77 protein-coding genes, 3 pseudogenes, 4 riboswitches and 1 other annotated feature are annotated in these 87,237 nt (G+C 35.0%); of the genes and pseudogenes, 25 read left to right on the top strand and 55 right to left on the bottom strand.

Annotated features, from left to right (window positions below; translation table 11 throughout):
* The coding region (locus ACLBXA_RS23700) for an LPXTG cell wall anchor domain-containing protein (RefSeq protein ID WP_015670561.1) at positions 1-354 on the top strand (354 nt) is incomplete at its 5' end.
* 114 nt (positions 355-468) lie between these two features.
* On the opposite strand, the gene proS is transcribed toward ACLBXA_RS23700, so the two are convergent.
* The gene (gene proS, locus ACLBXA_RS23695) at positions 469-1,899 is read right to left on the bottom strand and encodes a proline--tRNA ligase (RefSeq protein WP_001040982.1); all 1,431 of its coding nucleotides are present in this window, start codon (positions 1,897-1,899) and stop codon (positions 469-471) included.
* A gap of 50 nt (positions 1,900-1,949) precedes the next feature.
* Positions 1,950-2,156, bottom strand: a binding site (T-box leader).
* Between the two features lie 93 nt (positions 2,157-2,249).
* On the bottom strand, positions 2,250-2,543 hold the full coding sequence (locus tag ACLBXA_RS23690) for a YesK-like family protein (RefSeq protein WP_000383860.1): 294 nt from the start codon (positions 2,541-2,543) through the stop codon (positions 2,250-2,252).
* 153 nt (positions 2,544-2,696) lie between these two features.
* Here ACLBXA_RS23690 and ACLBXA_RS23685 point away from each other — a divergent pair, with 153 nt between their 5' ends.
* Positions 2,697-4,010, top strand: coding sequence for an alkaline phosphatase family protein (locus ACLBXA_RS23685; protein WP_000356443.1), 1,314 nt, complete (start codon positions 2,697-2,699; stop codon positions 4,008-4,010).
* A gap of 108 nt (positions 4,011-4,118) precedes the next feature.
* Complete coding sequence (locus tag ACLBXA_RS23680) at positions 4,119-5,402, top strand: MFS transporter (RefSeq protein ID WP_000738826.1); 1,284 nt, start codon at positions 4,119-4,121, stop codon at positions 5,400-5,402.
* Positions 5,403-5,471: 69 nt separating this feature from the next.
* Here ACLBXA_RS23680 and ACLBXA_RS23675 read toward each other — a convergent pair whose 3' ends face one another.
* From ACLBXA_RS23675 to ACLBXA_RS23645, 7 genes and pseudogenes are all read right to left on the bottom strand, one after another.
* The gene (locus ACLBXA_RS23675) at positions 5,472-5,723 is read right to left on the bottom strand and encodes a helix-turn-helix transcriptional regulator (protein WP_002023181.1); all 252 of its coding nucleotides are present in this window, start codon (positions 5,721-5,723) and stop codon (positions 5,472-5,474) included.
* Between the two features lie 56 nt (positions 5,724-5,779).
* Positions 5,780-7,012, bottom strand: coding sequence for an MFS transporter (locus ACLBXA_RS23670; protein ID WP_000645357.1), 1,233 nt, complete (start codon positions 7,010-7,012; stop codon positions 5,780-5,782).
* Between the two features lie 66 nt (positions 7,013-7,078).
* Positions 7,079-7,660 (bottom strand): TetR/AcrR family transcriptional regulator, encoded by a 582-nt coding sequence (locus ACLBXA_RS23665; protein ID WP_001254448.1) that lies wholly within the window; start codon positions 7,658-7,660, stop codon positions 7,079-7,081.
* Between the two features lie 80 nt (positions 7,661-7,740).
* Positions 7,741-7,884, bottom strand: a complete 144-nt coding sequence (locus tag ACLBXA_RS23660) for a hypothetical protein (protein ID WP_000817987.1) — start codon at positions 7,882-7,884, stop codon at positions 7,741-7,743.
* A 125-nt stretch (positions 7,885-8,009) separates the two neighbouring features.
* On the bottom strand, positions 8,010-8,252 hold the full coding sequence (locus tag ACLBXA_RS23655; protein ID WP_000394363.1) for a hypothetical protein: 243 nt from the start codon (positions 8,250-8,252) through the stop codon (positions 8,010-8,012).
* A 13-nt stretch (positions 8,253-8,265) separates the two neighbouring features.
* A complete protein-coding gene (locus ACLBXA_RS23650; RefSeq protein WP_000206513.1) occupies positions 8,266-8,580 on the bottom strand; it encodes a thioredoxin family protein in 315 nt (104 codons plus the stop codon).
* Between the two features lie 10 nt (positions 8,581-8,590).
* Positions 8,591-8,962 (bottom strand): annotated as a pseudogene (locus ACLBXA_RS23645) (DnaJ family domain-containing protein).
* 371 nt (positions 8,963-9,333) lie between these two features.
* On the opposite strand from ACLBXA_RS23645, the gene ACLBXA_RS23640 reads away from it, so the two are divergent.
* Complete coding sequence (locus ACLBXA_RS23640) at positions 9,334-11,358, top strand: glycosyl hydrolase family 18 protein (protein ID WP_001257482.1); 2,025 nt, start codon at positions 9,334-9,336, stop codon at positions 11,356-11,358.
* Positions 11,359-11,798: 440 nt separating this feature from the next.
* On the opposite strand, the gene ACLBXA_RS23635 is transcribed toward ACLBXA_RS23640, so the two are convergent.
* From ACLBXA_RS23635 to ACLBXA_RS23605, 7 genes are all read right to left on the bottom strand, one after another.
* Complete coding sequence (locus ACLBXA_RS23635) at positions 11,799-13,343, bottom strand: ABC-F family ATP-binding cassette domain-containing protein (protein WP_000025945.1); 1,545 nt, start codon at positions 13,341-13,343, stop codon at positions 11,799-11,801.
* Between the two features lie 395 nt (positions 13,344-13,738).
* Positions 13,739-14,488, bottom strand: coding sequence for an ABC transporter ATP-binding protein (locus ACLBXA_RS23630; RefSeq protein WP_000016079.1), 750 nt, complete (start codon positions 14,486-14,488; stop codon positions 13,739-13,741).
* A complete protein-coding gene (locus ACLBXA_RS23625) occupies positions 14,485-15,483 on the bottom strand; it encodes an ABC transporter substrate-binding protein (RefSeq protein ID WP_447617556.1) in 999 nt (332 codons plus the stop codon). Before ACLBXA_RS23625 ends, ACLBXA_RS23630 begins: the two co-directional genes overlap by 4 nt.
* On the bottom strand, positions 15,480-16,253 hold the full coding sequence (locus ACLBXA_RS23620) for an ABC transporter permease (protein WP_001057166.1): 774 nt from the start codon (positions 16,251-16,253) through the stop codon (positions 15,480-15,482). The genes ACLBXA_RS23625 and ACLBXA_RS23620 overlap by 4 nt, the downstream gene beginning before the upstream one ends.
* A complete protein-coding gene (locus ACLBXA_RS23615; protein ID WP_000082906.1) occupies positions 16,225-16,545 on the bottom strand; it encodes an MTH1187 family thiamine-binding protein in 321 nt (106 codons plus the stop codon). Before ACLBXA_RS23615 ends, ACLBXA_RS23620 begins: the two co-directional genes overlap by 29 nt.
* A 101-nt stretch (positions 16,546-16,646) precedes the next feature.
* Positions 16,647-16,748, bottom strand: a riboswitch (TPP riboswitch).
* A gap of 52 nt (positions 16,749-16,800) precedes the next feature.
* Positions 16,801-20,382: a non-ribosomal peptide synthetase family protein gene (locus ACLBXA_RS23610; RefSeq protein WP_098578071.1), complete on the bottom strand. Its 3,582-nt coding sequence runs from the start codon at positions 20,380-20,382 to the stop codon at positions 16,801-16,803.
* Positions 20,383-20,516: 134 nt separating this feature from the next.
* Positions 20,517-22,259 (bottom strand): methyl-accepting chemotaxis protein, encoded by a 1,743-nt coding sequence (locus tag ACLBXA_RS23605; RefSeq protein WP_000761081.1) that lies wholly within the window; start codon positions 22,257-22,259, stop codon positions 20,517-20,519.
* A 134-nt stretch (positions 22,260-22,393) separates the two neighbouring features.
* Positions 22,394-22,478, bottom strand: a riboswitch (cyclic di-GMP riboswitch).
* A 281-nt stretch (positions 22,479-22,759) separates the two neighbouring features.
* Here ACLBXA_RS23605 and ACLBXA_RS23600 point away from each other — a divergent pair.
* Complete coding sequence (locus ACLBXA_RS23600; RefSeq protein ID WP_000498722.1) at positions 22,760-24,073, top strand: anaerobic C4-dicarboxylate transporter family protein; 1,314 nt, start codon at positions 22,760-22,762, stop codon at positions 24,071-24,073.
* 116 nt (positions 24,074-24,189) lie between these two features.
* Here ACLBXA_RS23600 and thiE read toward each other — a convergent pair whose 3' ends face one another.
* Entirely contained in the window at positions 24,190-24,858 is a 669-nt protein-coding gene (thiE, locus tag ACLBXA_RS23595) for a thiamine phosphate synthase (protein ID WP_003255464.1), read from the bottom strand.
* A 5-nt stretch (positions 24,859-24,863) separates the two neighbouring features.
* Entirely contained in the window at positions 24,864-25,673 is an 810-nt protein-coding gene (gene thiM, locus ACLBXA_RS23590; RefSeq protein ID WP_001056107.1) for a hydroxyethylthiazole kinase, read from the bottom strand.
* A 72-nt stretch (positions 25,674-25,745) separates the two neighbouring features.
* Positions 25,746-25,858: riboswitch (TPP riboswitch) on the bottom strand.
* A gap of 191 nt (positions 25,859-26,049) precedes the next feature.
* Between thiM and topB the strand changes: the two genes are divergently transcribed.
* Positions 26,050-28,239, top strand: a complete 2,190-nt coding sequence (topB, locus tag ACLBXA_RS23585; RefSeq protein WP_000047320.1) for a DNA topoisomerase III — start codon at positions 26,050-26,052, stop codon at positions 28,237-28,239.
* A gap of 38 nt (positions 28,240-28,277) precedes the next feature.
* Here the strand turns inward: topB and ACLBXA_RS23580 are convergent, their stop codons facing one another.
* The 4 genes from ACLBXA_RS23580 to ACLBXA_RS23565 form a co-directional block, all read right to left on the bottom strand.
* Positions 28,278-31,139: a YhgE/Pip domain-containing protein gene (locus ACLBXA_RS23580; protein ID WP_000810075.1), complete on the bottom strand. Its 2,862-nt coding sequence runs from the start codon at positions 31,137-31,139 to the stop codon at positions 28,278-28,280.
* 304 nt (positions 31,140-31,443) lie between these two features.
* The gene (locus tag ACLBXA_RS23575) at positions 31,444-32,235 is read right to left on the bottom strand and encodes an endonuclease/exonuclease/phosphatase family protein (protein WP_000771994.1); all 792 of its coding nucleotides are present in this window, start codon (positions 32,233-32,235) and stop codon (positions 31,444-31,446) included.
* A 4-nt stretch (positions 32,236-32,239) separates the two neighbouring features.
* The gene (locus ACLBXA_RS23570; RefSeq protein ID WP_144514460.1) at positions 32,240-33,877 is read right to left on the bottom strand and encodes a PTS transporter subunit IIBC; all 1,638 of its coding nucleotides are present in this window, start codon (positions 33,875-33,877) and stop codon (positions 32,240-32,242) included.
* A 205-nt stretch (positions 33,878-34,082) separates the two neighbouring features.
* Positions 34,083-35,747, bottom strand: a complete 1,665-nt coding sequence (locus ACLBXA_RS23565) for a glycoside hydrolase family 13 protein (protein WP_447617555.1) — start codon at positions 35,745-35,747, stop codon at positions 34,083-34,085.
* A 243-nt stretch (positions 35,748-35,990) separates the two neighbouring features.
* Here ACLBXA_RS23565 and ACLBXA_RS23560 point away from each other — a divergent pair, with 243 nt between their 5' ends.
* Positions 35,991-37,325, top strand: a complete 1,335-nt coding sequence (locus ACLBXA_RS23560; RefSeq protein ID WP_000814907.1) for an FAD-dependent oxidoreductase — start codon at positions 35,991-35,993, stop codon at positions 37,323-37,325.
* Positions 37,326-37,448: 123 nt separating this feature from the next.
* Here the strand turns inward: ACLBXA_RS23560 and ACLBXA_RS23555 are convergent, their stop codons facing one another.
* The 9 genes and pseudogenes from ACLBXA_RS23555 to ACLBXA_RS23515 form a co-directional block, all read right to left on the bottom strand.
* Entirely contained in the window at positions 37,449-38,132 is a 684-nt protein-coding gene (locus tag ACLBXA_RS23555) for a hypothetical protein (RefSeq protein WP_000619192.1), read from the bottom strand.
* A 156-nt stretch (positions 38,133-38,288) separates the two neighbouring features.
* On the bottom strand, positions 38,289-38,978 hold the full coding sequence (locus ACLBXA_RS23550; protein WP_001081906.1) for a Crp/Fnr family transcriptional regulator: 690 nt from the start codon (positions 38,976-38,978) through the stop codon (positions 38,289-38,291).
* 202 nt (positions 38,979-39,180) lie between these two features.
* Positions 39,181-40,143 carry a carbamate kinase gene (gene arcC / locus ACLBXA_RS23545; RefSeq protein ID WP_000113953.1) on the bottom strand — a complete coding sequence of 321 codons (963 nt, stop codon included), beginning with the start codon at positions 40,141-40,143 and terminating at the stop codon, positions 39,181-39,183.
* Positions 40,144-40,180: 37 nt separating this feature from the next.
* Positions 40,181-41,596, bottom strand: coding sequence for an arginine-ornithine antiporter (arcD, locus tag ACLBXA_RS23540; RefSeq protein WP_000503413.1), 1,416 nt, complete (start codon positions 41,594-41,596; stop codon positions 40,181-40,183).
* Between the two features lie 99 nt (positions 41,597-41,695).
* Entirely contained in the window at positions 41,696-42,694 is a 999-nt protein-coding gene (argF, locus tag ACLBXA_RS23535; protein ID WP_000930283.1) for an ornithine carbamoyltransferase, read from the bottom strand.
* Between the two features lie 30 nt (positions 42,695-42,724).
* Positions 42,725-43,957, bottom strand: coding sequence for an arginine deiminase (gene arcA / locus ACLBXA_RS23530; protein ID WP_000682331.1), 1,233 nt, complete (start codon positions 43,955-43,957; stop codon positions 42,725-42,727).
* A gap of 268 nt (positions 43,958-44,225) precedes the next feature.
* Positions 44,226-44,675 (bottom strand): arginine repressor, encoded by a 450-nt coding sequence (gene argR, locus ACLBXA_RS23525; RefSeq protein ID WP_000711826.1) that lies wholly within the window; start codon positions 44,673-44,675, stop codon positions 44,226-44,228.
* Positions 44,676-44,821: 146 nt separating this feature from the next.
* Positions 44,822-45,394 (bottom strand): annotated as a pseudogene (locus tag ACLBXA_RS23520) (methyl-accepting chemotaxis protein); the annotation flags it as partial.
* Positions 45,395-45,763: 369 nt separating this feature from the next.
* Positions 45,764-45,949 (bottom strand): annotated as a pseudogene (locus ACLBXA_RS23515) (HAMP domain-containing protein); the annotation flags it as partial.
* Positions 45,950-46,324: 375 nt separating this feature from the next.
* On the opposite strand from ACLBXA_RS23515, the gene ACLBXA_RS23510 reads away from it, so the two are divergent.
* The 3 genes from ACLBXA_RS23510 (at position 46,325) to ACLBXA_RS23500 (ending at position 48,766) form a co-directional block, all read left to right on the top strand.
* On the top strand, positions 46,325-47,047 hold the full coding sequence (locus tag ACLBXA_RS23510) for an amino acid ABC transporter ATP-binding protein (RefSeq protein WP_000616926.1): 723 nt from the start codon (positions 46,325-46,327) through the stop codon (positions 47,045-47,047).
* A gap of 121 nt (positions 47,048-47,168) precedes the next feature.
* Positions 47,169-47,963: an ABC transporter substrate-binding protein gene (locus ACLBXA_RS23505; protein WP_000823756.1), complete on the top strand. Its 795-nt coding sequence runs from the start codon at positions 47,169-47,171 to the stop codon at positions 47,961-47,963.
* A 47-nt stretch (positions 47,964-48,010) separates the two neighbouring features.
* Positions 48,011-48,766 (top strand): amino acid ABC transporter permease, encoded by a 756-nt coding sequence (locus ACLBXA_RS23500; protein WP_003255986.1) that lies wholly within the window; start codon positions 48,011-48,013, stop codon positions 48,764-48,766.
* A 53-nt stretch (positions 48,767-48,819) separates the two neighbouring features.
* Here the strand turns inward: ACLBXA_RS23500 and ACLBXA_RS23495 are convergent, their stop codons facing one another.
* Positions 48,820-49,905 carry a fatty acid desaturase family protein gene (locus tag ACLBXA_RS23495; protein WP_000661228.1) on the bottom strand — a complete coding sequence of 362 codons (1,086 nt, stop codon included), beginning with the start codon at positions 49,903-49,905 and terminating at the stop codon, positions 48,820-48,822.
* 581 nt (positions 49,906-50,486) lie between these two features.
* Between ACLBXA_RS23495 and ACLBXA_RS23490 the strand changes: the two genes are divergently transcribed.
* A complete protein-coding gene (locus ACLBXA_RS23490; protein ID WP_447617554.1) occupies positions 50,487-52,010 on the top strand; it encodes an FAD-dependent oxidoreductase in 1,524 nt (507 codons plus the stop codon).
* A 145-nt stretch (positions 52,011-52,155) separates the two neighbouring features.
* Positions 52,156-53,457, top strand: a complete 1,302-nt coding sequence (locus tag ACLBXA_RS23485) for an MFS transporter (protein WP_001183099.1) — start codon at positions 52,156-52,158, stop codon at positions 53,455-53,457.
* A gap of 13 nt (positions 53,458-53,470) precedes the next feature.
* Here the strand turns inward: ACLBXA_RS23485 and ACLBXA_RS23480 are convergent, their stop codons facing one another.
* Both ACLBXA_RS23480 and ACLBXA_RS23475 read right to left on the bottom strand, forming a co-directional pair.
* Positions 53,471-54,253 (bottom strand): nucleotidyltransferase domain-containing protein, encoded by a 783-nt coding sequence (locus ACLBXA_RS23480; protein ID WP_001208229.1) that lies wholly within the window; start codon positions 54,251-54,253, stop codon positions 53,471-53,473.
* A gap of 111 nt (positions 54,254-54,364) precedes the next feature.
* Positions 54,365-55,474, bottom strand: a complete 1,110-nt coding sequence (locus tag ACLBXA_RS23475) for a PRK06851 family protein (protein ID WP_000147466.1) — start codon at positions 55,472-55,474, stop codon at positions 54,365-54,367.
* Positions 55,475-55,625: 151 nt separating this feature from the next.
* A riboswitch (SAM riboswitch) is annotated at positions 55,626-55,738 on the top strand.
* A gap of 85 nt (positions 55,739-55,823) precedes the next feature.
* On the opposite strand from ACLBXA_RS23475, the gene ACLBXA_RS23470 reads away from it, so the two are divergent.
* The gene (locus ACLBXA_RS23470) at positions 55,824-56,456 is read left to right on the top strand and encodes a cyclase family protein (protein ID WP_000862976.1); all 633 of its coding nucleotides are present in this window, start codon (positions 55,824-55,826) and stop codon (positions 56,454-56,456) included.
* A 134-nt stretch (positions 56,457-56,590) separates the two neighbouring features.
* Here ACLBXA_RS23470 and ACLBXA_RS23465 read toward each other — a convergent pair whose 3' ends face one another.
* The 7 genes from ACLBXA_RS23465 to ACLBXA_RS23435 all read right to left on the bottom strand — a co-directional run bounded on the left by ACLBXA_RS23465 (position 56,591) and on the right by ACLBXA_RS23435 (position 62,368).
* Positions 56,591-56,971 (bottom strand): hypothetical protein, encoded by a 381-nt coding sequence (locus ACLBXA_RS23465; protein ID WP_000424116.1) that lies wholly within the window; start codon positions 56,969-56,971, stop codon positions 56,591-56,593.
* 229 nt (positions 56,972-57,200) lie between these two features.
* A complete protein-coding gene (locus ACLBXA_RS23460; protein WP_001046097.1) occupies positions 57,201-58,427 on the bottom strand; it encodes an ATP-binding protein in 1,227 nt (408 codons plus the stop codon).
* A gap of 137 nt (positions 58,428-58,564) precedes the next feature.
* Positions 58,565-59,830, bottom strand: coding sequence for a hypothetical protein (locus ACLBXA_RS23455; RefSeq protein ID WP_000434723.1), 1,266 nt, complete (start codon positions 59,828-59,830; stop codon positions 58,565-58,567).
* A 238-nt stretch (positions 59,831-60,068) separates the two neighbouring features.
* Positions 60,069-60,737 carry a hypothetical protein gene (locus tag ACLBXA_RS23450; protein WP_001004281.1) on the bottom strand — a complete coding sequence of 223 codons (669 nt, stop codon included), beginning with the start codon at positions 60,735-60,737 and terminating at the stop codon, positions 60,069-60,071.
* Between the two features lie 162 nt (positions 60,738-60,899).
* On the bottom strand, positions 60,900-61,349 hold the full coding sequence (locus ACLBXA_RS23445) for a hypothetical protein (protein WP_000443833.1): 450 nt from the start codon (positions 61,347-61,349) through the stop codon (positions 60,900-60,902).
* 20 nt (positions 61,350-61,369) lie between these two features.
* Positions 61,370-61,894 (bottom strand): hypothetical protein, encoded by a 525-nt coding sequence (locus ACLBXA_RS23440; RefSeq protein WP_000051518.1) that lies wholly within the window; start codon positions 61,892-61,894, stop codon positions 61,370-61,372.
* 234 nt (positions 61,895-62,128) lie between these two features.
* On the bottom strand, positions 62,129-62,368 hold the full coding sequence (locus ACLBXA_RS23435; protein ID WP_001998970.1) for a helix-turn-helix domain-containing protein: 240 nt from the start codon (positions 62,366-62,368) through the stop codon (positions 62,129-62,131).
* Between the two features lie 186 nt (positions 62,369-62,554).
* Between ACLBXA_RS23435 and ACLBXA_RS23430 the strand changes: the two genes are divergently transcribed.
* Positions 62,555-62,923 (top strand): hypothetical protein, encoded by a 369-nt coding sequence (locus tag ACLBXA_RS23430; RefSeq protein ID WP_000235474.1) that lies wholly within the window; start codon positions 62,555-62,557, stop codon positions 62,921-62,923.
* Positions 62,924-63,118: 195 nt separating this feature from the next.
* Here ACLBXA_RS23430 and ACLBXA_RS23425 read toward each other — a convergent pair whose 3' ends face one another.
* Complete coding sequence (locus tag ACLBXA_RS23425; RefSeq protein ID WP_001070938.1) at positions 63,119-64,168, bottom strand: NAD(P)/FAD-dependent oxidoreductase; 1,050 nt, start codon at positions 64,166-64,168, stop codon at positions 63,119-63,121.
* A 331-nt stretch (positions 64,169-64,499) separates the two neighbouring features.
* Here ACLBXA_RS23425 and ACLBXA_RS23420 point away from each other — a divergent pair, with 331 nt between their 5' ends.
* The 3 genes from ACLBXA_RS23420 to ACLBXA_RS23410 are packed head-to-tail and all read left to right on the top strand — an operon-like array spanning position 64,500 to position 67,510.
* On the top strand, positions 64,500-65,417 hold the full coding sequence (locus ACLBXA_RS23420) for an iron-hydroxamate ABC transporter substrate-binding protein (protein WP_000732570.1): 918 nt from the start codon (positions 64,500-64,502) through the stop codon (positions 65,415-65,417).
* 48 nt (positions 65,418-65,465) lie between these two features.
* Positions 65,466-66,506, top strand: coding sequence for a FecCD family ABC transporter permease (locus ACLBXA_RS23415; RefSeq protein ID WP_002153558.1), 1,041 nt, complete (start codon positions 65,466-65,468; stop codon positions 66,504-66,506).
* A complete protein-coding gene (locus tag ACLBXA_RS23410) occupies positions 66,503-67,510 on the top strand; it encodes a FecCD family ABC transporter permease (RefSeq protein ID WP_000983742.1) in 1,008 nt (335 codons plus the stop codon). The genes ACLBXA_RS23415 and ACLBXA_RS23410 overlap by 4 nt, the downstream gene beginning before the upstream one ends.
* Positions 67,511-67,554: 44 nt before the next feature.
* On the opposite strand, the gene ACLBXA_RS23405 is transcribed toward ACLBXA_RS23410, so the two are convergent.
* The 3 genes from ACLBXA_RS23405 to mtnK are packed head-to-tail and all read right to left on the bottom strand — an operon-like array spanning position 67,555 to position 70,535.
* A complete protein-coding gene (locus ACLBXA_RS23405) occupies positions 67,555-68,196 on the bottom strand; it encodes an L-fuculose-phosphate aldolase (protein WP_000926560.1) in 642 nt (213 codons plus the stop codon).
* Positions 68,197-68,249: 53 nt separating this feature from the next.
* A complete protein-coding gene (gene mtnA, locus ACLBXA_RS23400; RefSeq protein WP_447617553.1) occupies positions 68,250-69,293 on the bottom strand; it encodes an S-methyl-5-thioribose-1-phosphate isomerase in 1,044 nt (347 codons plus the stop codon).
* 12 nt (positions 69,294-69,305) lie between these two features.
* Entirely contained in the window at positions 69,306-70,535 is a 1,230-nt protein-coding gene (mtnK, locus tag ACLBXA_RS23395) for an S-methyl-5-thioribose kinase (protein WP_000033215.1), read from the bottom strand.
* Positions 70,536-71,126: 591 nt separating this feature from the next.
* Between mtnK and ahpC the strand changes: the two genes are divergently transcribed.
* Together ahpC and ahpF are read left to right on the top strand one after the other, a co-directional pair.
* Positions 71,127-71,690 (top strand): alkyl hydroperoxide reductase subunit C, encoded by a 564-nt coding sequence (gene ahpC, locus ACLBXA_RS23390; RefSeq protein ID WP_000924420.1) that lies wholly within the window; start codon positions 71,127-71,129, stop codon positions 71,688-71,690.
* 14 nt (positions 71,691-71,704) lie between these two features.
* Positions 71,705-73,231: an alkyl hydroperoxide reductase subunit F gene (ahpF, locus tag ACLBXA_RS23385; protein WP_000599506.1), complete on the top strand. Its 1,527-nt coding sequence runs from the start codon at positions 71,705-71,707 to the stop codon at positions 73,229-73,231.
* A gap of 32 nt (positions 73,232-73,263) precedes the next feature.
* Here ahpF and ACLBXA_RS23380 read toward each other — a convergent pair whose 3' ends face one another.
* Positions 73,264-73,869, bottom strand: coding sequence for an SAM-dependent methyltransferase (locus tag ACLBXA_RS23380; protein ID WP_001005634.1), 606 nt, complete (start codon positions 73,867-73,869; stop codon positions 73,264-73,266).
* Between the two features lie 193 nt (positions 73,870-74,062).
* Positions 74,063-75,178 (bottom strand): M20 peptidase aminoacylase family protein, encoded by a 1,116-nt coding sequence (locus ACLBXA_RS23375; RefSeq protein ID WP_000853508.1) that lies wholly within the window; start codon positions 75,176-75,178, stop codon positions 74,063-74,065.
* 292 nt (positions 75,179-75,470) lie between these two features.
* On the opposite strand from ACLBXA_RS23375, the gene nhaC reads away from it, so the two are divergent.
* The gene (nhaC, locus tag ACLBXA_RS23370) at positions 75,471-76,892 is read left to right on the top strand and encodes a Na+/H+ antiporter NhaC (RefSeq protein WP_000711513.1); all 1,422 of its coding nucleotides are present in this window, start codon (positions 75,471-75,473) and stop codon (positions 76,890-76,892) included.
* On the opposite strand, the gene ACLBXA_RS23365 is transcribed toward nhaC, so the two are convergent.
* The gene (locus ACLBXA_RS23365) at positions 76,881-78,152 is read right to left on the bottom strand and encodes a hypothetical protein (RefSeq protein ID WP_000972801.1); all 1,272 of its coding nucleotides are present in this window, start codon (positions 78,150-78,152) and stop codon (positions 76,881-76,883) included. The genes nhaC and ACLBXA_RS23365 overlap by 12 nt on opposite strands.
* Positions 78,153-78,246: 94 nt before the next feature.
* On the opposite strand from ACLBXA_RS23365, the gene ACLBXA_RS23360 reads away from it, so the two are divergent.
* Positions 78,247-79,356: a mandelate racemase/muconate lactonizing enzyme family protein gene (locus ACLBXA_RS23360; protein WP_000704500.1), complete on the top strand. Its 1,110-nt coding sequence runs from the start codon at positions 78,247-78,249 to the stop codon at positions 79,354-79,356.
* 14 nt (positions 79,357-79,370) lie between these two features.
* Positions 79,371-80,066 carry a GNAT family N-acetyltransferase gene (locus tag ACLBXA_RS23355; protein ID WP_326266209.1) on the top strand — a complete coding sequence of 232 codons (696 nt, stop codon included), beginning with the start codon at positions 79,371-79,373 and terminating at the stop codon, positions 80,064-80,066.
* A gap of 383 nt (positions 80,067-80,449) precedes the next feature.
* Here ACLBXA_RS23355 and ACLBXA_RS23350 read toward each other — a convergent pair whose 3' ends face one another.
* From ACLBXA_RS23350 to ACLBXA_RS23340, 3 genes are all read right to left on the bottom strand, one after another.
* On the bottom strand, positions 80,450-81,157 hold the full coding sequence (locus ACLBXA_RS23350; protein ID WP_000233759.1) for a M48 family metallopeptidase: 708 nt from the start codon (positions 81,155-81,157) through the stop codon (positions 80,450-80,452).
* A 95-nt stretch (positions 81,158-81,252) separates the two neighbouring features.
* Positions 81,253-81,771: a DUF1456 family protein gene (locus tag ACLBXA_RS23345; RefSeq protein ID WP_447617552.1), complete on the bottom strand. Its 519-nt coding sequence runs from the start codon at positions 81,769-81,771 to the stop codon at positions 81,253-81,255.
* Positions 81,772-82,122: 351 nt separating this feature from the next.
* On the bottom strand, positions 82,123-83,112 hold the full coding sequence (locus ACLBXA_RS23340; RefSeq protein WP_000566714.1) for a tRNA dihydrouridine synthase: 990 nt from the start codon (positions 83,110-83,112) through the stop codon (positions 82,123-82,125).
* Between the two features lie 728 nt (positions 83,113-83,840).
* On the opposite strand from ACLBXA_RS23340, the gene dcd reads away from it, so the two are divergent.
* Genes dcd through ACLBXA_RS23325 form a run of 3 tightly spaced genes read left to right on the top strand, consistent with a single transcriptional unit; the run spans position 83,841 to position 85,108 of the window.
* A complete protein-coding gene (gene dcd / locus ACLBXA_RS23335) occupies positions 83,841-84,539 on the top strand; it encodes a dCTP deaminase (RefSeq protein WP_447617551.1) in 699 nt (232 codons plus the stop codon).
* Positions 84,532-84,885, top strand: coding sequence for a hypothetical protein (locus tag ACLBXA_RS23330; protein WP_320483644.1), 354 nt, complete (start codon positions 84,532-84,534; stop codon positions 84,883-84,885). The genes dcd and ACLBXA_RS23330 overlap by 8 nt, the downstream gene beginning before the upstream one ends.
* A 13-nt stretch (positions 84,886-84,898) precedes the next feature.
* Positions 84,899-85,108, top strand: coding sequence for a DUF1653 domain-containing protein (locus ACLBXA_RS23325; RefSeq protein ID WP_447617550.1), 210 nt, complete (start codon positions 84,899-84,901; stop codon positions 85,106-85,108).
* 29 nt (positions 85,109-85,137) lie between these two features.
* On the opposite strand, the gene ACLBXA_RS23320 is transcribed toward ACLBXA_RS23325, so the two are convergent.
* From ACLBXA_RS23320 to ACLBXA_RS23305, 4 genes are all read right to left on the bottom strand, one after another.
* Positions 85,138-86,202, bottom strand: coding sequence for an N-acetylmuramoyl-L-alanine amidase (locus ACLBXA_RS23320; RefSeq protein WP_447617549.1), 1,065 nt, complete (start codon positions 86,200-86,202; stop codon positions 85,138-85,140).
* Positions 86,199-86,438, bottom strand: coding sequence for a hypothetical protein (locus ACLBXA_RS23315; RefSeq protein WP_000461722.1), 240 nt, complete (start codon positions 86,436-86,438; stop codon positions 86,199-86,201). Before ACLBXA_RS23315 ends, ACLBXA_RS23320 begins: the two co-directional genes overlap by 4 nt.
* Positions 86,438-86,674, bottom strand: coding sequence for a hemolysin XhlA family protein (locus ACLBXA_RS23310; RefSeq protein WP_000398730.1), 237 nt, complete (start codon positions 86,672-86,674; stop codon positions 86,438-86,440). The genes ACLBXA_RS23315 and ACLBXA_RS23310 overlap by 1 nt, the downstream gene beginning before the upstream one ends.
* A gap of 72 nt (positions 86,675-86,746) precedes the next feature.
* The gene (locus ACLBXA_RS23305) at positions 86,747-86,971 is read right to left on the bottom strand and encodes a hemolysin XhlA family protein (RefSeq protein ID WP_000390475.1); all 225 of its coding nucleotides are present in this window, start codon (positions 86,969-86,971) and stop codon (positions 86,747-86,749) included.
* Positions 86,972-87,237: the final 266 nt, after the last annotated feature.

Raw genomic sequence — 87,237 nt, 5'->3', positions numbered from 1 at the left:
TCTGGTGGCAATGGCTCTGGTGGCAATGGCTCTGGTGGCAATGGCTCTGGTGGCAATGGCTCTGGTGGCAATGGCTCTGGTGGCAATGGCTCTGGTGGCAATGGCTCTAAAGGCGGTAATCGTGTTAAAGGCGATAGCAGTTCTCAAGGTGGTAATGGCTCTCAGGGCGGTAACCGTGTTAAAGGCGATAGCAGTGGAAACGGCTCTCAAGGTGGCAATGTAAAAGATAATGCGAAAAAACAAGGCGATAAGTTACCGAATACGGCAACACATTATCCTGCATCTATTTTAATGGGGCTTTCAACATTCCTAATTGGTATGTTACTATTTATTCGCCGTAAAAACGCAAAATAAAACACATCCTTCCATCTAAAAAATACATGAAATAAATTGTAAAAACTAAAAGGACTTTAGGTTGCATTTTATTATGCAGCCTAAAGTCCTTTTTATCACCTATCAGAAGGATTATTAATACGCTTTTCCCCAATACACCATTTGTTTAGCTTCTTTACCACAACAAATACATTCGTCAGCTAAATGCTCTTGCTCAAAAGGCATACAACGTGAAGATACTCCAACTTCTTCTTTTAGTTTCTCTTCACAAGCTAATTCTCCGCACCACATTGCCTTAATAAATCCTTGCTTTTCATCAGCTACTTGTTTCATCTCTTCAAAATTCGTCGCACTATACGTATTCTCATCGCGAAATACTTTTGCCTTATTAAATAAAGAGTCATGAATTTCCTCAAGTAGTGCTGGAATACGTTCTTCTAATTGATCCATTGATATAAATTCTTTTTCTTTCGTATCTCTTCTTACAAGTACAACTTGATTCTTTTCAATATCTTTAGGCCCAACTTCTAATCGAATTGGAATGCCCTTCATTTCATACTCATTAAATTTCCAGCCCGGTGTTTTATTACTAGCATCTATTTTCACGCGTGCAACTTTTTGAATATGTCCTTGTAACTCTGTTGCTTTCGCTAAAACTCCTTCTTTATGCTGAGCAATTGGTACGATAACAACTTGCACTGGAGCAACTTTTGGTGGCATTACAAGTCCATTATTATCGCTATGAACCATAATTAGCCCACCTATCATTCTTGTTGATACACCCCAAGATGTTTGGTGTACATATTGCCACTTACCGTTACGATCTAAAAATTTAATATCAAATGCTTCAGAGAAATTCGTTCCAAAGTTATGGGATGTTCCTGTTTGAAGTGCTTTCCCATCATGCATTAAGCTTTCAATTGTATAAGTTGCCTTTGCTCCAGCAAACTTCTCTTTTTCTGTTTTTTGTCCTTTAATAACTGGTATCGCTAAATAATCCTCACAGAAAGAAGCATATAAGTTTAAAATATTTAATGTTTCAGCCTGCGATTCTTCTGCTGTTTCATGGATTGTATGACCCTCTTGCCATAAAAATTCTGTCGTACGAAGGAATGGCCTAGTTGTCTTCTCCCAACGAACTACTGAACACCACTGGTTGTATAATTTTGGCAAATCATTATAGGATTGCACAATTTTTGAAAAATGCTCACAGAATAAAGTTTCAGATGTAGGACGTACACAAAGTCTTTCCGCTAACTTTTCATCTCCGCCATGCGTAACCCATGCTACTTCAGGAGCAAACCCTTCAACATGATCCTTCTCTTTTTGCAATAAACTCTCTGGGATAAACATTGGCATATATACATTTTCATGGCCAGTTTCTTTTAGCTTCTCATCCATCACCTTCTGCATATTCTCCCATAAGGCATAACCATATGGACGTAAAATCATGCACCCTTTTACACTTGAATAATCAACCAGTTCGGCTTTTTTTACAATATCGGTATACCACTGCGCAAAGTCCTCTTCCATCTTCGTAATGGCTTGCACTTGTTCTTTTGCCATAGTCAGTCTTCCTCCTTCTTCCAGAAAATACAAAAGAGCCCGCGTCCCTAAATAGGGACCGAGCTTTGCCGGCGTTACCACCCTGATTCATACACAAAAATTGTATATGCTCTCTTCTTGATAACGGGAAATTCCCGCTGCATATGCAGAACTCAAAGGCAGGTTCCATATTGCCTTTTTAAGAATCTTTCAGCCTGGCGGATTCTCTCTCTGCTAAAAAGGTTGAACATGTACTAGTCCTTTTTCATCGTTATAATGAAATAAATTTGTTGATTATCATAATACAAATTCTTTTTTAAAACAATAGCTAATTTTCTTATTATTATATATTCTTTTCGTTTTTTACAGTTTTATACGTAGCTTTTTCGAGAGATTTTTACAAGTTGATGTGCAATCATACCAATAAGTGTACCTAGTAGAACGAAGAAACCAATAAATCCATATCCCATTCCTTCCCACCCACCAATAACCATCATGGTAACAGGAAATGATGCTAAGCAAAGAAGTATTACAATCAGTGCAAATATAATATCAAACTGTTTGTCTGGAAAACGTTTCTTTAGTAAATATGAAATAGCAAATACAAGGAGAATTGTGATGCCACCAATGATGTAAAATATACCGAATCCATCTAACCAGTCCATACTATTCCCTCCGTCCGTAGATTCCCTTATACTTATTATATGTTTAATTTTTCTGAAAATAAACAATAAATTTTATTCGAAAACATATTTTTATTACTAGGTATTAATAGTAATATATAAGAATAGGTTTTATATAATTAGGAGGATTACTTTATGGATAAAGCATTAACGAATCGTGTCATTATTTTATCATTCGACTGTTTATCAGCTTTAGATTTTCCTATACTACAAAAACTACCTCATTTCCAATCTCTAATAAAAAAGGGCACGGTTGTCGAAAAAGTAGAACCAATTTATCCTTCTGTAACATATCCAAGCCACTCAACAATCGTAACCGGTAATTATCCTAACAAGCACGGTGTTGTTAGTAATACGTTACTTCAACCAGGACGTGAATCACCTGATTGGCATTGGTACCGAAAATCGATAAAAGGAACAACATTGTATGATGAAGCGCGTAAAGCAAATTTAACGACAGCTGCCCTTCTATGGCCTGTTACTGGGAGAGCAAACATTGATTACAATTTACCAGAAATTTTCCCCAATAGACCGTGGCAAAATCAAGTGTTAGTTTCCTTATTTAGCGGTAGCCCACTATACCAATTAGATTTAAATCGTCGTTTCGGCCATATAAGAAATGGTTTATCACAACCAGAGCTGGATGATTTCGTCCTCGCCTCTGCTGTACACACCATTCAGACGAAAAAGCCTAATGTTATGTTCGTACATTTCACTGATTTAGACACGCAAAGACATTATCATGGCTTTGAATCTAACGAAACAATAGCTGCAATTCATAGACATGATGAGCGGCTAGGGAAAATTATTCAAACTTTAAAAGACAGTGATCTATACGAAGAAAGTACAATTATTGCCCTTGGTGATCATAGCGCTTTAAGTGAAAACAAATCCATCCAATTAAATGTGCTATTCCATCAAAGAGGACTTATATCTCTTAATAAAAAAGGCAAATTAGTAGACTGGAAAGCCTATTGCCAAAGTTGTGATGGCTCTGCCTATGTATATGTGAAAGACAAAAATGATACGGATACAATTCGAGAAGTACAACTACTCCTTGAAGAACTGCTGCAAAATAAACAGAATGGAATTGAATTTATACTTCATGATGAAGCTGCGAAAGACTGCGGTGCAGATGGTAATTGTTTATTTATGTTAGAAGCGCAAGAGGGGTATTATTTCACTGAAAACTATACAGGAGATTTTATAAAAGAAATTACTGAAAAAGATGTTACGCCTAGTAAAAAATATACATTTGGTACGCATGGATACTCTCCAACAAAACCTAACTATGAAACAATTTTTATCGCTGCTGGAAAAGGAATAAAAACCGGCGTTACCGTCCCGTATATGAGACTTATTGATGAAGGTCCAACTATCGCTAGACTACTCGGTTTACACTTAGGCGAAACAGACGGAGCAATTGTAGAGGATTTACTCCAATTGTAAAGAACTGTGTATATATGTAAAAGTTATGTAAAATTCATCACTGTTTCTCTTTTTATAATTTTTATTTTTGTACACTGTTAGTAAAACAAATTTAAGGGGGAACATTATATGAAAAAAATGTCCAGACAAGAAAAAAGCTGGATATTATACGATTGGGCGAACTCGGTATATTCGCTCGTCATTACAACTGCATTATTTCCAATTTACTTTAAAGCAGCTGCAAAAGAAGCTGGACTATCCGGGGCAACTTCAACAGCATATTGGGGATATGCAAACTCGTTCGCTACACTTTTAATTTCTATACTTGCTCCTATTCTCGGCACAGTTGCTGATTATAAAGGATTTAAAAAACGATTTTTCACATTCTTCTTTGGACTCGGTATCGTATTTACAAGTATGTTAGCAGTCGTTCCAACATCTCAGTGGTACTTATTATTAGGATGCTATATGCTCGCCTTAGTCGGTTTTGCTGGAGCAAACATTTTTTATGATGCATTTTTAGTAGATGTCACTTCTGAAGATAGAATGGATCGAATTTCTACGCGAGGTTTCGCATTAGGCTATATTGGGAGTACTATTCCTTTCATCGGTTGTATCGCTCTTATTATTCTTTCTCAAAAAGGAACTATCCCTTTATCTGTTGGTATTGCTAGTCAAATTTCATTTGCGATAACAGCTCTTTGGTGGGGGTTATTTACGATTCCAATGCTAAAAAACGTAGAGCAAAAGCACTATATTGAACGTCACCCTAGACCAATTACAATGAGCTTCAAACGCCTTGCTGCTACTTTTAAAAATATTAAAGAATATAAAACTGTATTCATGTTCCTAATCGCTTACTTTTTCTATATTGATGGGGTCGATACAATTATTACCATGTCCACCGCTTACGGAACAGATCTCGGTATCAGTGCAACGAATCTATTAATCATATTATTTGTAACACAAATTGTCGCTTGTCCATTTGCTTTATTATATGGAAAATTATCAGCAACATTTACAGGTAAAAAAATGCTATATGTCGGTATCATTATTTATATCATCATTTGCATATATGCTTATTTCTTAAAAACGACACTTGATTTTTGGATTTTAGCAATGTTAGTTGCTACATCTCAAGGTGGTATTCAAGCACTAAGTCGTTCATACTTTGCAAAACTAGTACCAAAAGAATCTGCTAATGAATTCTTCGGATTTTATAATATCTTTGGTAAGTTCGCCGCAATTATGGGCCCGGTATTAGTCGGTGTTACAACGCAATTAACAGGAAAAACAAACGCTGGTGTTCTTAGTATTATTGTTCTGTTTATTATCGGTGGATTCTTATTAACTAGAGTTCCAGAAAATAATACATCCGTTACACCAACTAGTCCAAAGACTAAAACACTATAAGAAAAGATCCTCTTCTCATGAGAAGAGGATCTTTTTTATTTTTAACGGTGCGCCTTATAATAAACGACTCTACTGCTTGTACAAAAATAATTTATCAACAGTTGTTCCTAATACTTCAGCTAAACGGAATGCTAACGCTAAGCTTGGATCATATTTATTATTCTCAATTGCATTTATCGTCTGTCTAGAAACCTTGCATTTATCAGCTAATGCGCCTTGTGAAATATTATTTTCAGTGCGTAATTCATAGATTTGATTTTTCACACCATTGCTCCTAACCTGTAAAATCGTTTTTACAACATCAGTATATAATTGGCTCATATAGTTGTCAAAAGTTCCTCAAAGAAAAAGGGAGCAATTTTGCTCCCTTAAAATAGTTATTTCGAAGCTAACGAATTTGTTAGTTTCTCTTTATTAACGACATCTTCTTTCTTTATTTGCATACGTAGAACTGGCCCTATCGCTAATAAAACAAGTGCCATTGCTATACAAAACACAATAACTAGTGAAGTTAGTTCCTTTAATCCTCCAGCTAGTGAAGTTCCAATTAGCATTGCCCCCATAAACAGTGGTAAAATCGTCCCGTTTACTCTTCCAACCATATTTTCTGGTACAAGTTGAATCATAAGCGTACCGACAACGATATTAACACAAGCTAAACAAATACCTGTTCCAAATCTCATGAAACTAGTAATCCAAAATGATGTAGATAGCCCTTCTACTAAAAATGACATCGCTAATATGCTCATACCGAATACGAACATCTTTTTCGGATTCACTTTTGAAGCGAAAACTGCAGCAACAATACCACCGATTAACATACCTATTCCATCAGCTGCTGCTAAATATTGAACAGCTTCTTTTTCCATGCCTAAACGTTCAATTACAAGGAATACTTCTAATGGATTCGTTAATCCAACAGCTAAACCCATAATAGTAAAAGTGATCGTAATCATACGTAAATTTTTCGTGTGAAGAACGTATTTCCATCCTTCTTTTATATCATTTTTTAATGAATCTCTTGCCACTTTCTCTTTTTCAACCCATTTTGGTAAAAATGAAAGGGCGATAGCAGATAACAAAAATAAAATGATTAAGCTATATAGTGACGTAAATAAACCAAGTTGTGTATACACAAGCGATCCTACCACTGGCCCAAAAATTAGAAATAATGACTGTAATGTTTGGTTAAATGCAATCGCATTTGCTACCTCTTCTTCTTTTACATAGCGCTTAAATATACGCGAAGATGAGGGCTGAGAAAACTGACCTACAATCGCGGAAATGAGTGTTGCAAAAAATATAGCCTGCCAATAATCCAGCTTTAACAACAGGACAATTCCTATAATAGACAGTACACTCAACACATCTCCAGCGACCATTGTTCTTTTCGGATTCCAGCGATCTGCTAATGCACCACCAATGAACGAGAAAATAAAGATAGGTGCATACTCCATGACAGATAATAGAGACACTGAAACTGGATCATTATTTGTCCGCTCCATTATGAAATATAAAAGAGCCATATTTCTGATCCAAATTGCAAATTGTTGTAAAATATCAGATGCCATAACGAGCATAAATGCTCGGTTTTTAAATAAAGCTTTCACTTTCATTCCCCTTCCATAAACCGACCGTTCGGTCTAATTTGTTTTGTAAGAAAAGCAACTGACTTATTATTCAGCTGCCATTCCTTTTAACAATACATCTATTGCCTTTTTATAAATACGTTTCAGCTCTTTATAATCTAACTCGTAGTAAAGTACTCCAAGCCCTGATAATAATCCGTTCACAATATACATAAGATCACGAGTATTATCTTCACGGAACTCTCCAGACTGTATACCTGCTTCAATTAATTTCTCAAACATAACATATGATTCTCTAGTTAAAGCTAACAGTTCATCCAGAATCTCTTTACTTACAACTTGGCTCATAGAGAATTCCTCTATTGCATTTGAAATTGGTTGCTGTATGTCCTCTACATGATATTCCGCGAGACCATATAGTTTTTCAGTACTAGTACTATACAACTTCTCTTTTTCATTCCATTTTTCAACCCAATCATACGTATGCTGTTTCACTACAAATAAAAATAATTCTTCTTTACTTTTAAAGTGATAATAAATACTTCCTTTACTTCGCTCTGTAATTTCACAAATCTCTTCCATAGATGTAGCTGCGTAGCCCTTCTGTGAAAATAGACTTTCTGCTTTATATGCAATTTCTTTCTTTATCTCTTCTGCGCTTCTTCTCATATTCACACCTCTTTAAACCGACCGTTCAGTCTAATAATAACAAATCAAAAACCTCTATCGCAAGAGGCTATATTCCTTATTTAAGAAAATGTACTTTCAAACCAAGTTCGAATCATATGTATTGTTCCAAATTTAAATGTTAATTTAACAAGAAATACGCCTCCCGCAGCTAATAAAAATAACACTACTTTCCCCTTATTTTTCACTCTCGGTTCCCTTTTCATTTCCATTCCCCTTAGTATGTTAAAAATATTAATCAAACGTTTGTTTAACTGTGTTTATGCATATGTAAGCCAACTAATCAAACGTTTGTTTAAAAAGAAATACGCCTATATAAGGCGCATTTTCATCAATCACCACCACCGCAGCTTCCCCCGCTATCTCCCCCAAAAGACCCTCCACAATCATGTGAACCGCCATCATGCGAGCTATCATTATCAGATCCAGCAAAGAAAAATAATGGTGATGAGCTGTTAGATGAATTATGGATGTTATTTTGTTTTGTAAGATTTACCTTCTTTTTGTTCGATCGAACTGCTGTTACGATTATTCCAACTACAACAAATAATAGTATGACGATAATAAATTCCATATAAAAGCCTCCCTTATTCCTCGAATAATTGAATGGTTCTCTCTAGATTTTCAAGTGAAATGAAGCGCGATTCTCGAAGGATCTCTTTTCCATTATAAAATAATAAAATTGTCGGTCCTGTAAATACGGCATATCGCCCCGCAATCTCTTGCATGTCTTGTAGTAATATCTCTATTTTCTCTACGTAATCATAATTCTCTAATACGCAATTTACTTTTCTTAGCATAACATCACAAACACCACAATTTTCCGTTTTAATAAACAGAAGTACCAATTGTTGTTCTTCGATATAGGTCGCTATTTCTTCTATCGTTTTAAATGTAGTCATCTTATCCCTCTTAGCGTAATTTACGAAATACTTTGTCTTGATACATACGAAAAGCTGAACTATCTTTAATCTTTCTCTTTTCCATTACCTGCTGAAAACGTAACGTTTTTATTGTTCACTCTTCTCGTAATTTCTTTCTCTCTTCTTCATCATAACAGCAGGCAATTAGATCCTCTATTTTTAATATATCTTTTTGTAGTTCCATCTCTGGTGGAATCATTCCCGCATTTTTTAAAATTTTATAACTCATTCTAAGTTCTGGAGGTACCATTGAAAAATCTTCTAATTGTAGTGGTTTTCCTTTTCCCGGAAGATAATCAAGATCACCATTCCGTATTGCTTGGCGAATTTTTTCTTCAGCAATGTTCAAAAACACATCCACACTATTCCCTCCTTTACATATTTTTACTATTATTTTACATGATATTTCCTTATCTTTCTACGTCTTTAATAATTGGCTCCATACAATTTTTTCTCAAATTTATTTATAATGAGCTATTTCCTCCCATACCGACCTTTCGTTTTCATATATAGTTTGTATTCAAGCCTTTTTGTATTGAGAAAGTCTTTTTCAACTTAATAAAGCGTTTACACTAAATCTTACATTTGTTACGATTTAATCACCCCCAGCTCCCTTGTATAGACTTCGTGATGTCTGATCATTTTATCTAGACGTTTCATACGTCTAGATTCATTTTGATTTATTGGCGTATGCCTTTAAATATATCTTTTATTTTGAAAGGAGAAATGGCTATGAGGTCTCAAAAATTCACACTGCTATTACTATCTCTACTACTTTTCTTACCTCTTTTTCTCACAAATTTTATTACTCCAAATCTCGCATTAGCAGATTCACCAAAGCAAAGTCAAAAAATTGTTGGGTACTTTCCTTCGTGGGGCGTTTACGGACGTAATTATCAAGTTGCTGACATTGATGCATCAAAACTTACTCACCTTAACTATGCTTTCGCGGATATTTGTTGGAATGGAAAACATGGAAATCCTTCTACCCATCCGGATAATCCAAATAAACAAACGTGGAACTGTAAAGAATCTGGTGTACCATTGCAAAATAAAGAGGTTCCTAATGGTACTCTCGTACTCGGTGAACCATGGGCTGATGTTACCAAATCGTATCCTGGCTCAGGTACAACTTGGGAAGATTGCGATAAATATGCCCGTTGCGGAAATTTCGGAGAACTAAAACGATTAAAAGCTAAATATCCTCATTTAAAAACAATAATTTCCGTTGGTGGCTGGACTTGGTCTAACCGCTTTTCTGATATGGCCGCTGATGAAAAGACAAGAAAAGTATTTGCCGAATCTACAGTAGCTTTTCTTCGCGCATATGGATTTGATGGCGTAGATTTAGACTGGGAATATCCGGGCGTTGAAACAATTCCTGGTGGTAGTTATCGTCCTGAAGATAAACAAAATTTCACTCTTCTTCTTCAAGACGTCCGAAATGCTTTGAATAAAGCAGGTGCTGAAGATGGCAAACAATATTTACTAACAATCGCGTCAGGTGCAAGTCAACGCTACGCTGATCATACAGAGCTAAAGAAAATTTCTCAAATACTCGATTGGATTAATATTATGACATATGATTTCCACGGTGGATGGGAAGCTACTTCTAATCATAATGCAGCTCTATACAAGGATCCAAATGACCCAGCAGCAAATACGAATTTTTACGTAGATGGTGCTATAGACGTTTATACCAATGAAGGTGTTCCAGTGGATAAACTAGTATTAGGCGTACCTTTTTACGGACGTGGCTGGAAAAGTTGTGGAAAAGAAAATAACGGACAATATCAACCTTGCAAACCAGGTAGTGATGGGAAACTTGCTTCTAAAGGTACTTGGGATGATTATTCTACCGGTGACACAGGTGTGTATGATTACGGTGATTTAGCAGCCAATTACGTTAATAAAAATGGTTTTGTACGCTACTGGAATGACACAGCTAAAGTACCTTACTTATATAATGCGACTACAGGCACATTTATTAGCTACGATGACAATGAATCTATGGAATATAAAACAGACTATATAAAGACGAAGGGTTTAAGTGGAGCAATGTTTTGGGAACTAAGCGGGGATTGCCGTACAAGTCCAAAATATAGTTGTAGTGGTCCAAAATTACTTGATACGCTAGTAAAAGAATTACTTGGTGGACCTATTAGTCAAAAAGATACTGAGCCACCAACAAATGTTAAAAATATTGTAGTTACGAATAAAAATTCAAGCTCAGTTCAATTAAGTTGGACTGCATCCACTGATAACGTAGGCGTTACTGAATACGAAATTACTGCCGGAGAAGAAAAATGGAGTGCAACAACAAATAGCATTACAATTAAAAACTTAAAACCTAATACGGAATACACATTTTCAGTAATTGCCAAAGATGCTACTGGAAATAAATCACAACCTACCGCTCTTACTGTCAAAACAGATGAAGCTAATACGACACCTCCTGATGGAAATGGCACTGCTACATTTTCAGTCACTTCGAATTGGGGCAGCGGTTATAACTTCTCGATTATAATCAAAAATAATGGAACGACCCCTATTAAAAATTGGAAATTAGAATTTGATTATAGCGGCAATTTAACACAAGTTTGGGATTCTAAAATTAATAGTAAAACAAATAATCATTATGTAATTACGAACGCAGGATGGAATGGCGAAATTCCTCCTGGCGGATCTATTACAATTGGTGGTGCAGGAACAGGTAATCCTGCCGAACTTTTAAATGCCGTCATTAGCGAAAACTAGACGTAATATCCATTAATTATTTCACTAAAGTTTGAATTTAGGTTTGAGCAATACCTCCTAAATTCAAACTTTTAATTTTATGAAAAATAAAAAGCATCACAATAACCTATTATAATTAATTTCTAATATGAAGTTGATATGAAGTTAATTTGAATTTTACATGAATTTCCTTTAATTTCTATTGTCTTCCTATAATATCCACATTATTCTTTACATATAGGAATTATTTTCATTCCACTTTGAACTATCTATATATATAAAGAAAGATAGTCACCTGTTAGGGAAAGGCTTTCGTATTATTATAAATATAACAAAAGAAAAAGCACGCTTATAAGCGCACCATAAGAGTGCTTCTTCATACAATTCTCATGTAAGAGTTCTCGAAAATCATGTTAATCACAAAGAAAAGACATTAGCTCATAAAAGCTAATGTCTTTTCTTTATTCATATTGTTCAGCATTCCACTCTTCTATATTCCATACTTTTGTTATCCACGATTCATAGAAAGAAGGTTCATGTGAGACAATTAAAACCGTTCCTTTATATTGTTGTAACGCTTCTTTTAAAGCCATCTTAGTTTCTACATCCAAATGATTAGTCGGTTCGTCTAAAATTAAAACATTGCTTTTCGTTGCGATGAGTTCACATAAACGCACTTTCGTTTGCTCTCCACCGCTTAATAAATGAATAGGTTTTAATACATGTTCTTCTTTCAATCCACACTTCGCTAATGCTTGGCGCACTTCTTTCTTTGTCATATCTGGTCGCTCTGCCCAAACTTTCTCTAATGGTGTTATTTCTGAAGCAAACTCTTCCTGTGCAAAATAAGCAGGATTTACTCGTTCCCCAACAAAAATTGAACCGCTTAGCGGCTTTATTTGACCTAATAACGTCTTTAACATTGTCGTTTTTCCAATACCGTTATGACCAACAACAGCTATCTTTTCTCCTTTTTTCACTTGTAAATTCAAGCCTGGAAATAACGGCTCACTATAACCCACTCTTAGTTTCTCAGCCTGTAATATACGACTTACTGGTTCATTATAAACAGTAAAAGCAAAACGGGACCGAGGTATATTATTAACCTTTTCAACCCTTTGCATTTTCTCCAATACTTTCTCTCGACTTTTTGCCTGTTTTGCTTTTCGAATCTTATTTTTTTGAATAAATGTTTCTAACTGAGCAATTTCTTTTTGTTGTTTCACATACGCCGATTGTAATTGTTTCCTTTGTACTTGGTAACTTTGTAAAAACTTTTCATAATCCCCTACATATCGCTTAACTTTTCGTTCTTCTAGATGGTAAATGACATTCGTAATATTGTTCAAAAATACTTCATCATGCGAAATGATAATATAAGCTTTTTCGTACAGTTTCAAGTACGATTGCAACCATTCTATATGTGCTGTATCTAAATAGTTCGTTGGTTCATCTAGCAATAAAACATCAGCTTTTTCTAGAAGAAGCTTTCCTAGTAATAACTTTGTCCGCTGTCCTCCACTTAACTTTGAAACATCCTTTTCCAATCCTATTTCAAACAGCCCTAAACCAATTGCCACTTCTTCAATTTCTGTATGAATTTGATAGAAATTAGAGTTTTCCAATATAGTTTGTAACTCTCCATACCTTACTAACAATTTTTCTACTTCTACTGCTTCAGCCATCTCTTCTGCAATTTTTAACATTTCATATTCAATCGCATACAAGTTAGAAAATGCACTTTGCAAGTATCCTGCAATTGTTATTCCTTCTTGTAAATCTATATGCTGCTGCAAAAATCCAACCTTTACATGTGGAAACCATTCAATGTTCCCATCATCATGTATAAGTTCTCCTGTTAAAATTCTTAGCAGTGTTGATTTTCCAATCCCATTTTTCCCTACTAACCCAACATGCTCCCCCTTTAATAATCGAAAGCATGCATTATATAAGATGGTTTTCTCACCATACGAATGACTTAAATTTTCTACTGTTAATATACTCATTTTTTTCTCTCCTTTACTTATCGTCCATAAGCTAAATAGAGAGACCAACAGTATGAATCCTTATTTAATTATGCATATAAAAATGGGTAAGGTGAATACACCTTACCCATTACATATTATCGTAAAAAAGGATTAAGGTTCTTTACCTGCTGTCTTCAATTTAGCTTAATCTTAAAAAATGGGCAGACTTCTCCCATATCAAGCTAAAACCATTTGAAGAACAGTTGATAAAGTCATTTTATCCTTTCACTCCTTTAACATTTGTTATATTAAGAGTATAAACTACTCTGTTATATTCTATTCTCTATTTTCCCTTTTGTTCCTTCTCCATCTTTTCATATTCTAAAAAAAGCCTCTTAACAGTAATTATACTAACAACTGTTAAAAGGCTTTTTCTATTTTTTCATATAAGGAGCTAACACACTTAAAATCTCTTCTTTATCCTTTTTTAATTCGAGTGATGTTAACATATCCATCGTTCTCGGTCTAGGTAATTTCACTTGTACCTCGCCAACAATTGACGCTGGTCTTTGAGATAAAATAAATACGCGATCTGAAAGCAAGATTGCCTCATCTAAGTCATGTGTAACCATAACGATTGTTTGCTTCTCTTGATGCCAAGAGTTTAAAAGCCAGCTATGTACTTCCATTTTTGTAAATGCATCTAACTTTCCAAAAGGCTCATCAAGCAGCATAATTGGCTTTTCACATAAATATGTGCGCAGAAAACTAATTCTTTGACGCATACCACCAGACAATTCATCTGGATAATGGTCTGCATATTCATCTAGTTCGAACTGCTTTAATGCTTCCATTCCTTCTGTCAGCCTTTGTTTTTTCGGCTTTCCTTCAATTTCTAACGGAAGAACGATATTTTGCAAAGCTGATCGCCACGGTAGTAATAAATCTTGTTGTGGCATATAACTAACAACATCTTGCTCTTGTACTTGCTTATCTTTATACATTACGTTCCCGCTTGTTGGTTTTTCAACATTTGCAATCATGTTTAATAATGTGCTTTTCCCGCAACCACTCGGTCCTACAAAGGAAACAAACTCTCCCTCTTGTATAGAGGCACTAATATTCTCTAATACATTCTTTCCGTCGAAAGATTTCACTATATTTTTTATTTGTAATCCGCTCATTTTTCACTTGGAAGGAATTCATTTGTAAAAGCATCTTTTACATCGATTTTCTTTTTAATAACTTTGTTGTCATATAAGAAATTCATGTAATTCGTCCAAATTTCTTCCTTCTGTACTCCCCATGCTTTCGCATCATCTTGATACTTCGTACTTAACCATTTCTGGCTTTCTTGAACTAAATCTTTATTTACATCTGGAACAGCTTTAATTAGAATATCAGCAGCTTCTTTCGGTTCCTTAATTGCAAAATTATAACCTTCTGTTGTTGCACTCATAAACTTTTTCACAAAGTCTTTATCTTGCTTCGTATGTTTTTCACTCGTAATAATAACAGGACTATAGAAATCAAGCGCTGGATCTAAGTCCTTCACCATAATCGTATTTAACTCTTTTCCTTGGCGCTTCGCTTCAATACCATCCCAACCGTAATAAATCCATTCGAAATCTGCATCACGACCGATTGATTTAAAGAAATCTGTTTGTCCTAAGATGATTTTTTCAACTTTATTAAAATCAGCTTGATGCTTATCCATAATCGTCTTTAATGTCGCTTCTTCCGCTGGTCCTCCCCAGCCGCCATAACGTTTACCTTCAAAATCTTTCGGTGACGTCATATTATCTTTCTTAAGCGATGCAAACGCTGAAGTGTTATGCTGAATAATCGCTCCTACAGATACAACAGGAATTCCTTCCACACGAGTTAATGTTACATTTTCTTGTGCGCTTATTGCGAAGTCTGCTTTTCCTGATGCTATCATTTGCTCTGCTGTTACATTGTCACCCGGTTGAATAATTTCTACATCTAATCCTTGCTTTTTGTAATAATCTTTCGTTTGTGCTACATATAAGCCAGTATGATTCGTATTTGGAAACCAATCTAATACTACTTTTACTTTTTGATCTTTACTTGCACTTTCTTCTTTCTTCGCCGGATTACATCCAGCCACACCTACCGCTAATAAGGCAGCTAACATAACTTTCAAACCTTTTTTCATTTTCTGCCGTCCTTTCTATATATCCATGGTGCTGTTATTCTTGCCATAAACTCTACGATAAAATACAGGCACAATGTCACCATAACGATGATTGCTGCAACACCAAATACTCGAGCAGTCAAAAATGATTTTGTAGCCCTCGTAAGCATAACGCCTAATCCTTCACTTGCACCGAGCCATTCTCCGATAATTGCCCCCATTACGCTATATGTAACTGCAATTTTTAAGCCTGAGAAAAAGTATGGAAGCACTGCTGGAAATTTTACTTTCTGGTAAACTTGCCATTTCGTCGCCTTCATTGTTTGTAACAGCTTCAACATGTTTTTATCTACTGTTTGAAAACCTTCTAAAATACTAAGCGCAATTGGGAAGAAACAAACGAGTATTACGACCATTACTTTCGGCAACATCCCATATCCAAACCAAATAATAAATAGTGGTGCAAGTACAACAATTGGAATTGTTTGCGAAATAACGAGCAATGGATTTATTAAAATACGAAATAACGGTATAACGTCCATAATAATTGCGATGCTCGTCCCCAATAAAATTGCAAAGAATAGTCCAATTATAACTTCCTGCAGTGTTTGCATCGTATTTGGTAATAGTAAATCTTTCATCCCAATTAATTCTTGAACAATGGCAGAAGGCTTTGGTAAAATCCACGGTTCGATTTTAAATAATGAAACAGATCCTTCCCATATCGCAATGAGAAGGATAAGCCAAATAGTTGTAATAAGTTTAGATTGCTTCTGGTTTTGCATATTCATCACGGTACTTCCAAACCTTTTCATCTATCGTTACACCAGTGCTTGGACGATAATGGATTTTAATAGAAGTAATCACTTCTTCTGCTCCAGCATCGACGCAAGCTTGTTGTGCACGTTTAACGACATCAAGAAGTACATCTAATTCTCCTTCCAAAGTTGTTTCCATTGCCCCTACTTCATAACGAACTCCCGATTGTTGCACAACTTCAATTGCTTTATCGACAACAGAATATACATCTTTCGTTTTCGCTTGTGGTACTACTGAAAATGACATTGTAACTTGTTGTGACATAATAAAATCCCCCTTATAAAATTAAATTTCAAAAATAAGAAAAGGCTTTCCTACTGCGTAGGAAAGCCTTGTATGCAAGTTATTATAGAATAACATATGCTACATCACTTTAAGTAACTCCCTACGCTGGCATTATCCAGATCAGGTTGAGGGTCGATGTTTACTTACATCCTCTCAGCCAATTGGCTCCCCGGTCCTTAATTCGTTTTCATTGTAGCATGATTTATTTTATTGAACAAACAAAAGCATGCATAATCATTTCATTATTTTTGGAAAATAACCAACTTTTTCACCATGAGCTAATAACTGCTGTATAAATTCTTTATTAATTGCTGGTACTTTCAATTCTTTTTTCTTAATCCATTCATTCGTTCTACGCGTACCCATTACAATTTCAGATTGCTGCGCTCCATCTCCTGCAACTTGAGAAGCAATTAACTCTGCTATTACTTCATTTCCCTTTGCTAATTCAAGTCCGGCATTTTCATATTCTGAAAGTGTAACCAGTTCAAGATTGTATCCACACTCTCCAATTAGCTGTATAAATTGTTCAAACTCAATTTGATGTGGATGACAGATGTGCAATGTTTCTCCATCTATTTGTGAATCTTGTACATACGTTACAATTGATTTACTAGCAAAATCAATTGGTGTGAAATCAACTTTCCACTTCACATTTGGTGCTTTTCCAATTAATAGCATTGTTTTAATAAGACGATAAAATGCGTTTCCTTCAATATTTTGTTGGAACGAACCTGTTTCTGAATGACATGCTAAATTACCTGCACGATAAATATTTCCACGCAAACCATTTTTCATTGCTTCACGAACAATGTTTTCCGCTTGTAGTTTACTATTTGAATATACATTCTCTAAGTCTACACTGTAATTAAAATCACCAGTTTTCATGTATGTATCCCATTGATCTACTGCTAATTCTAACGGGATACCAATCGTAGAAATAAAATGGAATGTAGCATCTTTTTCCACTAATGCTAGCATACGGCTAGTTCCTTGGACATTTATATTTTCAAATTGTTTTACATCTCCAAAATGTCTTACATCTGCACCGCAATGAATTATCGTATCCATCTTAGAACTGATGAACATAAATTCTTCTTCGCTCATCCCAAGATACTCTTCTCCCAGATCACCAGCTACGGCCTGTATACGCTGTAACCATTCTTCACATATATCATTAAAGTAAGCTGTTAATGTATCTATAATTCTTTGCTGCACATCTTTGGTTGGTCTTACTAAACAATAAATAGTAGCAGATGTATCTCTCAGCAATTCATATAATATGTGTGATCCTAAATAACCAGTAGCTCCTGTTAAAAAGACATTTGAAATCTGGGTTTCTTCCAAAACGTTTGCATACGTAATAGTATCCGGTTCGTGAATCACTTTATATTCACGAAATACTTCTTCTTTCTCTACTTTTACTTCTCGCTCAATTCGAGCTAATCCATATATCGTTCTTTCTTTAAAGAAATCTTGAATTGTTAAATGTGAGAAATCTTCTTTTAACAATGTTAAGACTCGTAATACTTTCAATGAATGTCCACCAATTGTAAAGAAATCATCATGCACTCCAACTTTTGAAATTCCTAATACTTCCGCCCAAGCGCGCGCTATTTGTTTTTCTGCTTTATTAGAAGGTGCAACATATTCTTGTAGACGAACCGGTTCATACTTTTCTTCTAACTGAGCTAACTTCTTAACATCAATCTTTTTATTAGGTGTAAGTGGTAATTCATTAATATAAATTAGTTTAGATGGCACCATATAATCTGGTAATTGCTCTTGTAACTGATAAACTAATTCTGGTATTTCTTTTTTATTTAAAGTTGTATAGAACGCGATTAAATATTGGCTACCTTCCTTACTCTTCTTAGCAAAAACAGCATTTTCTTTTATATTATGATTTTGAGAAATTTTACTTTGGATTTCTCCTAGTTCAATACGATGTCCTCTAATTTTTACTTGATCATCTTTCCGATGTAAAAACTCTATATTTCCATCCTCTAGCAACTTAACAATATCACCTGTTTTATATATATTAACTATAGGATTAAAAGGGTTCGGAATAAAAGCTTCAATTGTTTTATTAGGTTTATTAAAATACCCTTTTGCTAATCCTACTGAATCTATATATAATTCACCAGGTACACCAATTGGACAAAGATTCATATTCTCATCCAAAATCATAACTTGATAATTAGAACATGGTTTACCAATGGGAATACTCGCAACATCCTCATTTAACTGACTAGGTATTTTATAAGTTGTCGTCACTACTGTACATTCTGTCGGTCCGTATACATTATGAATTTCAACATTTGTACCTATTCTTTCTCTCCACAATTTAATAACCTCTACAGGCAACATTTCACCGCCAATCGCAATTCTTTTTAGGGAAGCTAGCTTATATATATCTTCTTCTGCTAAATAAGTTGCTACTTGTCGAACAAAAATTGTTGCTAATGCCAAGATCGAAGTTGCTTTCACTTTATAGATTGCATGTGCAAATGCTTCTACAGACAATCGCTCTTCCTCTAATAATACATACAAGTTTCCTCCACAGAATAAAGAAGCAAATGACTCCCATACAGAAGCATCGAAACTAAAGGAAGGAAATTGGGCAAATACATCCTCTTCTGTCAATTCATATTGCTTTTGCATCCAAATGTACAGATTAACAACGCCTCTATGTGCTAACATCGTTCCCTTTGGATTCCCTGTTGAACCAGATGTATAAATCATATAAGCTACATCATCACAATGAATAGACAACTTTACATCTATATCTTCACAAGTTTCACTATCATACATTGAAACTGTTTGAACCCCATCACATGTTATAGGCGTCTCTTTCATCAATATAACTTTCGCTTGGCTATCTTGAATAATGTACTGTATTCTACTTTCCGGATAATCTGGATCAATCGGAACATACGCTGCACCAGCTTTTAATATAGCTACCATACTTACTACTGTGTCTATGCTACGTTTCATAAATATTCCAACATAGTCTCCTAATTGGACGCCGTTTTTAATTAACATATGAGCTATTTGATTACTTTTTTTATTTAGCTCCTCATAAGTTAAAGTACCTTCCCTTGAAGATAAAGCTATACGATTTGGAAATTGAGTAACAGTATTATAGAACATATCGACGATACTTTTCTCAGGATATACTGCTGTCGTATCATTCACTTGACTATAAAGTGCCATCTCGGCCTCTGTAATAACATTAAAATCATTTATATAATTATTATTATTTTGTAATGTATTGATTAAAACACCTTTTATTTGTTGTGCATAACGAGTAATCGTTGTCTCTTTCCAATTAACACTATTAAATATTATTTCTACGCTTTGCATATTTTTACTGAATACAAATTGTAATGTATTCGTGTCTTGTAGCTCATAATATGTTTCACCAATAATAATAGGTGACATTTCATATAATGTATTACCGTTTTGAAACTCTTCTATTTCTTCCTCATTCATTTCTTTAATTTGTTCCAGTTGCTCTTCAATCTGTAAATTCAAACTTTCATAGGAGAGAAAATTAGAAATTTCAATAGTAATCGGAAATAAACTTCCTCTTACATGATAAAGCACGACAATATGTTTTTCTTTAGAAATATGATATAACCACGTTGCAGTCGCTCCTATTAAATCTACAATGTGAGTCAAATTTGGAAATAGTTCAGTTTTTCTTTTTACCCCAAATTCTGTTCCTTGAACATCTTTAGGTATTTTAATACTTCCTTCTACTTTTCCTAAAAATTCTTTTACCATCTCATTATAAGAAATTGCTAATTTCATATTTATGTAAATTCCTCTCTCAAATATAATAAAGGTGTGAAAATTCACACCTTTTTCATCCCTTATTAACGGGCAAATTAGTTCAATTCATAATCAAAGGGGGATCCCCCTTCGATTAGAATTGATCTTTCTTCTTATTCACTTTTAAACTCACCAATTAGCTCTTGTAATTCCTGAGAAAGCCAACTTAAAGAAGTCGCTAATTCTGCAATATCTTGTACTGATATTTCTTGCTCTTTCATGCTTTCTTCAACATTACTACTGCTGTTGGCATAAGTATTTGCAATATGTGATAATTCATTTACGACTTGAACAATATTCTGGCTATTTTGTAAAATGTCACTCGAATTACCAGAGACAGCTTTTACTTGATCTGTAACAGATTGCGCTGATTTTGAAATTTTTTCAAAGAAATCTCCACTACTTTGAACAAGTGAAATTCCAGTTTCTACTTCTTTTGAACCTTTTTGCATTGAAACTACAGCATCTTCTGTCTCAGCTTGTGTTTCACCAATTAATTTCGCTATATCTTTTGCAGACGCTTCAGTTTGTTCTGCTAATTTTCGTACTTCATCAGCAACAACTGCAAACCCTCTTCCAGCTGCTCCAGCACGTGAAGCCTCAATAGAAGCATTTAAAGCTAATAAATTTGTTTGATTTGAAATACCTGTAATTACAGTTACGATATCACTAATTTCTTTTGACCTTGTTTCTAACGAATAAATGATGGAAGATAAATCCTGTACTGCATTTTGGATTAAACTCATTTGATTAATAATTTGTCCAATCACTTCATTACCTTCAATTGAATGTTGCTCCATACCTTCAGAAGCAACCGCAACTTGTTTTGCAGCCCCAGTTATCTCTTCTACCTTATCTTCCATTCCATGTACAATTCCTAAACATTGTTGTACTGAAGTTTTTTGAGACTGTGCCCCTACTCTTAAACCTTCAATAGAACTTGCAATCTCTTGAACTGCCATACTGTTTTCCTCTGTACTCGCCGACAATTCTTGTGAAGAAGAAGAAACTTGCTCAGCAGTTTGCCTTACTTTATCTATAATCCCTTTAAATTTTTCAATCGTGTTATTGAAATAAACATTAATAATTCCAATATCATCTGGTCTTTCTTTTAATTTAATACTTAAATCACCTTCACCAATTTTACGTAATCCTTCTCGTAAATCTTTTAATGGAGCTAGCGAGTGACGCACGATAAAGAATTGAGTAATAGTCGCAATTGCTAATGAAATAATGATAAAGAGTAAGCCCTGTATCATAAACTTCTCTTTTGTAATAGGAACAATGGAAGCATCTAAGTCAGCCGCAATAATTGCAACAATATTGTTTTCTCCATCTGTAATTGGTTCTAATATTGTCACCCACGAACCTATTTCATCTTCATATACTTCTGTCATTTGGGCCTTTTTCGTATCAATGACCTTATCGTACGCCTTCATCCAATGAGCGGGTTGTTCATAATAATCTCCCGGCTTTATAGGGAATGCATTTGTTAACTCTGTAGTCAAACCAACGAGTTGTAATTCCCGCTTTTCATTCGGCTTTGCTCCTGTAACATACGTTTGTCCAACACTTTTCAATTCTTTTGACACTTCATCTAATTTCTCTGTTAACTTTTCTTTTTTCACTTTTTCGGCTGTAGGATCTTTCGCCATGTCTCTAACTAATTCTACATCCAATTTTTTCAACACTATTTCTCCTGTTTCAATAGACTGTCTTTCAAATAAAGACATCATACTATTTTGAAACATGTTGAAACTTAACGCACCCATACTTCCAACAAGTGTCAAAATAACTAATACGGTTAATAAGACGTTCTTTTGAAGGAACGATAACTTATGCCAATATTTTTTCATTAATATCCACCTTCCTTAATGATTCTAAACAAAAAAACAAAATATATGAATATTTTGTTTAAAGATGTTTCTCAATATGTTCGAGAATAAAAAAAAGCCAATGTAAAAGCATTGGCCAAGACCAACCCTATCCGTCCGGTAACTGGCTAGCATAGCCTTTCGACCTTAGCTCCTGTAGTTTTGCGTCCTCATGTTTCCATCAGTTTGCCTTTCTCGCTGAACGAGTTGAACGATATGGGAGTTCTATGAGAATCATATATTCTCTATCAAAGGTTACAACATATAAATCAAAATGTCTACTTATTTAGAGATATAAATACAAATTTTTAACGAATTGCTTTTTCGAAATAATTTCAAAAAGTACGTGAATGTTACTTTTTTTGTGTTATATAATAAAAAATGTATAAATAACAAGGATTTCTTCGGGTATTTATTTAATTTTCATTCAAATTAAACTATTCGAATATATCTTAACTAATGAATTTCGGAGGTAGTTTATCATGTTTTGGCTACAATTTCTTACCTTGTTACTCTGTATTTTTATTGGTGCACGCCTAGGCGGAGTTGGTTTAGGAGTAATGGGTGGAGTTGGTATGGCAATACTCGTTTTTGTCTTCCACTTACAACCAACCGCGCCTCCTATCGATGTAATGCTTATGATTTTGGCAGTAATTACAGCCGCTGGTGCTTTGCAAGCTGCTGGAGGAATGGACTATCTTGTTCACCTAGCTGAAAAAGCATTACGAAAAAATCCAAAGCGTATTACTTTTTTTGCTCCAATTGTTACTTATTTATTCACACTATGTGCAGGTACTGGTCACGTTGCCTATTCTGTACTTCCTGTTATTGCAGAAGTCTCTCGTGAATCAGGGGTTAGACCGGAACGCCCAATGTCGATTGCCGTAATCGCTTCTCAACAAGCAATTACAGCTAGCCCAATTTCAGCTGCCACAGTTGCTCTTTTAGCAATGTTAGCTGACTATAAAATCACTTTATTAGATATTTTAAAAGTGAGTATTCCTTCTACTTTCATTGCTTGTATGTTAGCAGCATTCGTTGCTAGTAAGATGGGAAAAGAATTAAATGAAGACCCTGAATACTTAAAACGATTAAAAGAAGGAATGATTCCTAAGCTTGAAGAGAAAAAAGAATTTGTAGGTGTAAAGGGCGCCAAATTATCAGTTATCCTTTTCCTTGTAGGAACCTTCCTTGTTGTACTTCTTGGTTCATTTGAAGCACTTCGTCCAGGATGGATAGTTGATGGGAAGTTAGCCCGTCTTTCCATGCCGAACACAATTGAGATGGTTATGTTAACTATCGCGGCTCTTATTATTATTTTCTGTAAACCAAATGTAGAAAGCATTGTGTCTGGTAACGTCTTTAAAGCAGGAGCAACAGCAGTTGTTGCTATTTTCGGTATCGCTTGGATGGGAGATACTTTCTTTAATGGAAACTTAAATATGATTCAAGGATCTATTCAGCATTTAGTAACAAGTGCACCTTGGCTATTTGCCATCGCACTATTCATTCTATCTATTTTACTGTACAGCCAAGCAGCAACAGTACGTGCCTTAATGCCACTTGGACTATCCCTTGGTATTCCACCAGCACTACTGATTGCGATGTTCCCTGCAGTAAACGGATATTTCTTCATTCCAAACTACGGGACAATCGTTGCTGCCATTAACTTTGACCGTACTGGTACAACAGGTATCGGTAAATACGTATTAAATCATAGCTTTATGATTCCAGGCTTAATTGCAACATTTACTTCTATCGGAATTGGAATGCTTTTAATTTCTATTATGTTTTAAAGAAAAAGCACAAACCCTTATTTAAAAAGGTTTGTGCTTTTTTAATCAAATGTTTGTTTAAATTTTTTGGGCAGTCTACTTCTCGATGTAGCACTTAAAATACTACATGTCCTTTTCTACAAACTTCTCTTTACTTCTTCAGCTAATTTTCTCGTACTTTCATACGCAGATTCAGCTAAACTAATTGCTGAAATAACTGAAACACCGTCCGCACCCGCTTCTATAACTGCCGCTGTATTTTCAATTGTAATCCCACCAATACCAACGATTGGCACTGTAATTCCTTGTTCTCTAAAATAAGCTAATCCTTTCGTTCCTTGAACCGCTTTCGTATCTTTTTTCGTACTCGTTGGGAAAATAGGTCCAACACCTAAATAATCTGCTCCATTTTCGATTGCAAAGCGTGCTTCTTCAATTGTATGAGCAGATACGCCGATAATTTTATCTCCCATTTTTTCACGAACAGATGTAATCCCTTCATCATTTTGTCCTACATGAACACCATCTGCATCTAATTCAATGGCTAATTCTACATCATCATTTACAATGAAAGGAACACTATATTCCTTACAAAGCGTCTGCAATTCTTTTGCAAAGCGCACTCTATCTCCTCCGATTAAAGAACCTTCCCCCTTCTCGCGAAACTGAAAAAGTGTCACTCCACCATCTAACGCTTCTTTCAATACAGCTAAAGGATCCCTCGTGCAGTTATTACTTCCCATAATAAAATACACTTGTAATAACTTAGACATTTTCTTTGTTTCAATGCGCATCGTATGTTTCATCCCCCTTACTCTAACTCCTCAATCTTCCCATACTTCTCAATATCAGCTGAAGTTGTATTCGCTAATTGATTTAAAAATTCAATTTGGAAACTACCTGGCCCTTTTTCTACTGTTTTAACAGCTGCCAGTTCCGCAGCTACACCATAAAACGTTAATGCGGCTACTACTGCTTTTACATAATCTTTTTCTACTGCTACAAATGCTCCTATTACCGAAGTTAGTAAACACCCTGTTCCCGTAACCTTTGTTAAAATAGGATGACCATTTCGAATAAGAACAGTTCGCTCTCCATCTGTAACAACATCTTCTTTTCCAGTAATGACAGCAACTGTATTTAGTTCATCTGCTGCCTGCCTTGCAATACTTACAACATTGCCATTTCCAGTACCAGCGTCTACCCCTTTAATTTCCCATTTCTCATTAATAACGTTTGCTATTTCAGCCGCATTGCCGCGGATAATTGCTAAATCTATTTCGGCTGGAATATGTCTCGCAACTTCTGTTCGATACGAAGTTGCTCCTGCACCAACTGGATCAAATAGTACTGGCACATTGTTCACATTTGCTGATTTACCAGCAAGTAACATCGCTTCTACTTCCTCAGGACGAAGTGTTCCCATATTTAATACTAACGCTCCAGCAATGCTAGCCATTTCTGCTACTTCTTCTTTTGCATACGCCATTACAGGCGATGCCCCAAGTGCCAACAAACCGTTAGCAGTAAAATTTGTTACAACAACATTTGTAATATTATGAACGAGCGGATTAGATTCTCTCACCAAATCCACTACTTTACTAATTTCTTTCATATTCATCCTTTTCATCTCCTAACTATAATGATGGGAGATACACAAAAAGGCACTTCGCGCGTACGCAAAGTGCCTGAACATGTGCTTTTACACTCTCCCTACGCTGGCATTATCCAACAGGTTCAAATGGTCAATGACGGACTAGTAGCCATACTCTCAGTTTGTATCCACAAACTCCCATGTGTTTCTTATTCATCTACTTCAAAGTCTACTCTTATTCTAGTAAAATAACAAGTTCTTTACTTTTCTATATAAAGTGAAACTTTAATCAGTGAGGATTTTGTTCATTCCACTAAAAACAGCTCAAATATGAAGCGAAACTGAATCTCAAGAAGATGTATGCTATATTTAACTTATGGAAATTTGAAAGGATGTTTTTAATATGTCAAAAAGCGTTGTAATCGCTGAAAAGCCTTCCGTTGCACGAGATATTGCTCGTGTACTGAAGTGTGATAAAAAAGGAAACGGCTATCTTGAGGGTAGTAAATATATTGTAACTTGGGCTTTAGGTCATCTCGTTACATTAGCAGATCCAGAAAGCTATGATGTGAAATATAAACAGTGGAATTTAGAAGATTTACCGATGCTACCAGAGCGTTTGAAATTAACGGTTATTAAACAAACTGGTAAACAGTTTAATGCTGTAAAGAGTCAGCTACTTAGAAAAGATGTAAATGAAATTATTGTAGCAACAGACGCTGGACGTGAAGGGGAATTAGTCGCACGCTGGATCATCGATAAAGTTAAGCTAAACAAACCAATCAAACGTTTATGGATTTCTTCTGTAACCGATAAAGCAATTAAAGATGGTTTTGCAAATTTAAAACCAGGTAAAGCCTATGACAATTTATACGCTTCAGCAGTTGCACGTTCAGAAGCTGACTGGTATATCGGTCTTAATGCAACTCGCGCTTTAACGACTCGCTTTAATGCTCAGTTAAATTGCGGTCGTGTACAAACGCCTACTGTCGCTATGATTGCTAGTCGTGAAGATGAAATCAAGAACTTCAAAGCACAAACTTACTACGGCATCGAAGCTCAAACGATGGAGAAACTCAAACTTACTTGGCAAGATGCAAATGGCAATAGCCGTAGTTTTAATAAAGAAAAAATTGATGGTATTGTAAAAGGTTTAGATAAACAACATGCTACTGTTGTGGAAATTGATAAAAAACAGAAGAAGTCATTCTCTCCTGGTCTTTACGATTTAACTGAATTACAACGTGATGCAAATAAAAAGTTCGGTTACTCTGCGAAAGAAACATTAAACATTATGCAGAAGTTATATGAACAACATAAAGTGCTAACGTACCCTCGTACAGATTCACGCTACATTTCATCTGATATCGTTGAAACACTTCCAGAACGTTTAAAAGCATGTGGCGTTGGAGAGTACCGTCCTTTAGCACATAAAGTATTACAAAAGCCTATCAAGGCTAATAAATCATTTGTTGATGATAGTAAAGTAAGCGATCATCATGCGATTATTCCAACAGAAGGATACGTTAACTTCTCAGCATTCACAGATAAAGAACGTAAAATTTATGATTTAGTTGTAAAACGTTTCTTAGCTGTTTTATTCCCAGCATTCGAATACGAGCAACTAACATTACGTACCAAAGTTGGTAGTGAAACGTTCATTGCACGCGGAAAAACAATTTTACATGCTGGTTGGAAGGAAGTATACGAAAATCGATTTGAAGACGATGATGTAACTGATGACGTAAAAGAGCAGCTTCTACCCCACATCGAAAAGGGCGATACATTAACTGTAAAGTTAATTATGCAAACATCAGGTCAAACGAAAGCACCTGCACGCTTTAATGAAGCAACTTTACTTTCAGCAATGGAGAATCCTACAAAATATATGGATACGCAAAATAAACAACTTGCTGATACGTTAAAATCGACTGGTGGATTAGGTACTGTAGCGACACGTGCAGATATTATCGACAAACTTTTCAACTCTTTCTTAATTGAAAAACGTGGTAAAGATATTCACATTACATCAAAAGGTCGTCAATTACTTGATTTAGTACCAGAAGAGTTAAAATCCCCTACACTAACTGGTGAATGGGAACAAAAACTTGAGGCTATCGCAAAAGGTAAGCTGAAAAAAGAAGTATTCATTTCTGAAATGAAGAACTATACGAAAGAAATTGTTTCTGAAATTAAATCGAGTGATAAAAAATATAAACATGACAACATTTCAACGAAGTCTTGTCCAGACTGCGGTAAACCAATGCTAGAAGTAAACGGCAAAAAGGGAAAAATGCTCGTATGCCAAGATCGTGAATGTGGTCATCGTAAAAATGTATCTCGTACAACAAACGCTCGCTGTCCGCAATGTAAGAAGAAACTAGAATTACGTGGTGAAGGTGCAGGTCAAATCTTTGCATGTAAATGTGGCTATCGCGAGAAATTATCAACATTCCAAGAGCGACGTAAAAAAGAATCTGGAAACAAAGCTGATAAACGTGACGTTCAAAAATATATGAAACAACAGAAAAAAGAAGAAGAACCATTAAACAACCCGTTCGCAGACGCATTAAAAAAACTAAAGTTCGATTAAACAAAAAGGTTCCTACCGCTCTCGGTAGGAACCTTTTCTTAATGAATGATTTTACTTCCTTTTGCATTCTCAACAAATTTTTCACTTGATTTGTTAATTGGTGTTTTCAGTAATAACGCAGCAACAATCATAACTACTACGAAAACACTTAACACAAGTAAATCTCGTGTTACGATATCCCAAAGCATTCCGCCAACTGTTTCACGAATTGCACTAATTGCATACGTGAACGGTAAGAACGGATAAATTGCTTGGAAGAACGCTGGTGTCATTTGAATTGGGAATGTTCCGCCCGATCCTGCTACTTGCAGTACAAGTAAAATGATCGCCATCGATTTCCCAACGTTTCCGAAAATAGAAACGAGTGAGTATACGATACAAACGAAGACTCCACCAATAAATAAACTAAATAACACAAACCAGAACTTATCGACTACGTACGTACCGAGTAAGAATATATCTCCCATCGATACGATAAACGCTTGTGAAAGACCTATCGTTAAGAATGTTAATAAACGTCCGAAGTAAATTTCATGGCTCTTATAATTCGCGCCCTCTTCGTGTACTTCTACCGTTAATAATGAAACCATTAATAATGCGCCTACCCATAATGCAAGCACTGTATAGAATGGTGACATCGCTGAACCGTAGTTCGGCATCGCAAATAATTTATTTTCTTTTAAATTTACTGGATTCGCAAAGTAATCACTTTGCTTCTCAACATCGTTTTTCAATAAGCGTATGATGTCTTTTAAATCCTCTTCAGATTCAAAATCACGAATTTTATTTGCTAAATCTTTAATCTTTTTCTCAGTCTCCGGCATTTCAGCTTTAATGTCTACTAATTTCTTTCTACCGTCTACCAAGCCTTTTGATGAATCTTCTAGTAACTTTTTAACATCTGGAAGCTTTTTGTCTGCATCGTTTAAAATTTGAGTTGTATTTTTCGACATCTCTTTTGTACGAGCAATTGCTGTATTGAAGTTAGGTACAATCTCTGAATCATACGTCGATAATACATCTGTTAATTGAGCTGATCCGCCCTTCGCAGCATTGTTAATACTTTCAATTACATCTTTTGTAGGTTTCTGTCCATTGTTAAGAAGTGTAATCCCCTTATTCGTTGCATCTACACCTTTTTGCAGACTACTTTTCGCTTTATTTAATTTTGCGATTCCATTATTAAGGTTTTTATCACTATTTACATCCGCTAAAACCTTATTTGTACTTTCTAGAACTGGAATCATATCATCAATTAAACCGATTCCAGATTGGAATTGACCATTTAAGCTTTTCAAGGCTTCCTTCGAACCTTCTAAACCATTAATACCTTTGTTTTGTACATCCTCTAGTGCTTTTTGGACACTAGATTTAGTACTTTCTAGACCATTTTTCGCTTTATCATAATCAGCTTTTGCATTATCGTATATTTCATTCGCATTAGCTTTAGCTTGATCTACTGTGCTAACTGCTTTTTTATAATCTGCTACAAACGTTTCATTATAATCTTTTTCAGCTTGATCAATTAATGCATTTGCTGCATCTAATTTTTGATTTGCTACATCTGTTACATCTTTCTTTACTTCTTGTCCTGTACCGATAACATTTACAATATCTTTAATACCGTTGTTTGCATTTTCCATACCACTTTTCAGCTTAGTTAGGCGATCCACTCGCCCTTGGAAAAAGCTTTTTCCAAAATCAGTCGTCGCTGAGTTTTGAAGTTCAGTAAATACATTAATAAGATACGAAATACCTTCTGTACGAGCTTGCAATTGATTTGATACTGCATTTAAATCTTTCTTTGCTTGTTCTGGATCAAACTGACCATTTTGCAATCCATTTAAAACACTTTTCCCATAAGCTGTTCCTGCACGTGATGAGCTTAAAACATTATTTACTGTTTGATTAATATTTTGCGCTATACTTTTATATCCGTCATTATTCAACTTAGAAAGGTCCGGTCTTGCAGGGAATTCAGGTAATCCATTCATTCCAGAGAAATCAGGAATATTTAAATCCACACCTGGATTCATTAAAAAGTTAGTAAATACAGCTGCACTATCCATAACGCCTTTTGCTACTACTAAATCATTTCTTATCGTTCCTGGAGCGTTTTTTAATGTTTGATCTTGTCTTGCAAAGAACTTATCTAAATTCGCCAATGCTTCCTGCCCATCATTTATTACACTCTCTACAACAGGTAAATCTTTTTGCGCCACTTTCACAATATCTTCTGCTCGAGTCGCATCATCTAACGCCTTATCCATGAGTGTATTCATTTCTGGGAACTGCGCTTCTAACTTAAATACAAGATCTTTTACTTTTTCGATACTTGGTAAGTTTGTTTCTAAATCGATTCCAAGGTCATTGAAAATTTTAAAAATCTCACCGTTTGCTGTTTTAACAAAGTTTTTACTAATTTCTTCTGTAATACCTGATGCACCTTTTGCTGTAATCTTCGGTGCGATCGCGTTTACTTTTTCATTCACATAGTAATCCAGTTCTGGTTTTTTCGGATTTTCATCCAGAACAGTTGCGATTTTTTCAGAGAAGTCTTTTGGAATCGTAATACTTGCATAATAATCCCCACGCTCAACTCCGTAAATTGCTTGTTTTTCATCTACAAATTTCCAGCCAAGATTTTTGTTTTTCTTAAGGGAGTCTACAATCTCTTTCCCGATATTAATATCTTTCCCTCTTAAATTAGAACCTGCATCTTGGTTAGAAACTGCAATGGGAACCTCTTTTGTATTTCCATACGGATCCCAAGAAGCTTTAATGTTAAACCATGCATATAACGATGGTAAAATCATTAATCCTAAAACAATAACAATTGCAGCCCAATGTTTGGCTACATTCCGTAAATCTGTCTTATAAATACGCCAAATCTGTTTCATAGAAGTTATCACCTAATTATATATTTTTCCTTCTTTAGAAAATGATACATGCATTTTGCAATTATATCACTTTCTACATCGTGTATTAACCAAAAACGTACTATTTTTTCCCATTAACTTTCACTTACTTCATTATATAACGAAGTGAGTCAAAGTATGAATACAAAATGACCGAATCGGTTTTACATTCAATAATAACAAATATATATGAAATGTCATAAAAAATACAAGTATTTTCTCTTGGAAATACTTGTATTCCTAAAAAAATCCTCACAGCTTTTATTCTCTGTGAGGATTTCTTCTATTATATATCCAATTGAACCTCTACACCGAAATGATCTGAAATTACATTTCTGTTTGTACCATTAAAAATAACTTTTGAAGAATGAACTTTTTTACTTTGGTTACACAATATTAGATCGATTCGCAAATTATGTTTATTTTCATCCCAACCAGCAATCTCGCCTTGGACAGTCGTTCCTTCATCCTTCTCTATTGCTAATTCATATGTGTCATACAACCCTTTTTGCATCATATACTCATAACCTTCGCCTTCCAAGCGAGCATTGTTATTAAAATCCCCCATTAAGAAGGCGAGCTTATTGCTATCTACACGCTCCATCAAACGATCGAATTGACCTTTGAATGACTCTTCTTCATCATTCCACCAACCGAGATGGCAAGAGTAAAACGTTATATCCTTACCATTATAAGCAATTGTTGTACTTACAATTTTACGCGTTTTCCAATACGTTGTATCCTCGTTTTCTGAAATAAAGAACGTATCTTCTTTTATAATATTATGCTTCGTTATAATCGCTAATCCTTCTTCGTACACGTCATAACCAATATGAGAGAAATCCCAAGTAATATTGTAATCTTTTACATGTAGCGCTTTTAACTCTTCTAATAGTAAAAGTCCAAAATTATCTTTTTTCTTGTTACCGCATACATTTTCAGCTTGTATGGACTGACTTACTTCTTGTAATGCGATGACATCGTACTCTTCTTCTTGAATTACTTTAGCAAGGTATTGTATCTTTTCTATTTGATTCTCTTCTTGCCAAGAATGACAGTTTAAAGTTAGCAATTTCATATTATTACGCACCTAACATATCTTGAATGTCTGACTTTAATACGTCAGCTTTCGGACCATATACCGCTTGTACACCTTTATCTTTTACAATAAGCCCTAAAGCACCATTTTGTTTCCACTGTGCTTCTGGTGCAACAACATCTAAGTCTTTTACTGTTACACGTAAGCGTGTCATACAAGCATCTACGTCAGCAATATTTTCTTTTCCACCTAATAAATCGATAACTTTTGTTGCTAATGAACCATCTTGTACATTTCCTGTTCCTTCTGATGCCTCATCTTCATTATCAATATAGTTACCTGCACGCCCTGGTGTTGGTAAGTTGAATTTTTTAATTAAGAAATTAAATAGTGTAAAGTTAAGACCGAAGAACACTAATGAAACAATAACAAAGTTGATTAGGTCTCTTGTTAAACCTGCGTTAACCATCATTGGTGTACGAGTAATTAACTCAATAAATCCAAATGCATGAACACGTAAGTTAATTAAATCAGCTAGTGCGAATGCAAGTCCTGTTGTAATAGCATATACAACATATAATACTGGAGCAATAAACATGAACATGAATTCAATTGGTTCTGTTACACCTGTTAAGAATACTGCTAATGCTGCTGATAAAAACATTGGTTTATATTTTGCACGCTTTTCTTTATCAACGTTACGGAACATCGCAAATGCAATCCCCATTAACGCTGCTGTTGAGCCGATAACTTGTCCAGCTTTGAAACGAGCTGGTACAACGTTATTTAATAAATCGTTATATGCCTTCGTATCTCCATTTGCTAATAAATTATTTAAATCTGTAATCCATGCAAGCCATAATGGATCTTGTCCTGCTACAACTTGTCCAACTTTTGAACCAGTTAGCATCGTATATGTTCCGCCTAGCTCTGTATAGTTCATCGGAATCGTTAACATATGGTGTAAACCAAATGGTAATAATAAACGCTCTACCGTTCCATATACAAACGGTGCAACAACTGGTGCACTATCTTTTGAAGCTGCAATCCAGCGACCAAATTCATTTAACCCACTTTGGATGAATGGCCATAGAAGTGATAATACAATCGCAGTAACTGTAGACCAAAGAATTACAACGAATGGTACAAATCGTTTTCCATTAAAGAATGCTAATGCCTGTGGCAGTTTATTATAGTTATAATATTTGTTATATAAAGTAGCTCCTAAGAAACCTGTGATGATCCCTACGAACACTCCCATGTTTAATGCAGGTGCACCAAGTACAGAAGTAAAGTAATCTTTTACAATTAAATCTCCCGCTATTACTGAAGAAACTTTCGCTTTTGAATCCGCTAACATTTCAGCGTTTACCCCAAATATAGCTCCTGTAATTCGGTTTGTTAAGACGAATGCTAATAGCGCTGCAAATGCACCACCCGCGCGATCTTTCGCCCAAGATCCCCCAATTGCTACTGCGAATAAAATGTGTAGATTTGTAATGATTGCCCAACCGATGTCTTCCATTACGCGAGCAATTGTATGAACTGCGTTAACATCCCCAGCAGACATCCCAATTAACTTACCGATGGAAATCATTAAACCGGCTGCTGGCATTACAGCTACAACAACTAATAACGCTTTCCCGAACTTTTGCCAAAAATCAAAAGACGTAATTTTCATCTGTTCTTCCTCCCCTTTATTTATAACAACATAATGATTTAAATTATAATTTCTGTTCCCTTTATGAAAACGATTCCTTATATTACTTTATTTTTATCTTTACGCAACCGTTTTCATAAATCTATTTTAATAAAAGCGTTTTCACTTTGCAATAGAAATTTATTTTTTTTCATAAAAAAAGATGCTCAAAGAGCATCCTTTTTTATTATAAAATGCGATAAACCCTTGTTTCATAAGGTTTTAAAGCAATTGTTGTTACTTCTTCATGTTCCGCAACTTCATAGTTATTTAAAAGCAAGCGTTTGCGTTCTAGTGCAAATGAACCCTCATTATACACAGCTTCCTCTTTTGAGATATTACTAATTACAATGACTTTTTCATCCTGTAACGTACGTGTATATGCATAAATTTGTGGATCGTCTTCTAAAAGTAAATCGTACGTACCATAGTTCAGTACATCGTGCTCTTTTTTCAGGGCAATCATTTTCTTATAGAAATTGAAAATAGACTTTTCTTCATTTTTTTGCTTTTCAACATTAATTTCTTTGTAATTTGGATTCATGCTAAACCAAGGTGTACTTGTTGTGAAACCAGCATTCATCTCATCATTCCACTGCATAGGTGTACGTGAATTATCGCGGCAAGAAGCCCATATAATCTCCATCATATCTTGATGTGGTACGCCCTCTGCAATTTTCTCGCGATATAAATTTTTAATTGCTACATCATCGTAATCTTCAATATTTGGTAACTGAACATTTGTCATACCAATTTCTTGGCCTTGATAAATAAACGGTGTACCGTGCATAAAGAAATACATCGCCCCTAGAGCTGTTGCACTTTCACGCCAATATTGTTTGTCATCTCCCCATGTTGAAACGATACGTGGTTTATCGTGATTCTCAATATATAAAGCGTTCCATCCTTTATTTTCTAATCCTTTTTGCCATTTCGTTAATACTTTTTTCAATCCTACAACATCAAGGTCTTTCTTCTTCTCTGCATCCCATAAACTTAAATGTTCAAACTGGAATACCATATTGAACTTACCTTGCTCTTCTCCAACCCAAAGCTCAGCATCTTCAATCTTAACGCCATTTGCTTCACCAACAGTCATAATATCGTACTTAGAGAATGTATTTTCTTTTAGCTCTTCTAATAAAGGTTGAATACCTTTCACATTCATATGTTTATCAAAAGATGGCACATATTTTAACTCTTTTGGATTTGGCATATCCTTAAAGCCTTCTTCTTTTTTAATATGACTGATTGCATCAACGCGGAAACCATCAATACCTTTATCAAGCCACCAATTAACCGTATCATATAGTACTTCGCGAACTTCTTTATTCTCCCAGTTCAAATCTGGTTGTTTACGTGAGAATAGATGTAAATAATATTGTTCTGTTTCTTCATCATATTCCCATGCCGAACCATTAAAAATACTTTCCCAGTTGTTTGGCTCCGCACCATCTTTACCATCATGCCAAATATACCAATCACGCTTCGGATTATCTTTAGATGAACGTGATTCAATAAACCATGGATGTTCATCACTCGTATGATTAATAACTAAATCAATAATAAGCTTCATATCACGCTTATGAACTTCATCTAGTAAAGCATCAAAGTCTGCCATTGTACCAAACTCATCCATAATATCTTGATAATCACTAATATCATAACCATTATCATCATTAGGCGACTTATACATTGGACAAATCCAAATTACATCTATACCTAAGTCTTTTAAATAATCCAGTTTTGCAATAATACCTTGTAAATCTCCAATACCATCACCATTTGAATCCATAAAGCTTCGTGGATAAATTTGATAAGCAACTGCTTCTTTCCACCATGTCTTATTCATAGTCCTTCTCTCCTTTTGCATCCCATCAGAATTTTATGCAAACGTTTTCGTAACACTATCATAACAAAATATGAACAGTTTGCAACTGTTTTCATTGAACTCTATGTAGATTCTTTATTCTTATGCTTTATTTATTTCTCACAAAGGTAAATCTCATTCTCCACCTCTCCTTGTCCACGCGTATTACAGACATTTTTCATATATTAATAAAAAGCTCTGATTATTTTGGAAAGGAGTAAGAAATTGAAGCAAACAAAATTAACAGGTCGTATCGTTGTTCCCACAGATCCTGACTACAATGTAGCCCGAATGAATTTAAATTTAAGTATTCCAAAACTCCCTTGTATTATTGTTTTTTGTCAAAATAACAAGGATATCTGTAACGCCTTAAAATGGGCACGTGAACGTCATATACCATTTCGGTTAAGAAGTGGACGTCATAGCTATGAAAATTTTTCTCTTTTAAATAGAGGACTTATTATTGATGTGAGTGAAATGCATCGCATTACTGTTAATACAGAGAAATTAACAGCAACAATTGAGGCTGGTGCAAATCTTGGCACTGTTTATAAAGAACTTTGGAATTACGGTGTTACAATTCCTGCTGGTACAAGTGCAAGCGTTGGAATTGTTGGATTAGCACTTGGCGGTGGTATTGGTATGCTTTCACGCTTATTTGGATTAACATGTGATCAATTAATGGAAGTGGAAATGGTACAAGCGTGTGGAAAATTTGGTGCAAAACCCATTCGTGCAAATGAACAAGAAAACTCTAACCTTTTTTGGGCATGCCGTGGTGGCGGTGGTGGAAACTTCGGAATTATCACTTCCTTAACTTTTCGAGTCCACCCCGTAAAAAATGTATCAATTTTCTCAATTACATGGGAATGGGAAGACTTTATTGCTGCATTTCAAGCGTGGCAAAACTGGGCACCTTATATAGATGAACGTCTCACTTCATCGATTGAATTATTCGCCAAGCAACGAAATAAAATCGAAGCACAAGGCGAGTTTGTCGGTTCTCCCTCTGAACTCCATTCCCTATTATCCCCTCTTCTTGAAACTGGCAGCCCCTCTCTCTTTATAGAAGAAGTTCCTTATATAAAGGCTGTCGAATTTTTTAATGGCGGTAACATCCCTGAAAATTTCAAGCGCTCTGGTTCCTATGTCTATAAACCTATTCCCCTTAAAGGCATTCAACTCATGCAATACTTTCTTTCTCATGCCCCAAATAAAGATGCTAGTATTTGGCATCAATCGCTCATAGGTGCTGTTGAAAATATTTCGCCGAATGAAACGGCTTATTTTCATCGTAAAGCAATTATTGCCCAAGAATACATTACCTCTTGGAAATGCGATGATGAAGAAAATCGAAATATACGCTGGGTTAAAGATTTACGAGAAAGCTTAGATCCTTATACACTAGGTGACTATGTGAACTGGCCCGATATCGACATTAAAAATTGGCAAACTAGTTATTATGGCTCTAACTTTCACAGATTGCGTAAAGTAAAAACTATGTATGATCCTTGTGATGTTTTTCATTTCCAACAAAGTATTCCTCCTTTTCATACGTGAAAAAGAGGATAACATAAAAAAATCATCCAATATACCGTTACCTCACAGTATGTTGGATGATTCAAGTTGATTTTCTATATCGTTTCAAATTCTTGCTCCTACTCATAAACTTTTACTTACAGATTAATTGTATTTCGTATCATTTTCATGCAATGAATGTAATTTAATATTTGGTACTTTATCTTTTTCCATACCTCTATTATAAGAAACAGGAACTTGAAATTCGAATTGCTTTGTCTCATGTTTTTGTAAATAGACTGGTTTCGGTACTGGATAGCTTTTTGAATTCTCGTTTGCATTATCATATAAAACAACTTTTAATGCTTGTGAATGATTACGATAATTTTTTAAAGTAACAATGCACTTCGGTTGGATATTATCTCCATTTTTCTCCATTCTACACTGGCTATCTTCTTTTTTATATTCTATTGCTTCTACCCCTGTTTTTCCTGCATAGTACCATGTTTTATTCAATGTCTGGAGGATTGTATTTAAAATAAACGGCATCATTACAATCAAAATACTAATGCCTACTACTTTTATCTTATTCATTTTTCTAAATGTACTAGACTCCTTTTTTCCTAGCCATTTTAAAAATAATATAAATGCAATTACATGTAGTATGAAAGAAACAATCAATATATTTGAGACTTTATAATCCATATAAACATACGTATGTATCGGAACCTTATAGACATTGAATAGTTTTTCCCCAATTAATTCATTATCATTTGGAATTTTTAATAATAACAAAACCCCTATACTGTAACAAATAGCTACTAATCGATCATACTCAATACGAATCATTCTTTCTCCCCTTCACTTTGTTTTTTATTATCGATTTTAGCTATTATTACCATACTATACAATCTTTTTATAGAGGATAACGTAAAAAAGTTCCTTATAAATATATAAAGAACCTTATTAATATACATTATGAATTAAAAAATCAATATACAATTTTCACATTGAGATTTCTTCAAAATATGTTGGATTGTGTATTGTAATTTTTTTATCTAAAATTGTAACAATGCTATCATTTTTTAATTGTTTTAATACGCTGCTAACTGTCTCTCGAGATGTTCCAGATATTTTGGATATTTCAATTGTTGTAAGTGGACATGAAATTACAATCTTTTCCCCACTCTGTTCTCCTAAATCCTGCATTAAATAATTTAACGTTTGGATAACACGATCTTGTGCATTAGGAATTGTAATATTTTGCACTCGATTTTCATTCAATTTTAATATAGATGATAATTGCTGAACAACGTACATCAATTGCGTTCTGCTGGATTTTACCATATCTTCAAAGATTACCGTTGGAATATAATATACCTCCACATCCGTCATTGCTTCTGCTGTATAGTTATATCCTCTGTCTGTAAACATACCACCATAAGGAAAAATAGAATACCGCTTTACATAGTCATCGTATAATAAGTTCCCATTTTGATTAACCCGCTCTAACTTTACAAAACCATCTAACATGAAGTAAATTCTTTCCCTTGAATCCCCTTCTAAAAATAAAAATTGACCTTTTTTATAAGTTCGCCAATAAACAAACTCTGTTAAGCCTTTCAATTTTTTTTCTGTTAAATGAGCAAATAATTCGAACTGCTTTAAGTCTTTCACTACGTTCCGTCTATTCATAAAATTCCCTCTCTCTTGCTGTATGTTGGAGCGAAAAATCAAGAAAGCGTATTCAATTTGAATTTTATCATAATTAACTTATATATTCAGATTTCATCATGAAAACTTTATGAACAATGAGTACAAAAAATATTAATAAATAAAAAGAATGAAGTTATTAACCTCATTCTTTTTTTTACTACTAAGTAGCGTACATAATAATTTAAACATACATGCATACATTCTGTTTTGAAATAATAGTACCAGCTTTTTCTTCTAGTGCTTCATATACTTTTTCTAAAGACGTAATAATTGTTTTTCTTTTTGGATTTGTATTAACAAAATTAATAGCAGCTTCAATTTTTGGAAGCATGCTTCCCGCAGCAAATTGTTGTTCTTCAATATATTCTTCTAATTGATTCACTGTGACATGCTCTAATTTTTTTTGATTCGGTTGATTATAATTTACATACACATGATCAACTGCAGTTAAAATAACGAGCGTATCGGCATCTACTAATTCTGCTAATTTCTGCGCAGCGAAATCTTTATCGATAACCGCTTCAGTTCCTTTTAACCCTTCTTCGGAATCAATTACTGGAATTCCACCCCCGCCAACAGCTATCACTATGTTTCCATCTTCCACCAAAGAATTAATCACTTTATGTTCATGAATACTTACAGGCTTCGGTGATGGAACAACACGTCTCCATCCTCTACCAGCATCTTCTTTAAACACTGCTTTTGTTTCATCCATTAATCTTCTGGCCTCTTCTTCTGTATAAAAAGGACCAATTGGTTTAGTTGGATTTTTAAATGCCTCATCTTTTTTGTCCACAACAACGCGCGTTATAACCGTTGCTACATCTTTTTGTATATTCCGTTTTTTTAATGCCTTTTCAATCGCATTTTCCATCCAATATCCAATCATCCCTTGGCTCATTGCCCCACAAGTATCTAATGGCATTGCAGGTGTCTTTTCCGTTTCTGCAGCTTTTTGCTGTAATAAAATATTCCCCACTTGTGGGCCATTTCCATGCGCAATTACTATATCCACATCATTTTCCATTATTTTCACAAGTTGTTCCGCCGTTTTTTCCAACGCTTCTTGCTGCGCTCCCGCAGTAGCTTCTCCAGACTGTATCGCATTTCCCCCTAGTGCAACTACAATTTTTCTTCGTGCCATATTTCAGCCCTCCAGTTCATTTCGCTTTCACAGCGCTTTATAAAGTAATACTGCCTGTAATTAATCCATAAATCGCAAAGAATGCTAAAGCACCAATTGCTACGGATGATGCTAATTCCACTCGAGTAAATATTTGCTTCGAACTCTTTTGCTTTTGAACATTGTAAAAAATAAAAATACCTGGCGCATATAAAGTCATTGTTAATAATAAATACTCTAAACCAGCTGCATAAACTAACCACACACCATAAATACTTGCTATCAAACCAATTATTATATTTTTATTTCGATCTACTTCTTCAGATTTTAAGCTATGCTTCAGTTGATAAAATGCTGAAAAAGCATATGGAATTAAAATGGCTGAAGATGCTAAAGAGAATGCAAAGTTATACGCCTGATCAGAAACGACGAATGTTAACAAGAATATTTGAATTAAACCATTTGTTATCCATAATGAATTTACTGGAGCCTTATTTTTATTTTCTTTTGCGAACCATTTTGGAAATACTCCATCTTTAGCCGCTAAATATGGAATTTCAGAAGCGAGCAAAGTCCAACCTAACCAAGCACCTAATACAGAGATGACCAAACCTAAATTTATAAAGATAGCACCCCATTTTCCAACAACACTTTCAAATAAATAAGCCATAGCTGGATTTTTCAAACCAGCAATATCTGCTTGCTGCATAAGTCCAAGAGACAATAATGTGATTAAAATGTAAATGATGAGTGTACCAATTAAGCCAATAACCGTTGCTTTCCCTACATCACTTCTATTTTTTGCTCGACTGGATAAAACAACCGCCCCTTCTACCCCAATAAATACCCATAGAGTTACAAGCATTGTACTTTTAACTTGGCTGCCAACTGCTCCCCATGAAAAAGAACCAGTTTGCCCCCAAAATCCATCTAAGAATGTATCAATATGAAACGCGAAGATTCCTATGACAATAAATACAAATACAGGTACTAATTTTGCGATTGTAGTTACTAAATTCACAAGTGCTGCTGATTGAACTCCACGTAAAATTAACATGTGAACACACCACAATAATACGCTTGCACCAATAATGGATTCTACATTTTGACCGCCTTCAAAGATCGGGAAGAAATATCCTAATGAAGAAAATAATAATGTACCGTAAGCTACATTCCCAAGCCAAGCAGATAGCCAGTATCCCCACGCACTATTAAATCCCATAAAATTACCAAATCCTGCTTTTGCATAGCTAAAAATACCACCATCTAAATCTGGCCGTTTTACAGTTAGATTTTGAAAAGATAATCCAAGTGCAATCATCCCAATTCCTGTTATAACCCAGCCAATAATAATGGCCCCCGCACCAGCACCTTTTGCCATATCACTCGCTAAATTAAATGCTCCACCGCCAATCATAGACCCAACTACAAGAGCCGTTAGTGTAAACAACCCTAATTTCTTATCTTCACCCATTCCACTCACCTCTCTTTAATTGCAATAACAATACAAAAGCAACAGTGAATGATAGTGTCTAAAGGAGGAGAAAGAAGAAAGGAAGACTCCCTTTCTTCTTTACTCCATGTTTCCTAAAGTAGCTGCCATAACCGCTTTAATTGTATGCATTCTATTTTCAGCTTGATCAAATACTTTTGAATGTTTACTGCGGAATACTTCGTCAGTTACCTCCATTTCTTTCAACCCATATTTCTCGTAAACTTCTTCGCCATACATCGTTTCAACATCATGAAATGCAGGTAAACAATGTAAGAAAATCACGTTTTCATTCCCTGTTTCTTTAATCATTTTCATATTTACTTGATAAGGTCTCAATAACTCGACACGTTCAGCAAATTTTTCTTCTTCCCCCATAGACACCCATACATCTGTATAAATTACATCTGCATTCGCAACAGCTTCTTCCACATTACTTGTTATCATTACCTGTTCATTATATTTTTTTGCTAAATCAATTACTTCTTGTGCAGGCCATAAAGATTCTGGTGTGCAAATACGTACATCCATTCCAACGATTGCTCCACCAACTAGTAAGCTATTAGCAACATTATTTCGTCCATCTCCAACGTAAACGAGCTTCACATTTTTCAACTTCCCTACATGTTCTCTAATTGTTAATAAATCTGCTAGTGTTTGTGTTGGATGCCACATGTCTGTTAATCCATTCCAAACTGGCACACCAGAATTTTGTGCTAAAGATTCTACAGTCTCATGATTAAATCCACGAAACTCAATTCCGTCAAACATACGCCCTAACACTTTTGCTGTATCCTCTACGGATTCTTTTTTCCCAAGCTGAATATCACCTTTCCCTAAATATTCAGGATTCGCCCCTAAGTCTGTACATGCTACTGTAAATGCACAGCGCGTACGAGTGGAGGTTTTTTCAAATAAGAGCGCTACATTCTTATCTTCTAAATAATGATGCGGGATACCATTTTTCTTTTTCTCTTTTAATTCTGCTGCCAAATCTAGAAAATATAACAATTCTTCTTGTGTAAAATCTTTTTCTGCTAGAAAGCTTCTTCCTTTTAAATTTGGTCTAGTCATTAACATACTTCATCCCTACTTTCTCCGTTATTTATACTAAATATCTTTACGAACAATTGGCATACTCATGCAACGTGGACCCCCACGACCACGAGATAATTCCGAACTTAGCACTTCAATTACTTCTATACCGTGCTCCCGTAATAACGTATTGGATACATAGTTGCGATCATATGTAACAACTACACCTGGTGCGATTGCTAATGTGTTCGAGCCATCATTCCATTGTTCACGAGCAGAAGCAATTACATCTCCTCCTCCACATGGAATAAGAACTAATTCACTTAAGCCTAATACCTCTTTTAATGCTTCCATTAAAGAAGTACGATGTGTAATTTTAAGAGTTTCCTCATCTGATCCTTTTTCTAAAATATAAATATTCATATTCCCTTTTGGCCCTTGAATGGCTGGATGAATTGTAAACTTGTCATAATCAACCATTGTAAATACTGTATCTAAATGCATAAATGCTCGGCATTTTGGAATTTCTATTGCTAACACTTTCTTAATTTTATTTTGTCGGCTAAAGAGATTTTTAGCTAAACGTTCAATTGCTTTAGCTGAAGTACGAGCAGACACTCCAATCGCAATTGTTTCTTCATTTAAAATTAGCTCGTCGCCACCTTCAATTGGAAATTTATAATCACGATCTAACCAGATTGGTACATTATGTTTTGCAAATCTTGGGTGATATTTAATGATGTACTCCATGAATAATGATTCACGTCTACGCGCTGGTTCTCTCATCTTATTTATCGTTAAGCCATCGCCCACGCTAGCTGCTGGATCACGAGTAAAATATAAATTAGGCATTGGATCTAAGTAAAACGGATAATGATCTTCCATTAATTCATATAAATGTGTCTTCTTACTTGTTTCAATTTCGTTTTTCCGTACACCGCCCATAATTTTTTGAATTAATTCTTCATTTGAAAAGGAAAGTAAATATTCTTTTAAAGTTTGATGTGCAACATTTACGTCAGCCTGTCCTTCTTTTAAAATACGATCAACAAATTCTTCTCGAAGTTTTTTATCTACTAACGCCTCAGCGGCTAGTTTTTCTAAATAAAGAACTTCAACACCCCGATTGCGTAACGTTTGTGCAAAATAATCATGCTCTTTTTGAATAATTGGTAAGTATGGAATATCATCAAATAATAATTGCTGCAAATAATCTGGCGTCAAGTTTTCCACTTCTTTACCCGGTCGTTTTAATAAAACCGTTTGTAATTCCCCAATTTCTGAAGTAACATGTATCGGATGTTTCATTTGTTGTACCTCCTTTTAAATATGTTTGATGTCTTACAAGTACATAATAAATGCTCTGCACTTTCATCTTTGTGAAAGCATCCACATTATCATTGTGAAATATTAAACAAGTTATTTTTTTAAAATCATACGAATTTGTATTTTTATAACAAACTCTCTCGCTTTTTCAATAAAAAACACATATATTACGCATATATGTTGAATATTCAACTTCCGTATTTAAACAAAAATCCTGTTTTTAATTTTATTAAAAACAGGATTTTTACATCTAAATAATTAAATTTAATCTTTCTTCTATAATCTCCCTATCTGATTTCGACTGTGAAATTATAAGGCATGTATCATTTCCACATATACATCCTATTTTTTCTTTCCAATCTAACTCATCAAATAAAACACCAATAACATGTGCATTACCAGGTAATGTTTTAATAACCATTAATTGATCTACACAATCAATTTTCACAACAACTTCTCGTAATTTTTTCTTTAACTTTATATCAGTTTGTAAATGCTCTTCTGAGAAAACTTTATATATCATTAATCCTTCTTGAGAAGGTACCTTCGTTAAGTTTAACTCACGAATATCGCGAGAAACCGTAGCTTGTGTTACTAATACATCTTTTTTTGCTAACAATTCTACTAATCTTTCTTGCTTATCTATTTCATACTCCTTTACAAATTGTTTAATTAACCGTTGTCTTTTTTCTTTTTTCATAAAAGACACCCCTTTTAATATTATAGCTCGCTATAATTTTCATCCGAAAGGGAGAGAAAAGAATGTTGCGGAAACGTTCATAGTTTAACTGTAAATATTAAATCAAACTAAATAAAAAAGAGAAGAACAGCATTCTGTTCTTCCTTTTACATTGAAAATCGTTCAATTGTTTGTTTCAAATCAGTTGCTTGCTTCTCTAAATCTTTTAATAATTGATCGATTACTATCATATTTTTAGACTGTTGTAGCGTCACACGCGCCACTTCTTGCGAACCAGCTGACGTTTCTTCAGCAATTGCTGCTACAGCTTTTGTTTGTGCTCCTGTTTGATGAATGTGGCTCACTTGTTCATTCATATAACTACTAATTTGCTGAGTTGCATCGGCTACTTCCATAACACTTGATGACATTTCTTTTAAAATTAATTCCGTAGCTTCCCCACGTTTCGCCTCTTCTTTAGCTATTTTCACTTGTTCTGTCATTTTCATTGCAACTTGTTGTACTTCATCTTGCATATTCCGTAATAACTGAGATATGTTTCTTGCAGAATGATCACTTTCATCAGCAAGTTTACGTACTTCTTCCGCAACAACCGCAAAACCTCTTCCATGCTCTCCTGCGCGAGCTGCCTCAATAGAAGCATTTAGTGCTAATAAATTCGTTTGGCTAGCAATCGCACTCACAACAGACACAATATGTTCTACTTGTTTCATTCGTTCTTCTAACTTCTGTACATTTTGCATTGAATCTTCATTTTCTTTTGCCAATGTTTGAATACCTTGAATTAAAGACGTAAAGACACGAGTACTATGCCCTAAAGCTTGAACCATTTCTGAAGACAACGTATCAGACTGCTTCGCTTTTTCTTCTACTTCACTTGCAATAGACGTCGTTGTATCAACAGCAGAAACAATTGCTTGAATTGATGCTGCTGATTGCTCAGCGCCTGAAGAAATCTCTGCAAGAGTCTCAGATACACCTTGCGCTTGTCTCGTTGCTTCTCCTGTTTGTTTTCTAATCTGCTGTACTTGATTGTTTGTATAAGAAAATGTTGTATCAATATTTTTTACCATGCCCCTTAAGTTTCCTAACATCATATTAAATGCAACACTTAAAGATTTAATTTCATCATCTGTCTTCGGTAATGGAACATCTTCACGAATATCACCCTCAGCTGCTTTTCTTGCCGCTTCCTCTAACTTGCGAAGTGGTTTAATTAAAAATACGGCTGCTCCATATGCTAAAATTCCAGACCATACTACCCCTAATAACATAACGATAATATTATATACAGTTTGACTTACATAACTTTGAAAATAATCGTATATCACGTAAATAAAAAATATACTTGTTGAATATGTAATAAAAGCTAAAACTGTAGTGAATAGCATAAGTTGTGTACGTAATCCAAAAGAAAATGTTTTTCTTTCTTTTTCCATCTTCCCTTTCCCCCTTTTTATAAGCAATATAAATACTACCTATATATTATTATCCATATTTTCATTATAGAAGGATATAGAGATTTTAAAAATCATTATTTCTTTGAATATCAAATTGCACGAAAAAAATAAAGGATTCTGACAATTTATGACTAATAACAGAAATACGGGGCAACATTTGTAAAATATATTTTTAACTGGGGGTTTTGTATGATTCAAGTTCGAAATCTAGTAAAATCATTCGGTTCACTTGATGTGTTAAAAGGAATTGATTTAGAAGTAAAAGAAAAAGAAGTTGTTGTTTTAATTGGTGCCAGTGGTTCTGGTAAAAGTACATTACTTCGCTGTCTTAACTTTTTAGAAATGTACGATGAAGGCGAAATTCACTTACAAGGTGAGCGAATTGATCCAAAGCATTCAAATTTAAATAAAGTCCGTGAAAATGTCGGTATGGTTTTTCAGCACTTTAACCTCTTTCCTCATATGACCTCACTAGAAAACATCATAGAAGCACCTATTCATGTAAAAAAATTAGAGAAAGCAAATGCACAGGATATTGGAAATCAACTTCTCCAAAAAGTCGGCCTTCAAGATAAAGCGGATGTAACTCCTCATCTTCTTTCAGGTGGTCAAAAACAGCGCATTGCCATTGCACGAGCTCTTGCAATGAGCCCTAAGATTATGCTATTTGATGAGCCTACCTCAGCTTTAGACCCTGAACTTGTTGGAGAAGTATTGCAAGTTATGAAAGAACTTGCTGAAGAAGGGATGACAATGGTTATTGTTACTCATGAAATGAATTTCGCAAAAGATGTAGCTGATCGCGTCATCTTTATGGACGATGGAAAGATTGTAGAAGATGCTCCGCCAGCACAATTCTTTTCAGCTCCATCACATGAACGAGCAAAACAATTTTTACGTAACGTTTTATAATGTAACTTCTGTTTCAAACGAAAAGGAATACATTCATACGGTGCACAACTAATCATCCAAATAAAATATTTCAATAACATACTGAAAAACATCCGTATGATCAATATATAGGAGGGGTTTTATGAAAAGAAAACTATTAACCATTGTTGCGAGCATTACACTATGTACATCCTTCATACTAGGAGCTTGTAGCAAAGAAAGTTCTACTACTTCATCAAATGGTGAAAAAGAATTTCGCTATGCGATGAGTGGATTATACAAACCTTTTAACTATAAAGAAAATGACGGCAAACTTGTCGGTTTTGATGTAGAAATCGGTGAAGCTCTTGCTAAAAAGATGAACATGAAGGCTACGCCAGTTACAAACCCATGGGAAACGCTAATTCAAGGTCTTCAAGCGAAGAAATATGATGTAATACTGGGTAGTATGGCAATTACAGAGGAGCGCTTAAAAGCTGTTAGTTTCTCAAATCCGTACTATCGCTCTGGCGCCCAAATTTTTGTAGCTAAAAAGAATACCGCTATCTCTTCTCCAGAAGATTTAAAAGGTAAGAAAATTGGTGTTGTAAAAGCTAGTACCTTTAAAAATCTTGTTGCAAAATATACAGATCAAATCACAGAATATGACAGTGATATTACTGCTCTTATGGATTTAGAGCCTGGGCGTGTTGACGCAGTAATTACGGATCAAATGGTTGGTCTACGTATGATAAAAGAAGGAAAATCGAATATAAAAGAAGCCGGAAAACCATTAAATCTTGATGAAATGGGAATTGCTATTCGCAAAGATAATAAAGAAATGGTTGAGAAAGTAAATAAAGCGTTAGATGAAATCATTAAAGATGGTACGTATGATAAGATCAGTAAAAAATGGTTCGGACGTAATATTCTTGGTGAAGAGGAAAAAACGAAGTAAGTAAGTTAGCCATTCAAAAGATTCATAAACAGTGCCCCACTGATTAAGTGTTCATTTTATGTGGGGCATTTCATTCTCTACTAAAATCTATACAATATGAGGTGAAACGCATGTTTGAAATTTTTATCTCTTCCTATCCCACACTCTTAAAAGCTACTATTGTCACATTACAATTAACATTAACTTCCCTAGTACTCGGTTCATTAATTGGATTATTATTCGCTTTCTTTCGAATCTCTAACAATAAAGTTTTAAATAGTATCGCTCATGTCTACATTGCTATTATTCGTGGTACACCTTTAATTGTTCAAATTGCCATTCTCTATTTTGGAATTACATCTGTTGTTGTTTTCACCCCTTTTTGGGCAGGAGCAATCGCTTTAGCAATTCATAACGGTGCATATATTACGGAAATTTTCCGTGGATCTATTCAATCCGTTGACCGAGGACAATTAGAAGCAGCTCGCTCTTTAGGCATGCCTTATCCTTTAGCTATGCGACGAATTATATTACCACAAGCATTTCGTCTGTCTCTTCCTCCTCTAGGAAACCAATTTATTATCGGATTAAAAGATTCTTCACTTGTTGCTTATGTAGGAATGTCCGAATTATGGGGATCGGGTTTATCAATTGCAGCAGGTAACTTCCAACAATTAGATACTTACATAATCGTTGGTGCATACTATCTCGTACTTGTTCTTCTATTTACTTATTTTGTTAATCTTTTAGAAAAACGATTACAACGAAAAGAAACTAACTCCTTCCAAGTCAATAAAAAGAACAAAAAGGAAGTTTCTTTATAAGAAAAAGCAAGCCTGAGATGGCTTGCTTTTTCACTGCAAAAATATATTAATTTTTACTGATTTATTTTTTTAATACTCTCTTTTTCTTCTATATGTTCCTCACGATATGAAATATTATGAGGGTCTAAGCCATTTCCTAAAGAACCGTAGAAATGCTCTCTATGCGGATCAACTAATTCACTTCCGTGATAATACACACGTGGTGTATTCCAAAGTGCTGCCAATGCTTTTGTCATCGGCATTTCGTGATAACGTTCCGGCCACATTTCTTTAATCTTCTCTTTTACTAACGGATAGTATTTAGAGCTCATAGCAGGGAACAGATGATGTTCTGTATGATATGAGAAATTGAAATGCAAAACGTCTACCCAGCGCGGCACTGTTACTGATAAGCAGTTTGCTAACGGATCATTTACTGGAACAATTGGATTTAAGCGGTGATTTGTTGCGATATATGCCATTACAATAAAGTTAGCAATTAACAACGGAATGACATATGCAAATAACCATTTTCCAGGTCCCATAATAAACAATAAACTAATCCAAACTGTCCAAGGCAAAAGAAGTTGAAGCCATACAGATTTTTGATTGGATGACTTGAACTCTTTTATAAAATGAAAGAACATTCGAGTCGAATGCAATGTAAATTGAATTGTTAGTGACAGAAAACTAAAGAATGAACGTACATGTAGAGGCATACGATATACCCAACTCAAAAACTTACTCTTCTTAAGTTTCTCAAGTGTCGGCCATGCATCCGGATCATTCTCTTCATGCTGTGTATGAACATGATGCGTTGCATTATGCCACTTTCTCCAAAGCTTTGGCCCTGTTGATAATGGCATAAATGCAATCGCTCCTAAGAAGTCACGAAGCCATGCCTTTCTTACAACAGTTCCATGTAAAATTTCATGCCCTAAAAATCCTAGTGAAGCAAAACATAATCCAAGAACAATCGCAATTCCTAGATTCGCCCACACATTCAATTCAAATACACCAATCGATATTAATCCCGACAATGCCACAAGCAAATAAGCCAATCCACCAAATAAACGAGTAGGCACTGGTTTAAATGCTTTTTTCGGCAAATGTGGTGATACACGTGCTGCATACCACCCAAATGTATGAAGCTCCTTCATCCTTTTGCCCCTTTCTTATGCCGCGCCTTGCGCAACTTACATATATCAATTCTTGCTTCCAGATTGATTTTACTAAATGATCCAAAAAGCATGTATTATAAGGAAAATATACTCACTCTATCGTCACTTATTTTTCGCTTTTATTATCAATGAAAAACATTTCTCTTTTTACTCTCTATCAACCTTTCCACATGATGAATCATAACAATAGAATTTCTATATTGTCAACAACTTTTATGACCTAGTAATAAAAGTTGGTTATATTTTTATAATCATACTTTATTTCACTAAAGAAAATTTATATATTACATAAGGATTTATCCACTATCTATAGACATTTTCTTAAACGCCATAGACCCTATCTCATTCAATAAATCTCTATGTAATCAACAAACAGAATCACTTGAATTTAGTTTTATATAAATCCTACTTCTTCATAATGCCCCACCTAATTAATTATATCAAAATAATTTATAACCTCTTTTAATAAAAATAGACTTCTTCTAAAACAACACACATGAATTTCATATAATATGGAAATATTAAAAGGAAAATTGTTCTAAAATCAGGAGGTTTCAGCAATGACAAGTGATACATTTCCACAACTGCCGCTATCTTATTGGATTGAATCTACTCAGTTTCCTACTTTCCCTCGTTTATCCGAAAATATAAAGGCGAAAGTTGCTATTATCGGTGCTGGTATTACAGGTATTACTACTGCCTATTTACTTGCAAAAGAAGGCATCGATGTTGTTTTAATTGATTCTGGTCGTATTTTAAACGGGACGACTGGGCATACAACAGCGAAAGTAACAGCACAACATGATCTTATTTATGATGAATTAATAAATCACTTCGGTGTAGAAAAGGCCGGGCTTTACTATGAATCAAATAATCAGGCTCTACAATTCATAAACGAAACTGTTCAAACATATAAAATCGACTGTAATTTCTCAAATGAAGATTCATATTTATATACAACTACTGATAACGGATTAAGAAATTTATCGAAAGAATATGAAGCTTATCAAAAATTAAATATACCTTGTGATTATGTTCAATCTCTATCGATTCCTATTCCAGTACAATCTGCACTTGTCATGAAAAATCAAGCACAATTCCATCCCCTTCTTTATTTAAAAACACTTTTAGAAAAGTTTGTGGAGATGGGTGGAAAGGTCTACGAACAAACAACAGCTATGGATGTGGAAAAGGAAGATTATCCACAAATAATTACAAAAGAGGGCCATCATATCACTTGTGAATATGTTGTCTCTTGTTCACATTTTCCTTTTTATGATGCGAATAGCTTTTTCTTTACGCGAATGTACGCAGAACGCTCCTACGCTCTTGCAATAAAAGCCAAAACAGATTATCCAGGTGGCATGTATTTAAGTATTGATGATCCAAAGCGCTCCTTACGCTATATAACAAACAATGGAGAGAAATTAATTTTAATTGGCGGAGAAAGTCATAAAACAGGACAAGGAATAAATACGATGCTTCATTATGAAGCACTCTATTCTTTTGCTGAAGCAACTTTTGGAATAGACGAGGTTCCTTATAGATGGTCAGCACAAGATTTAATCACTCTAGATAAGCTTCCTTATATCGGACATATTAACGAAAGAAATCCAAATATATTTGTTGCAACTGGATATCGCAAATGGGGAATGACAACTGGAACTGCTGCCGCTCAGCTACTGAAGGACTCCATCCTAAAAGTCCACAGTCCCTATAAAGAACTGTATGCACCATCACGCTTCCATGATCCAGATATAAAAACGTTCCTCTCCCAGAACATTGATGTTGCGAAACATTTAATTGAAGGAAAGATCGAAACCGCATTACGTAAGCCAGAAGATCTCGAAGTTGGTGAAGGATCTGTCGTACATGTTAACGGTAAACGAGCAGGTGCTTATAAGGACAAAGAAGGAAAATTACATATCGTCGATACAACTTGTACACATCTCGGCTGTGAAGTTGAATGGAATAATGGTGATTGTACCTGGGATTGTCCTTGCCATGGTTCTCGTTTTTCAATTGAAGGAGACGTTCTTGAAGGTCCAGCAGATCAACCGTTAAAACGAGTTGATAATGAGTGAACAAATAAAGAAGTTCAACATAATTACTGTTGAACTTCTTTATTTGTTATAAAACCTTTTCAGATAAATTTCAACACAGGGAGGAAAATATTAACATTAAATGAAATAATATATTCATCTACAAATTAAAAAGTGGGGGAATATTATGCAACCTTCAGCTCCACCTCATCTAGAATCTACAGAAACTATCTTTTCAAGCTCTATTACAAAACTTGTTGTTTTTATTTGTTGGCTAGCCATTTTAGCTGATGGATATGATTTAGGTATTTACGGTGCCGTTCTACCAAAGCTCCTAGAAGACAAAAGCTGGGCGCTATCACCATCGCACGCTGGCACAATTGCAAGCTATGCTTTATTTGGGATGTTTATTGGGGCTATTCTAGTTGGAACGATTACAGATCTAATTGGACGTAAATGGACGCTTATATGCTGTTTAGCACTTTTTTCTATCACAATGGGTTTAGCGGCTATCGCTCCTTCTCCTGAGTTATTTGGATTATCTCGATTTATAGGAGGAATCGGATTAGGCGGTGTTATCCCAACAGCTTCAGCACTTACTGTTGAATATTCACCCAAAAAAAGGCAATCTTTTATTTATGCTCTTATGTTTACTGGCTATCCTTTAGGTATCGTGTTAGGTGCTATTTTGTCTATATTTATGTTAGAAGATTTCGGATGGAGAATTATGTTTGGTATCGGAATGATTCCACTACTCCTCATTCCTTTCATTATTCGCTATTTACCTGAGTCCATTCAATTTTTATTATCACGTAATCGCCAAGAAGAAGTGAACCAAATTCTTAATCGTTTTCCAATTGAATTTCATGTGAAAAATAAAACTCATCAAGCTCCATCTACTATACAAAAGAAAAATGGATTTACTACGTTATTCTCAAAAGAATACATAAAAGCAACGCTACTTTTTTGGATTACTTATATAATGGGAATGTTTTTAATATACGGTTTAAACACTTGGTTACCACAGATGATGCGCCAGGCAGGATATCCTCTTGGGTCTAGTCTGTCATTTCTACTTATGCTAAATATTACCGCAGCTATCGGCGCATTATTCGCTGGAGCAATTGCTGATCGTATAGGAGCAAAAATTGTTATTAGCATCTCTTATCTTATGGCAGCTATATGTATCGGACTATTAACAATCAAACCATCTGTTACAATCATTTATCTTTTAATTGGCCTTGCTGGTATTGGATCAGTCGGTATTACTCAAATATTAAATGCATATGTAACACAATACTTCCCATCACATATCCGAGCTACCTCCTTAGGCTGGGGACTGGGGCTTGGCCGAGTTGGTGCAATTGCTGGCCCAATTCTTGTCGGTATTATTATGACAATGCAATATGACTTAGCATGGAATTTTTACTTATTCTCCTTTGCAGGTCTTATCGCAGCTATATCTGTTTTCTTCATTCCTACAAAATAAAAAGGGCACAAACTTACTTGTGCTCTTTTTCATATGCTTCAAACAACATATCTCGAAACAATGTATTTAAACTCTCAATATCGATTCCTGATCCCTTTTCAATTCCTTTTACATATTCCTGATAGTAATGAATTTGTTCTTCTAAAAATTGATTTAGCACCTTAATTTTCAATCCAACATCTAATTCAGTACCTGCTTTTTTCTTTATTAACAACTTTTCAATTTCATCTAATACGCTACGTTCTAATGATAATTCTGTAATCAATCGGTCAAATTCTACAGGAGGTAAAGTCGTTTTCTCTTCTAGCCACTTACAAGCTAAAATGGGACGTAATACATAAAAGTACTTTTTCAGCTTTACATTCTCACCTTGCAAAAATTCACGATAATTTTTCGACGCCATATGTAAATAATGATATATCGTTGCTTTTGGATCAAAATTCTTCTCACTCATCTGTTGAAGTAGTTCTGGAAAATTAGAGTTTTTCGAATAAAAAATTGGTGATCGAATCCACTCAAGTAAAGCAGGATTCGACTTCGCGAATAGTTGCAATGCCTTTTTAATATCCCAACCACTTATATCTAAATCATCGCTAATTGGATATTCAATTACATCTCGTTTATCATGAATTGATAAATACCATTCTACTGGATGTATATAAATAAACCTAACATCATAATCGCTATCTTTCGATGGAAACCCCCAAGCACGACTCCCTGATTCCACCGCAAATAAAATTTTCACATCATTCTCTTTTTCAATTCTTTCTAACTCCAACTCGATTTTCTCTCTCATTTCATAACAACTCCATTTTTTGATTATTTCCTTGGAAATTCGACAATACACTATTAATTTTACTACATACTAAAAAAACTGTCAGAAATTACTGACAGCCTAATAAAACGTCTATTGTTGCTTTTCAATTACAGTAGCAGCAATTCGTTCAAACTCTTTTTGAATCTCCTCTTTATATGCATCTACTATTGAAAAATCCATAGCAGCAATATAAATTCGTTCTAATTTATCACGAACCGATTTTGCTTTCGCTAAGAAAGACATCGCCTCATTCATTTTTGCTTTATACTGAATGGAGACATCACGAATTTCCTTCGCATATTTCTCATCCGTCCCTGGCGTAACAATAAGGGCATACATATCAATAATTTCATCACCCTCGCGACTTGGAAAATATTCATGTGGTGCGGTGCTATCAAAAATTGCAAATCCTAATTCTCTTACGATAACCATATCAAGACTATTCGGGTCAAATCCGCAATGATATACTTCAACTTCAAACCCTTTTTCCTCAGCTGCCTTAGCTAACTTTTTGAGCATCGTTGATTTTCCAGAGCCTGGGCGCCCTTTTATAAAATAACGATGTGGTAACCCTTCTGTTAAATTAGGAACAAAATCAACTGCTCCTTTCGGTGTAGCAGCTCCTAAAAAACGATGTTTTACAAGCGATTGTCTCCCGCTTTTATCTGCAAATAATTTCTGGATTAGCTGATTGGTTAGTTCATTTGCTTTATTAAAATCTATATTATCAATATATATCTTCTCCCACTCATCATGTATAACCAATGCCTCTTTAAAACGTGCGTAAGCAGACTGAAAAGCTTTGCTTGCTTCTGAAACAAATCTTTCAATTTCTAACTTCTGCTTTCTTAGTTTATCTGAGTCCCAAGCAATTCCTAAATTTATATACTCTTCAACAACTCCTGGCATTTTTGGCTCAATAACATGCGGCGATGTCCCATCAACAATTCCTACTTTTAATTTTGGGATAATTACACCATCAACCGATTTATTATCAGAAGAACAATGTAACAATTCAATATCATATCCTTTTTCAATCCATTCACGACCTATTGCCTTTATTAAAGAAGATTTTCCCGTTCCTGGGCCACCCTTTAAGATAAATAATCTGTCTAATCCTTTTAAATTCTCTTCGTATAAATTGTGAAATCCCCTAGCTGTATTACCACCAGCATAATAATTTAATACATTTCCTGTCACTGCACTCACTCCTTCGCAGCATTCTATTTACATAACCTACAATATGCGAGCAGCTTTATTTGGGTGAATACCTATTTTGTATTGCACGAAAAAAGGAAATGAATTACAATTTAACTATCGGAAAATTCCGTTTTCAAAAAAACTGAATACTTCTTTATCAAGAGAGGCAGAGGGACCGGCCCTTTGAAGCCCAGCAACCTCAGTTTATACAAACTGAATAGGTGCTAATTCCTGCAAAATGCATTGCATTTTGGAAGATAAAACTCAACTAGCATGTAAAGCTCACCTTTCTTGATATTGAAGGGTGAGCTTTTTATTATTTGAAAAATATATATTGGAGGTATGTAAAATGAAAGTAATTGATTTATCGCAAACATTTGAAAATAATATGTCTCAATTTCCTGGAACACCTAAAATACAACTAGAAGCTGTTACAAGTGTTGAAGAATCAGGCTATCAAGTTACAGATTTTCATTCTGTCGTTCATGTTGGCACGCATTGTGATGCTCCTGCGCATTTTATTTCAGGCGCAACGACCATCGATCAATTACCGCTGGATCAATTTGTAGGTGAAGCTGTTCTTATAGATGTAACACATATTCAAGAGCGAAAATTACCTAAGGCAGTATTGCATAATACTGACATAAAAGAAGGTGATATTGTTATTTTTCATTCTAATCTATCCACCAAATGGAATACAGAAGCTTATGAGAAAGAAGCATTTTATCTTTCTGAAGAATTAGCTGAAGAATTAGTTCAATTAAAAGTAAAATCTATCGGTTTAGATTTCATTTCTCCTGATGAAGTCACAACAGAAACATCACCGATTCATCACATATTACTAGGGAATAATATTTACTTAATTGAAAACTTAACAAATCTAGATGCTATCGAAACAAAACGTTTCTTTTTCTCAGCCGCACCTTTAAAAATTAAAAATAGTGACGGTGCTTTCGCAAGAGCATTTGCTGTTATATTTTAAACACAACCTATAAAGTGAACCTTTAATCAGTGGGGGTTTTGTTCATCCCACACCTAACTTCTTTGCTTCCGCTGAATTTTGAGGTGGGGGTCTTACTGCCCGGCAAATAGCGGGATTAAAAAAAGCAAAGGCCACTACTGGTCTTTGCTTCTATATTTTCTATTTAAATTAAGAAAGAATTGTTCCACACGGGGACGCACCCAAGCTAAACAATCTATCTCTTTCTTCTTTGTGCAAGCTATCTCTTCTCCATCTACCATTTCAACAAGTTCTAGTTCTAACAGTTGCCTCGTGAATGCTAACATATTCACTTCTTCAGATGGATACTCTTCTTTTAATTTCTCCTCAATTTCTCCCAATAAAAAACCGTCACGCATCATTGCCAATGCATCAATCCAAAGTGGCGGCATTTCATATTTTTCTCCTGTAATTGTATCTTTTACAATATAATTCTTTTGCTCTTTTCGAAATTGAATCGTGTGTAAACATACAGTCGAATTTAATGTTAATTCCATCATACCACCTCTTTCATAATATCTGCATAGAAAAAAGGATGCGCGTGCACCCCTTCTTATCTTTTCATAACACTACTGAACCGTTACATGAGTAATCAATCTCATGTCGATATTTTCCTCCATTATAAACGAAGTATTTTATAAAAAAAACCCTTCTTGAAATATTTTATAAAATGTTTATATTTACACAACAAGAACACTTTTCTGAAAAATCTTTTCTCCCAATACATTAAACGGTCGGCAGAAAAATTTCTACTTTCGTTCCTACTCCTAGACTACTTTGGATTGTGATACTCCCTTGATGTTCCTTAATAATTTTATATGTAATCATTAATCCAAGTCCTGTACCAGTCTCCTTTGTTGTGTAAAATGCCTTGCCGATTTTTTCCAACTTTTCATTCTCTATACCAAATCCTTGGTCTTCAACAGAAATACACAAATGTCCTTGCGTTTTTTGATATGCACGGATATGAATTTCTCCGCCCTCTGGCATTGATTCTATTCCATTTTTAATGATATTTAATAACACTTGTTTTAATTGCTTATCATCACCGTTTATAGCCGGTAAATTCCCATCTACTTGTAAATGACATTTAACTCTATATTGCATTGCATAACTTTCCATTAGATGCACAACATATAGAAGGATGTCTCGTATATTACACCTTTCATAATTTGTTGGCTTTGGTTTTCCTAACAACATCAATTCACTAACAAATCCATTAACCCTTTCAATTTCTTGTAACATAATGTCGTAGCTCATCGTATCAGCTGGATTTCTTTCTTTTTGCATTTGCGTAAACCCTTTTAACGCTGTTAACGGATTTCGAATTTCATGGGCAATTGTTGTAGACATAGTTCCAATCACAGCTAAATTTTCCGTCTCTTTCATATTGTTCATCATTTCAACCACTGTTCTTACATAAGATTGAAATCGTTTTAATAAAGAATGTGAAATAATGAAATAGAATACACATAAAACAAGTGGAATTACCACTTTTAAATCTTGTAATAGCAATGTGAAAAATACGTACTTTCCAATTACACTAAAGGAAACTAAATAAAAGTATTTTCTATTCACGAAAACTGGGGCAAATAAAATTAATAACATTTCTACCATACTACCATGTTCAAAAGGTCTATCCGTTCGCAAATAAATCATTAAATTATTAACAAGATTGATAAACATGTACCCAAATAAAAATAAATATTTTACAGAATATACATACCCTCTTTTTTGAAGGTATATAGAAATAGGAAATATTGCTATTACAAATATAGGCACACCTATCCCAAGACTACCTTCTGGCCAACCTACCGCTGTTCCACTAATATTCATAGCAGGATACACAAAATAATATATAGCGTCATATAAAAAGAATATAATATAGAATAATAATATAAATACCTTTAAGGCTCTTCTTTCTTCATAAATCAAGCTCTTGTATTTGTTCATATAAAAACTCCCCTTGATCGATACAAAAAACTTTCATTGTTATCTCCTTAAAGTATAAGTATGAAATTGCTTTCAGGGCAATATTTAACCTTATAATACTAAAAGGAAGGAGATCTCTCCTTCCTTTTGGTAACAAATTACACCCATCTTACCCTGTCATGTAACAATCCATCAGTAAAATTATTATGCCCCATTACAAAATCCTTCATATATAAATTTAAATACTCACCGTACTTACTTTCTGTATTTAATAACAACTCCTCGACGTAATAAGCACCTTGTTCAAAGCGATCTAAAAGTAAACTGGACAAGCCCGCATAAATCCCGCACCCTACCTGAAAATACGTTGCATTCGTTTTATATTTACGAAAAACTTGGCTACTATTCATCACATTATACATATATGTCTCACTATTTTCATAAACGAGTAACACACCGACCAAGTCCTCTCCAGCAACCTCTTCTTCCGCTGGATTAAACACTTTACGATTCCAGTTCCATAAATCTTCTACTTGGTCTAAATTCTGTCTAATTATATTTGTTGTATACTCATTAATTCGGTAAAGAAAACCAACTTCCATATTAAAGTTTTTCCCTAAAATTAATACTTCCTCATGTGGCATTAAACAACCATAGAATTCTTTTTCTCCCAACTTCACTTTATACTCTGAAGCATATACATCTTCATAAAAGTAAAGAGGACGATGTTGACTCATATACATCGGATAACTCCAGATTGCTTCATCTAAAAATCGCTCTACTGCCCATGAAGCATAAAGTGTATGTGGCTTTATAAGCGCTATATCATTCAAAAACGACGTGTCATGTTCTACAATATAACATGCTCTTGGCCTTTCATTTGGTCGTTCCTTCATAAGTTCAACAACCATCCATTGAACAACACCTGGATTCATACCTGAACCTATAATCGCTTTTGTATTTGTAAATTTCTCTTTCTCCTTCTCAAACCTTGTATATCTTTCCGTAAGCTGAAAGCCGATTAAGCTATCGTCCTGATCTACGGCCTCATTTTCCAAGGCTGAATTAATATAACAAATTCCTAGTTCATTACAGCAGCTTAATACTCTAATTGTATCTGCTCCTGAAACATCAATCACAACACTCGTTCTTTTTTCTTTTAAATGTTGTTTAAATTCCACTACATTTTGAAGGTTTATTTCATATAAATATAAGCGACCTTTCAAATTCGAAAACAACTCATCATAATAAGTCCTATCTTTTTGTTTTATATCCACCAAATGAAATTTGGCATTCTTTAATACTTCATAAATTGGATCTTTTTCATTTGCTATCGCTTGATTTAAAATTGCTAAAACTGCTTTTGCTGCTCCACCAGCACTACCAAGCAATGTAATTGATAACGAATTCGGAAACTGCTCCACAAACAAAACCCCTTTAATAAATTAGTTGAGCAGCTCCTCCTCAAAAAATAAATTGAATACATAAAAAGATAGCTCGTACATATTTCTTTATAAAGTAGTGCAAAATTATTTTTAAAAGATCGCACTATAATATATTTATATTCAATTCATTTTTCCCCTCATATCCAAATTAAACTAAATAAATAGGCTCGACCTTTTCTTCTGCATATAAAAGAAAAAGCCAGCCCTTCCAACTAATCTACGGACAATGGACGGATTTTACATGTTGAATATTCACATACATTTTTGCATCACGTGCTTTTGATATTTCAATATGACCTTCATCAATTTTCGCCATTTTTCCAATTTTATTGGACTCCTCACCTAAATCGAACACCATAATTTTCCCTGTCATTTTAATAAGCTGTTCTTCAAACGTTCTAGCTAACGTAATATTTAACGGATTTACGGGGAGTTCATTTTTATTGAGGGCATACGGTACTTGGTTTTCTTTATACGGAATTAACCATTTTAAATGCTTTAAAGATATATATACCGTTTTATAAACCGGACTATAAAAAACAATATAATCGTTCATCACACTTGTAACATAACCATGTATTGGAGCATTTCCTGCTACATAAACTTCTGTAAAAATACCTTTAGAAGTACTTAATACTTTTCTCAAAGAAATTGAAGGTGATTCCCTCTTAATTACAGAATCAACATCTGGTTTTGATATTTCTTCGTCATATGGTCTTAAAAATTTATAGTATTGTACATGATATAAAGATATATATACGTAATCTTGTCCATTGTAAAGAACAACGATATCATTTCCTACATCAATTAATACACCTTTAAATCTTTTTTCACCGATTAATTTAACATATATATTTTCTCCAATACTTTTATTCAACTCATTCATCTATATCCTCCTTCCTATGAATATCAGCTTTCCTATCTTCCGTTTCAAAAAAAATAATCAGGGCAATGTTTTGTCTTAATAGTAAGTAATTCCTTTTCATACTATCGAAATAAGAAATTGTTCTTCTCTTTCCCTCATAATGCCCCTCTTATTTATTAAACATTATTCATCTTCATTCTTTTTACATTTCACTACTTGACTCACACTCTTAATATGATAATTAATGATATAAATGACTTCATCGCAGTTTACTAGTGTAATACATTCTTCATGCACTTCACTTAATAATCCTTCCACACATTCTGGACCGCCACGATTAATCTTTACCCACTTATACTTCAAGTCACGTAATACATCGACAAAAGTATCATCATCAGAGCAGAAACATGAAACATAGGAATCGCCACATTTACTTTCTTTCACTTTCTTAGCTAGACTCTTCACATGTTTCAATTGGTAATATACTAATTCACCAAGAGGAAGTTGTAATGTAAGGTAATCTCTCCCTAACGATACAAGTACCCCCACTCGACTCTCTGGTCCACGAAGATTTACTTTTACAGTCTCACCGACTAAGCATTTAATTTGCTCACAGCATAATATACTTTCCAAATTTGTATCCTCCTTTCTTATTATCTTCCTCTACTTGACTGTCTTTGTGCGCGAGCTCGACCTGAATTATCGCTACTACTTTCCTTACTATTACTATCTTCGCTCTCATCGCTCTCTCCGCATGCTAATGCATTATAGTTAACACTTTTAATATGCTTTATTGCAATTAATATAACTTCTTCTTTTACAATTAATGTAACGAAGTCACAAGAAACATCTTGTAAAATGCCTTCCACTTTCTCTGGACCACCGCGATTAATTTTCACCCAGCAATATTTGAAGCTTAGAAGTAGTGCTTCAAAGTCGTCTGCACATTCGCAATCTTCCCAATCACAATCACTTGATCCACAGTCTTTTGCATTTTTCGTAATACTTTTCAGATGGCTAAGTTGATAGTAATAAAGCTCACCTTTTTCATTCTTCAATACGAAGTAGTCCGGACATACTGATATTATTGTTCCTTTTTGAGATTCTGGACCACCCCTGTTTACTCTCACAAAAGATCCAATTAAGTCTTTCAGAAAATCACAATGAAATAAACTCACGAGAAAACCCCTTCCATTAATTTATAAGCTTTTGCACTGATAGTATATGTATCTGTACAGGTTACGTTCTCTATGTTTGTCCTAGCTAGAAAAAAATATGCTTTTAACATGGTAGACTACTACCTATCAAAAATATAAGAAATTCTGCGTGCCCATTAGGATTTTGATACATTTAAACAAAAATCCCGTATGAAGATACATTTCTGCATATCTTCATACGGGATTTCCCAAAGTTTAGTCTTCGTCTTTAACATCCATATCTTCTGGAATTGGTTCATTTAATATTTCTTCCACTAACTGCTTATATTTCTCCATTTGTTCTAAATGTGTATTGAATTGTTCTTTATTTACTAAATATTGCTCTCCATCGAATAGCGCACGAATTTTCTTTTGCTGAATTAACTCTTCAATATACGATTTCGGTAAATTCAAATACTCCGCAGTCTCTTCTACTGTTATATACAATGCGTTCATTCCTTTATTATTTTTTCATCTATACTGTATCTTACTTTACTTTATTTTTGTAAACAAATAAAAAAGATTTTGTAAATGCAGTTCAAAAAGCAGGTAGATGCATTCCATATATTGTATAGTATTATATAGTAAGAATTTTTTAAATATAGAATGGTATTACCCATTTACACAAAGGAGAGTTAACATATGGCTACTCGTCACATCATTACAATGTTAGAAAAAACACTACAAGTTGAAACAGAAAACACAATTTCTCATTTGAATGTATCTTTATCTGATCGTTTTCTTTCTCAAAGCACAGCAATACATGAAAACAATTGTTATCATACAATTGGTGAATGGTACAAAAATCATTTCTTATTCCAACAAGATGATTTCCTTTGGGCTAAATATGCTTTCTATGACGCATATTGTGAAGCCATCAAAAAACAAGGCCATCTTACAAAACGCGTCCGTCAAATATTAGAATCATTGGCTCGAAAACATGGAAAACAATATATTGCTTCTATACTAAATATGCCATTTCCTAATGAACGCGCTAAAGGGACAGCGTAATTTAGCCATGTTCTGCGTAAGCAAAACATAGCTAAATTGTTTTCTAGGATGCTTTACCAATAAAATGTTCATATCATATGAACTGATGAAACCGGTGTCATTATAATGATTGAAAATATAGTAAACAGGAAAACCCCCACGTACATCTCTCATCCATTTGAATAGAGAAGTATGTGGGGGTATACTTGTTCCTTATTATTTCATCATCTGTTTAATCAGTTCTCGATTTCTCTTCTTAAATACTTCATTATGAGAAGAAACCATTCCGTACTCACTTGCATCTGGTTGGATAAATTGCTTTGCTTTATTCACAGCATTTCCAGCATCTTGGAATGCACCTGCAATTAAGTGTAGTTTCCCTTCGTGCTTTAAAATATCTCCAGCAGCATATAATCCATCTACTGAAGACTCACTATTTGCATTACCTGCAATATAATAATTATCTATAATCGCAACGTCTAACTCACTATTTTCTAATAATGTAATGTCACGTTCATATCCATGATTAATAATAACTTCATCAATAGGTAAATGAGAAACCTCACCTGTTTCATGATTTGTCAATTCTACATATTCGATCGCTTCATGATTATCACCAGCAATGAGTTTTGTAATCGATGTATTAAAGAAACACTCCGCCGAGCTGTTCAGCAGTTGTTTTACTTGTGCTTCATGACCAGATAATTCTTCTTTTCTATATGTTACATACACTTTTTTCGCAATTGGTTCTAATTCATTTGCCCAATCAACCGCAGAATTTCCTCCGCCGGAAATAATGACCGTCTTACCTTTGAAACGCTTTAAAGATTTCACTGTATAATTTAAATTAGATACTTCAAATCGCTCAGCACCTTCAATTGATAACTTTTGAGGTTTCAATATACCACTTCCAGTTGCGACGATAACTGTTTTTGAAAAATGTTCTTCGCCATTGCTTGCTTTTAACGTAAAAGTGCCATCTTCGTTACGAATAATCGATTCTACTTTTGTATTTAATACCACTTCTGGCTTAAATGTTAGCCCTTGCTGTACAAGTTGTTCAATTAATTTATCACCTGTAACTGGCAGCAGCCCTCCTACATCCCAAATCATCTTCTCTGGATAAACATGTATTTTTCCACCTAACTGTGGTTGAAATTCTATTATTTTCGTTTTCATCTCTCTGAGTCCACTATAAAAAGCTGAATAAAGCCCTGCAGGTCCTCCGCCTATCACAGTTACATCAAACAATTCTTCTTGATTCATTCGTGTCACTCCTCAGCTACTAGTCATTGATTATCATTCTCAATAAAATATAACCTGTTTCCGCAAAATTTACAATCAAAATTACTATTGACAATACACCTATATAAAATTATATTATTTAAAGAATCAATAGTGATAATCATTATCAATTTGTTAATAATTAGCAAATTGAGATTACATCTTCTTTCATTAATATGGTTAATACTATATTATAAAATCTCATATTCAAGATTTTTAATAAATTATTTTGCATTACCACTACTCTTTCAAAAAGATTACAGTTAAACAAATTATTGTATACACATATCATCTATGTTAAAGGAGAAAGACGATGAAAAAGTTATTTATTTCACTAACAGTTCTTTTCGTTCTTGTTATGAGTGCTTGTAGCAATGGCTCTACAGACAAAAAGAACGATGCAAAAGGTAGTAAATCAGAAACAATTACATACCAATCTGAAAATGGTAAAGTAGAAGTTCCTGCAAATCCAAAACGCGTTGTTGTATTATCATCATTCGCTGGTAACGTAATGTCATTAGATGTAAATCTTGTTGGGGTAGATTCATGGTCTAAACAAAACCCACGTTTTGATAGCAAACTTAAAGATGTTGCTGAAGTATCAGATGAAAATGTTGAAAAAATCGCTGAACTAAATCCAGATTTAATCATCGGTTTATCAAATATTAAAAATGTCGATAAGTTAAAGAAAATCGCTCCTACTGTAACATACACTTACGGAAAAGTTGATTACTTAACACAGCATTTAGAAATTGGTAAGTTATTAAACAAAGAAAAAGAAGCAAAAACTTGGGTTGATGACTTCAAGAAACGTGCACAAGAAGCTGGTAAAGAAATTAAAGCAAAAATCGGTGAAGATGCAACAGTTTCTGTTGTAGAAAACTTCAACAAACAGCTTTATGTATACGGCGAGAACTGGGGCCGCGGAACAGAAATCCTGTACCAAGAAATGAAATTAAAAATGCCTGAAAAAGTAAAAGAAAAAGCATTAAAAGAAGGTTACTACGCATTATCTACTGAGGTATTACCGGAATTTGCTGGTGATTACTTAATCGTAAGTAAAAATAAAGAGACTGATAACTCATTCCAAGAGACAGAATCATATAAAAACATCCCAGCAGTAAAAAATAATCGCGTATATGAAGCAAACATGATGGAATTCTATTTCAATGATCCACTTACATTAGATTTCCAACTAGACTTCTTCAAGAAGAACTTTCTTGGTAAATAATACAAACATGAGGAATTCTTAATTTAAGAATTCCTCTTCCTTTATTCTATGAACAGAAAAGATGTGAAACGAATGACAAAAGATCATGAAAATCCACGTTCTATAGCTTTTACATACAAACTAATTTTAAGCTTAATTGCATTCTTTCTTATTTTTATGGTTGCAATGGTATTAGGTGCTGCAGATACTTCGATAAAAGATGTATGGTTAGCACTCACTTCCTCCGCTAAAGGAGACAAAATATCTATTATTCGAGAAATACGTTTACCACGTGAAGTTGCTGCTATTTTTGTAGGAGCTGGATTAGCCGTTTCTGGAGCGATTATGCAAGGATTAACACGAAATCCACTTGCAGATCCTGGTTTATTAGGGCTATCTGGTGGAGCAAATGCTGCGCTTGCACTGACACTTGCTTTCAATCCTTCCATCAGCTATCTTTACTTAACATTAGCTTGCTTTATCGGTGCGGCAATTGGCGCAATCATGGTATTTGGAATTGGTATGGTGAAAAAAGGCGGCCTTTCTCCTCTTCGAATTGTATTAGCGGGCGCTGCAGTTTCCGCATTTCTACTCGCAATTTCAGAAGGAATCGGCATTTATTTTAAAATTTCACAAGATGTATCACTTTGGACTGCTGGGGGCGTAATTGGAACAACTTGGAGCCAATTAAAAATTATTATTCCAGTCATTTCAATTAGTATCTTTATCGCTATCTTACTAGCAAAAAAATTAACAGTTCTTAGTTTCAGTGAGGAAGTGGCTATTGGACTTGGTCAAAAAATTATTGTTATTAAAACTATTTTATTTATCATTATTATCTTACTTGCAGGTGCATCTGTAGCGCTTGTTGGAAATATGGCATTTATCGGTTTAATGGTACCTCACATGGTACGCCCAATTGTCGGTCCAGATTACCGATTTGTTATACCGATGTCAGCAATTGCTGGAGCTTCCTTTATGCTACTTGCAGATACAATCGGACGTACTATTAACGCTCCGTACGAAACACCAGTTGCGGCAATTGTCGCGATTGTAGGGTTACCATTCTTCCTATTCATTGTACGTAAAGGAGGAAAAACATTCTCATGATGCAATCTATTCTAAGAAAACAACGTCTTATTATACTCGCTTTACTAATACTGACCATCACCACCATTGTAGTTGGAATGGGACTTGGTTCAGCATCTTTATCTTATGATCGACTACTCCCAACATTAATGGGACAAGGGACTTTTAAAGAGGAGTTTGTTTTATACTCTTTAAGACTACCTAGAATTGTGATTACATTATTAGCTGGTATGGCTCTCGCTTTATCAGGGGCTATATTCCAAGGAATTACTCGAAATGATTTAGCTGAACCTGGTATTCTCGGGATCAACTCTGGGGCCGGTGTTGCTGTTGCTATTTTCTTTTTATACTTTCCAATAGATGTAGGTTCATTTCTTTACTTACTACCAGTCGTTGGATTTATCGGGGCTTTTCTGACAGCTGTTCTAATTTACGTATTTTCATATAGTAAATCAACTGGGCTTCAGCCAATCCGACTAACATTAACCGGTATTGGTTTTTCATTTGCACTATCTGGAATGATGATTGTCCTTATTTCATCCGCTGATCGTATGAAAGTGGACTTTATCGCCAAGTGGATTGCCGGAAACATTTGGGGAGATGACTGGGTCTTCGTTTTAGCAATGCTCCCATGGTTAATCGTATTAATTCCGTTCGTTTTCTATAAAGCAAATCGATTAAACATTCTAGCATTAAACGAGCCAGTCGCAATCGGTGTTGGAATTGAAATTGAAAAAGAACGCAGATACTTATTAGTTGCAGCCGTTGCGCTTGCAGCTGCAGCTGTTTCCGTAACAGGAGGAATTAGCTTTATCGGACTAATGGCTCCTCATATCGCGAAATCTTTAGTAGGTCCAAGACATCAAATTTTCATGCCTATTGCCGTTTTAATCGGCGGATGGCTATTGCTATTAGCAGATACAATTGGCCGAAACATCGTTGAACCTAACGGCATCCCAGCAGGTATTGTCGTTGCTTTAATTGGGGCTCCTTACTTTATGTATTTGTTGCTTAAGAAAGCGTAAAAAACACCCTCAAGATCTTTTCTTGAGGGTGTTTTTGTTTCATTCTACTGCTGCCCATACCCTTCAAACTTCTTCGCCAAATTCTCCATCTCATCTTCTGGCAAAAGCTTCGGTTCTCCGACGCTTTTCGTTTGATAATAAATTTGAGCACAAAACTCAATCTCTTCTGCAACAGTAAACGCCATTTTTATATTATTTGCACCAGCAATTAAACCGTGATTTGCAAGTAGCACAGCACGACGATCAATCATGCCTTCAAAAGCAGCATCCGCTAATTGCTTCGTACCAAATGTTTCATACGGTGCACAGCGAACATTCGGGCCTGCGAAAGCAATTAAATATGAAACAGCAGGAAGCTCCCATCCTAATGACGCAATCGTCTTTGCGTAAGGAGAATGTGTATGCACAAGCGCATTTATATCTTCACGATTTCTATAATAAATAAGATGCATATCTAGTTCGCTTGATGGCTTTCTCTCTCCCTCTACCACTTCACCATCTAAGTTTAATATAACTACATCTTCAGGTTTTGTTTCATAATACTCTAAACCACTTGGACTAATCGCAACAAGACCTTGTTCGCGATTGAAAATACTAATATTACCCCCAGTCCCCTTTGTTAAACCACTAGAGATCATTTTCTTTCCATACGCTACAATTTCTTCTCTTTCTTTTTGTAATAACATATACATCCCCCTAAGTATGAAGCTTATGATGACTGACTTTTATATTTATCTATTTATTGAAATAGCTTTTTTAAATTCTCCGTAAACGGTGCCTTTACAATCCCTTTTTCTGTAATAATCGCTGTTACATTTTCATATGGAGTAACATCAAATGCTGGATTATATACTTTACTTTCTTTCGGAGCTGAATATTGTCCGAAACGATTAATCACTTCAGAAGCATCCCTTTCTTCAATCGGAATTTCTTTTCCTGTCGGTGTTTTTAAGTCGATTGTTGGTGTTGGCGCCGCTACATAAAACGGAATGTTGTAGTATTTAGCTAAAATAGATACGCCTAATGTGCCAATTTTATTTGCTACATCACCGTTTGCTGCCACGCGGTCACATCCAACGATTACAGCATCGATTTTTCCTTGTGACATGACCATAGCTGCCATATTATCCGTAATGACAGTAACATCAATTCCCGCTCGCTGTAGTTCTAATGCTGTTAACGTTGAACCTTGTAACCTAGGACGAGTTTCATCTGAATAGATTTTTAAGTCCCATCCTTTTTCTTTCGCTAAGTACATTGGTGCTGTCGCAGTACCATACTTAGTCGTCGCTAACGCACCAGCATTGCAATGTGTTAATACTCCCATTTCATCATCGAATAATGTTAATGCATGCTCTCCAATTTGACGATTAATTTCTTCATCTTCTCTATGAATCTCTTTTGCCTCTTCTAGTAATCTGTCTTTCAACTGGACGATTGATAAGTGCGCGTTCTCTGTCGCTACCGCTTCCATTCTTTCAAGTGCCCAGAATAAGTTTACTGCCGTTGGCCTTGATGTTGCCAAATATGCACATACCTTTTTGACTTCCTCTATAAAGTCTTCCATCTTACTTTGAATAACTTCCTTTGTTCCTAAATACACACCGTACGCTGCCGAAACACCAATTGCTGGTGCTCCTCGTACTTTCATTACTTGAATGGCATCCCACACACTTTCAGCTGTCTTGAAAGATTCATAGACAACCTCATTCGGTAATAATGTTTGATCTAATAAAACTAAAGCATCATCTTTCCACTGAATGGGTATTAATTGCTCTTCCATCATATTCTCCCCTTACTTCGCGTAGTGCATTGACTGTTCTTTTAACGTTTCTACAAAACGTGTACCCGTTCTATATTGATTCGCTCGTAAAATAAAACTCTTCGCTACTTGAAGACAAATTCGCTCCGCTCTAGCACGTGCTTCCTCATTCTCAATACAAGTAATATCTTTTACTTTCGCTAATCCAACAATACGGCGAATTAATTCCAGACCTGTCACTGCAGCCGTATCCTCTAATACAGATTGTAAATATACTTCGCTAAAGCCTTCTTCCTTCGCCATAATCTCGGTCACATGAATATCCCAAGCATCTAAAAACTTCTTCTTAAATAAATCAATTACCTCTACCATCGTAGTTTGTAACCAATCCATATACGTATCTTTCTCCGCTCCAGGTGGCATCGTTGCATCTGCATTCACCCAAGCAAACATTAAATTCGCCATTACATTCCCAACGTCATATCCCATAGGTCCATAAAAAGCAAACTCAGGATCAATAACCTTTGTAGAATCATCTCTTACAAAAACAGAACCAGTATGTAAATCACCATGAAGTAATGCCTGTGCATTCGTCATAAAAGAAAATTTACGTTTCGCTACTTCCATACGAAGCTCTTTATCACTATAAATATGTTCCCTAATCCATCCCTCATTTAACGGAAATAACTCATTACGCTTATTATGATTGGTAAATGGTTCTGAATATACGAGGTCCTCTGTAATCTCACATAATTCAGGATTTATATAATTCTTCACAAGTTCCTTCTTCTCTTTATGATTCATTACAACATCCGATGTTAATAAAAGTGTATTTACCATAAAAGTAGTTAAATCATCCGCAAGCCTCGGAAATATTTGATGATTTATAAGTGCTGTACGTAATATTGTGTGATCCGATAAATCTTCCATTACGCAACAATTCATCACACTATCAAATAAATACACCTTAGGAACAAGTCCGGGTGCTAACTCATCCTCTAACTGCAAAACATCTGATTCTATACGAATACGGTTTGTCGACAACTTAAACTCATCTGAAATGCGAGCTGTATCCCCAGCTTGCTTTACGATGACTGACATGTTCTCTTTTTCATCCCAAACGCGGAACACATAATTTAAATTGCCATCACCTATTTCTTTACACTGTAACTCCTTTGCATGTTCAAACTTAGACAATTTCTCTTTCACATATGCAATCACATCTTTAGCTTCCATTAAAAAATACTTCGTGAACTTAGACATGGTTTCCCCTCCACACTAATTGTAAGCGTTTTCTAAAAGCTATAAAAAATAATAGGTTGAATTTTTTCACCCTATAAATATGTATTCTTCTTTTTGAAAGATATATCTAGGTTTTATTATATCTTGTTAGCACTTTGAGTCAATGTTTCTAACTATCATCTTAATATACTTCCTAATTATATATTTGAGATGACAAAAATTGTTCAAAAAATTTCCGATTCATTTTATTTTATTTATCACAAAATTCTTTGTAAAATAGAAGTAAGCAGTTCCTTTTCAAAACCACAACTTCTAAGAAATATTTCCTTCCTAAAAAATTAAACTTACACACTATCTCTAACATACACACTAAACTTTTCAAACACTCATCTAAAATTTATAGACTTAAAATTACCTTTCTATTCCCTGATAGCCTTAATTGAGAATAAATATTAATTAAATTGGAATAAAGTTGGTTTATTCGCTTGACAAAATAACCAATTCTATATGATAATTAATATCGAATTAGAATTATTATAGTTAATTAAAAAATATATTTTATGAGCACACTATTTTTTGATGCTCAAACCAACATTTAGGAGGAATTTTAACATGTTATTAATCGGCACAGAAGTAAAACCGTTTAAAGCTAATGCTTACCATAATGGAGAATTTATCCAAGTTACTGACGAAAGTTTAAAAGGAAAATGGAGTGTAGTTTGTTTCTACCCAGCTGACTTCACATTCGTTTGCCCAACTGAACTTGAAGACTTACAAAACCAATATGCAACTCTAAAAGACTTAGGCGTTGAAGTATACTCTGTATCTACAGACACTCACTTCACTCACAAAGCATGGCATGATAGCTCAGAAACTATCGGCAAAATCGAGTACATCATGATCGGTGACCCAACTCGAACAATCACTACAAACTTCAACGTTTTAATGGAAGAAGAAGGTCTTGCTGCTCGTGGTACATTCATCATCGATCCAGACGGCGTTATCCAATCTATGGAAATCAATGCTGACGGTATCGGCCGTGACGCAAGCATTCTTGTTAACAAAATTAAAGCTGCTCAATACGTACGTAACAACCCAGGTGAAGTTTGCCCAGCTAAATGGCAAGAGGGTTCTGCAACACTTAAACCAAGCCTTGACCTTGTAGGCAAAATCTAAGGAGTTCGATCAAAATGATACTAGATGCAGATATAAAAACACAACTATCCCAATACCTTCAGTTAATGGAGAACGATATTTTACTTAAAGTAAGCGCAGGAGACGATAACGTATCTAAAGATATGTTAGCTCTAGTAGACGAATTAGCTACTATGTCATCTAAGATTACAGTAGAAAAAGTTGAATTAGAGAGAACACCAAGCTTTAGCGTAAACCGCCCTGGTGAAGACACTGGTGTCGTATTCGCTGGTATTCCATTAGGACACGAATTTACATCATTAGTGTTAGCTTTACTACAAGTAAGTGGACGCGCTCCAAAAGTTGAACAGAAATTAATCGATCAAATTAAAAACATTCAAGGCGAATATCATTTTGAATCTTATATCAGCCTAAGTTGTCATAACTGTCCTGATGTTGTACAAGCTCTTAACGTAATGAGCGTTCTTAACTCTAGTATTACACATACTATGATTGATGGCGCTGCATTCAAAGAGGAAGTAGAAAGCAAAGACATCATGGCAGTACCAACTGTTTACCTAAACGGCGAATCTTTCGGAAGCGGTCGTATGACACTTGAAGAAATTTTAGCTAAAATGGGTAACGGTCCAGATGCATCAGAGCTTTCTGATAAAGATCCATACGATGTTCTTGTTGTTGGTGGCGGCCCTGCTGGTGCAAGTGCAGCAATTTACGCAGCACGTAAAGGCATCCGCACTGGTATCGTTGCTGAGCGCTTCGGTGGTCAAGTAATGGATACTATGGGCATTGAGAACTTCATCAGCGTAAAAAAGACTGAAGGTCCTAAGCTAGTAGCAAGTCTTGAAGAGCACGTAAAAGAATACGATATCGATGTAATGAATCTACAACGTGCGAAACGTTTAGAGAAAAAAGAACTTATTGAAGTGGAACTTGAAAACGGCGCTATTCTGAAAAGTAAGAGCGTAATCGTTTCAACAGGTGCTCGCTGGCGTAACGTTGGCGTACCGGGTGAAGCTGAGTTCAAAAATAAAGGTGTAGCATACTGCCCACACTGTGACGGTCCATTATTCACTGGAAAAGACGTAGCAGTTATCGGCGGAGGTAACTCTGGTATTGAAGCAGCTATCGACTTAGCAGGTATTGTTAAGCACGTAACTGTTCTTGAATTCATGCCAGAATTAAAAGCTGATGCTGTATTACAAGAGCGTCTTAACAGCTTACCAAACGTAACTGTTCTGAAAAACGTTCAAACGAAAGAAATTACTGGTACTGATAAAGTAAACGGTATTTCTTACATCGATCGTGAAACTGAAGAAGTTCATCACGTTGAATTACAAGGTGTATTCGTACAAATCGGTCTTGTGCCAAACACAGACTGGTTAGGCGAAACAGTTGAACGCGCTCGCGGTGAAATCGTAACAGACAAGCACGGCGCTACAAACGTACCAGGAGTGTTTGCTGCAGGTGACTGTACAAATAATCCGTACAAACAAATCATCATCTCTATGGGTTCAGGTGCAAACGCAGCTTTAGGTGCATTTGATTACTTAATTCGTAACTAATAAAAAAACAGGTGCCTTAGCACCTGTTTTTTTTACCTTAATGTATAAACTAAAAACCTCTCATTCCCATTCTTCTCATAAGCACCTGGCAATCTAACTTCTTTCTTCAGCTCAAACGCAGTCTGATTTTCTAAGAAGAAAATATAGTCCTCAGAAGGATAATATAAAATAATATCCACTTCTCTCCCCGTTTCTTCTACCGAAAGCAAAATGTTATTTACTACATTCATAAACACTTGTACAGAAAATGGATTAAAAAAATAAAACCTATTATCATGCGGATCAATCTCATATTCCTGCGCTAAACAACATTGGAACTGGATTTTCCCCTTACTGTTTCGTGTCTTTCGTGCATAACGATCTCGATTATCCATCGCTTCTTTATAAAACTCTTCATTCATTTCAATTCCAACTGCTGATGCACCACATTTATGATGCATATAAAAGTTTAATCTTCCTTTTCCGCACCCAAAGTCTACAATTCGGTCGCTACTTCGTATTTCATATTGATTCAGTAACTCATCTAATCCGCTATAGGGCGTCGGTTCATAGCGGTGATAATGCATAGACTTGTTAAACCCCTTTTGCTCACCGACTGTTTTTATATGTAAAACTGCATCGTAATATTGTTCGTTCATTCGTTTTCTCCTATTAAAAAATGGTACTTATTATTATACACCATGTACTGGAGATTCATTTTTAATCAAATTAATAGGTACGTGAAATTATATTAACGATTTTCTTAATATATCTATCGTAACTTCAAATATATCAACGATTTTTCAAATATATCGATTTACCGACAATCCACGACAAAAAAACAGGAGCTCTCTAGCCCCTGTCTTCTAACACTTTCAATACAGTTTGTTTCAATATTTCTACTCCATCCATAATACAACTATGATCAAACCTCATATACGGATGGTGTAATCCAGGTTGTAGGTCTGCTCCTAGTCCAAGCATGACAGCTTTTAAATGTGGTCTTTTCACTGTGTAATAATGGAAATCATCGCTTCCTGTCGTATAGAGAGGTCCCGTACATCTCTCTTCCCCATACACTTCGATAATACCTTTACGCATAAAGCGCTCTGCTTCTTCGGAAACCTCTGCTCCTGGTGCAAGATCCATCCATTCATATGAAGTTTTCGACCCCATCGATGCAGCTGATTCTATTACATGCTCAATCTTTTCCTTTAATTCTTCTAATAGTATATTACTCTCTGCTCTTACATCTAAACTGAAATGACCATTTCCCGGAATGATATTTAAATTATCGCCACCAGCTTGGCATCTCGTCATTTTTACTGAATAGGAACTTTGCGGTGGCAACCAAATATTTTTCAAACCGATATTAATCATGGAAATGACATCAATTGCATTCACACCTTGGTGTGGTCTCGCCCCGTGTGCATCCTCCCCATGAATCATCCCCTCTAAAAATCCAGCTGCTCCATGGCGAATAGATGAGGCTGCTTGTTTCAAAGATAGTTCTTCAATCGGTCTTAGATGGACACCAAATAAGAAATCAGCATCATCTACAGCACCTTTCTCCACCATCTTCAAAGCACCATTACCCTTCTCTTCTGCCGGCTGAAAAATAAACCTAACCGTACCACTTTTCCATCTCATATTTTTCAATTGTAAAATAACTCCCATTACAATGGTCATATGAGCATCATGACCACATGAATGGTTCGCTTTAAATTCTCCATCTACTTCTTGCCAAAGTGCATCCATATCAGCACGAATCGCAATAACTGGATTCCCGCCTCCAATCTCAGCAATTACACCTGGACAATCATCAAATGTTCTATATGAAATTCCTTCTTCTTTTAAAAAGTCAGTAATATACGCTGTCGTTTCATATTCTTTCCAACTTACTTCAGGGTTTTCGTGTAAATGCTGAAAAATCTCCGTTAAGCGCTCTTGTAGTTCTAATGTTTTCAACGTTCCAGTCTCCTTCCCAAATTATAAACCATCAGGTTAATTATACTTATGAAAAACAGATGTTTTTATGAACATATTGAATTTTAAGAAAAAAGTCAATTATTTATTTTTAGATACTTCAAAAGCTTACTACGCATCTATATTACAAACTAAACAAACAACTATAACATTCATTATTTTCTGATTTTTATATTGACGCTTACATAAACTTTTAGTTATCATAACCTAATAAACGTCTATTTTACGACAATTCTAAAAATACAAACAAACATACGTAACAAGGAGGAACTTTATGAAAAAAGAAATACCTTTTGGAATAGCGATTATCCCTATTATCATTACCGTTGCAGTTATGATGGTTACAATTGTTGTATTAAAACAAAGCCCTCACGTTCCACTTATTATCGGTACAACCGTTGCTTCTATTGTCGCTTGGCGTTACGGTTACAAATGGAATGATCTTGAAGAAGCAATGTATAAAGGGATTCGTCTTGCATTACCCGCTATCGTCATTATTATTCTTGTTGGCTTAACAATTGGTGCTTGGATTGGCGGTGGAATTGTCGCAACGATGATTTATTACGGTTTAAAACTTTTAACTCCATCACTATTTTTAGTTTCCATTACTGTCATTTGTTCTATCGTTGCATTAGCGATTGGTAGCTCTTGGTCTACAATGGGTACAATTGGTGTTGCTGGAATGGGAATTGGCCTAAGTATGGGAATTCCAGCTCCAATGGTTGCTGGTGCCATTATTTCAGGCTCTTATTTTGGCGATAAAATGTCACCGCTTTCAGATACAACTAACTTAGCCGCAGGATTAACAAATACAGATTTATTCGCACACATTCGTCATATGTTATTTACTACAGTTCCCGGTTTAATTATTACTCTTATCGTATACGCGGTCTTAGGAAGAAGCTTCGGCGCTAACAATATTGATGCGAAGAGCATCGATCAAACGTTACAAGTATTGCAACAAAACTTTGTTATCTCACCTTTCCTACTCATTATACCCGTAGCCGTTATGGTATTGGTCGCTAAAAAGGTTCCTGCCATACCAGCCATTCTCGTCGGTATTATTTTAGGATTCTTATCACAAGTCTTTATTCAAGGTGGTTCTGTCTCAGCATCTGTCGGTGCACTCCAAGCTGGATTTGTTATAGACACTGGAAACAAGCTAGTAGACGAACTATTTAACCGCGGTGGCTTAGATTCGATGATGAATACAGTCTCTATGACAATTGTCGCTATGACTTTCGGAGGAGTATTAGAACATACAGGTATTCTTCGCTCAATTGTAAATCAAATTTTAAAGTTAGCGAAATCAGCAAAAGGGCTTATCGCTTCTACTATCGCATCTTGTTTTGCAACAAACCTTACTTGCTCTGAACAATATATTTCAATTGTTGTCCCTTCAAGAATGTACGCAAATGCATACACAGAAAAAGGACTACATTCAAAAAACTTATCCAGAGCATTAGAAGATGGCGGAACATTAACTTCTGTCTTCGTTCCTTGGAATACGTGCGGTGTATTTATTCTCGCTACACTTGGCGTAGGTGCATTTGAATATGCTCCTTATGCTATTTTGAATTTCATCGTACCTATTATCTCAATCATTTATGGTATAACAGGTTTCACAATTGTAAAACTATCAGACATTGAAAAAGCAGAACTGCTAAAGAAACAAAAAGCTCAACTAGAAGCTTAAAAATAGCGGTAAATTCAGTTCATATAGTGCGCGAGGTCGCCCTTGTTGATAGGGCATTTCCTCGCCGCAAATATGAGCATACCCGTAATCAACTAATTTCTTTAACAACCTTTCTGTCGATCTTCGAGTCACTTGTAAGTACTCAGAAAGGTCAGCTGCTGTAAATTTCAATGACGGATGCGATTGACTAAATTGAATAATTTTTGACAAGTTGGCCGGACTAAGCTTCGTTTCCTTCGCTATTTTCATTAGTTCCGGATTATCATTTTTCAAACTTTGTACTCTCTGTTCTTTCGGGAATGGACCAAACAAATCTTTATCACTTGTTAGTATATAAAAACAACGATCTATTGGATTATTCTTTGCAAAACTTTGAGCAATTTTTGCATTTTGCTCCGCTTCTTTCACGGTTTTTCCATAACCAAATCCAATAGCTATCGTTCCTTCTACACTCGCAAACAAGTTATCTATCGCATTTGTTTTAATAATTGATTCGATATCACCACGAGTTGTATACAAAATGCATGTCATTTCATCCACTTGTTTAAATGAACCACGTAGTTCTTTTGAAATGACATCTAGTTTTTCAAGCAAACTCGTTCGTAATTCTAAGGACGAAATAATACAAGTACCAACAGTAGCTGAATAGCTTTTTGCTAACTCAGCTTTTATTTTTGCATCTTTTAGCCCATGTATAATGGATTGTGTTGGATCAATCATACGCTCTGAAGGAACACCCATTTTTTGAAGCTCGTCGTAAACAGCGTGAATACTAGTTAAAGCTAAATGAGCTTCTCCAGATTGATATTTAGCTACATGAAAATCGATAACTCTATTTATTTCATCTTTACTCCACAGCATATTTTCATAATCCAACACTTGCGGACTTTCTTTTATACCGATATCATGGAACACATTTGTAATAAACGAGCGGTCTACTAAATCGATGGAAATGTTATGTGGTTGAATACTTTGATGATACATGATAGAAAGAATGGAAGATGCGACAGTTGTCTCGTCTTGCTGTAAGTATGTACTTGGAATTCGTAATTGTTCTCTTACTTCTTTTGCCATATAATAAGGTAAAGCACCTGAGAAAAAGATGACATCACAAGGCTTTAGACACTTTAATAGTTCAGAAGATTCTGCCGGATGAAGGTAAATATAGGAATCAATTTCTATTCCTTCTAATTTTTGAGCAATAGGAAAAAGGTTATCCATAAACTCCTTTGAACCGACAACTGCAATTTTTATCATCATTTTCTCTAACTCCTTATCATTAATTAACGACTATTTAACGTCAACTATATCAAATGTATAAAACTATTGTAAAACAGGAAGGAGTTTCTATTCAATGAAAATTACAGCTATTCATCTTTACGCAATTCGTTTACCGCTTCGCAGTCCGTTTGTTATTAGTTATGGCTCTTATTCTGATATGCCCTCTATTATCGTCAAAATGGAAACAGATGAAGGTATTATCGGTTACGGTGAAGGCGTTGCTGATGATCACGTCACAGGTGAATCATGGGAAAGTACTTTCCATACTTTAAAACATACGCTAACCCCTGCTCTAATCGGGAAAAATCCAATGAATATCGAAAAAATACACGACATGATGGACAATACAATTTACGGTGTTCCAACAGCGAAAGCCGCAATTGATATTGCTTGTTTTGATATAATGGGCAAAAAACTAAATCAACCTGTATATCAATTAATTGGTGGGCGCTATCATGAAGAATTCCCTGTCACTCACGTTTTAAGTATTGCCGATCCTGAAGATATGGCTGAAGAAGCTGCTTCTATGATTCAAAAAGGTTACCAATCTTTCAAAATGAAAGTTGGTACGAATGTAAAAGAAGATGTGAAACGTATTGAAGCTGTACGAGAACGTGTAGGAAATGACATCGCTATTCGCATTGATGTAAACCAAGGCTGGAAAAATAGCGCGAACACATTAACAGCACTGCGTTCATTAGGACATTTAAACATTGACTGGATTGAACAACCTGTTATCGCGGACGATATTGATGCCATGGCTCATATTCGTTCTAAAACAGATCTCCCGCTTATGATTGATGAAGGACTAAAAAGTTCTCGTGAAATGCGCCAAATTATTAAATTAGAAGCTGCCGATAAAGTGAATATAAAACTAATGAAATGCGGCGGCATATATCCAGCTGTAAAGCTCGCTCATCAAGCTGAAATGGCCGGCATTGAATGCCAAGTGGGATCAATGGTCGAATCCTCTGTTGCCTCTTCCGCAGGATTCCATGTCGCTTTCTCAAAGAAAATCATTACGAGCGTAGAGCTAACAGGACCATTAAAATTCACGAAAGACATTGGAAACTTACATTACGATGTACCATTCATTCGCTTAAACGAAAAGCCGGGACTCGGCATTGAAATAAACGAAGATACACTACAAGAACTAACCGTCTTTCAAGACGTTGTACGCTAAAGGAGGACTATCATATGACGGTTCTATACGAAGGAACATTAAAACAAAATAACGAATCATTTCACGTTACATTACTATCACTAGAGCACATCGAACAAATTTTATCACTACAAAACATTGTAGTTGAAGCACTAGAAGATAAAAGTCGTTTACAACCACTCTCACAAGAAGAATTTCAATACATTCTAAAAGGAAACGGCATGATGATCGGTGCTTTTATCGAAAACGAACTCATCGCATTTCGCGCTCTACTCGTCCCGCCTATCGATGATGAACATTTAGGGCTTGATATTGGTTTGCCAGAAAGTGAACTACACCGCGTCATCTATCAAGAAATCTCAAACGTTCATCCGAACTGCCGAGGAAATGGTATGCAAAAAATATTAGCAAACGTCATCATGGACGAATTGCAAAAAGAAGATAGCAAATATGATTATGTATGCTGCACCGTTGCTCCTTTTAACATCCCGAGTTTGAAGGATAAATTTGCGCAAGGGATGGAGATTGCTGTGTTGAAGGAAAAATATGGTGATAGTCTGCGGTATGTTTTTGTGAAGAAATTGCGCGGAGATAATGAAAGAGATTGGACGGATGTTCAAAGTATTCTAATGAGTGATGCTAGTGGACAGCAGACTTTGCTTTCGGAGGGGTATCGTGGGTATGAGATGGAGAAAACAGCAGATACTTTCATTGTGAAGTTTGGGCGATAATCTATATACTCGAAAAGAGGAGATGTCTGCTGTGACCTCTTCTCTTTTCGATTTGTTGAACAATCCTGTAGTAAATGAAATTATATCAACGATTTTTCGAATATATCTATCATAACTTACAATATATCAACGATTTTTCGAATATATCTATCAAAACTCACAATATATCAACGATTTTTAAAATATATCTATCATAACTTACAATATATCAACGATTTTTCGAATATATCTATCAAAACTCACAATATATCAACGATTTTTAAAATATATCTATCAAAACTCACAATATATCAACGATTTTTAAAATATATCTATCAAAACTTACAATATATCAACGATTCGACAAGAAATATCGATTTACCGACAAAAATTGATATCCCTTCCTAAACCGTCATCTTCCAACTAGATAAAGCTAACCAGTTCTCCATTTCCTTATAATCAGGCATTATCTTCCCGACAAGACGCCAAAAAGAGCGATCATGATTTAAATGAACCATATGACACATTTCATGAACGACTACATAGTCAATTACTCGCTGTGGTGCCATTGCTAGCTTCCAATTGAATGTTAGTTGTAAATTCGAATCGCAAGTACCCCAAGTACGACTACTATCTGTAATACGAATAGAACGTGGTTTTGTTTTGAAATTACTTTGATGCGCTTTAATACTCTTCTCTACTAAAGATTTACACTGCTTATAGTAAAATCGTTTTAAAGCTTGCTGTATTTTCTCATCCTTTAGCTCTTTTACATAAATATGTAACTTATCCCCTTCAAAAATCGCATTGTCTTGCTCAATACTTGCATCTTGGGAAATCTGTATCGGATACGTATTCCCTAAATACAAAAAGCCTTCTCCTTGATCGTAATCCTTTTCCTGTGGTCCACGCGCTCGCTCAGCCATCTCCTTACGGGTTGTCTGAATCCAATCCCACTTTTCCTCTAGCAACTGGACTAAGTATTCAACAGGCGTCCCTTTCGGAGCCTGCACTTCCACATTTCCATACGAATCCACAAAAAGACGCACGGACTTTTTCTTCTTATAAGTTATATGAAAATTAATTGTCTCACCTAAATATGTATGTACCATTTCATCACCTAGCATAGTATTTTTACAAATAAAAAAGAGTAGGATACGAACGTCCTACTCTACCTATTATATCATTTACTGCTTTAACGAACTCATTATCCTCTATACTTTACACCTAATCCCTTAATGAAATTCCTTGCGTATCTATCGCCGCACTCTTTGTAATTTTTATGACCTTTTTTTCTTAATAGAGCACCTAACTCTCCTTTTGTTACCGTAACGCCTACGCAATCTAATATATCAAGTACATCCTCACTCGTTAAAGATAGTGCAATTTTCATTTTCTTTAGAAGAAGGTTATTGGCACTCTCCTTACTCTGTACAGGTGCAGGCTGCCCTGGTTTCGGATCTTGCTTTCCTCTTTTTAAAGTAATAAATCCATTGAAAAATGCCTCTAACATCATCATATCGCATGTTTTTACGTACTCATCTTCGATTACATCCGCATCTTCGGCTTCATGCTGAGGAGCTCTCTTTATTTTTGTAAGCATATCAACTACGTCTTCTTTCGTTACTTCCATCCCGCCGAGTTTAAAGATTTCCACCATATCTATATCTCTTATATCTAAAGCGTATCGTACTCTTTTTAATATATCGTTGTTGCTCATTGCCATTGGGTTTCCTCCTGAAATGTTGATTATTTATTCAGCAGTTAAAGTTTATCCTATAACGTGCTTTAAATTATCATGTTTAAATCTAACCTTTTAGTTATTGTCCGCTAAATTAATACTTTAACATTTTAAAGATATGTTTTATAGTCTTACCCGAACTTTTCTCTATCATTGTATCTACAGAGCTCTTACGTGTTTTTTATATGCCTTTAAAAAGATTTCTCTCTTAACATTAACTAAAAGAAAAAAACAGTGCTTTGATTTCTCAAATACACTGTTCTTTTCCAGCTCTACGCTTATTTTCAACTCACTCATGTCATACACTACATATGAAATGATTTAACTGCTTAAAAGTTAAACCGTCTCACTATCCTGAGCAACACCAACACTATCCTCAAACTTATCCAACAAAGCACGCACCTCATTGGTCGATTTCGTACTCATCAATTGATTTCTCAATTCCGCAGCTCCTGGGAAGCCCTTCACATAAATTTTGAAGAAGCGGTGAAGTCCTGTGATTGAGCGTGGCAGTACTTCTGCATATTGATCTTGAAGATCAAGTTGTAGTCTTAAAAGATCTAGATGTTCTTTACTGCTATGCTCTCTTGGCTCTTTTTCAAACGCAAATGGATTTTTGAAGATGCCTCGCCCGATCATTACGCCATCAATGCCGTATTTTTCAGCAAGTTCCAGTCCCATTTTACGATCAAGGATGTCTCCATTGATTGTTATTAACGTATTTGGTGCGATACGGTCACGTAATTTTTTAATTTCCGGAATTAGTTCCCAATGCGCATCTACTTGGCTCATTTCTTCTCTTGTGCGTAAATGAATAGAAAGGTTCGCAATATCTTGTTTGAAAATGTGCGTTAACCAATCTTCCCACTCGCTTAACTCTTTAAAGCCAAGTCTTGTTTTTACGCTGACAGGTAGTCCGCCTGCTTTTGCAGCTTGAATAAGTTCTGCTGCAACGTCTGGACGTAGAATAAGACCACTACCTTTTCCTCTTGATGCTACATTCGGTACAGGGCAGCCCATATTAATATCAATGCCTTTAAATCCTAACTCTGCCATACCAATACTCATTTGACGGAAATATTCAGGATTATCTCCCCAAATATGTGCCACCATTGGCTGTTCATCTTCTGTAAAAATTAAACGACCACGTACACTTTTCATACCTTCTGGATGACAATAGCTATCTGAGTTTGTGAACTCTGTAAAGAATACATCTGGACGACCAGCCTCACTTACTACGTGACGGAAAACAACGTCTGTCACATCTTCCATTGGTGCAAGTACGAAAAATGGTCGTGGTAATTCACGCCAAAAATTATCTATCATTTCAAATTCAAATCCTCTCACTATGAATACAATTTCAAAATCTCAATTTATAATTTGTGAAAATCAGCAATATTTATTTTAACTAAAATCGCTTATGAATGGTATTTTTGTAAACCAAAAAGCAGATGATATAGATTTTCCTATATCAACTGCTTTCCTATTATACTAACTTAAGCCAAGCCACACACTCCACATGAGTCGTATAAAGTATATCATATCTTTTGGTGTACCCTATACTACTATAGTGCATTCTTCTGCAAAGAAAATAAATCCAAATTTCTTCTTTTTATTTTGAATAAATTTAATTTATTTTAAGTGTGTGGTCATTTTTGTGGGCAGTGGTCAAACGGAGCATTCGGTTTACATGTACTCTCTAAACAATATTGATTAATTAAAAAATCCCCTTCTGCATATCGGTGCGAAAGGGGATTTTTTAATTAATCTATTCGTTCTACAGATACTGGTTCATAGATAAATAAGAAACGGTTTATATTTACACTAACATTTATAAATCTAGAATTCAAGATATAATTACCTACTTATAGAATCAGATGATATTTTTTATTTTTAAAACTATCCTTTTGTAAGAAATAACCCCACATACAAATAGGTTTCATTTGCTGTTTATCCTTATAAAAAATGATAAATTTATATTGCCATATTACGCCTAATGATACATAGTTAAATTAATAGCGCATTTAGTTACTTATTAAGGGGGGGGCTATTGAATGTTTTTAAGTGATAAAGACCTAATGTTCCTTGCAGAAAATACCGACTTAATTAAACCCTACATCCCAGAAAATTGCGAAGGTGCAACTATCAATTTAACTTTAAATAATCATGTAAAAATCTATGAGTCACAAGATCCTATAATATTAGGTGCTGAAGTTCCTATAGAATTTTATAAAGAAGTTGATATTAGAACTGAGGAATTCTATTTGAAACCCAACCAATCCATATTAGTCCAAACAAATGAATATTTTAAAATTCCTACAAATATGGCGGCTCAAATTTTAGAACGGTACAGTGTCAAATTGCTTGGTTTTATGATTAGTCCAGCTAGTTACATGAATCCAGGATATGAAGGAAGGTTAAGTTTTTTAGCTATAAATCATTCCTCAGTTCCTATACGATTAACACCTGGAATTAAATTTTGTCAATTAGCACTAATCAAGTTAACTTCTGAAGCTCTAAAACCTTATAATAAACAAAGTAACACTGTTTATTATCAATCTGAAAGTGTAAATACATCTAAATTGCACCTTGACAGTGAAATTCAAAGTTTTCTTACAGACAGAGGAGTAAGTAATGTATCTCTTGAAACTGCTAAAGAACTTGGGGATCACTTAATGTCTCATATAAATGAAGCGGCTAAAGAAATAGCTGACATGTTACGTAAGGAGTATAATAGTTTAAACAATGAATAACTTGAGAGCTATTGTACAAAGGCATGTGGAAGAAGAAACCTTGCGCCAATATTTAGATGTAAATTACTCGACTACTCCAGCTGAAGAAAAATTAAGAATTCTAGACTTTGCAAGAGAAATGATTGAATCTAAAGTGCAACAAATTTTGGATGTTTTTCTAACAGAAGTCACTCAAAATTCTCCTGAACGAAAAAAAGCCAAGAAGCTACATATTTTCACCGCTATTTTAACAATCATAGCAAGCACAGGACTTGCTCATGCTGTTAATTTAGAAAACTTGGGGTATATTACCGTATGTGCACTTGTCCTTTTAGCTGTACAATTATATCCATTTTTCAAGGATTAACAGGAGGATCATCATGAGAACATTCAAACACTTTAAAGGTGCTATTTACAAAATGATATGCACAGCACAGCACTCAGAAACAAATGAAACACTTGTCATATATAAAAATGAGTCTGGTGCTATTTTTGCAAGACCTTATGAGATGTTTTTCGAAACAATTGAACGTGATGGAAAGATAATTCAACGATTTACAGAAATAGAGACAAAAGACGATTCTAAATAGGAATCGTCTTTTGTTCTTCTCCCTTTTATTTACTTCACATACACATAGGCTTCATTTGCAGTTACGTAATATGTTTTACCTTTACTGTTGTGTACTTTATATTGTGGTGAACCATTTACATTTACTTTCGCATCAATTGTGAATCCTAATCCTGCATCTACAGAACCAGCCACATCTTTATCCTGCCAAGATGGAGCATCATAGAAACTTAGATTATTAACTTTAGATACAACGCGATTACCTACAATAGAAGAATCCACTGTACTTTTCTTATTAAACTTCACATAAGATGAATCGTTCTTAATCCACTGATCTCCACCAAGATTTAACCAACCATCCTTTTCAGCCCACACAATATAAGATTCTGGTTTGTTTAGTTGGCGAATCTTAGAATAGCTTGTACCTGGTCCTTTACGTAAGTTAACGTTGTAACCTTCAATATAGGCGATACCGTCTGTTACTGCTGTCGGTACTTCTTCTGGTTTAGATGGTTTTTCAGGGACAGAAACATCCACACTAGAATTATTATATGCTCGTTGTACATCTGCTCTAAATTGAGCTTCTGAAACACCATGAGACTTTAAGTAATCAATTGGATCTTCATGATCTGTTCCGCCAAGGTGATGAGTTACATCGCTATGTGTCCACAATCCTTTTTCTACAGATAACCCACGATCACGCAAGATTTTAGCTAGTAACTTAACGTATTTGTCATAACTGCGTTTGAATTTTGTATAGTCCGCTGTTTCGCATAACTCTACATGTACAAATCGTTTATTAGCAGCAGGACCGCCACCATAAGCAATGTATTTTGTATCAGCAATTTGGATTGTTTCGTCCCAATCGACTGCATAGTGAACAAATGCATTTTTCCATGTTCGAGATTCGTATTTTTGAATGTTAATAGCTGGAGCTTCTGGAGTTGCTGTAGAATGTGCTACAACGCCCTCATAAGCGCCTACACCATAACGGTATGGTTGTTTCGGTAAATCAGGAATGATAAGTGTTCGATCAGCAAAAGCACTTGTAGCAAAAGAAACAGCAAGTACTAGAATCATAAGTAACGAGGTAATATGTTTCATTGTCTTTTTCATTTAGCATCAACATCCTTTTTTATAATTTTTGTGTGGTCAAATAATCCACTTGCTGACAGTCCAATGATGATTCCTTGAAATACATTTGTTTTGATATCTCCGCCCATAAATAAAACGCCTAGCATAATGCCAAGCGTTAAATTGAGTAACGGAACATATTTTGTTTGTAATCCAATTGTTTTTCCAATCTGTGAAAGACCTACTACAATTCCAATCATCACAGTAATTTCAAACATTACATACCACCTCCTTTCAAGAAGAAAGTGAGAGCTGCTCCAACAATTCCACCAACAATAAGTCGTAAAATCCAGGTAGTATTGGCGCTGATTTTATCTAACTGCTTGTTGATATTATCAATATCCTTCTCGTTACCTGTTGTTCGTATTTCTAACCCTTTAATCTCTAAACGAATGTCCTTGATCTCTTGTTTGATTTCTTGAACATCGTTTCTTACATCTTGTAACCCTTCCATTTTGACCACCTCATTTCAAAATAAAAAGAGAGACTCTTGTCCCTCTTTCATAAGTGCATTTAAACAAACCGTCTAAATACCGCCTTTTAATATTAATCCTAGAACTGCCATCACTATTGCACTGATCACAATTCTTAAGATCCAAGTTGTATTTGTACTGATTTTTTCTAATTGTTTATTAATTGTTGAAATGTCTTTTTCATTAATGGTTGTACGAGTTTCTAAATTACGAATATCTCGCATAATTTCTTTTTGTTCTGATTTAAGTCTATCAATCTTTGTATATACATCTTCCATATATTCACATCCATCTAGAATCTATATAAAGCAGTCTCTATATACTATGAGACAACCCTTCTCACTGTGAATATACGAAAGCCATTTTTTATCAAAGCCGTATTTTGTACAAAATAAAAAACAGCTTATGGCTGCTCCTGCTCTGTTTGTGTGTTATTTTCATTAGTCGGTGTTGGCGGTTCTTGAGATGGATAATTCCCTGTCAGTGATGTATAACACTCTAAACAAATATTCTTTTTCGCAAATCCCATATCTAGTGGGTACAA

Source organism: Bacillus sp. D48C, from assembly GCF_053345735.1.
This window is presented reverse-complemented; position numbering and strand designations above follow the sequence as displayed.

Coding starts and splice junctions, on each gene's coding strand:
- proS (WP_001040982.1), bottom strand. CDS start 1,899: ATGGCAAAAGAACAAGTGCAAGCCATTACGAAGATGGAAGAGGACTTT.
- ACLBXA_RS23690 (WP_000383860.1), bottom strand. CDS start 2,543: ATGGACTGGTTAGATGGATTCGGTATATTTTACATCATTGGTGGCATC.
- ACLBXA_RS23685 (WP_000356443.1), top strand. CDS start 2,697: ATGGATAAAGCATTAACGAATCGTGTCATTATTTTATCATTCGACTGT.
- ACLBXA_RS23680 (WP_000738826.1), top strand. CDS start 4,119: ATGAAAAAAATGTCCAGACAAGAAAAAAGCTGGATATTATACGATTGG.
- ACLBXA_RS23675 (WP_002023181.1), bottom strand. CDS start 5,723: ATGAGCCAATTATATACTGATGTTGTAAAAACGATTTTACAGGTTAGG.
- ACLBXA_RS23665 (WP_001254448.1), bottom strand. CDS start 7,660: ATGAGAAGAAGCGCAGAAGAGATAAAGAAAGAAATTGCATATAAAGCA.
- ACLBXA_RS23660 (WP_000817987.1), bottom strand. CDS start 7,884: ATGAAAAGGGAACCGAGAGTGAAAAATAAGGGGAAAGTAGTGTTATTT.
- ACLBXA_RS23655 (WP_000394363.1), bottom strand. CDS start 8,252: ATGGAATTTATTATCGTCATACTATTATTTGTTGTAGTTGGAATAATC.
- ACLBXA_RS23650 (WP_000206513.1), bottom strand. CDS start 8,580: ATGACTACATTTAAAACGATAGAAGAAATAGCGACCTATATCGAAGAA.
- ACLBXA_RS23640 (WP_001257482.1), top strand. CDS start 9,334: ATGAGGTCTCAAAAATTCACACTGCTATTACTATCTCTACTACTTTTC.
- ACLBXA_RS23635 (WP_000025945.1), bottom strand. CDS start 13,343: ATGAGTATATTAACAGTAGAAAATTTAAGTCATTCGTATGGTGAGAAA.
- ACLBXA_RS23630 (WP_000016079.1), bottom strand. CDS start 14,488: ATGAGCGGATTACAAATAAAAAATATAGTGAAATCTTTCGACGGAAAG.
- ACLBXA_RS23625 (WP_447617556.1), bottom strand. CDS start 15,483: ATGAAAAAAGGTTTGAAAGTTATGTTAGCTGCCTTATTAGCGGTAGGT.
- ACLBXA_RS23620 (WP_001057166.1), bottom strand. CDS start 16,253: ATGAATATGCAAAACCAGAAGCAATCTAAACTTATTACAACTATTTGG.
- ACLBXA_RS23615 (WP_000082906.1), bottom strand. CDS start 16,545: ATGTCACAACAAGTTACAATGTCATTTTCAGTAGTACCACAAGCGAAA.
- ACLBXA_RS23610 (WP_098578071.1), bottom strand. CDS start 20,382: ATGAAATTAGCAATTTCTTATAATGAGATGGTAAAAGAATTTTTAGGA.
- ACLBXA_RS23605 (WP_000761081.1), bottom strand. CDS start 22,259: ATGAAAAAATATTGGCATAAGTTATCGTTCCTTCAAAAGAACGTCTTA.
- ACLBXA_RS23600 (WP_000498722.1), top strand. CDS start 22,760: ATGTTTTGGCTACAATTTCTTACCTTGTTACTCTGTATTTTTATTGGT.
- thiE (WP_003255464.1), bottom strand. CDS start 24,858: ATGAAACATACGATGCGCATTGAAACAAAGAAAATGTCTAAGTTATTA.
- thiM (WP_001056107.1), bottom strand. CDS start 25,673: ATGAATATGAAAGAAATTAGTAAAGTAGTGGATTTGGTGAGAGAATCT.
- topB (WP_000047320.1), top strand. CDS start 26,050: ATGTCAAAAAGCGTTGTAATCGCTGAAAAGCCTTCCGTTGCACGAGAT.
- ACLBXA_RS23580 (WP_000810075.1), bottom strand. CDS start 31,139: ATGAAACAGATTTGGCGTATTTATAAGACAGATTTACGGAATGTAGCC.
- ACLBXA_RS23575 (WP_000771994.1), bottom strand. CDS start 32,235: ATGAAATTGCTAACTTTAAACTGTCATTCTTGGCAAGAAGAGAATCAA.
- ACLBXA_RS23570 (WP_144514460.1), bottom strand. CDS start 33,877: ATGAAAATTACGTCTTTTGATTTTTGGCAAAAGTTCGGGAAAGCGTTA.
- ACLBXA_RS23565 (WP_447617555.1), bottom strand. CDS start 35,747: ATGAATAAGACATGGTGGAAAGAAGCAGTTGCTTATCAAATTTATCCA.
- ACLBXA_RS23555 (WP_000619192.1), bottom strand. CDS start 38,132: ATGATTCGTATTGAGTATGATCGATTAGTAGCTATTTGTTACAGTATA.
- ACLBXA_RS23550 (WP_001081906.1), bottom strand. CDS start 38,978: ATGAATAGACGGAACGTAGTGAAAGACTTAAAGCAGTTCGAATTATTT.
- arcC (WP_000113953.1), bottom strand. CDS start 40,143: ATGGCACGAAGAAAAATTGTAGTTGCACTAGGGGGAAATGCGATACAG.
- arcD (WP_000503413.1), bottom strand. CDS start 41,596: ATGGGTGAAGATAAGAAATTAGGGTTGTTTACACTAACGGCTCTTGTA.
- argF (WP_000930283.1), bottom strand. CDS start 42,694: ATGTTAATGACTAGACCAAATTTAAAAGGAAGAAGCTTTCTAGCAGAA.
- arcA (WP_000682331.1), bottom strand. CDS start 43,957: ATGAAACATCCGATACATGTTACTTCAGAAATTGGGGAATTACAAACG.
- argR (WP_000711826.1), bottom strand. CDS start 44,675: ATGAAAAAAGAAAAAAGACAACGGTTAATTAAACAATTTGTAAAGGAG.
- ACLBXA_RS23510 (WP_000616926.1), top strand. CDS start 46,325: ATGATTCAAGTTCGAAATCTAGTAAAATCATTCGGTTCACTTGATGTG.
- ACLBXA_RS23505 (WP_000823756.1), top strand. CDS start 47,169: ATGAAAAGAAAACTATTAACCATTGTTGCGAGCATTACACTATGTACA.
- ACLBXA_RS23495 (WP_000661228.1), bottom strand. CDS start 49,905: ATGAAGGAGCTTCATACATTTGGGTGGTATGCAGCACGTGTATCACCA.
- ACLBXA_RS23490 (WP_447617554.1), top strand. CDS start 50,487: ATGACAAGTGATACATTTCCACAACTGCCGCTATCTTATTGGATTGAA.
- ACLBXA_RS23485 (WP_001183099.1), top strand. CDS start 52,156: ATGCAACCTTCAGCTCCACCTCATCTAGAATCTACAGAAACTATCTTT.
- ACLBXA_RS23480 (WP_001208229.1), bottom strand. CDS start 54,253: ATGAGAGAGAAAATCGAGTTGGAGTTAGAAAGAATTGAAAAAGAGAAT.
- ACLBXA_RS23470 (WP_000862976.1), top strand. CDS start 55,824: ATGAAAGTAATTGATTTATCGCAAACATTTGAAAATAATATGTCTCAA.
- ACLBXA_RS23465 (WP_000424116.1), bottom strand. CDS start 56,971: ATGGAATTAACATTAAATTCGACTGTATGTTTACACACGATTCAATTT.
- ACLBXA_RS23460 (WP_001046097.1), bottom strand. CDS start 58,427: ATGAACAAATACAAGAGCTTGATTTATGAAGAAAGAAGAGCCTTAAAG.
- ACLBXA_RS23450 (WP_001004281.1), bottom strand. CDS start 60,737: ATGAATGAGTTGAATAAAAGTATTGGAGAAAATATATATGTTAAATTA.
- ACLBXA_RS23435 (WP_001998970.1), bottom strand. CDS start 62,368: ATGAACGCATTGTATATAACAGTAGAAGAGACTGCGGAGTATTTGAAT.
- ACLBXA_RS23430 (WP_000235474.1), top strand. CDS start 62,555: ATGGCTACTCGTCACATCATTACAATGTTAGAAAAAACACTACAAGTT.
- ACLBXA_RS23425 (WP_001070938.1), bottom strand. CDS start 64,168: ATGAATCAAGAAGAATTGTTTGATGTAACTGTGATAGGCGGAGGACCT.
- ACLBXA_RS23420 (WP_000732570.1), top strand. CDS start 64,500: ATGAAAAAGTTATTTATTTCACTAACAGTTCTTTTCGTTCTTGTTATG.
- ACLBXA_RS23415 (WP_002153558.1), top strand. CDS start 65,466: ATGAACAGAAAAGATGTGAAACGAATGACAAAAGATCATGAAAATCCA.
- ACLBXA_RS23410 (WP_000983742.1), top strand. CDS start 66,503: ATGATGCAATCTATTCTAAGAAAACAACGTCTTATTATACTCGCTTTA.
- ACLBXA_RS23405 (WP_000926560.1), bottom strand. CDS start 68,196: ATGTTATTACAAAAAGAAAGAGAAGAAATTGTAGCGTATGGAAAGAAA.
- mtnA (WP_447617553.1), bottom strand. CDS start 69,293: ATGGAAGAGCAATTAATACCCATTCAGTGGAAAGATGATGCTTTAGTT.
- mtnK (WP_000033215.1), bottom strand. CDS start 70,535: ATGTCTAAGTTCACGAAGTATTTTTTAATGGAAGCTAAAGATGTGATT.
- ahpC (WP_000924420.1), top strand. CDS start 71,127: ATGTTATTAATCGGCACAGAAGTAAAACCGTTTAAAGCTAATGCTTAC.
- ahpF (WP_000599506.1), top strand. CDS start 71,705: ATGATACTAGATGCAGATATAAAAACACAACTATCCCAATACCTTCAG.
- ACLBXA_RS23380 (WP_001005634.1), bottom strand. CDS start 73,869: ATGAACGAACAATATTACGATGCAGTTTTACATATAAAAACAGTCGGT.
- nhaC (WP_000711513.1), top strand. CDS start 75,471: ATGAAAAAAGAAATACCTTTTGGAATAGCGATTATCCCTATTATCATT.
- ACLBXA_RS23365 (WP_000972801.1), bottom strand. CDS start 78,152: ATGATGATAAAAATTGCAGTTGTCGGTTCAAAGGAGTTTATGGATAAC.
- ACLBXA_RS23360 (WP_000704500.1), top strand. CDS start 78,247: ATGAAAATTACAGCTATTCATCTTTACGCAATTCGTTTACCGCTTCGC.
- ACLBXA_RS23355 (WP_326266209.1), top strand. CDS start 79,371: ATGACGGTTCTATACGAAGGAACATTAAAACAAAATAACGAATCATTT.
- ACLBXA_RS23350 (WP_000233759.1), bottom strand. CDS start 81,157: ATGGTACATACATATTTAGGTGAGACAATTAATTTTCATATAACTTAT.
- ACLBXA_RS23345 (WP_447617552.1), bottom strand. CDS start 81,771: ATGGCAATGAGCAACAACGATATATTAAAAAGAGTACGATACGCTTTA.
- ACLBXA_RS23340 (WP_000566714.1), bottom strand. CDS start 83,112: ATGATAGATAATTTTTGGCGTGAATTACCACGACCATTTTTCGTACTT.
- dcd (WP_447617551.1), top strand. CDS start 83,841: ATGTTTTTAAGTGATAAAGACCTAATGTTCCTTGCAGAAAATACCGAC.
- ACLBXA_RS23330 (WP_320483644.1), top strand. CDS start 84,532: ATGAATAACTTGAGAGCTATTGTACAAAGGCATGTGGAAGAAGAAACC.
- ACLBXA_RS23325 (WP_447617550.1), top strand. CDS start 84,899: ATGAGAACATTCAAACACTTTAAAGGTGCTATTTACAAAATGATATGC.
- ACLBXA_RS23320 (WP_447617549.1), bottom strand. CDS start 86,202: ATGAAAAAGACAATGAAACATATTACCTCGTTACTTATGATTCTAGTA.
- ACLBXA_RS23315 (WP_000461722.1), bottom strand. CDS start 86,438: ATGTTTGAAATTACTGTGATGATTGGAATTGTAGTAGGTCTTTCACAG.
- ACLBXA_RS23310 (WP_000398730.1), bottom strand. CDS start 86,674: ATGGAAGGGTTACAAGATGTAAGAAACGATGTTCAAGAAATCAAACAA.
- ACLBXA_RS23305 (WP_000390475.1), bottom strand. CDS start 86,971: ATGGAAGATGTATATACAAAGATTGATAGACTTAAATCAGAACAAAAA.